The following is a 115,343-nucleotide window of genomic DNA, read 5'->3' as shown; positions in this document are numbered from 1 at the left end:
CGCGACGTGCGCACCGCACCGCAGTACCGCGACGACGGGGAGATCCTGACCGAGGGCCAGTACGCGGTGCTGGCCGCCAACCGCTTCCCCCGGACCCCGGGCACGTACGCCGTCCACCTGGTCTCCCTGGAGGGCTGGACCGGCCGTCTGGCCACCCTCCCCGGCGGCACCCGACGCGTACGGCTGTGCACCCTGTGGTCCTGGTCCTTCACCAACGACCCCGACGGCACCATGAACCCGGGCAAGCTGCTGCGCGGCCTGGTCGCCCCCGGCGACCACGAGCCGGAGAACCTCGCCCTGCGCCTGCCCGCCACCGGCCCGGCCGCCACCCCCGAAGAGCGGTACGCCGGGGAACAGCTGCGCCGCGGCTACACCGCCGTGCCCTACCGCCTCCTGTCGGGGGAGGACACCTACGCCTGGTACCGCGGCCCGTTCACTCCGCTGACCGCCCCGAAGGTGGACCTGGGGGAGGCGGACGGCCCGTACGCCACCGCCGACCACGCCCTGATCTACGACCGTGAACACGGCCTGTTCGACGTCAGCTACGCCGCCGCCTGGACGCTGGGCCGCACCATCGCGCTGGCCGACCCCGACTACAGCGCCGAGGTGACCGCCGCGCGCCGGGAGCTGTCCAACCGCGCCGCCACGCTGAGCGCCCTGGGGGCCGATCCGGCCCGCGCCCTCAACGACCCCGACGCTTTGCCGGCCACCGCGGCCCTGCGCGAGCTGGCCGCGACGGGCTTCGGCCGCGGACTGGTCGAGGCGCTGCGGGCCCCCCTGGTCGAAGAGCCGCCCGCACGCCGCGCGGTGCGCACCGCCCGCCCGGACGCGCGCGCCCTGCTCGCCGACGAGCGTGCCCGCCGGTCGCTCAGCGCGGTGGCCGCCGCCCGTACTCCCAGCGCGTCCCAGTGGCTGGAGCGCCTGGGCCTGCTCCGCGGCGTGCCGTTCAACCACCTGGTGCCCGACCCGCGGATGCTGCCCCCCGAGAGCCTGCGGGCCTTCCGCATCGACCCCGCCTGGATCCAGGCCCTGGTGGCCGGCGCCACCGACGTCGGCGCCCACACCTCCGTCGACCGCGACCTGGATCCGGTGCTGCGCGAACGCCTCGCCCGCACCCGCACCACCGAACCGCCGGTCGCCGGCCTGCTGATCAACTCCGAACTCGTACGCGCCTGGCCCGTCTTCGACCTCCTCGCCACCCGCGGTCCGGACCGCGTTCTTGTCCGCGAGCTGCGCCGCGACCACCTCGCCCCCGACGTCCTGCTCGTGCTCTGGAACGCCGTCCCCGACACGATCACCATCCGCGAACCCGGCCAGGGCATCCACTTCGGCATCAGTGGTGACGCGCAACGCATCAACCTGCGCCACCTGACCGGTCCCGATCTCGGCTACCCCACGGGGGCCCAGTTCCCCGCCCCCACCGCTCCCGACATCTTCGGCGCCCATCTGCGCCCCGGCCGGGACGGTGCCGAGGCGGACGTGCTGAACCTGCTCGGCGCCGACGGCCTGGTCCCCGCACTCGGCGCGGCCCTCCGCCCGGACGTCACCGGCGAACTGACCCCGAGTCAGTTCGCCCTCCAACTGGTCAACGCCCCCCTGGAGCAACTCCTGCTCCCCGTGAACAACGCCTAGGAGCAGGACGTGAGCGACACCGAACTGATCGTGCCCGTCGAGGTGCACGCACTGCTGGTCAACGAGAAGGTGCGCACCCTGCACCCCTTCTACCGCACCACACCCAGCTTCGACCACATGCTGGGAACCGAGCCGGAGGCCGGCCGGGGTGCCGCCGAACCCGAGCCGTTCACCGGCGGGAAGGACGTCAGCACGGACGACACCTTCGAGGGCGTCCACGTCCAGTGGCAGCTGCCCGAGGCGCTCACCGAAGGCTTCGTGGACGAGAGCACCGGACGGACCGACTACCCGCTGGTGCCCAACCGGTGGCTGGTCGTGCGCTACTCCCAGGTGCGGGGCGTGGGCAAGGCCGTCGGCTGGGTCGTGCACAGCGACTACCTGTACAGCGACGACGACGGTGACCTCTGGGACGGCCAGGGGACGATCAACAGCTTCCTCGACCTGCGCGGGGAGACCCCTCAGGTCGACTGGCTCGGCCGGCTCCACGCGCTCGCCGACGGGCCCTGGCACGAGCCCGAAGCCCGCGAACTGTTCCTGACCGCGGTAGGCGCGGGCCTGCCCACCTTCGCCGCCTACCAGCCCTACCACGAGAACGTCTTCTCCCTCCACGACGACCTCCAGGACCTCAGGGACCCCAGCCAGGGCGACAGTTACCCGCCCGACGCCACACTGAGCTACCTGGTCGCCGGCTGGTACAGCGACCCCGCCGAGGACATCCTCGCCAAGGCGGCCGACATCCCCGGCCTGCTGCCCCCCGGCAGCGCCGGCACCCCGGCCGATGTCGTCGCGGCCCTGGGCTGGACGGTCGCCGGACGCACCGCCACCGTCACCGGCGGCCTGGGCACCGACGCCCCGCACGGCGTCGAGAGCATCCTCGACAACGACGAGGGCACCTACTACCGCAGCGAGAACGCCCCCGCGACGGGGGACCGGATCACCGTCGACCTCGGCAGCGTCCAGCAGCTCACCTCGCTGCGCGTGCTGCTTGGCGATCCGGACGGGCAGCACCTGCTCCCGAAGGTCCGCGTGCAGACCTCCGTGGACAACGAGAACTGGCCCGCCCAGTACCACCAGGACTACGAGGCCGGCACTCCCGTCATCGACTACCGGCCCCAAACGCCCTTCGAGGCGCGCTACCTGAGGCTGTACATCCTCGAAGCCGGCGCCGAACCGCTCTGCGTCCGCACCTTCCACAGCACCGCGGCCCCCAAGGAGCTGAGCCGCACCCTGTACAGCGGCACCGCCCTGGGCCTGGACTGGAAGCGCTTCGGGCAGGCGCCCGACGACGAGCGCCCGGTCGACGCCCCCCGCATCAAGATCGCCCTGGGGCACAGCACCGGCGAGGCCGCCTCCGCCCTGGTCCACCGGCAGACCCGCTCTCCCCGCACCGCCCGGCTGTTCAGCGCCCTGTACCACGGCACCCTGGACACCTTCGACGGCGCCGCCGGGGAGCGAGACCTGGAGGAGACCACCCACCGCTCCTGGTTCGCCGGCTCCGACGGCGGCTACACCTGGCAGATCGTCCCACGCCCCACCGACGGGCCCGACGCCTCCCGCACACCACGCGGCACCGACCCCGCCCCCGACTGGCTCGACCAGCTCAACAGCGACCAGGGCGCCTACGACGAAGCGCTGAACGACCTGAGCGCCGGGCAGTGGCGGCTGTGGTCCCTGTACTGGCTGCGCCACCTGCCCGAAGGCCAGCGCCCGGCGGACCTGCCCGACGATTTCGACGCCGCATGCGACTGGCAACTCGAGCCCGCCAACGACGGCCTGGCCACGTCGGTCGCGGCCGACCTCGCCAGGGTCGCCGGTCTGCGGGAGAAGATCCCGCAGACCGGCGACGGCCAGGACCCGCAGGAAGCCATCGACGCCTGGGCCGCCCGCAAGGGCCTGGCCGAGCACCTCCGGCTCAAGCGCCTGCCCCAGGACAGCTTCTACAAGCCCGCCGACCCGGTCCTGCTCGTCGAGGGCGCCGGCGGCGGCACCACGCCACTGGCCCGCGACAGCGACAACCCGCTGCCCTGCCGCCTGCCCTCCGACCTGCTGCGACGCGCCAGGATCGGCGAGACCTGGACGGCCCCGCCCACCACCCCGCCGGACCCGGGCACCACCGGACTGCCCGCCCCCTGCGCGGCCCTGCTCAAGGAGTTCGCGCTCCTGGACCAGGCCGCCCGCACCCCCGACGCCGGCCGGACCGCCCTGCACACCCTCACCGAGAACCCGGCCACCCACGCCGAGGGCCCCCTGGCCGAGTACACCGCGCCATGGCACCAGCCCTGGCTGCCGATGCTCCTGACGTGGAAGGTCAGCTTCTTCCCCACCCCCTACCGCACCGGCGAGGACTACCACTGGAGCTTCCAGGCCCCCGACCCCGCAAGCGGCCTGGACTCCTACAGCTACACATGGAACGGCGACGGCACCCTGCCCGCCGACTTCGAGAGCGAAGGCGACGTGCTGAACCGGCTGTTCCGCGGCCGCTCCTACCTCGCCCCCACCACCGTCTTCGTCGCCCGCGCCCAACTGGCCCGCTACCTGGCCACCTACCCCGGCGCCGACGCCGCCGGGCTGGCGACGCTGCGTCAGGACCTGGTGGAGCTCGACGTCCTCTCCCAGACCCTGGACGGGTTCAACGACTGGCTCCTGCAGCTCGACGGCGGTGCCCAGGTCCCCACCGAAGGCACCGTCGCCGCTCTGACCGGGGAGCAGAACCACGTCCCCGACGGTGCCGCGGGCCCCCACCAACAGCGCTTCCAGCCCGTGCGCGCCGGCCAGTTCTTCTTCACCGACCTGCGCATCGTCGACCGCTTCGGCCGCATCGCCGACCTGGTCACCTCTGGCGCCGGCGGCAACTGGTACGACCAGTACCCGGTCCGCGCCGCCTCGGTGACCCCCAGCCGGGACCTGTACACCAGGCCCGAGCTCATCAACCCCGAGCGCTTCATCCAACTCCCGCCCCGCCTCCTGCAGCACACCCGCCTCGCGTTCACCCCCGTCCCCGCCGCGCCCGCCGCAGCTCCCGTACCCGCCGCCGCTCCGGCCCCCGGCGCCCCCGCCGACCCCGTTCCCACGCAGGGCGAAGGCAGTCCGGTCGCGGGCTGGCTCCTGGCCAACTACCTGGACCAGACCCTGGGCGTCTACGGACCCGCCGGGCAGGCCCTGGGCGAACTACGCGTCATCACCACCAGCGAGGCCACCCGCGAGACCAGGTACAACCCGCTGCCCCACTCGCCCTACACCGGCCCGGACGACCGGCGGTTCACCGACCACCACCCCCAGCTGGCCGCCTTCCTGACCGCCCTGCTCGGCCACCCCGCGGACGCTTTCGAGGGCCTGCTCGCCACCATCGACACGAGCCTGCGGACCACCGTCGACCCGGCCCCCGAGGACGACCACCTGCCCGTCCGCCTCATCGGCCGCCCCGTCGCCCTGATCCGCGCCGACCTCGACCTGCAGCTCCAAGGCCCCCCGCTCACCGACCCCAGCTGGCACAACATCCTGCCCCGGCCGGAGGAGGACGAGGAGGGGCAGCCCGATTACACCGACGACACCTGGGCGATCCGCCTCGGCGACCCCTACGACCTGGACGACGGACTCATCGGCTACTACAGCGCCGACCCGGACCAGGACGTCGACTACTGCCGCCTGCGCGCCGTCCACCCCGTCGGGGACAGCGACTACATCCGGCCCGTCACCAACGGCGAGGACCTCGCCCTACCCGCCCGCGCCACCGGCCGCACCATCCGCCACGTCACGCTCCTCGCACACCCGCACGTGCCCGTCCACGCCACCACCGACATCCTGCCCGTTCACAGCCTCCGACTGGACGCCGACCTCGTCCACCAGGCCCTCGCCGACATCCGCGCCTCCTTCCGCCTCAACCCCCTGCTCGCGGTCACCCGCAGCGCCCGCACCGACGCCACCGTCCCGGGCGGGCACGGGATCAGCACACCGCAGGCCGGCCCCGTCGGGCCCGTCGGCGGCTTCCGGAACACGCCCGAGGACGACGCGCTGGTCATCCCCCCGCTCTCCGCCCGCTACGGCACCTGGACCTGGGCCCAGCCCCAGGCCACCGACACCGAGGACCTGGACTGGGACGAGCGCGGGCTGATCCCCGCCGACCACCTCACCCACCCGGACGACCCCAACCCCACCGCCCGCGCCGGCTACCTCCAACTCCACCCCGCCACCCCGGACCCCGAGGCCGAGCCCACACCCCAGCCCTGACCGCCCCCAGCCCTGACCGTCCCCCGCCCGAAGGACACCCGCGCATGCCCGAACCCGTCGCCACCGCCCACCTCACCTACACCCTCGTCACCACCCCGGCCGCGCTGACCCGCGCCACCCCCCGGCACCCCCGCCGGGGCCGCCTGAGCATCACCATCGCCCGCACCCCCGACACCCCGGGGCCGGCCACCTGCCGCAGCATCACCCTCGAAGTTCCCACCGGCATCCACGCCGAAGCCATCACCACCCAGCCCGAACGCATCGACACCGCCTACAGCGCCCCCCGCGGCCGCACCTGGCACATCCTCAAGAACACCGCCCGGCCGGACTGCACCGTCTTCACCTGCAGCCCCGAGAACCCCCGCCGCGAAGCCGTCTTCGACGACACCTGGGCCCTCACCCTCATCCTCGACAACATCCCGCTCACCGCCCTGCCCGGCACCACCACCGTGCGCATCACCGACGACACCGCGGCGGCATCGGCGCCCTACACCCGCCACAGCGCCGCACTGCCCGTCACCGTGCTCGCCGCCACCGACGACGCCTGACCCCAGGCCCTCTCCGCCCACCAAGCCCGCACGTGTCCGCCCTGGGAGGGCCTGCCGTGAATCCCACTGCCTCCGACGCCCCGCTGTCGGTCACCTCACAGACCACCCCGCCCGACCGCTTCACCGTCTCCACGCCCACCGAAGTCAAGCGCGGCACCGTCTTCCTGACCTTCGCCAAGCCCGCGGCGGCGCCGGACGTGACGTGCACCGAGATCAGCGTGTCGCTGCCCTGCGGGGCAGCGGCCACGGACCTGGTCAACGACGAGCCGCGCGCCAACCAGACGCTCATCGACGACTACCCGCGTGACAGCACCGGCGCGTCCTGGTCCATCCACCGGCTGCCGGCCGCCCCCGTGGCGACCGCTCCCGAATGGGGGGAGGCCCGCGACCACGAGTTCGCCAACATCTTCGACCCCCGGGACGACCTGTACTACCAGACCAGGGGACTCGTGCCGAAGGACTCCTCGCTGGTCGTCGACTACGGGACCGACCAGGACATCACCGACCTCGACATCGCGACCGGCATGACCAGCGGCCGCTACAAGGTCCAGATGCTCAGGCTGCAGGCGTCCATGGACGGGCTGCTCTGGCAGGACCTGGACGAGCATCCCGTCCAGGACACCTCACGCATCGAGCGTTCCTTCGATCCGCCGTTGCACGCCCGCTACCTGCGGATCCACACCATCGTCGAACCCTCGAACGAGGGCTTCGCCATCGTCCGGCGCTTCCTGGTCAACCAGGGCGGTCAGACGCGTTCCGAGGCGTCCACCGTGACCTTCGTGTGTACCCCGGACACCACGCCGGCGGTCTTCGACGACTCCCGCGACTTCACCCTGATCCTCTCCAACATCCCCATCAACAGCATGCCCGGCGCCGCCGCCCTGGAGATCGCCCAGACGGTCGTCACCGACGGCGGTGAAGCACGCCACACCTCCACCCTGGACGGGTTCGCGAAAGCCGACAACGCCTTCGTCTTCGAGAACTTCTCCAGCGAGCAGACCCGGGTCGAGAACGGCGGCCACGTCACGCTCCACTGGGCGGGGAGCCCGGAGAACACCGCCTACTACCTGTCCTGGGACGACCGCAACGAACCGATCAGTGTGCCCTCGGCCCGGGACTGCAGCTACGACACGGCGAACCTGCCCGACTTCGCCGGGCTCACCCGCACGACCACGTTCGTCCTGGACGCGCAGACGACCAACCCGTCAGGCCAGACCGTCCACCACTACCAGTCCACCACCGTGACCGTCGCGAACCCGGTGATCGAGGCCGGAAGCCTGACCGCCACCGACCACATCACGGTCCGGAACGACAGCGGGACCGACACGTTCCTCGCTCGCAGCCGGGACGTCACCACCTGGGCGCTCACCGCCGACTGCGAAGGAGACGTCACCATCTCCTGACCCTCCACCGGCAGGCCAGGTCATGCCACCACTCCCACCGGCCCCAGGAGTCGCCATGAACTCCCCCGTCCTCACCGTCGACCGGCTGCTGGAAGCCGCTCCCGACGACCCCGCCCCGCTGGCGGTCTCCACCGCCAGCAAGACCAAACTCGGCATCGTCAGGCTCAGGTTCACCAAGGCCGCCGGCGTCCCCGACGTCGAATGCACCCAGATCACCGTCACGATCCCCGTGGGCGAGACCGGCACCGATCTCACCGGGAACCCCGGCAACATCGACTACAAGTACGCCAGCAGCAGCGGGAACTGGAGCATCACGGCCAGCAGCGACCGCAGCCGCTACGTGTGCACCCCGTCCGGCCCGGGGAAGAAGTTCGTCTTCACCGACACCGCCTACTTCACCGTCATCCTCGACGCCATCCCGGTCGGCCGCCTGCCCGGCGAAGCGGCCCTGACCCTCACCGCCGCCACCACGACCGCCGCCACTATGACTGCCGCCACCACGACCGCCGCCACTACGACCGCCGCACCCGGCGAGGAGGACTGGACCGTGCCGATCACCAAGGCCGTCGACGACTTCTTCTTCTTCCGCGCCTTCTCCTGCGAACAACCGCAGATCCCCAACCCGGGCACCGCGATCCTGCGCTGGGAAGGCAGCGAGCACGAGACCGAGTACTGGCTCTCCTACGACGGCCGGGACCCGCAGCAGGTCACCGGGCAGAGCGCGCAGATCACCGGAATCACCGACACCACGACGTTCGTCCTCGACGCCCGGACCCCCGACCCGCAGACCGGGAAATTCGACCGGCACCACTACCTCTCCACCACGGTCACCGTCAAAGAACCCACCATCCTCGCCAAGGAACTCACCGCGAAGAAGATCAACGTTCCCGACACCCTCACCGCGGACGGCAGCAGCAAGACCACCACCCTCCACGGTCCCGCCACCTTCGAGGAAGACGTCACCGTCATGGCCAAACTCATCGTGAACGGCACCATTACCAACAAGGACGGAACCGTCCGGATCGACGCCGCCGTCTCCGCGACCGGCCTCAACGCCAACTCCGGGGAGATCCGCACCACCGGAAACCTGCGCTCGGGCGCGGCCACGGTCACCAGCCTCGACGCCCAGTCCGGGGTCATCAAGACGAGTGGGGCGCTCAACACCGGTGATGCCACCGTCGCGAGTCTCGACGCCAAGTCGGGGGCCATCAAGACGAGTGGGGCGCTCAACACCGGTGCGGCCACGGTCGCGAGCCTCGATGCCAAGTCGGGGGCCATCAAGACGAGTGGGGCGCTCAACACCGGTGATGCCACCGTCGCGAGTCTCAACGCCAAGTCCGGGGCCATCAAAACCACGGGAACCGTCTCCGACGGCGGCAGCGCGTTCCTCCGATTCGGCACGACGGTCGTCATCAGGAACCGCTACCACAACACCGAAGGCCTGAACGAGGACAACAAGCCGGACGCCAAGGTCTCGCTCAAGGCGATCACCACCAACAACGCGCGTTGGTGGTGGTACCTGGACCAGCCCAAGTAGATCCACTGCCCGGAAGCGGGCAGCAGACGACGCCGGGGACCCGGCACGGGTCCCCGGCCGGCTCATCGCCGGTCGCCACGGGCCGGGCCCGTCGGACTCAGCGATCGGCCTGGAAGCCGTTGATCTTGCTCAGCGGACCGTAGCTGCCGTCCTGGTAGACCGGCTGCGTCTGGACGTCCCCGATGATCTGGAACAGCTTCTTCGCCGGGTCCGCGGCGGTCGGGTTGCAGTTCGGGTACCCGACGTACCAGTAGATGCCGGCCACCCCGTCCCCCTGCACGGCCGGCGAGACCGTGGTGTAGAAGGTCACCACCCCGACCTTCGCGGTGTTCGGCCCGTTCGGATCGTGCAGCTCCCACGCACCGGAGACCGTCGAGTCCGAGGTGTTGGACGTCACGGCCAGCGACATGTCGTCGTTGAACCGGACTGCCGACACCCCGAGCCACTTGCTGATCACGTCATCGAACTGGAACGCCCGCGCCGGGTACGTGTAGTCCGCGACATTGCCGCCGCACTGCCCCGCCGCTCGCGTCGCCGCCTGCGCCGTACCGGTCTGCGCGAGCGTTCCCGCCACGGCGAGCACTGCCGCCACGGCGGCCAGCCGCCTACGAGCCCCTACGTGCTTCATGGTGTCCGAATTCCTTCGCTCGATCGATTCATTCGTCAGCGAATCACCGACGGAACCAACCTGCCCAGCCGCCACAACCACCCCAACCGCCCGGAACCGAACGGCCGACCAGGCCTACCCGGACGGAGTCCCGCCGCGGGCATCAGCCGGTGGCGTTCACGGGGTGTCCCGACGTGCCGCGGCGAGGAGTTCGTCCCGGGTCCGCAGGGTTCGTTCGAGGGCGGGCTCGCCCAGCGCCGGGTACTGTTCGGCGACCGGGCGCAGCAGGGTGATCGCCTCGTCCGTGGCGGCGAGGGCCGTGTCGAGGCCGGCGCCGGCGGACAGGCATACCTGGGCGTGCACGGTCAGTACGGTGGGCAGGGTGAGGTCGGTCGGCTGCCGTGGCGCCGTGCGGGCGAGGGCAACGGCCTCGTCGGTCGCCTCGCGGGCCTCGTCGGTCCGGCCGGCCTGGGCCAGGACCAGGCCCAGGACCGTGTTCGCGGTGACGAGGCCGGAAGCCGCCCGCTCGGGCTGGGACGAGTACATCCGACGGTAGGTGTCGGCGGCGGCGACGGCGTCGGGAAGGGCCTCCGGCCGCCCCAGGTCCGCCCGGACGCGGGCACGGGCGAGGTACGCCCGGCCGACGATGCCCGAGTAGGTCTCCAGCCCGGTGTCTGTGATCGCCTGGGCCGCGGCCACGGCCCGGTCGAGGTCCAGGAGTGAGGCCGGGTCTCCGAGCTGGTGCAGGGCGGAGCCCCGGGTGGTGAACACCATGGCTGTCCCGGCGTGCCGGGCCTGGTCGGTCTCCGGTAGGTGTGCGAAGCCGTCGGCGGCCTCCTCCAGGACCGCGAGCGCCTGGGTGTGTCGTCCGTCCGACCACAGGATGTCCGCGAGGGCGGCCAGCGCCAGTGCAGGGGCGGGCTGGCGGGCGTCCCGGTCCGGGGGCGGCAGGTCGCGCCACAGGGTGACGGACTCCGCGATGAGCCGGGCCGCCTCCTCGGGACGGCCCGACTCCGCCAGGGCCCCGCTCAGGTCGGCGAGTGCGGTGGCGAGTGCGGCCTGGCGATTCGCGGTGCGCTCGCTCGCCCATTGGCTGCGGTGGATCTCGACTGCCTCGGCGGCGATCTCGGCGGCTTCCTCGAACCGTCCTGCGGCATTCAGGCTCGTACTCAGCGAGTCCAGGGAGTCCAGCAGACCGGGGTGGTGCTGGGGGCCGTCGATCAGGGCCAGTGCGCGGCGGGCTGTCACGACGCTCCGCTGAGCGTCGAGCGATTCCTCGGTGCGGTGCGTCATGGAGAGAACCACGCCGAGCGCGGACAACATGTCGGCGGACTCCGGTTCGGCGGCGGTGAGGGTCGCGGCCTCGACGCCTTCTGCGGCGACCGCCGCGGCTTCCTCGTGCCGCCCGGCCTGGATCAGGCACAGGGCCCGCGTGGTCAGCAGCCCGGCCAGGAGCCGGCAGAAGCCGCGGGGGTTGGCGGAGGCCAGCTCCCGGGCCAGCGCGAGGCCTTCCTCCGAGGCCGCCGATGCTTCGGCGCCGCGGTGCGCCAGACGGTGGGCGGCGGCGATGTTGTTGAGGCAGCGCGCCAGATCGGGCCGGGCCGGACCGGCCAGGTGCGCGGGCCGAGCGCGGTAGATGCGGGCGGCGTGTTCCAGGTGGGCGAGCGATTCCTCCGGTCGGTCGATGTCACCGAGCCGCATCCCGAGGCTGCACAGTGCCATCGCGTGGTCGGCGGCGTAGGCGTCCGGGAGTTCGCGGTGCAGCTCGGCGTAGAGCGCGACCGAGCGTTCGGCGGCTCGGACCGCTTCCTCGGGCCGGTTCGCGTCGCTGAGGTGGTTGGACAGGGTGTTCAGGGACATGGCCAACTGGTCCCGTTGTGCGCCTGGCTGGTCCTGGCTCAGCAGCTCGCAGAGTCGCACGGACTCTGCGGCTGCCGCCATCGCCTCGGTGGCGCGCCCGACCCGGCTCAGTTCGTGGGACAGGGAGTTGAGCGCCTGCGCGAGACCGTACCGGTACGCGGCAGGGCGGTCGGCGGCGAGCCGGCGGCGGATGGCCACCGACTCCTCGGCTTCCCGCAGGGCCCCGGCGCTGTCCCCCGACTCGGTCAGGCAGAGCGAGAGGGTGCCGAGGAGCTCGGCGAGCAAGGGCTCCTGGGCGTCCGGAAACCGCCGGGCCAACGGGCGCAGCAGGGCGACCGCTTCCCGGGCGTGAACCAGGGCCCGGTCCGCGTCCGCGGCCTTGCGGTACTGCTGCGCCAGGTTGTTCATGCCCCTGGCGAGATCGGCCACCCTGTCCGCGGCGTTCGAGTCGGCGAGTGGTTCGCGGAGCGCCACCACCTCTTTCTGTAATGGCAGGGCGCTGAGCGGGTCGCCGAGCTCGTCGTGGACGCGGGCGAGGATGGCCAAGGCGATCGGCAGGTGCTCGGGTTTCTCGACCGCGCCCCGGCCCGCCAGTTCGCGGTACAGGGTCTCGGCGCGGGTCGCCGGGTGGAGGGCTTCCCGCGGCCGGCCGAGACTGGTGAGGATGCCCGCGCGGTTGGCGAGGCAGCCCGCCAGCTTGTTCCACAGGGCTGTCCCGTGCGGATCGTCCGGCCCGTGGGCCGCCGTGGCGGGTTCCAGCCACTCGATGGCCTCCTCGACCACGGCCAGCGCCGCGGCGTGCTCCCTCGCGTCGAAGTACCACTTGGACAGCTCGCGCAGTCCGGTGGCGAGAGCGAGCAGTTCCGGCCCGCCATGGCCGGCCTGTGCTCGCCGGAGTTCGACCAGGCGTTCCAGCAGTCGGATCGCCCACGGGCCGAGGCGGTAACTGCTGGCAGGCAACGCGCCCATCAGGCTGGTGAGCTGAGCGATTCCGACGCCGGGGGCGGTGAGCAGCGCGTCGAGCGCGTCCAGCAGCGGCTCGGGCCGCTCGACCTGCGGAGCGACCGCGAGGGCGGGCCCGGCCAGTCGGTCCGGGTGGTCGGTGCACAGCCGGGTGAGCACCGGGGTCAGTGCCGCCGACAGCGGCCGGTGCCCGGCCGCCCGGGCGAGCACGGTGAGCAGACGCTCGGCCCGCCCCGCGTCGAGGCCCGCGGCGAGGGCGGGCAGCAGGTGGCGGCGCTTGAGCACCCGCTCGCCCGCGAAGCGCTCGGCGAGCCGGTCGGGCTGGATCCCACCCCAGGGGCCGCCGCCGGACCAGTCCGGCGGGTATGCGTCGGTGAGCCAGTCGCCCACGTGCCCGCGCAGGCCCTCGTCGGCCAGCCCGCGTACCAGGCCCAACACGTCGTCGTCGGCGCCGGCCAGGGTGGAGACGGCCAACGCGTCCTTGAAGATCTCCGCCTCCGGTGCCAGGGGCGTGATGTTGCGGACGGCGAGCACGTGCCCCCAGTAGCGGTTCTCGTGTCTCAGCAGTCGACTCTCGACGTCATCGGGCCTCTCCGAGGGGCGGCGTACCAGCCCGGAGGCCCGGACCGCGGGCCGCGGGTCGACGGCCGGATCGATGGCCGGGTCGACGGCCGGGTCGACGGCCGGATCGATGGCTGGATCGATGGCCGGGAAGCCGTCCGGGTCGGCATCCAGCAGGTCCGCCAACGCGGTCATGTGCAGGGTCAGCATGTTGGCGAACCCCGGGTGGTCGAGGTCGGGGGCGGACAGCCCGGCCGCGACCGCAGGCCAGGGGCCGCCCAACCGCGCCGCGAACGCACCGGCCGCGTCGTGGTACAGCGCGGACCGGGCGCCTGGGTCCTCGGCCAGCGGGGGCAGCGCCACCGGCAGGTGGGCCCCGAGGAGATCCTCCATCAGACTGGTGTGCTGTCGGGCCTGCTCCCACCAGCCGCCGGCGGTCCTGGCGAGCAGCACCACCTTGAACGGCTCGTCGCGCCGGTAGGTCGCCTCCAGCAGCAGCGAAAGCTGGTCGAGCCGGTTCTCCGCGTAGTCGAGCACCACCAGCACGCGCCGGGCCGTCCGTTGCAGCAGGTGGACGGGCTGCGCGGCGGGGGCGTGGGACGTGCGGGACGTCTGGGGCGCGCGCAGCCACACCACCGCCCACCGGTCCTCGTCGGACGAGGTGAGTCGGGTGGCCAGCTCCCGCAGCAGCCGGGTCTTGCCCTCACCGCCGGGCCCGTGCACCAGCAGCGCGGCGATGCCGTCCTCCCGGCACCAGTCGACCAGCTCCTCCACCAGCTCCGTGCGACCGTGGAAGCCGACCGCCTCCCGCTCGGGCCGCAGCAGCACGCTCGGAGACCTGTCGGGACGGTCCGGAGCCGCCGGCTCATGGGCGATCAGCTCCTCGAACTCGACCGGATCCAGCTGCGTCGAATCCGCGCCGTACCGCGCCAGCGCCGCACGGAACTCCGCGTCGCGCAGCAGCACGTAGCTCGGCACCGCCTCCACCATGCCGTGCCCGGAGAACGGGACCTCGGCGGCGATCACGCCCAGCACGAAATCGCCCGACACCAGCGCGGCTCCCGACAGGCCGCCCCACGGCAGTCCCCCGCGCGACCACTCGGACACCGACTCGTCGAGGTCGGCCAGGTACCGGTCGGCGAGGTAACCGCTGCCGGGGTTGACCGTACCGCTGAGCTGCCGTACGTCCGCGACCTGCCGGCGCGTTCCGGGGTCCTGGTACTCCGCGATCCTGGGTGCGCCCGATGCCTGGCACGGCTGGTTCACCACATCGGTGACGAACTCCCCCCAGCGCGCCGCGGCCCCGCGCGGCTGCTGCCGGCGCGGGTCGTCGACGCGCACCAGCGCGGCATCGTCGCGCCTGCCCCCGGTGCCGCGCCACACCACGGTGCCGGTCACGGGGACCTTACCGGGCCGGCCGATCGGGATCTCCGAGGCGTCGCAGACGACATGAGCGGACGTCAGGACGAGCGCAGGGCCGACGAGGTACCCCGAGCCGCGGCCCGACGGGCCGTCAATCAGCACTACCCGGTCCTGTGCCATGGTTCCCCCCTGTCCGATACGCGGGTCAGCGACCGATGTGCCCCTCGACCGGGCCCAGCCCGGCCGGGCCGTCCTGCCCGGCATGGATCAGCAACGCGGCGCCGTCCGGGGCCTTCGGCGTCAGCGTGAACGACACCCGGTGCGTCCGTCCCCGCGACACCCCCGCCTCCGCCTCCGCCGATACCGCCCAGACCCGGAATTTCCCGCCCGCCTTGGCGTCGGCGCGCAGCTCGACCTCGAACTCCATCTCCACCGGGCCGACTTCGAACACCACGTCCTGGCCGGCCGCGCGCGCACTCGCCTTCAGCAACTCGTCGCGCACCGCCGCCACCGCATCCGCCAGTTCGATGTCCACGTTGCCATCCCCTCCCCGATCCACGTCCGACACCGGCAACGATAGGGATTGCCAGGCCGCCACACAGCCGGATGATCGAAGCCGTCGAGGTCCGCTGCGAACCCTCGGCCCGCCCGCGAAGCGCTCACCGGGGCCGCTCGGTGCTGGGCCGGGGGCACCCCACGTGGCCGGTGATCCAGTCGTAGAGGCCCCCGCACGGCCCGTCGTAGGCGCCGAGGCCGTACTCGCCGCAGCTGCGGCAGTGGCCGCCGACCTGCTCGTCGGGGTCGGCCGGGGCGCGGGGATCGGTGGCATCGGTGGCATCGATGGCGGCGGGCGGCTCGTTCACTGGTCCTCCACGGCGGTGCAGTCGGGGTGCGCGACGACGGCCCAGCCGAGCGGGGCGCCGGACGTAGCGGTGTACGCATGGCCGGCGGGCGACAGCGGCGCTCCCGAGGCCCCGCACACGATGCAGGCCTCGCCGCGGCACTGCCGGGCGGTGTAGTCGGCGGCGAGCACGGTTTTGCCCATCCAGATGTGACGGGACAGCAGGGCGGTCGACAGATACCGGTCGACGTCGATCCGGCGGGCGCCGGGCTCCAGGTACTGCCGGCCCAGGATGAGGACGACGGTGCCCCCTCGGCGTACGAAGTCCGCCCATCCGGCGTCCCCCGGTACGCGGATGGCTCCGGGCACGCCCGGCAGCAGGACGAGGGCGTCCGTTCCGGCGAGCACGATGCGGATTCCGGGCGACGGCAACGGCTGTTCCGGCGTCGCGAGCCCCGAGCCCAGGGCGAGCCGTCGGAGGCTTCGCGTCTCGCCGGACGACGGTGTCAGCAACATGAACGAGACGAGCCCGTCAGGCGTCGAGTCGATCCATGTCCATGCCGACAACGACAACGGAACCGAGTGTTCGGTGGCTTTCAACACTGGCCCCCTCCCTGAATGCCGGGTCTACTATCACCACCAAGGGTCGACCTGTGGTCAGCGGAATGTGAGGGCCGCGGGGGTGGCACAGGGTGGCACTTCTGCGCGGGGTGGCAGCTAGGGGTAGGACAGGGACATGCAGACGCCGAAGTCGCCGAACTCCCGGCTCGCCGAGTGGCTGGGCCGGGCCGGCCTGAGCAACGCCGAATTGGCACGGCGGGTCAGAACCGCAGCTCAGCAGGCAGGGCACTGCCAGGTCGCGCCCGACGCGACTGCCGTACGGCGCTGGCTCCAGGGGAACCGGCCGCGCCGTCCGATCCCGGGGATCATCGCGGACGTCGTCTCAGCCACAGTCGGATACCGGGTCACATCGTATGAACTCGGGCTCGGTGAGAGCCCTGCCGAGGACCGTTCGCTGCTGTACAACCGCGACTGGGTCGTTACGGTGGACACCGTCTCTGACCTGGGGAGAGCAGACGTGGACCGCCGCCGATTCCTTGCCGCCGCACCGTTCGCCGCCGTCGCCGCCACCGGCCCGTCCAGGGACTGGCTCCTCGCCACCCTCGACCAGGCGCCCGAACCCGGCCCGCGTGTGCGCCTGGAGGACGTCACCGCCGTCAAGAACATGTTCGGCGAGTTCCAGAAGATCGACATCTTCCAGGGCGGTGGCAGCGGTCGGCTGGTGCTCGCCGCCTACATGAACGTGCACGTGTACCCGCTCCTGCGGCGACCGCAGGACGACGGCGTACGACAAGCGCTCTGCGAGGCCGCTGCCGAGCAGACCTACCTGCTCGGGTGGATGGCCTACGACAACGGGGAGCACGGCACCGCCCAGCGGTACCTCATCCAAGCGCTGAGGCTCGCCCAGGAATCCGCGAACGTCCCACTCGGCGCGCACGTCCTCGCCGGCATGGCGGACCAGGCCACCCTGCTCGAACACCCCGAGGAGGGGCTGAAGCTTGCCCAGGCCGGCCGCCATGGTCTGCGGGGTTCCTCGGCTGCCGCACTCGCCGACCTGTGGGCCCTCGAAGGCCGGGCCCACGCTGCCATGGGCGACAAGACCTCGGCCATCCGTGCCGTGGCTCAGTCGGAGGAGGCGGCCGAGCAGATCCACCAGGACAGCGAGCCGGAGTGGGCCCTGTTCATCGACCCGGCCTATCTGCACGGCGAACACGCCATGACCCTGCGGGACATCGGCGACCACGCAGGCGCGGCCGAACACGCCAAGCGCAGCATCGACCACGCCCGCCGGCAGAACCGCGCCCGTCGTGGCGCCCTCTCGCAAGCAGCGCTCGCCGGCACCCACCTGCAACGGGGCGACCTGGAGCAGGCCCATGCCGCAGGGCTGCGGACGCTCTCACTGGCGGGCAAGGTCATGTCGTCCCGTGCCGTCGACGCCGTGGCCGACCTGCGGAAGCGCATGGAGCCGTTCGGGCGCCACCCCCTCGTTGCCGACTACACCGAGCGGGCCCGTAACTTGACGGCTGCCTGACCCCCCGGCCGGCCCGCCCAGCACATCGACCGTCGGCACCGGGCACCGGCCCCACGGCTGCGCGAACCGGTTGTCCGGGCCGGTGGCGAGCATGGAGACCGCCGTGAGGGGGCTTCGCTGTCGGTCCCGGGCAGTGCCGAACAGGTCCGAGGGGTTGTCGATGCCTCCGGCTGCCCCCGCGCATGCGGGGAGGGCACGCTGTCGGCGCAGCGGGTTGTGTACGTGTGCGGTTGACCCTCGCGAATGCGGGGAGGACATTGCGGGCGGCTGAGTGGCGTTCGCGTTGCCCGGCTGACCCCCACAGGTGCGGGGAGGACCCTCCGCAACAGGTCGCCACGATCCGGTTCTACGGCTGACCCCCGTTGATACGGGGAGGACGTCGGCGAGGCCGGCCCCGAGGTTGTCATCCCGGGTTGACCCCCGTTGGTGCGGGGAGGACTACGGCGAGAGCGACGCCATCAATGCTCACGCGGGCTGACCCCCGCTGGTGCGGGGAGGACCCCTTCTTGAACTGGGGTGGTGCGGTGTCCTTGCCGTCCTGTCGGCGCAGTGCGTGAGCGGCGCGGGAAGCACGGCCTGTCGAGGTGTCGAAGAGCCGGTCACATCCTCCCACGTTCCGCTGACACCGGGCCCGGGAAGTCGCCGGTCCGGGGGCGGGCTGCCCGTCCCCGGAGCGGTGTCCGGTGGGCGCCGCTGCGGTGTTGCCCGGTGTCCGGTAGATTCTGCCGCCGGCTGATCGGCACACGAAGCGGCTGTGTGCCGCAGGTTCTACGCAGGGGGCGACGGGGTGGGGAGCGGGGACGGGCGGGACCGGCGGATGCGGGATCTGCTGGAGTGCTGGCGGGCGATCGAGCTGTTCGGTCCGCCGGCGATTCCGGAGGTGCCGCGCAAGCGCCGTGCGGGCCGGTTGCGGGCATCGGACACGGTCGTCGTCGATGTCACGCCGGCCGCCGGTCAGGCACTGCCCCTGTTGCCGTGGGCTCCGGAGCATCCGGAGACGGCGGCGTGGCGGGCGCCGCGCGGGATGGTGTGGCGGCACGAGGTGTACGGCGGGCTGTTCGACCTGGAGCGGTTGCGCCAGGCGATGATCGCCGTGCTGCCGGCGGGTACCGATCCGGATCCGGGGGTGCCGGAGGAGGAGTTGAGGCTGTCGGGGAGGAGCGCGATGTTCGCGCTGGTCCTGGACGAGCGGGGGCGGCCGGTCGGCGACACGTCGGTGGTGTCGGCGTGTGCCTGGGCGACGGGCCGGCTCTTCGATCCGGGGCCGTCGGCGGCCGGGTGGCTGGACGGTTTCGAGGAGTTGGGCGAGGCGTTCGAGGTGGCGGTGGGGCGGCTGGCCGCCACGCCGGTCGCGTACGCGCCGGGGCCCGGGCCGCTGGCGAACCCGCTGCCGAACCCGCTGCTGTCACGGCCGGTGGGGGCGGCTCCGGTGGGGGCGGGGCCGCTGCCGGAGGAGGAGTCCGCGTCCGGCTGGCGGCAGTTGTTGGCGGAGATCCTGGGTGGCGCGGCGGTGGCGGCGGTCGGGGCGCTGTTCGGCGAGGTGGCCGGGGCCGCCGTGCAGGGGGCGACGGAGCCGCTGGTGCGGCGTGTCGCGGAGTGGTCGGCGGCCCGCCGACCACTCGGGGAGGACACGGACCCGGCCCCCGCTCCCGGGCAGCCGGAACCGGCCGCCGAGGTGCCGTCACCTGACGACCAGGCGGCAGACCAGACGGCGGAGCAGGCCGGGGACGACTCCGGCCCGCGCCCGGTCACGCTCGCCGACCTGGTCGCCCTGACCGCCCAGATCGCCCACCTGTGCGGCGTCGAGGAGCACCTCGATCCGCGGGTGATCCGGGTCCAGAGCCGGCTCGTCCGCATCCCGCGCGACCCGAAGGCCAAGCCGGCCGCCCCGCAGCCGTTCCTCAACAGCCTCCTCCCGCCGGACCTGGTCCGGGTCCGCGCCGCGTTCGACGACGGCGGGGGAGCGGGGCTCGGCCCTGCCCTGACGGCGTACCTGACCGACCGCCGGGACATTCCGGTCGCTGCCCGCACCGATCTGCGCGAGGACCGTCCCACCGTCCTCGCGGGCGTCGACCCGTCCCTGGTCCCCGCCGGGCGCTGGCCCGCGAAGGCGAGCCATCCGCTCGCGCTCAGCCAGCAGTTCGCGGTCAACCGCATGCTCGCCGACCGGGCGGGAGCCGACCGGACCGGAACTGATCGGGCGGGAACCGATCGCACCGGAGCAGGAGGAACCCGAAGCACCGACGCCGGCGGCCTGTTCTCCGTCAACGGCCCGCCCGGTACCGGCAAGACCACCATGCTGCGCGACCTGGTCGCCGCCCTCGTGGTCGAGCGCGCCGTCGTGATGGCCGGCTACCGGCGGCCCGAGGAGGCGTTCGTCGGCCGGGCCTGGCGCGGCAAGGACCGCCAGGGCGTCCACGCGCGCTTCGTCTCCGCCCTCGATCCGGGGCTCACCGGCCGCGAGATCGTGGTGACCTCCTCCAACAACGGCGCCGTGGAGAACATCACCGCCGAACTGCCGGGCGCCTCCGCCCTCGACGAGCATTGGCACGGCGGCCCGGACCACTTCTCCGACCTGGCGTCCGCGCTGCTCGGCGGCGCGCCCGCCTGGGGGCTCGTGGCGGCCGTGCTCGGCAACAAGGCCAACCGGACGCGGTTCACCGAGCGGTTCTGGTGGGGCCGCCTGCCCGAGGACGAGAGCGAGGCCCGTACCGCCGCCGGGCTCCCGCCGCTGCGCGGCATGAACGCGGTCCTCGGCGACTGGGTGCCGCCCAGTACCCCCAGATCCACCCGTACGAACACCACCACGACCAGCTCCGTCACGAACACGACCGCCACGACCAGCACCACCGCGAACACGAGCACCACGAGCGCCACAGCGCAGACCGCCCACCCCGTCCCCTCCTGGCCCGACGCCGTCGCCGCCTTCAAGTCCGCCCAGGCCGAGGTCGAACGCCTGCGCGCCGAACGCGCCCGCCTGGCAGCTGCCCTGGCGGAGACCCAGGCGGACCGGGTCCACGCCCGCCTGGACGCCCTGCGCGCCGCCATCGCCCGCGCCGACGACCGCGTGGCGGCCGCCGGGGCCCGCCACGACGCCGCCCTCGCCGCCGTCGGTACGGCGGACGGTGCCGTCCGCGCCGCCGAGGCCGCCCACCGGGCCGCCGTCGAGCGCGTCCCCGGGGCCGCCGAGACTCTGGCCGACGCCCGTGCAGCCCTGGCGGTGGCCCGCGAGCGCGCCGCCCACCACCGCCGCCACGTCGACGCCCTGACGGCCCTGCACGACGAGCCGGCCGCTGCTCAGCCGGGACTGCGCGCCGGGCTGCGCCGCCTGCTGCAGAGCGGCGCCGAGCGCCAGGCCGTCGAGGAGCACCGCGAGCGGGGACGGGCCGAGGTCGTCGCCCAGCTGGTCGAGCACCGCGCCGCCCTGGAGGAGGCCCACGACCGCATCGCCGACCGCACCCGCGCCGAGGACCTGGCCGCCGACGCGAACGCCCGTTCCGCCGCCGCCGTCACCGAGGCCGCCACCGCCGCCGTCCGCGCCCGCGTGGGCGGGGACGCGGCCCGCGCGGAGGAGTCCGCCGCCTACGCGGCCGCCGAGCGGGCCCGGGACGACGCCCGGGCCGCCCGCGGCGAGCTGGAGGCCGCCACCGCCGGGCTCGACGCGGCCCACCGCTCCCTGCGCGGGGCGGCCGCCGCCCTGCCGTCCCTGCCGCTGGACTGGCCGCACCTCGGCGACCACGAGCAGGAACTCGGCGCCCCCTGGTCCGACGAGGCGTGGAGCACCGCCCGCAGCGACCTGTTCCTGCGCGCCTTGGACCTGCACCGCGCCCTGGTCGCCAACACCGCGAAGCGGGTCCGCGGCAACCTCCAGGTCCTGGCGGAGCTGATGGCCGGCACGGCCGGGCCGGTTCCCGACGAGCAGGTCCTGCACGCCTGGCAGACCCTCTTCCTGCTCGTCCCGGTGGTCTCCACCACCTTCTCCTCGATCGGCAGCATGTTCGCCCGCCTCGGCCGGGGCGCCTTCGGCTGGGTCCTCGTCGACGAGGCGGGCCAGGCCACCCCGCAGGCCGCCGTCGGCGCGCTGTGGCGGGCCCGCCGCGCCGTCCTGGTCGGCGACCCCCTCCAGCTCGAACCGGTCGTCACCATGCCCAGTGCCCTGCAGCGCCGCCTCCTGCTCGCCCACGGCGTCGACGAGGAGTGGCTGCCCTCCGCGACCTCCGCCCAGGCCGTCGCCGACCGGGTCAACCGCTACGGCACCTACCTGCCCGCCCCCACCGGGGCCGAGGACGACACCGTCTGGGTCGGCTCACCGCTGCGCGTCCACCGCCGCTGCGAGGACCCGATGTTCACCGTCAGCAACGAGGTCGCGTACGGCGGCCTGATGGTCCACGGCACCCACCCGCAGCCCTTCCCGGACCCGGGGCACGACGGCCTGCTCCCCAGCCGCTGGCTCGACACCCCCGACCCCGACCGCCCCGCGGACGCCCCCTGGGGCGACCGCGACCGCCGAGCCCTCGCCTTCCTCCTGGGCCGGCTCGACCACCACGGCGTCGACGTCGACCGCCTGCGCATCATCGCCCCGTTCCGCGCCCTCGTCCGGGAGGCCCGCGAGGTCTGCCGCACGCTCCCGGGCTGGAGCGCCGAACTCCTCGACGAGCGCTGCGCCACCGTCCACCGGGCCCAGGGCAAGGAGGCCGACGTCGTCATCCTCCTGCTCGGGGCGGGCCGCCCCGGCGCCCGCACCTGGGCCGCCGGCACCCCGCACCTGCTCAACGTGGCCGCCAGCCGGGCCAAACGCCGCCTCTACGTGGTCGGCGAGCGCGCCCTGTGGGCCCCGCTGCCCCACTTCGACGTGCTGGCCGCCGAGCTCCCCGTCTACGACCACGTCGAGGACCGCGCCACCTGGCCCCTCGACCTCGACGGCGCGTGACCTCGGCGCCTGCCCCCGGGGCCTGACCTCGCCGGCCCGCCCGGCCGTCTCGGACCGCGGGGGCTGCTGTTGGGGCTGACCCGGATCGCGGTGGGGTCGCGGGCAACGCGTAAGAACGTCCGTAGGAAGGCCGCAGTCCGTGATCCCGCCGAGGCGGCCGGCTGATCCTGCGCGACGGGGATCCTGAAGTGCGGGCCGAAGCCGTCGCCTGGTTCCTCGGGCTGCTGCCGACAGAAACGGGGACAGTGGCCCTGATCGCATCGGACCTGGACCGAGGAGGCGGACGGGTCCCGAGCTCGTGGGCCGGGGGACACGGCTTCGCCCTGGCCCCGGCCTCAGGCGGGAGTCAGGGCGAAGGGGGCCGGGTTCAGGCGTCGGTGTTGCGCCGGCGGCGGAGGGCGAAGACGCCGCCCGCGAGCGCCAGGGCTGCGACCGAACCGCCGACGACCACGGGTGTCGACGAGGGGGCGCCTTCCGTCCTGCTCGCGGCGCCGTAGCCGCTGGACATGCCCGCGGTGTCGTACTCCGACCCGGGCAGCTTGTCGGCGTAGCGGGCCTTGACCAGCTTCTGATAGTCACTCAGAGAGACTGACGACTGGCCGTTCAGGCCTTGCCGTGCCTGGTCGTTGAGCGGTTCGACCGTGGTGAGCTTCAGCTGGTACCAGCCGCGGATCTGCGGCTCGGTGAACACCAGGGTGCCCACCGTGGCCTTGCCCGCGTACGCGGCGTCGCTGTCGCCGTCGCGCACGGCCGCCAGGTGCCAGCCGCCGCCATCGGTGGGGGCGAGCATGACGGTGGCGTTCCGTCCGTTGACCGGGGCGTTCAGTGCGGAGACCAGATGGCTCAGCTTGATCGCCTCGGTGGCGATCGGCAGGGACGTTCCCGCGACGAAGCCGGGGGTGATCTCGTTCAGGGCCAGCGGGTCGTTGACGGTGAACGCCGGGATGCCTTCGCACGGGTCGGCCTTGTCGGGGAGGGACTGTGTCGCCCCGGGCCCGGTGCCGTCCGGCAGCGGAGCACTGAGGAAGCTGCAGACGGTGGCGCGGACATCGGCCGATCTCACCAGGTCGAGAGCGGCTTGGTAGTCCGGGATGTCCGCCGGGAGCGGGTCCATGGGCGCGGCCGCGCGGGCGGGGCCCGCGATGGCCAGGAGTGCGGAGGTGCTCAGCACCAGGAGGGTGGCGAGTCGGGAGAGGCGGGAGGCCGCCCTCGTTCGGGACGTGCTTGTTTCGCGCATGCCGCCTGCCTTAACGGGAGATGCCGATCCGGGAGTGGGTCCACCTGAACGAGCTGTTGCTGACGTAGTCGTTGTAGTTCCACCACGTGTAGGTGGCGGTGTCCGGCCATGGGTCGGCGACGGCGATGGTGTTCTTCGACGTGTCGAAGCCGTAGACGACGTTCATGTGGCCACCGCCGGAGGTCCACCCGATGCGGGCGGCGACGGGCCGGGCGGCTTTGACATCGGTGTAGACCTGGTCGAACGTGGCCGCGCTGGTCAGGCCCGAGCCGGGGTGGGTCATGCCGAGGCTGCTCCAGCCCTTGGCCATGTCATCCAGCGTGGCGGGCTGGTTGTTGCAGCCGTAGTAGGGCTGGGCCCGGCTGCAGAAGTCCGTCTGCGTACTGCCGTAGCCCTGGAACTTGGCGATCGTCAGTCCGGAGGCGACCCAGCACCACTGGGTCTTCTCCTGCTTGTACATGTTGATGGTGTCCTGCCCCGCCTCGGCGTGGGCCGGGCTCCCTGCGGCGGCGAGCAATGCCGAAGTCGTCAGCGCGACGGCCATCGCCGTGGCCGCGAACGTGGATCTGCCCATCTTCCTGCCTTCCCGCGAAAGTGCGATGCGTGCCGGGGATCTGGCAGGGCTATGGCAGCACGAATTCGGGGCGTCTCACATGGTGTGTATAGAAACTGCACCTGCAAGGGCGAATAGTCATATATCCAGGGGGCTTGGCATCCAGGTCCGCGGGATGGCCGGTCCCGGGTCCTCCGGGCCGTCGGGTCCCCAGCCGGTAAGCACCGTGGCTCACCGGGCTTCCGCCGTCAGGTGTTTCGGCGGTAGTAGTCGATCGAGACCTTGACGGGCCCGTCGCCAGGGGCGGCCGAGAGCAACCGGACGATCGCCAGGTCACGGCCGTCGTCCCCGCGGACGCAGAACGCCCGGTCGGTGAGGGTGGTGAAGTCGAGCCGGCGGGCCGGCCGGCCGCCCAGGCCCTTGAGGCAGTCGGCGGTTCCCAGACGGTTGTCGGTGCCGACGTAGGCGTCGTTGTTGTCCGCGAGGAGGAACTCGTCCGAGGTCCGGGCGATGAACCATGGCGCCGTCTCCTCCGGTACGACCTTTCCCTTCGTGAGGTCGAACTCGTGGCTGTGATCGGACGAGACGAGTGTGGTGCCGGTGTAGACGGCGGTGTACTCGGCAGCGGCGGCCGCCGGGGCGGGGGAGACGAACGGGACTTCCGGGTCGGTACCGGTTGCCGTCGTGCCGTCGTCGGCGGCCGGGTGGTCCGGGTTCGACACGTGGAGGAGGAGGAACATCCCGCCGGCGCCGAGGACGAGTGCGACCGCGGCGACCAGGGCCGTCCGGCGGCGGGAGCCCAGGAGGGCCCGGCCGCTGCCCTTCCGTGCCTCGGGCGCCGCGACCCCGGCGGCTCCGGGCGCCGGGGTCGCGGGGTCCAGCACGGGGACGGGTGCCACCGCCGTTGCCCCGTCGTGCAGCGGGGGCGCTGTGATGAGGACCGTCTGTGCCTCGGAGGGAGCCCGAGGGAGATCGCTGCGCCGGGCGATCTCGGCGTTCACCCGCGAGGGGAGCCAGCCCTCGGCGAATCGCAGGTCCCCGACGAGGGCCGGGTGGGCGTGGACGGCTTCGATCACCTGCGCGGTGGTCGGACGGTCCTCGGGCTGCTTGGCCATGCACCAGTCGACGAGGCCGCGCAGGGAAGCGGGGACGAGGGCGAGGTCGGGCTCCTCGTGGACCGCACGGTACAGGGCACCGGAATCCGATCCGCCTCCGAAGGGGGGCGCGCCGCCGGCGGTGTAGGCAGCCAGGGCGCCGAGGGCGAAGATGTCGGTGGCGGGCGTGGCGGGCAGTCCCCGGGCCTGTTCCGGGGCCATGTAGCCGGGGGAGCCGACGCGCAGTCCGGTACTGGTGAGGGTGAGGGCGTCGGCGGCGCGGGCGATGCCGAAGTCGATGACGCGCGGCCCGTCGGCGGCGAGGAGGACGTTGGCGGGCTTGAGGTCGCGGTGGACGACACTGGCGGCGTGGATCGCCTGGAGGGCTTCGGCGATGCCGGCCGTGAGGAGCAGGACGGTCTGCTCGGCGAGCGGCCCGTTGTGCTTGACCACGTGCTGGAGCGAGGGGCCGGGAACATACGTGGTGGCGAGCCAGGGCAAGGCTGAGCCCACTCCGGCGTCGACGACCTGGGCGGTGTAGAGCCCGTGGATCAGGCGCGCGCTGGCGACCTCCTGGGCGAAGCGCTCCCGGAACTCGGGGTCCTCCGCGAGCTCGGGACGGACCACCTTGAGTGCCACCGGTCGGCCACCGCGTGTGTACGAGAGGTAGACCCGCCCCATTCCGCCGATTCCCAGCCGAGCGAACAGACGGTAGCCACCGACGGTGGCCGGGTCGTCGGCGGTCAGCGGTTGAAAGGCGGCAGGCGTGGCGGTGTCGACTCGGTGCACGGACATCTGGGGCTCTCTCGGCGGGGGTGGGGACGAGCTGGGGACGGTCACCGATGGTGCGGGGCATCCCGCCGGATGCTCCTGGCCCGGGCGGAAGCGGCGCGCGACCCGCAGGGGGACGTCACAGCAGGACAGTCTTCCGCCGCGATGATGAGGTTTTGATGAGGGCGGGGCAGCGCGGGTCGATGCGCCGGGTGGCCGAGAGCGTTCTCGTCGGGAGCGCTGCCCGGAGCGCGGGCTGGAGCGCTGCCCGGAGCGCTGCCCGGAGCGCGGGCCGGAGCGCTGCCTGGAGCGCTGCCCTGAGCGCGACTACTCCGGGGAGGCGGTCTTGGCCCGTGGGGGCAGGCGGAGGGTGAAGCGGGCGCCGCCGTGGGGGCTGGTGCCGACGTCGAGGGTGCCGCCGTGCGCGTGGGCGACCCAGGAGGCGATGGACAGTCCGAGGCCGGTGGAGCCGGAGCCGCTGTGGAAGCGTCGGAAGAGCGAGTCGGCCAGGGCCGGAGGTACTCCGGGACCGGCGTCGTCGACGGTCACGGTTCCGTCGGCGGTGACGGTGAGTAGGACTTCCGCGGGTCGGCCCGGCGCGTGGCCGTGCAGGAGCGCGTTGCCGAGCAGGTTGGCCACCGCCCGCCGGATCAGGTCGGGATCGGCATCCACGACGACCGGTTCGGTGTGGACGGTCACCCGGTGCTCGCCGGTCTCGGTGTCGTCGGCGACCACCTCGACGAGCTGGTCGAGGCGCAGTGGCCGGCGGTCCAGGGCGCCGACACCGGCCATCAGCCGGGCCCGGGTGAGCAGGCCGTCGATCAGGTCGCCCATCCGGGTGGCCAGGCGCACGGTCCGTTCCAGCGCGGCGGCGCGGTGGGCGTCGTCGCGCAGGGCGGTCTCCGCGAGGCTGCGCAGCGAGGCGGCGGGGGTACGCAGGTCGTGGGCGGCGTCGGCGAGGAACTCCTCCTGTTGCTGCAGTGCCGTCAGGGCCGGGCGGATCGCCTTTCCGGAGAGCACGTGCCCGGCCACGGCGGACAGGGCTACCAGGACCGCGCAGCCCGTCGCCAGCAGCAGTGCGAGTCTGTGGTGCTCGGCCTGGTCGCCGGTGGTGTCGGCGACCGCGACCACCGCCCCGGCCGGTGAACGGCCGCCCGCCGCGGTGTAGGGCTGGGCGAGCAGCCAGATCCGGTGTCCGTTGTCGCTGTGCGTCTCGACCGAGGTGGCCGACCCGTCCCGCATCGCCATGGCGGCGACCTCTTCGAGGTCTTCGGCGAGGGCTGTCACACAGGGTTGGTGCGGGGTGTAGGCGATGGTGGGCCGGTCGGCCGTGCCCGTCACCACCGTCACGGGCGGGCACGAGGTCTCCACGGCGTCCAGCAGGCTCTGCGTGTCGAATCGGCCGTTGTCGTCGAAGCCCACGTACGGGATGGCCTGGGTGACCTGGAGGTTGAGCGTGTCGTCGACCTGGCTGCGCCAGGAGTCGTCGTCGGTGCGGATGGCGAACGCGGCCAGGGCGACCAGTCCGACCGCGCTGGTCAGGGCGAACAGTGCCGTGAGCCGTCGGCGCAGCCGCCGGATCCGGGCCGTGGCCGTCACCGTCGGCTGCTGTCGCCGGCGGTGGGTGGTGCCAGCCGGTAGCCGATCCCGCGGACCGTGTGGATCAACGGCGGGTCGCCGATTTTGCGGCGCAGTTGGGAGACCAGGACCTCGACGACGTTGGAGTTCGGTTCGGCCATCTCGTCCCAGCACTTCTCGATGAGGTCGGTGCGGGGGACGGCCTGGTCGGCCCGGGTCGCGAGGATCTCCAGTACGGCGAACTCCTTGCGGGTCAGGGAGAGCAGTACGCCGCCCCGGTGCACCTGGCGGCGGGCGGTGTCGATCTCCAGGTCGGCGAAGCGCTGCACCGGGGGCCGCAGGGTCGTCGCCCGCCGGCACAGGCTGTGGACCCGGGCCGCCAGCTCGGGCACGGCGAACGGTTTGACCAGGTAGTCGTCGCCGCCGACGGCGAACCCCTCGACCCGGTCGGCGACCGTGTCGCGGGCGGTGAGGAACAGCACCGGTACGGAGTGTCCGGCACGGCGAAGTCCGTGGACGAAGTCGACGGCGTCCCCGGAGGGCAGCATCCGGTCGAACACCGCGCAGTCGTACGCGGTGACGAACAGCGCCTCGTCGGCGGCCGGCAGGTCGGCGGCCTCGTCGACAGCCAGCCCCTCGCCGCGCAGCGCCGCAGCTACCGCGAACCGCAGGTCAGCATCGTCTTCGACCACCAGTACTCGCACGGCGGTCAGGATAGCCCGGCCCGGTGCCAGGGCCCCGCGGCGGACCTCGGCACCTCCTCGGCCTCCCCCGGAATCCTCCGGTGACGTGACGACGGAATCGAACAGAAAGGGCCGGGCAGTGCGGTGCCCCGACGCCGGAACCGACCCGAAGAAGTCCTCGACCGACAGGACGTCGCGTCCCTGAACGGCGCATCCCTGGATGGTGCATCCCTGAACGGGGCGTCGTGGCGCAACTCCTCTTCCTCCCCTGACGGTTGCAGGTGTACTCAAGGGCACCCGGACCGTCCGGGGAACGGCCCGGGCCCTGGTGCGCCGGCTCAGGCGCCGAGTGCCCGCGACCGTCCGGCCCACCGGACCACGAACGGCATGGCGAGGCCGGCGGCGAGGAAGAGGCCACCCATGACCAGCCAGCCCGGGGCGCCCCAGCCCAGGCAGAGCAGGCCGAGCAGACCGGGGGGCGACGGTGTAGCACAGGCCCATGCCGATGCCGAACACACCGGAGTACTGTCCCTGAGCGTGCGCGGGGGCCAACCGGAACCGCAGCTCCATCGACCCGGCCGCGTGCCACAGCGAGCCCACCGTGTGGATGGCGACGCCCGCCGTCATGACCGCCGCGGCGGCCCAGCCGGGCAGGCCCGAGGCCGCCGCCATGACCCCCATGCCGACCAGGAACGCCGCCCCGGCGCGCCGGGTGGCCCGGCCGGCGACCCGGCCGCCCTTGATCCCGCGGCTGGTGCGGACCTGTAGGAGGACCACCATCACGGTGTTGACGGCGAGCGCGACGCCGGTGCACCAGCGCGGTGCGTGGGTGTGCAGGACCACCCAGAGCGGCAGCGCGTAGGTCACCACCTCGCCCTGGATCCACAGGATGCCGTCCAGCACGACGAACGCCATGTACGGCTTGTCCTTCAGCGCGAGCCACCGGTCCGACTCGGTCGAGGCCGGCAGCGGCTCCAGCCTGGGCAGCCGGAGCATGACGGCCGCGCAGCCGACGAAGGTCAGGGCATTGGCGAGGATGAGCGTTCGGTAGGCGGAGCCGGAGTCGAGCTGGATCACCACACCGGCGGCCAGCGCACCGAAGGTACTGGCCAGGAAGGCGGTCGAGCGCAGGTAGGAGCGGAACCTCGGTACCTCGTCACCGCCGAAGCGACGGATCATCGGGCCGCGCGCCGCGCCCCCCGAGGCGCCAGCCAGGTCGGTGACCGCCACCGCCACCATGAACGCCGCGAACGAGTGGGCGAACAGCAGCGACACCATGGCCACGGCCTGGATCAGCAGGGTGGTCAGGAAGACGCCGTGCGGGCCGCGGCGGTCGGCGAGGTGCCCGACGGGCGGGCCGGCGAGCAGGCCGAGCACTCCGGCGACCCCGAGGCCGAGGCCGACCTGCCCGACGGACAGGCCGATCACCCGCATCGCGTACAGCGGCGCCGTCGCGAGGAAGGCCGCGGTGCCGAGCTGGTTGACGAAGCCGCCGAGAGCGAGTCGGCGCTGGGGGGCGGACTCGAGGAGCAGCCCTCGTCGCACCGGCCAGGGCCGGCGGTCCGGGACGGCGGCCTCCCGGAGGTCGGGGGACAGGGTGCTGTTCTGGTTCACCTGGTTCTCCTGGTGGTCGATCACGGCTGGGCCGGGACGGACGGCGGACCGCGGTGCCCGGGGGCGAGCCGCGCGTCGAGCGCCTCGGCGATCACGGTGAGGGTTCGGCCGAGGCTGCCTCGCCGATCACCGCCGGACGTGCCATGCCGAGCACCTGGACGTGTCCGCGGTGGCTGTGCGGCTCATCGATCCGGCCGTCGATGTACCGGCCCCGGGTGCGCTCCGCCGGCACGGCCTGCTCGTTGTCCGCCGTGGCCCGCACGAACAGTAGGTCACGTCGCGCGGGTCGCTCGGCGCGGCCCGGGCAGTGCAGCGTGCCGCCGCGGACCGGCTTTGGATCAACGACCTCACCGGCGTCACCCACTGATCACGACCGCTTACCCGCCCTGGCTGCCACGGGCGAAGCGGCGGGGTACGGTGGAAGGGACTCGTCACTCCAGGCCGTCCTTTCCACGGGACCTCTGCCGCCGGGGCGGACCGGCGCGACGCCGGGAACGGTCCGGTCCGGAAGCGAGATCGACGGAAAGTGCCGGACGAGGCGGCGCGACCATGCGTCAAGGCCCCTTTTCCCCAGTGTGTTTGACGAATCCAGTCCAGGGTCTTCCCTGTGTGTCGATGCGCTGACGTCCTCGTGGCGTGATCACCTGTCGATCCCGAATCGGGGTGACCCATGAAAACCGGACAACGGCAACGACAACGACAACGACAACGCCATGCCGCGCCCGTCCTGCCCGTGGAGAGCGCGGCCCGCGCGCAAGCGGACGTGGGTACGGGTACGGGCACGGATCCGACCGCCGGGACCAGGCCGCTGTTCATGCAGATCGTCGCGCACGAGGACGACGACATCCTGTTCATGAACCCGGACCTCTCCAACGCGATCGCCAATGGCACACCGTCCGTCACGGTGTTCGTCACCGCGGGCAACAAGACCGGTGACCCGTGCCCCAGCGTCTGCAACGACGCTGCCGGCGATCCGCTGCGCACCCGGAACCGGCAGATGGGCGCCGTCAACGCCTACTCCCGGATGGCCGGGGCCGGCGACATCGACCCGACGACCGACGAGGTCGGGCACTGGACGGTCGACGTGATGACGGTCGCGGGCAAGTACGTCGAGCGGTACGTCCTCAACGACCACCCGGTGCACCTGGTCTTCCTCAACCTGCACGACGGAATGCTCGCCAACGTCCTGAACAACGGCTCCACCGACACCACGGTCGTCCCGAAGGACAGCCCGCTGCCCGGGCCGTCGACCTACGCGGCCGCGGACGTCGTCGAGGTGCTGCGGCAGCTGATGGTGACGTACCAGCCGACCGTGCTCCGGGCCCAGGACGAACTCCCGGAGGACAGCGTCCACTGGAGCGACCATCCGGACCACGTCGCCGCCGCGAGGTTCGCCGGCCGGGCGGCGGCGCTGTACGGCGGCGACCTGAGCCAGGTGAACTACCGGGATTACAACATCGGCGACGCCCCGGTGGACCTCGACCACACGACGGCCGATGCCAAGGGGGTGTTCTACTCCGAGTACGCGAGCCACGACCATTCCACGGGGAACTACTCGCCCACCTGGTTCTCCCGGATGTACTACCGCTGGTCGAGAGGCACCTCCTGGGCCGGGACGAACCAGGACGGCCGGCCACAGGTCTTCGTCGTCCGGGCCGGCGGCCTCCACACGTACTGGCGGGAGACGGACGGCAGTTGGGGCGGTCCGCTGCTGATGGCCGACCCGGGCGGACGGCTGGCGCCGGGCATCGCGGTCGGCACCAACGCCGACGGCCGACTCGAGGTCTTCGCCCGCCGTCTGACCGACCACCACATAGTCTCCCTGCCGCAGAGCGCGCCCAACGGTACCTGGTCGGGTACGTGGACCGACCACGGCAATCCCGACGCGGGAGCCGAGTGGCAGAAGAAGGTCGGCGGGCCCGTGGTCGCCAACGACCAGGACGGGCGGCTGGAGATCTTCGTCAGGAACGGGGGGAGCGGCCTCAGCCGCACCGGGCAGAGCACCCCGAACGGCCCGTGGACGGGCACGTGGGCGGACCTCGGCGGCACCGGCCTCCAGGACCCGGTCGCCGCGATCCGCAACGGGGCCGGGGAGATCGAGGTGTTCGCCGCCACGGTCACTGCCACCGGCACCGCCGCCGACCCCGTCGTCGCGGCCGGAATCCTCGGCTGGCGGCAGGACGCCCCGAACGGAACCTTCGGGAGCCCGGACCCGATCCCCGCCGCCGCGCCGGCGAGTCCGCCCAAGGCCGCGCTCGACCAGGACGGCCGCGTCGAACTGGCCTACCGCGACATCGGCACCGGCGTGATGCTGGTCAGCAGCGAGACCGCGCCCGGCGGTTCGTGGAGCCAGGCCCCGCTCGCGCTCAACGGGGACGGGGGAGTGGGCGAGCCGGCGGCGGCCACCCTCGGCGGACAGGTCGTCCTGTTCGAGCGCAGTCGCGGCGGCGGCGTGAGCACCATCGCCCAGACCGGGCCGAACTCCGGCTACGGCACCTGGAGGGACCTCGGCGGCACCGTCCTCGACTACCCGGCCGCGATCGTCGACGGCGGCGGCGTCCTCCACGTGTTCGCCATCGGCACGGACAGCCGCGTCTACTACCGAAAGGGAACGACGGCCACCGCCTTCGACGACTGGCAGGGGCTGGCCCTCGGATCGGCCGACCACGCTTCCGGCAACGGCGCGACGCGTCGGCCCGCCGGGCAGGGCCGCAGCCGGGGCGGACCGGCGCGACGATCACGAACGAGGTCGCGCCGGTGAGGCAGTCGCACTCGCTCCCGCTCTGCCGCATCCCGTTCGAAGGCACCCGGGCCAGGACAGGCTCCGGGCTTCGTGGGGACAACTCCTCGGTGCGGTCAGATCCTGGCGTAGGCCTCGGTCAGGCAGTGCCGCATGATCTGCTCGATCTCGTCGAAGGTGCCCTGGTCCGCGATCAGCGGCGGGGCGAACTGGACGACCGGGTCGCCGCGGTCGTCGGCACGGCAGTAGAGGCCGTTCTCGTAGAGCGCCCTGGAGAGGTAGCCGTAGAGGACGCGCTCGCACTGGTCGTCGGTGAAGGTGGTCCTGGCGGCCTTGTCGGTGACGAGTTCGACGCCGTAGAAGTAGCCGTTGCCGCGGACGTCGCCGACGATGGGCAGGTCGCGCAGCTTGTCGAGGGTCCTGAGGAAGCTGCCCTCGTTGGCCAGGACGTGCCGGTTGAGGCCTTCGCGCTCGAAGATGCCGAGGTTGGCGAGGGCGACGGCGGCGGAGACGGGGTGGCCGCCGAAGGTGTAGCCGTGAGGGAAGACGGCGCCGCCGGTGTAGAAGGGTTCGGCGATGCGGTCGGAGATGATGGTGGCGCCGATGGGGGCGTAGCCGGAGGACATGCCCTTGGCGCAGGTGATCATGTCGGGGACGTAGCCGAACTTGTCGGCGCCGAACATGGTGCCGAGGCGGCCGAAGGCGCAGATGACCTCGTCGGAGACGAGGAGGACGTCGTGGCGGTCGCAGATCTCGCGCAGGCGCCGGAAGTAGCCGGGCGGCGGGGTGAAGCAGCCGCCGGCGTTCTGGACGGGTTCGACGAAGACGGCGGCGACGGTGTCGGCGCCCTCCTGGAGGATCGCGACCTCGATCTGGTCCGCCGCCCACCGGCCGAAGACTTCGGGGTCGACGGTGCCGTCGGCGTCCTCCAGGAAGGCCGGGGCGCGGTAGATGTTGGTGTTCGGGGCCTTGTGAGCGCCCGGTACCAGTGGCTCGAACGCCGCCTTGTAGCCCGGCAGTCCGGTGATGGACAGCGCGCCCTGCGGGGTGCCGTGGTAGGCGACGGCGCGGGAGATGACCTTGTGCTTGGCCAGCTTGCCGGTCAGCTTGAAGTACTGCTTGGCGAGCTTCCAGGCGGTCTCGACCGCTTCGCCGCCACCGGTGGAGAAGAAGACCTTGTTGAGGTCGCCGGGGGCGTAGTGGGCCAGGCGCTCGGCCAGCTCAATGGCTTTCGGGTGGGCGTAGCTCCAGACCGGGAAGAAGGCGAGCTCCTTGGCCTGCTTGGCGGCAACCTCGGCCAACTCCTCGCGACCGTGGCCGACTTGGACGGTGAACAGGCCGGCCAGGCCGTCCAGGTACTTCTTGCCGTTGCTGTCGTAGATGTACGCACCCTCACCGCGGACGATGGTCGGTACCGGGGTCTTCTCGTACGTCGACATCCGGGTGAAGTGCATCCACAGGTGGTCGTACGCGGTCTTGGAATGATCCGCACTCATTCGGGTTCCTCGGCTGTAGGGCTGTTCTCCGGCTTCGGGAAGGACGTTCACGGCCCCGCGCGGAAGTCCTCGCGCGGGCTCGCCGTGACGTGTGGGCAGGCGCTCGGTGGCCGCCGTCGATGGCCGGAGCCGGGGCGCTGGTGCGCCACCGGGCCTCGTTCGGGCTGACGCAGATCCTGCCCGAGGGCACCTCAGGCGTCAAGTGAATCCGTTGAGTTGATGCCGACATGCTTCGGATTCCGCTGTCGAAGATGCTGATCACGGTCCATTTCGATAGTCGAGCGGGGGTTGGGCCCGCTCCGGACGCCCGCTCTCGGTGCCCGCGTCGCGGTGGGCCGCGCGCCACCGATCGGCGGGGCGAAGCTGAAACTCCGATCAGAGTGGTGCCCGGGCGGGCCTGACTCATTGCTGTTCAGCGTATGCAGTCCGAACCATTGACTGAGTTTTAGGTCAGTCTCTAGGGTGGCGCCGCCCCGTGATCGCGGAATGCCGGGGCTGCCGACGGGGGCCGCAGCCGCCCCGCACACAGAAGGCCACCACATGGGGAAAGTCGCCTCGAACACTGAGGACCACGCACGTCCCGTAGGCATCGAACAGCACTCGATCGACTGGGTGCCCCTGGAGGAGCGGCACGGCAAACCGTCGAGCATGGGCGCCATCTGGTTCGTGGGCAGTCTGAACCTCACCGGTTTGGCGACCGGGGTCGTGACGCTCTCGATGGGGGCCTCGCTCGTGTGGACGGTGGTCGCCACCGTGCTGGGCTCGCTCTTCGGTACGTTCTTCATGGCGTTCCACGCGGCCCAGGGGCCCCAGCTGGGGCTTCCCCAACTGGTCCAGTCGCGGCCGCAGTTCGGCTACCTCGGGGCCGCGCTGACGGTGTGGGTGTTCGCCCTGGTCAACTACGTGGCCTTCAACACCTCGGACGCGTTGCTGTCCGGCCAGGCCATGAACACGCTCTTCGGGATCCCCAACGTGGTCGGCTACCTGATCGCCGCGGTGGTCGCGGCCGTGATCGCGCTGTTCGGCTACGACTGGATCCACCGGCTGAACAGGTGGCTCACCTGGCCCTTCGTCGTGGTCACCGTGGCCGTCACGGTGGCGGCGCTGTTCGGAGGGGGCCTGCCGGCCGGCATCTGGAGCCCCGGCCCGCTCGAACTCGCCCCGTTCATGCTGGTGTTCGTCTTCGTCGCCGGGTTCCAGCTGGGCTGGGCGCCGTACGTCTCGGACTACTCGCGATACCTCAGACCCGACGTCTCCGTCCGCAGCACCTTCTGGTGGACCTATCTGCCCAGCGCCGTCTCGGGGCTGTGGGTGTTCATCCTCGGCGCCGTCGTCTCGGCGGCGGCCCCCGCGGACACCGATCCGGTGACCGCGCTGAAGCTCGCCGCCGACCGGCTGTTCGACGGGTTCGGCACGGTCGCCGTGGTGGTGCTGCTGGTCGGGCTGCTCTCCATCATGGCGATCAACCAGTACGGCGGCAGCCTCACCATGATCTCGATCGTCGACTCGTTCCGGCCGGTCAAGCCGACGCGGGCCATCCGGGTGGCGACGATCGGGATCATGCTGGTGGCGGTGGGCGCGATCTCCACCCTTGTCGGGATCGACCGCTTCAACTGGTTCTTCGCCAACGTGGTGGTCGTACTGACCTACCTGTTCATCCCCTGGACGGCCATCAACCTGGTCGACTTCTTCTTCGTTCGGCGCGGCCAGTACGTCGTGCGGGAGATCTTCAACCCGCGCGGCATATACGGGCGTTGGGGCTGGCGCGGGAACCTCGCCTATGTGCTCGGCCTGGCCTGCATGGCTCCGTTCATGGTGATCACCGGTCTCTACGTCGGGCCCGTCGCGAAGTCCCTCGGCGGTGTCGACTGCTCGCTCCTGGTCGGCCTGCCGGTGGCCGGCGCCCTGTACTGGGCCTTCGCGCGGAGCCTGGACCTGGCCGCCGAGCGCCGGATGGTCCGGGAGGAGGGGCTGCTGACGGAACTCCACTGAGCCCAATTCGCCTGAAAATTTCGTCAGTTCGCTGTTGACCCATGAATCACAGAGCACTACCGTCAGCGAAGCATCAGGTATCGGGCCGCACTCGTCATAGTCCTTGAAGCGCCGAGGGCCAGCAGCGCGGCGCCGAGCCCGCCGGCGGCACCGGCGCCCTCTTCGCCGCCGGCTCCGAGGAGCAGCGGCGAGAGCCGCCGGAGGCCGTTGTCCAGCAGCGTGACCGTGTTCCACGGGTGTGCCGCCGGCCGCCCGCACGCCTGCGGCGAGGGCGGCGGCCTGGGCCGCGTCGAGCGAGCCGCGCAGCTTGTCGGGGGCGCAGACAACGGGCATGGTGCTTCCCTGGGAGTGTGTGGCGGTCCGGGAGGGGCCGAGGTGTGGCTGACGGGTGGTCGGCCGGTCGGGGTCGGCGGGACGGTCGCCGGGTCTTCGGGACGTCCGAGCGCTGGTCGACGGCAGAGGTCGTCGCCGGTCGGGGGGCCGTCGGCGACGCGGGCCGGTCAGACGGTCATCCAGCCCAGCACCGGCGTCGACTGGAGGCAGACGAGCAGGGCGCAGGCGGCGAGCAGGCCGAGGCGCCGGCCGAGCACCCGGCGGAAGATGGTGCTCTCGCTGCCGGGCAGGCCGATCGCCCCGGCGGCGACGGCCAGGTTCTGCGGGGAGAGCGTCTTCCCGAGGACGCCGCCGCTGGAGTTGGCGGCGGCGAGTAGCACCCGGGTCGAGTCCGGTCTGGTGCGCGGCGGTGACCTGGAGCGCGCCGAACAGCGAGTTGGCCGAGGTGTCGGAGCCGGTCACCGCGACGCCGAGCCAGCCGACGATCGGGGAGAACAGGGCGAAGGCGGTGCCGGTCCGGGCCAGTGCGGTGCCCAGGCTGACGGTCTGGCCGGAGAGGTTCATGGCCCAGGCGAGGGTGAGCACGGCGGTGACGGCGGCCGTGGTCGGATCTTGATGCGGTGCAGCTTGGTGCACCCTTTCCGCGGTGGACCGGGCCGCGCGGCGCTGACAGTCTCGTTGTCACGCAAGGGATCCTGCGGGGCGGCTACCGCCGGCAGGAGACGATCGGAAGTGAGGGACAGACATGCAGGTCGGACGAATCCGGGTGCTGCTCGCCGCCGCGACCGCCGTGCTGGCGCTGGGAGTTCCGGTGGGTGTGGCGACCGCCGCCACCGCCACCGCCCCGACGGGCGCCGCGACCGGCGGGCCGGCGCCCCAGGCCGCGTTCCGAGCGGTGCCGGCCGGTCCGCACATCCTCGACATCCAGTGGGGATGAGCCGCGTCGATGAACGGTGCCGCCCGACGCGGCGACGGAAGGGGCGGGCAGGGGCGCGGCGGAGCGGCCGGGTGGCCGCCGCCGTCCTCGTGACGGCTGCCGTGCTGGCCACGGCGGTCGCCACCCCCGAACTGATCGCCAGGGCCCGCCGACTGCGCCGGGCCGGACAACTCCGCCGCGCCCGCGAGATCCTCGTGCGGTCCGCCGAGGGCCCGGCGGAGGCGCCCGGTCGGTCGGCCGACTTCTGGTGACGGCTCCTGCCCGACGACCAGCCCCCCGAGCGGCTGGAGCAGCGGGCGGGACTCCTCCCCGCGAACCGCGTCCGAGGCGATGCGGTGCGATGCGATGCGAGGCGATGCGGTGCGGTGCGACGCGGTCCACGATCCTTCGCGTCGGCGCCCAGCGCTCGACATCCGCTCCATCACGTCCCGGCCGACCCGGGTGACCAGGCCGTCGGGACGGACATCCACACCACGCGGAGCACGGCGGGTGCGAGGAGCGGCACCCGGTTCGTCACCCGGCACGGCAGGCAGGGGTACCAGCGCCCGGCCGCGCGGGCGACGGACATCCGCCCACTTCAGAGCAGGAGTCTTCATGGCCGACAACGTCGAGGCGCCGCCCGCCTTCACCCCGAGGGAGCAGCAAGTGCTCGTCCTCCTCTCGGGAGGCGAGACCGACCGGGGGATCGCCCGCCAGCTGGGGATCAGCCGGCACACCGTGGACACGTACCTGCGACACCTGCGGAGGAAGACGGGGACCACGAACCGGACCCAGCTGGCGGTGCTCGCGGCGCGGCTCGGCTACCGGGCCTGAGGCGCCGGGCGGGCCTGAGGCGCCGGGCGGGCCTGCGGGGGCCCGGCCACCGGTTCCGGGGTGCCGGCCGTCCGGCCGGTGGACGGCCCCGTGGCGGCGCGGATGGGCGAAGAGCGGGCCGGCCACACCAGCCGCATCGCCACGGCCTCGAACCTCAGGACGGCGGTCGGGACGCTCGTCTTTCTGACTCCTGTTCTCGGTGCGGGCTTTCAGTGAAGGGTGAGGGTGCCGGAGCGGACGGTGTGCCGCAGGCCGTGGGTGAGTACCAGGAAGCCCGCCGCCGCCCAGCCGGCGGCGACCAGGGCCTCGTCGAGGACGAGCCGCGCCGGCAGTGCGCCGCCGCAGACCAACTGCCGTACGGCGTCCAGCCCGTGGGTGACCGGCAGCAGCTGGGCGAGGACGGCCGGGGGGCCGTTGCGCGGGACCGGTGTGCTCACCCCGGACACCAGCATCAGCGTGATGGTGGTGCCGGCCGTCAGGTACATCCGGGACTCCGGCACCCGCAGGCTGATGCCGGACAGGCACAGGGCCACGCAGTAGCACCCGAGTGTCATCAGGGCGTTGAGGCACAGGACGGCGGGCAGCGCCGACCAGGGCAGCGGGACCGGCAGCAGCAGGTGCACGGTGAGCAGCGCGATCGTCGAGGTCAGCAGGCCGTCGGCGACCCAGTGCAGTCCGCGCGAGGCCAGTGCGAGGAACGGCGGGGTGCGGCTGATCAGCAGGAACTGCAGGGTGCCGGAGCGGCGTTCGCCGACCGTCGAGGAGACCACGCCCAGGGCCCCGATCGGACCGAGCGCGACGGCGTTGCCCAGGGCCAGGTAGCCCTGGGCGTCCGGCGAGCCGAGCAGCTGCCCCAGGTTGGCGAAGAAGAGTACCTGGCACAGCATCCTGATCAGCCAGCCGCCCAGCCAGGAGCGCCAGGTGAACATGGCCCGGTAGTCCTGGTAGCCGGCGAGGGCCCCGTAGCCGGTCAGCCGGACGACGGTCCGCGCGGAGTGCAGGACGCCGGGGCCCCGGGCCCCCGGGGCGGTGCCGGTCCGGCTAGCCATGCAGGACCGCCTTCCCGCTGCGGACGGAGGCGAGCACGCCCCGCAGCAGCAGCACGCCCGTCAGGGTCTGGAGCAGGACCAGGGCGCCCAGCACGCCCAGGCGCTGTCCCGGGTGGGGGACCGGGCCGGCGGCCGCGTCGCGGAGCAGGTCGGCACCCCAGGAGAGGAAGAAGACCTTGGCCGACTGCCGGAAGCCGTCCGGGAGTTGGCTGACCGGGAGGATCAGGCCGCCGAGCAGGTAGAAGGGATAGGTGAGGGAGTTCTGCAGCGTCCGGGCCCCTCGGACCTTGATCATCAGCCCGCTCACCACCAGGGCCGCGCTCGCGCACCCGGCGATCAGCAGGAGCACGACGAGCAGGGCGGTCGCGGGGCTGCGCAGGGTCACGTCCAGGCCGAACACGCCGCGGCCGATGAGGACCACCTCGAACAGGGCCGGCAGGGCGAGCGCGGTCGTGGTGGAGATCCGGATGATCAGTGAGGCGAGGTAGCGCCCCGGGGTGAGCAGCGACAACTCCAGCGTGCCGTCCGCCCGGTCGTCGTCGACGACCTCGGCGGCGACGAACACGGCGTGGGCCCACAGGCTCATGGTGAAGGCGGTCAGCGCCACGCCGGTGGCCAGGTCCTCGCGGTGGTGGCGCTGCAGGAAGTGGAAGAAGACCAGCGAGTACAGCGGGATGACGGCCAGGGTGGCGAGCAGCCCGGGGGACCGGGCCATGATCACCCCCTGGGTGCGCGCGCAGGTGAGCATCACAGGGCGAACTCCCGGTCCTCGATGATCGTCCGGTAGACCTCCGTCAGGCTGGGGGCGGCGACCGCGATGGAGTCGGCCCGGGCCTGGGCGAGCAGCAGCAGGGCCTGGGCGAGGCTGTCCTCGTCGGCCGGTCGGGCCGTCAGGTTGCCCGCGGCGTCGGTCTCGGCGGTGCCCGGGAGTCCGGCGATGCGCGCGGCGGTCTCGGGCGGCACGCCCCGCGCGGTGAGGGTGCGGGGTGCGCGGATGCCGGCCAGCAGCTCCGTCGCGGATCCGATCCGCAGGATGCGGCCGTGGTCGATGAGGGCGACGCGCGAGCACAGGGCTTGCGCCTCCTGCATGTCGTGCGTGGTGAGGATGACGGTGGTGCCGCCGCTGCGCAGGGTGCGGACCAGCTCCCGGAACCCGGCCCCGGCGTGCGGGTCCATGCCGTTGGTCGGCTCGTCCATGACCAGCACGTCCGGCTCGCCGAGCAGGGCGCGGGCCAGGTGGACGCGTTGCACCATGCCCCGGGAGAACGTCTCGACCCGGTCGTCGGCGCGGCCGCCCAGCCCCAGCAGTGCGAGGACCTCTTCGCCGCGCCGGCGCGAGGTGCGGGCGTCCAGGCCCTGGAGGGCCGCCCAGTACCGCAGGTTCTGGCGTGCGGTCAGCCGGCCGTAGAGGCCTCGGTCGCCGCCGAGTACCAGGCCGATGCGGCGGCGCACCTCCCGTGGCCGGCGGACCACGTCGAAGCCGGCCACGCGCGCCGTGCCGGACGTGGGCAGGAGCAGCGTGGTCAGGATGCGGGAGAGAGTGGTCTTGCCCGCGCCGTTGGGCCCGAGCAGGCCGAGCACCTCGCCCCGTTCGACATGGAAGCCGACGCGGTCGAGCGCGGTGACCTCGCGGCCTCGCCGGGACCGGAACGTCCGGCTCAGATCCTCTACCTCGATGACGGCCACGGGCCTCGGTCCTCTCTGCCGGAGTGGTGCGGTGCGGTGGTGACGGCCGGGCGCTGCGGCCAAGGGGGCAGCCCGGCCAGTTCGGCGAGTGCGGATTCGTACAGCCGGGGCTCGACGACCTCCCCCGGGACCATCAGGAAGTCGGAGACCGGGGAGCGGGTGATGACGCCGTCGTTCCAGCGGTGCACGGTGCGGTGGTGCCCCGCGCCACGGCGCAGCGGTTCGGTCAGTTGCAGGCCGTGGAGCCGCCCGTCCACCGGGAGCGGTGCCCGCCGCGCGGCCCCGGCGCGCCGTGCGCGCTCCTCGGCCGCCGCTGAGCGCAGCCCGTCCACGAGTCCGGCCGGCACCACGTCCGCCAGGAGCGGGCGGGCGCGTACGAGGTCGCAGAGTTCGAGCAGTTCGGGGGCGAGGGCGAACCGTTCGGCGGCGGCGACGAGCGGCCCCGGAGCGGGGGCCGCGGGGGAGGTCAGCGCACAGACCAGGTCGATGGCGTCCTTGGCGGTGAACGGGCGTTGGAAGCGCTCCTCGGCCAGTGAGAGCAGGTCGGCGTGCATCGGGTCGTCGGGCAGCTCCACCCTCAGCGGGACCGCGCCGGGCTCGCCGGCGAACCCGAAGGTGGTCACCTCGACGGCGTGGTCGGCGTCCAGCATCGGGTCCTCGCCGAGCCACCAGACACCCGCGTACAGGTGGTCCCGCCCGTGCGCGGTCAGCTCGGTCAACTCGGCCTCGTGGCACTCGTACCGGTCCAGGACCGGGGCGAGCACCTGCCACAGGGCGGCCTCGGTGCCGACGACCACGTCGAGGTCGCCGAGCGGGCGCAGGACCCCCTCGGGGTAGTGGCGGGCGAGCGAGGGCCCCTTCACCACCCGGGCACCGGGCACCCGGGCCGCCTCCTCGGCCAGCCGCCGGTAGGTCTCGGCGCGACGGGTCATCCGCGCCAGTTCGTCGCGGGCGCCGCTGCCCATGGCCTCGCCCTCCAGGGCGGCCAGCGAGAGCACGAGCGGGGCCGTCACGCCGCGCACCCGCCGGGCCGCGTGGAGGAGCTTCCGGACGGGGACGTCCCGGTCGACCTCCAGGAGTTCGTAGAGGTGGTCGAGGGCGAGGGGGAAATCGGAGTGTGGATCGGAGGTCATGCGGCGGTTCCTCGGAGTCGGGGCGCTCGCCCGGGGGAGACGGGTCAGGGCCGGGCGGCGTACCGGTAGCGGTGGGTCGGCGTCCAGCCCTGGCGGCGCAGCGCGGCCACCACCGCGGCGGCCGGATCCCGGCCGTCCCGGGGCAGGGGGTGCGCGACGTTGCCGATCAGGGGTGCGTCGCGCTCGGCCGCGGCGCGGGCGCAGGCGGCCACCAGGGCGGCGGTCGCCGTTCGGCGCAGCGCGTCGTCGTCGACGAGGATGTCCACCAGTTCGACGAACGGGGTGTCGCTCACGTCGTCGTACGCGTCGGTCAGGATCGTGGCGTGCCCCACCGGTGCCCGCGTTCCGGGCACCCGGACCAGGTAGGAGCGCCGGTCGGGGGCGGTGAGCAACTGCCGGACGGCCTGTGCGCCGCCCTCCCGGCCGCCGGTGTGCCCGCGGTCGGCGGCCGCGTCGTCGATCGCCCGGGTCAGCCACCGGGCGATCGGCTCCTCGTCGCCGGCCGCGGCTTCGGTGATCTCGAAGGAGGTGGGGGCCCCGGTGGGCGGGGGCCGCGCGGGGGTGTGTTCGAGGTAGGTCAGCAGCGGTCGCAGTTCCGCGGGGGCGGGCAGCGGGCCGGGCAGCCGCACCACGGCGGAGGAGCAGTCGCGGTGGCGCCGGAAGAGGGCGTCGAGCAGCGTCGGCGCCCGGGCGATGAGCCGTGGGTCGGCGTGCTCCACCAGGCACTGGAGCTCCCCGGTGACCGGTTCGACGTACTCGCCCGCCACCACCGGCAGGCCGTCGACCAGGCTGAGCAGTCCGGCCTCGTCGGCGGCCCGCAGGTAGCCGTCGGCGGCCCCGAAGGCGGCGGGCGACGGCGCGTCGGCCGGGGTGGGGTTCACGCCGGCTCCGGGCGCACGACCGCGATCAGTGACCGGCTCAGCTCGCGTGCGGCCTCGGCCACCTGCTCCGGCGTCACGGACCCGATCGCGGCGATCTCCGCATCCGGGTCCCAGGGCTGCTCGGTCACCGTCCAGGTGACCTCGGACCAGGCCCGTGCGCTGGCCGAGGACATCGCCGTCCACTTCGTCGCCGTGCCCACCGAACGCGAGGCCGAGCCCTTCACCGGAGCGCTGGTCGACGTGTTCGCCGCCATCGTCGCCGCGACCGCGGCCCGCCGGCCCGAGCGGCCGCCGCTGGTGATCGTCGAGTCCACGCTGACCCCGGGCACCGTCGAGGACCTGCTGCTCCCGATGATCGCCACGGCCGGCCTCGAACCCGACCGCGACCTGCTGCTCGCCCTGGCCCCGCGCCGCGACTGGTTCCTCGCCGAGGGGTACGGCCTGCGCGACCTCGACCGGATCTACTGCGGGATCGCCGAGCGTTCGGCCGACGCCGCGCGGGAGGTCCTGGGGCTGATGTGCGACACCCTGCACCGCGCCCCCAGCCACGTGGAGGGCGAGCTCGTCAAGTGCGTCGAGAACGCCTACCGCCACGTGGAGATCACCCTCGCCAACCAGCTCAGCCTGGCCTACCCGCACGTCGACATGGTCGAGGTGCTCCGGCTGGCCGGAACGAAGTGGAACATCGGCACCTTCCACCCGAGCTTCGGTACCGGCGGCTACTGCATCCCGCTCTCCAGCCGGTACCTGCTGCGGGGCGCGGCCGACGCCACGGAGCTCTCGCTGCTCAGCCACGCGGTCGAAACCGACATGCGGATGCGCAGCCTGGTCGCCGACGCCGTCGCGGCCCGGGGACCGGTGCTGGTGCTCGGGCTCGCGTACAAGGGCGGCATCAAGGTGGCCACGCTCAGCCCCACCGTCCGCATCACCGAGGAGCTGCGCCGACTGGGCGTCCCGGTGAGCGTGCACGATCCGATGTACCGCGCCGAGGAGATCGACGCCCTGCTCGGCGACGGCACGGCCGCCACCGACCTGGCGAGCGCCGTCCGGGAAGCGGCCACCGTCCTCGTCGTGCCCGACCACCCGGAGTTCCGCGCCGAACCGTACCCCTCGCTGCTCGACGAACCGCGCGCGGAGCCGCTGCTCGTCCTGGACAACCACGGGGTCTGGGCGGACCGGACCTGGGCCGGCCACGTCGTCTACCGCAGAGCGGGCGGCGCCTCCTGGCTGGCCGCCCCCGCGACCGGGCCGGCGGACCCGCGATGAGCGCCGCGACCCTCACGGCGCTCCCGCGGCCGGCCCCCGGCCACCCGGCGGACCCACTGGTGACCCGCACCCGGGACGTGGCCGGGTCGCTGCTGGCGCCGGCCGCCGCCACCACCGCCGAGAGCCTGGTGCCCCGCTCGCACCTGGACGCCCTGGCGGCGGCGGGCGCCCTGGGCAGCGCGGTGTACCGGCCCGCGGGGCCGCACACCGCCGCGCAGGTGCGGCGCGAGGTGTCCGAGACGATCGCCGCAGCGGACGGCGCGACCTGGTGCGTCTTCGCCCAGCACCACCACCCGCTCCGGGAGGTGGCGGCCTGCCCCGACCCCGCGATCCGGGAACGCTGGCTCGCGCCGATGACGGCCGGGTCGGTGCTGGCGGCGGTGGCGACCTCGCACCTGCGCCGGCCCGGCCCGCCGACCGTGACCGCCCTGCCCGACGGGGCCGGCTGGCGGCTGCACGGCCGCCTCGCCTGGCTGACCGGCTGGGGGCTGGCGGACGTCGTCCTGGTGGGCGCCGCGACCGGCGACGACCGGATCCTGTTCGCGCTGCTGGACTGCGACGAGCGCGCGGGCTTCACCGGGGTGCGCCCCCACCGGCTGTGGAGCATGGCGGCCACCCGCACCGTGTCGGCGGACCTGGACGGCACCGCCGTGCCGCCGGGCCGGGTGATCGCCCTGCACCCGACGGCCGACTGGCGGCGCGACGACGCCGCGCACCGGCCGAACGTCAACCCCGGGGTGTTCGGCACCATCCGCGCCGCCACGGCCCATCTGACGGCGGCCGGGCGCGACCCCGGGTACCGCGACCTGGGCCTGCGCATGGCGGCCGAGGCCGACGCGCTGCGCACCGGCGCCTACCACCTGGTGGACGAGGTGCCCGCGCACGAGGCGGCGGCCGAACGACTGGCCGTGCGGGCGGCCGTGCTCGAACTGGCCTGCCGGGCCGCCACCGCCTGTGTCGCCGCCACCGGCGGCGCGAGCGCGGCCACCGGCTCCCTGCCGGCCCGGCTGCTGGCGGAGGCGTCCTTCCACCTGGTCCAGGCGCAGACGCCGGAGAGCCGCACGGCCACCGGGGACCGGATGCTCGCCGTCGCGGCCGCCATCGCGAGGACGCCGTGACGGCCCGGGGCACGCGAAGGGTCCGCCTCGCCGACGTCGGGCCCACGGTGTTCACCCGGATGTCCGAACTCGCCGCCCGGCACGGCGCGATCAACCTCGGCCAGGGCTTCCCCGACACACCGGGACCGGAACACGCCGTCGAATCCGCCGTCGCCGCCCTGCGCGCCGGGTACCACCAGTACCCGCCGGTGCCCGGGCTGTTCGAGCTGCGCCGGGCCGTCGCCGACCACCAGCGGGCCCAGTACGGCATCGACCTGGATCCGGCAACGGAGGTCGTGGTGACCACCGGGGCGTCGGAGGCACTGGCGGCGGCGCTACTGGCGCTGACCGGACCAGGAGACGAGGTCGTCGTGCTGGAGCCGTACTACGACGCGTACGCCGCCTGCGTCGCGCTGGCCGGCGCCACCCTGGTCCCCGTCAGGCTCACCACACCCGGCTTCACCCTCGACCCGGCCGTGCTGCGCGCCGCCGTCACCGCCCGGACCAAGGTCCTGCTGCTCAACACCCCGCACAACCCGACCGGCACGGTGCTGCCCCCCGAGTCGCTGCGGCAGATCGCCGAGACGGCCCGGGCCCACGACCTGCTGGTCATCGCCGACGAGGTCTACGAACACCTGGTCTTCGAGGGACCGCCGCACCAGCCCGTCGCGGCTCTGCCCGGCATGGCCGAGCGGACCCTGACCGTCGGATCGGCGGGCAAGACCTTCTCCTTCACCGGCTGGAAGGTCGGCTGGGCCACGGGCCCGCGGGAGCTGGTCGAGGCGGTCACCGCGGTCAAGCAGTACCTGTCCCTCGGCTCCGGCACCCCCTTCCAGTACGCGGTCGTCGACGCCCTGCGCCTGCTGCCCGGTCACCTCGCCGAGCTGCGCGACTCGCTGCGCCGGCGCCGGGACCTGCTGGTCACCGGGCTGAACGCCGCGGGCCTGATCGCCCACGTCCCCCGCGGCACCTACTTCGTGACCGCCGACATCAGCCCGCTGGGCGAGCCGGACGGGCTGGCCTTCTGCCGATCGCTGCCGGCCCGCTGCGGCGTGGCGGCCATCCCCAACCAGGTCTTCTACGCCGATCCGCAGGCGGGCCGGCACTTCGTCCGGTTCGCCTTCTGCAAGCGGCGAGCCGTGCTCGAGGAGGCCGTCGCACGACTCGCCACCCTGCGGCAGACCCGCCCGGTACCCACCCTCCGTACGGAAGGAACGAACGCGTGACCACCACGGCCGACCTCCTCGCCCGCGCGCCCGCCGCCGGGCGCCAAGCCGAACTGGCCGCCAACCTCCGGGCCGTGAGAGCCCGCGTCGACGCCGCCGCGGCCACCTGCGGCCGCGATCCGGGCGACGTCACGCTGGTGGCCGTCACCAAGACCCGACCCGCCTCGGACGCCCGGCTGCTCGTCGGGCTCGGCATCCGCGACCTGGGAGAGAACCACGACCGCGAAGCGGCGGCCAAGGCAGCCGACCTCGCCGACCTCGCCGACCTCGCCGACCTCGCCGACTCCGCCGACTCCGCCGACTCCGCCGACTCCGCCGACCCGGCCCCGTCCCCGCGCTGGCACTTCGTCGGCACCCTCCAGCGGAACAAGGCCGCCTCGGTGGCCCGGTACGCCGACCTCGTGCACTCCGTGGACCGGTCCGCCCTGGTGGCCGCGCTCTCCCGGGCGGCGGGGAACGCCGGACGGACGCTCTCCTGCCTGGTCCAGGTGAGCCTGGACGGGGACCCGCGGCGCGGCGGCGTCCCGCCCGAGGGACTCGCCGCCCTCGCCGACGCCGTCGCGAGCGCCCCCGGCCTGCGGCTGGCCGGCGTGATGGCGGTCGCCCCGCTCGGCCACCCGGCCGGGCCGGCCTTCGCCCGACTCGTCTCGCTCTCCGACCGGCTGCGCACGGACCATCCGCGGGCCACCGCCGTCTCGGCCGGCATGAGCGGAGACCTGGAAGCGGCCGTCACGGCCGGTGCGACCCACCTGCGGGTGGGCACGGCACTCCTGGGCAGCCGTTCCCACCCGGCCCGTCCCGAACGGAAAGGCACCGCGTGACCGCCGAGCACCCCACCCCCACGGCAGCCGCGGGAACGCTGCCCGCGACCGGCGACGGAACCCGCGATCTGGACCTGCGCTACCTGGACCGTCCGCCCGCCGACCACCACCGGCCCTACTTCGCCTTCGTCGAGCAGCACCTGCGCGGCCTGCTGGAACGGCCCGACACCTCCGTCCTGGACATCGGCTGCGCCAACGGCGCCTTCCTGCACTACCTGGCGGGCCGCCACCCGCACGCCCGGCTCGCCGGACTCGACGCGCTGCCGGCCCTGGTGGACCACGCGGCGCGGCACGTGCCGCAGGCCTCGTTCGCCGTGGCGGACGTCGGCCGCCGGGAGACGCTGCCCGCACGGCGGTACCGCGCCGTCACCATGCTCACCCTGCACAGCCACTTCGACACCCTCGACCCGTGGCTGGACCACGTCCTGGACCTGGTCGAGCCCGGCGGGACGGCCTACCTGTACGGCGCGTTCAACCCCCACCCCGTCGACGTGCTGGTCCGCCTGCGCCAGGCCGGACCGGCGGGCGACGGCGCCTGGCTGCCCGGCTGGAACGTCCATTCACGAGCCGCGTTCGCCCACCACCTCGCCCGGCGCGGACTGCGCCACCGATTCCATGACCACCGGCCGCCGGCGAGCGTGCCGAGCTCCCCGTCCGACCCGCTGAGCACCCGCCGCGCGACCCTGGACGGCTCGGCCGTCCTGACCAACGGCAGCGGCGTGCTGCTCCCCTTCGCCCTGCTGGAGGTGACCGTGTGAGCACCGGTCAGGCGCTCCCCGTACCACCCGTCGTGTTCCCCAGGACCCCCCGGAAGGCCGGCCCCGGCATGACCCCCAGCACCCCCGCGCCCCGGCCGGTCCCGAGCACCGCGCCGGCGGGCTCCCCACCCCTCATCGACCCGCGCGGCCTGCCGGCCTCGTGCCGTACGGGCGAGGACGTGCGCATCCACGCCGAACGGCTGGCCATCGGCGAAGGCGTGCGGATCCGCGCCGGGACCACGATCGTCGGCGACGAGGTCGTGATCGGCGACGGGACGGTGATCGGCCCCGACTGCGATCTGCGGGCCGCGACGCTCCACCTCGGCGCCGGCAGTGAACTCGGCGCCAGAGTACGGGTGCTGGTCGCGGAGCGGTTCGCGGTCGGCGGGGCCGCCCGGATCGCCGCCGACGCGGAGGTGCTGTGCCGCGACTTCACGGCGGGGCGGATGTTCTACTTCGGCGACGGCGCGCGGGTCGGTTACGGGGGCACCACGACCTCCACCGCCCTGGTCCGGATCGGTGACCGGGTGACGATCGGTCAGCACTCCGTCCTCAACGCCAACCACGAGATCTCGGTGGGCGACGGCGTCGGCACCGGGTCCTACCTGGCGATCTGGACCCACGGCTACCACTTCGGGCACGGTCCCCTCAACGGGACCCGGCCCGCCTACGCCCCGGTCCGCATCGCCCGTGACGTCTGGCTCGGTTACCACGTGACGGTGCTGCCGGGCGCCACCATCGGTGAGGACACCGTGGTGGCCGCGGGCTCCGTGGTCACCGCCCCGCTGCCGGCCGGCGTGCTGGCCGGCGGCGTCCCGGCGCGGGTCAAGAAGCCGCTCGACCTGCGGGCCGTCACCGCCGACCGGGCCCGGCAGGCGGTGCTCGCGGTGCTGGACGTCTGGCGGACCGAACTCGCCTGGAAGGGCTGCCCGGTCGAGCGGCCGGAGCAGCCCGGAGGCGATGCCGCCACGCTCACCGTGAGCCTGGCGGACGGCTCCCACCGCACCCGGGTCGTCCTGCTCGACCAGGGCGACCCGTGGCCGCGGACCCCACCGCCCGGAGAGGCGCTCGCCGTCCTCACCGTCGAGGACCGCCCCGGGCCGCCGCCGGACCAGGAGGCCGTGACCCTGTTCGAGCTGCGATCGGGACGGCTCCGGGGCGGCACCTCACCCGTCGTCGAGGACCTGCGCGACCAACTGCGGCGCCACGCCATGCCGTGCGGGGACGACCGCTGCTTCACCTCGATCGAGCCCGAGGCCTTCGCCCGGCTCCGGAGGGCGGCGGCATGACGTCCACCGGTGGACCCGCGGTCATCGGCCTGCTCGGCGGGATGAGCTGGCCCTCGACCGTCACCTACTACCGGGCGGTCAACGAAGGCGTCGCCGCCCGCCTCGGCGGATCGCACTCGGCACGCATGGTGGTCTGGTCGCCGGACTACGCCGAGGTCGAGAGCCGCCAACTGGCCGAGGACTGGCACGGGGCGGGCGAGCTGCTCGCCGAGGGGGCCCGGCGGCTGGCCGCGGCGGGCGCGGACGTGCTGGCCATAGCCTGCAACACGATGCACCGGGTCGCCGGGGCCGTGGGCGCCGCGTGCGACCTGCCGCTGATCGACATCGTGGAGGTGACGGCGGCAGCCACCCGTCGACGCGGCATCACCCGGGCCGCGGTCCTGGGTACGCGCTTCACCGCGGCGGGCGGCCAGTTCACCGGCGCGCTGGCCGCCCACGGCGTCGAACCGGTGCTGCCCGCCCCCGGCGACCAGCGGCTCATCGACCGGCTCATCTACGAGGAGCTGTGCCTCGGCACCACGAACGAGCGGTCCGCCGACGAGTTCCGCCGACTGTGCGAGCGCCTGCGGGGCGAGGGCGTCGACGGCATCGTCCTCGCCTGCACCGAACTGGGCCTGCTCCTCCCCGCTGCCGAACGCGCGGCGCCCGAGGTCGTCGACACGGTGGACGCGCACGTCGCGGCACTGGTCACCGCCTCCCTGGCACACCTGTCGAATTGATCCCGTGTCAGTTCCCGCTCCAGGTGGGGCCACCCCTGTCCTTTATGCTCTTTGTCATCAAGCGGCCTGCGACGCAGGTGCCCTGTTCCCCATGGAGGCATGACGTGGCTGGCGTGAAGCAAGGCGATTGGGTGGTCGCGGCAGCGGACCAGATGATCGCCGAAGGCAAACGCCGCGGGCCCGGCACGCCTCTGGTCTGCGCCTCGGGGATCAGCCCGTCGGGGCCGATCCACCTGGGGAACCTCCGGGAGATCATGGTCCCGCACTTCGTCGCCGACGAGATCCGGCGGCGCGGGCTGGAATGCCGGCACGTCCTGTCCTGGGACGACTACGACCGGCTCCGCAAGGTCCCGGCCGGGGCACCGGCGTCGTTCGCCGAGCACATCGGACGTCCGCTGACCGCGGTCCCGGACCCGTGCGGGGACCACGAGAACTGGGCGGAGCACTTCAAGGTGCCGTTCCGCACCGCGCTCGCCGAACTGGGCGTCGAGGTCACCGAGATCAGCCAGACCGGGATGTACACCTCCGGCGCGTACCGGGAGCAGATCATCCACGCGATGCGCAACCGGTCGCGGATCGACGCCGTCCTCGGGCGGTACCGGACCGCGAAGAAGGCGGCCGACGCCGAGACCGAGGCCGAGACCGACGAAGACGAGGCGTCCGACGCGGCGGCCGGGGCCGGGTACTACCCTTACAAGCCGTACTGCTCGGTCTGCGGGCGGGACACCACCACCGTCACGTCCTACGACGAGACCACGACCCGGATCGGCTACGGCTGCCAGTGCGGCCACACCGACGGCTTCGAGCTGAACCGCCACGACGGAGGCAAGCTGGTCTGGAAGGTGGACTGGCCGATGCGTTGGGCCTTCGAGGGGGTCACCTTCGAAGCCGGAGGCGTCGACCACTCGTCCCCCGGTTCCAGCTTCACCGTGGGCTCCCGGGTGGTCCGGGAGATCTTCGACGGTCAGCCGCCCACCTACCTGGGCTACTCCTTCGTCGGCAGCAGCGGGTCCGCCAAGATGAGCGGCTCCGCGGGCGGGGCACCCACTCCGGCCGACGCCCTGCGCATCATCGAAGCCCCGCTGCTGCGCTGGCTGTACGCACGTCGCCGGCCGAACCAGGCGATCACCGTGGCCTTCGACCAGGAGGTCAACCGCCTGTACGACGAGTGGGACGCGCTGGGCCGCAAGATCGGGACGGGCGGGGCGGAGCCGGGGGAGATCGCGGTGCGGGCCCGTTCGGTCGGCTCGGCGACCCGTACGCTGCCGACGACGGAGCGGGTGCTGCCCTTCCGCACGCTGGCCTCGGTCGTCGACATCACCACCGGTCAGGACGAGCTGACGCTCCGGATCCTCCGGGACATCACCTCGGAGGACCCGCTCGATGACCTGGCCCAGGCACGGCCGCGACTCGACCGTGCCCAGGCGTGGATCACGGGCTACGTGCCCGCCGAGGAGCGGACCCGGGTGCGCACCGCGCCCGACCTGGAGCGCCTGGGGCAGCTGACCGAGGCGGAGCACGAGTCGATCAAGCTGCTGCTGGACGGACTGGACGCGCACTGGTCGCCGGCGGGGCTCACCGACCTCGTCTACGGGGTGCCGAAGATCCAGGCCGGTCTGTCACCGGACGCCGCTCCGACGCCAGAGCTGAAGACGGCCCAGCGCGCCTTCTTCGCCCTGCTGTACACCCTCCTGGTGGGCCGGGACACCGGCCCACGGCTGCCGACCCTGCTGCTGGCGCTCGGCGCGGAGCGCGTCCGCGCGCTGCTGACCGCGGCGTAGCCGGGGCCCGGTCAGGGCCTCGGCCGACGCAGGTCCGACGGCCGACGCAGGTCCGACGGGCTCCGGGAACAGCGGAGGACGTCCCGGTCGTGGCTGGTCCGCCACGACCGGGACGTTCGTGTGCGCGGCCCCGGACATCCCGGAGATGATCGGTCCGGACGACCGCTCAGGTGCTGGGGCCCGGGTCCATGCCCCGGTGCCTGTGCAGCAGGTAGCCGAGTTGGAAGCGGCTGGCGGCGCCGACCCGGTCCATGATCTCGGCGATGTGCTTGCGACAGGTCCGCAGTGACATGCCCAGCCTGCGGGCGACCACCTCGTCCTTCACGCCGTCGGCAAGCAACTTGACGATGGCGTCCTTGACCTCGTCCGGCATGGCGGCGCCACGGTGGACCGGAGTGTAGGGGCTCGCCAGGGACCAGGCGTTGTCGAACGCCTGGCACAGGAACGCGACGGTGGAGGGCTCCTGGACGACGACCGCCCCGGTGGGGATGTCCGCGCAGGGGATGAAGACGATGCTGCGGTCGAAGGCGACCATCTTGCCCAGGAGCTGGGGGAGCGTACGGACCTCGCCGCCGGCCTCCGTGATCCGGCGGACGTACTCCTGCGTCGGCGCGCCGGCGCGCGCGGTGTGCTGGTAGAGGGTGCGTTGGCGCACACCGCGGCCGAGGATCGCCAGATCGCGGACGACCGCCTTGTCCATCAGCTCCTGGGCGCGCCCACCACCGGGCTGGCAGGTGAGCACCTCGTGCCGGCAGTGCGCGCTCCAGTGCTCGATCAGCGCCATGACGGTGTCCAGCTGCTCCTCGACGGTCAGCTGAACGGTCGCCTCCTGCCGGAGGCGATCCTGGGCGTACAGCGGTGCGAGCGCGGTCAGTTGGCCGCGCAGCCGCTCGGCCTCGGCGAGCTGGTGGCGCAGCCGGGTCTCGTGCGGGGTGACCAGCCCCGCGGCGGCCGCCTCGGGACTGACCGGCACCAGAACGCCGTCGTCGGCCCCCGGGAGGGGGCGCAGCAGGTGCAGCCGGACCAGGCCCTCGACGTGGCGCGCCACCTCGTGGTCCGTCAGGTTCAGTTGCGACGCGGCCTGGGAGATGTCGCTCATCCCCCCGACGCGCACCACCCACCGGTACAGGCCGACCGCACCCGCGTCCAGCCCGCCCGGTGCCGCCCCATGCGATCCGAGTGCGACCGAGATGGAATCCTGCATATTCGGGTCCCCCGTTCCTGTGGCGGTGTGGCGGTGTGGCGGTGTGGCGCGGCGTCGGCCGCCGCCCCGACCGGGAATCCCTCCCGTCCCACCCGACACTCGCCGACGTCGCGCCCAGCATCCACCGCCGACCGGATCGTCACCAACGCGAGTTGGGGATCTCCCACATGCGCCCTGCACATGACACGGGCCGGTCCGTGTGGTCGGGCAGCCGATCGCCCGGTGGACGGTCCTGCCACGGCCCCGGCCGGGCCCGGCCGGCCTCCGCTGTCAGCCCTGGACGCCGCTGCCCGGCAGGGCTCCGTCGAGCACGTCCCGGATCTGCGAGCGGGCGGTGATGCCCAGCTTGGGAAAGACCCGGTAGAGGTGGGAGCCGACCGTGCGCGGTGAGAGGAACAGCCTCTCCCCGATCTCACGGTTCGTCAGGCCGCGGGCCGCCAGTCGGACGATCTGCCGCTGCTGGGGGCTGAGTCCGGCAAGGGCGCCGGGCCCGGCGTCGGTCGTCTCGACGCCGGCGGCGCGCAGTTCCGCCTGGGCCCGTTCGACCCACGGCCGCGCGTCCAGCCGCCGGAAGGTCTCCAGGGCGGCGCCGAGCAGTGGGCGGGCCTCGGCGATACGGCGCCGGCGCCGGAGCCACTCCCCGTAGTCCAGCCGGGTCTGCGCCCGTTCGAACGGCCACTGGTCACCGGCCGGGTCCACGAGCGCCGCCCGGAAGTACGGTTCCGCGTGTTCGGGATCCGCCAGCAGGGCGCGGCCCCGGTCGATCAGCCCGGCCACCCGTGCCGACATGCCCGCACCGAGGCGGCGCGCCGACCGTTCCAGCAGGTCCGCGACGTCCTGCCGCTCTCCTCGGCGGACGGCCGCCGCGGCCAGTTCGGCCAGGACGGTGTGGGAGGCGTGGTAGTGGACCGGCTCGCCGTCGGCGGTGAACGCGGCGCGGAACTGCGCGTACGCGGTGTCGTAGTCGCCCTCGGCCACCGCCGCCATTCCCAGGGCCCTGCGGGCGAAGACCGCGACGGAGCGGCTCTCCAGCGGATCGACGAGGGACAGGGCGCGCTCGACCAGCCGGCGGGCGGCGGCGGGGTCGCCGAGCAGGGCGACCACCGTGGCGTCGAGGACACGGGCACACGCCTCGGCGTGGTCGAGTCCGGCCGCCGATGCCGTGGCCGCGATGTCGGCCGCCACCGAGCGGGCCTCGGCCCACCGGCCCTGGTCCAGGCGGGTCCAGCCGACCGCGCACGCCAGCCCGTCCGGGAACGGGCCGTGAACCTGCCACCGGTCGAACGCCTCGTCGAAGGTCCTGGCGGCGAGGGCGGTCTCGTCGAGCAGCCAGGCGACGATGGCGAGCGCGGTCAGCCGCTGGTGGTCGCCCCCGCTCCCGGCGATGAGCCCGGGCAGCACCGGCACGAGGGACGCTGCCGCGCCGCCGGGGTCGCACACGGCCAGCACCCAGGCGCGCACCGCCGCCGCGGCGGGATCGTCGGGCACGCGGGACAGCAGGCTCCGGATCCGTCGGTGCTGGGAGTCCTCGCCCGAGTAGTAGCGGACCACCGCGGCCGCCGCCAGCGTGTCGAGCAGGAGGGGCGAGTGCGGGTCCGCGTCCCCGGCGACGCGCATGAGCCGGGCGAACGCCGCTGTGTGGCGGGAGCCGAGGGCCATCAGCCGGCCGGTGGCCAGCGCGGCTTCGCCCAGGAGCGCCGGATCGTCGGAGCAGTCGCGGACCGCGGCGGCCAGGTGTTCCACCCAGCCGAGCTGACCGGTGAAGACGGCGTCGCCGGCGGCCTGGCCGAACAGGCGGGCCCGGTCCTCACGGCGCGGGCTGAGTTCCGCGGCGCGCTCCCGGGCCGCGGCGGCGGCCGCGAAGCCGCCGCGGCGCCGGGCCCGGTCGGCCGTCTGCCGCAGGGCGGTCGACACGTCCTGGTCGGGCCCGACCGTCGCGGCGGCGAGGTGCCAGGCGCGGCGGTCCGGTTCCTCACCCAGCAGTCCCGCGAGGGCGAGGTGCGCTTCGCGGCGTTCCCCGATCGACGCGCGATGGTAGACGGCGGAGCGGGCGAGCGGGTGGCGGAAGGAGACCCCGGCGCCGTCCCGGCGTACCAGCCCGGCCCGGTCCGCGGGCTCCCATGCCTCGTCACCGGCTTCCGGGAGGCCCATGGCGGCTGCCCTGGCGTCCGCCGTGTCGGCGGTCGCGAGGCGCAGCAGCATGCGGCGGGTCGCTTCCGGCAGGTCCGCCGCGTGCTCCGCGAAGATCCGCTCCAGGCGGTCGGTGACCGGCAGCGGCCCCTCCAGGCCGGTGCCCCCGGGGCGCCGCAGCGCGGCGGCCCGGGCGAGTTCCACCAGGGCCAGCGGGTTGCCCGCCGCCTCCTCCAGGATCCGCGCCCGGGTTCGGCCGCTCGGTGGTGCGGGCTGCCGGTCGAGCAGCCGGTTGGCCGACCCGCCGTCCAGCGGGCCGAGTTCGAGGCGCTCGTACTCCCGGTCGAAGCCGGGCAGCGCGGCCGCGCTGCGGACTCCGACCAGCAGGGTCACGGTCTCGGTGTCCATGCGTCGCGCCACGAAGGAGAGGACCTCCAGGGAGCCGCGGTCGATCCACTGGGCGTCGTCGACCAGCACCAGCAGCGGTGCCGTTTCCGCCAGGTCCGACAACAGGTCCAGGACCGCCGGCCCCACCACCATCGTGTCGGGGGCCTCGACGCACTCCTCGATCCCCAGGGCGGCGGCGAGCGCGCCGCGCCGGCGCGCCGGCAGGCCCTCCACCGCACCGAGCACCGGGCGCAGCAACTGGTGGAGACCGGCGAATCCGAGACGCGCCTCGGACCGGCTCCCCACCGATCGCAGCACGCGGGCGCCCGCCCCGCGCGCGTGGTCGGCCGCGATGTCGAGCAGCGTGGTCTTTCCGGCACCGGGCTCACCCGTGACGACCAGCACGCCACCGCGGGACCGGTCGGCGCCGACACGCCGGATGACTTCCGCGATCTCGGCTTGCCGGCCCACCGGTGCCACCTCGGCACTCCGGGCCGAGCGCTCCTCCCCGCGAGCCCTCCCACCGTTTTCCACAGGCACTCCAGGGACTCGGGACACCCCGGATCCTAACGCGGGGAGAACCACGACAGGGCCCCGCCGACCATTGGTCTTCCGGCGCAGGCTGGACGTACGATGTTCGTGACGAATGCCGTACGCCCCTCCTGGTTGCCGCCGAGCGGGCCGCGGCCCGCCGAAAGGTCCACCACCGATGAACTCCGAAAGCCGCCGGCGTTCCACGCGCGACCGCCCCGCGAAGCCGCCACTCAGCGAGGACGCGGTCGTCGACGCGGCGCTGGAGATCCTGGCGTCCCAGGGCGTGGAGGCGGTCACGATGCGGAAGGTCGCGGCCGCGCTGGACACCGGACCGGCCTCGCTCTACGTGTACGTCTCCGGCCGCGAGGGCCTGCTCCAGGCGATGCAGGAGCGCATCGTCGCCGCCGTCGAACTCGAAGCCCCGGACGCCGGCCGCTGGCGCGACCAGGTTCACGAACTGCTCGCCCGCCTGCGCCGGGCGTTCATCGCCCACCCTGGGATCGCCGCGACCGCCATCGCCGCACCGCCCCGCAGCGAGGCGACCGTGCGCCTGCTGGAGAACCAACTGGGCATCCTGCTCGCCGGCGGGCTCGCCCCGCAGGACGCCGCCTGGGCCGTCGACATCTTCGCGACGCTGGTGAACCACTCCGCCATCGAGGCAGACGCCCGGCTCGCCGCCCCCCGGGACCGGGCCGACGAACTCTACGAGAGGTTCACCGCCCTGCCGCCCGAGCGCTTCCCCCTGATCACCGCCCACGCCGCACAACTCGTCACCGGCGACAGCGAGACGCGGTTCCATGCCGCCGTCGACGCCGTCATCGACGGGCTGCTCGCCAGGACGGCTCGCCGCTGAGCACTTCGCAGGAGGGGTGAGCCCGGCATCCCCGTGCGGGTCCTGGCGCCCCTGCGCGTCCCGGCGTCGGTCGGCGAGTACCGGACAGTCGGCGCGCCCGGAGGCGTCCGCTCCGGCCTGGGACCCGACGGCCCGTCGGGTGCTCCACGACCGACGGGCCGAGCCCGGCGGGCACGCCGTCCCGGGCCTCGAACCGGGGAGCCGGGACAGTGCGGCGAGCGGGGTCCTGGGGCCCGCCGCCGGCCGTCCGCCGCCCGTCGCGCGCCTGTCAGCCGGTCGTCCTCGACCACCAGTCCCGCCCTTGAACCCTTGAACCCGCGAACCCGTGGTCGCGGCCGGGGCCGCGGGCAGGTGCAGTCACGTGACTGATACCGCGCCCACCGGAGCCGCCCGTACGGTCGAACCGATCCTCCGGACTTCAAGGAAACCCCATGGAACAGATAACCCTCGGCGATGTCTCGATCACCCGGGTCCGGGAGTACTTCGGCTCCGTCGAGATGACACCCGACACCTTCTTCCCGGAAAGCTCGAAGGAGGTCTGGGAAACCGGTGCCGAATGGCTGGCCCCGCATTTCCTGGATTCCGGGAGCAACCACGTGAAATCCGCGATCCAGACCTGGCTGCTGCGCAGCGAGGGCAGGACGATCCTGGTCGACACCGGTGTGGGCAACCACAAGGACCGCCCCTACGCCCCGGTCTGGAACCGCCTCGAAACGGACTTCCTGGCCGACCTCGCCCGGGCCGGCGTCCGGCCCGAGGACGTGGACGTCGTGATCAACACGCACCTCCACGTCGACCACGTCGGCTGGAACACCTACCTGGACGGGCGGCAGTGGGTGCCCACGTTCCCGAACGCCACCTACCTGATGCCCAAGGCCGACTTCGACTTCTGGAACCCGGAGAACGGGCACGAGCCGCTCCTCGGCCGCGGCAACCAGAACGTCTTCGAGGACAGCGTGGCCCCGGTGCACCGGGCCGGCCGGACGCGGTTGTGGGAGGACAGCCACCGCATCGACGCGAACCTGCGTCTGGACGCCGCCCCCGGGCACACACCCGGCTCCTCCGTGCTGACCCTCACCTCGGGGACGGACCGCGCGGTGTTCATCGGCGACATGCTGCACAGCCCGGTGCAGATCCTCGAACCGGACGCCAACAGCTGCTTCTGCGAGGACCCCGTCGAAGCGCGGGCCACCCGCCGCAGGGTCCTGGGCTGGGCGGCCGACAACAACGCCCTGGTGATCCCCGCCCACCTGGGCGGCCACGGCGCCGTCGAGGTCACGCGCGAGGGAAGCGCCTTCGGCATCAAGGGCTGGGCGCCCTTCTCCCCGTACACCGAGCAGGGCTGAAGCCCCCGGAAGGGCACCAGAGATGAAGCACCACCCCGAACCCGTCGTCACGACCGCGCGGGGAGCCGTCCGCGGCCTGCGCCGCGACGACGGCACGACCGTGTTCCTCGACATCCCCTACGCCGCTGCGCCGGTGGGCGCCGGCCGGTTCACGCACCCGCTGCCGCACGGGCCTTGGGCCGGCGTACGGGACGCCACCGTGCCGGGCCCGAACGCCCCGCAGGCCGAACGCGGGCTCGGCAGCATCGACATGGCCCCCTACTTCGGTGCCGGCTGGAGCCGGGGCGAGGACTACCTCACCGTCAACGTGTGGACGCCCACCCCCGCGCGCGCCGGCCTGCCCGTGATGGTGTTCGTGCACGGTGGCGGGTTCGTCGCCGGCTCGACGCGCTCCGCGCTGTACGACGGGTCCGCCTTCGCCCGTGACGGCGTCGTCCTCGTCACGCTCAACTACCGGCTCGGCATCGCCGGGTTCCTCGACCTCCCCGGGGCCCCCGCCAACCGCGGCCTGCTCGACGTCGTCGAGGCGCTGTGCTGGGTGCGGGAGAACATCGCCGCGTTCGGCGGCGACCCGGACAACGTCACGCTCTTCGGCCAGTCGGCCGGGGCCACCATCGTCGGCGGCGTCCTCGCCGCCCCGGCGGCCGTGGGGCTGTTCCGCAGGGCGATCGTGCAGAGCGGCAGCGGCCTGGGGGCGTTCACCACCGAGCAGGCCGCCCGGGTGACCGCCGCCGCGGCCGCGGCGCTGGGCGTCGAGCCGCACGTGGACGCCTTCGCCGGGGTCTCCGACGAATGCCTCGTGGCGGCCGCGTCCGAACTCGCCGGCATCGACCTGCGGACGGCCACCCACCACGACCCGCTGATCGGCCTCAGCCCCTTCAGCCTGGTCCTGGACACCCAGCCCGCCGAGGCCGTCGCCGCCGGACACGGCTCCGACGTCGACCTGCTCGTCGGCACCAACACCGAGGAGGGCCTCCTGTACCTGGTCCCCGTCGGCAGGTACGCCTCCTCGACCGCCGAGGACGTGGCGCGGACGGCGGCACGCTCGCACCCGGACCCCGCCCGGCTCGTCGAGACGTACCGCCGGACACGCCCCGGGGCGTCACCGGGCGACCTGCGCTCCGCGATCATGGGCGACGCGCTGTTCGGCACGGGCACCCGGGCCCTGGCCGACGCCCACGCCGCCCATGCCGCCCATGCCGGATCGGCGACCTTCGCCTACGAGTTCGCCTGGCGCTCGCCCGCCCTGGACGGAGCGCTCGGCGCCGCGCACGCGGTCGAGCTGCCCTTCGTGTTCGACCTCGCGCACCTGCCGAGGCTCCGGGGCCCCGCCGCCCTGCTCGGCCCCGACGAGCCCCCCGCGGACCTCGCGGCCCGCATGCACGAGACCTGGATCCGTTTCGCCACCACCGGTGACCCAGGCTGGGCCCGGTACGACACCGAACACCGGGCCACCATGCGCATCGACGCCGAGTGGGCCCTGGTCCACGATCCCCGCGGCGAGGAACGACGGGCCTGGAGCTGACCTCCGGCTCGCCCGCCACCCCTTCGGCCGGCGAAGGGAGCCCCGCGCCGCACGACGTACTCCCGGCGGATTACTCCGGTACCTCGCCGGGGTTACGGACGGCACCGCAACCTTTACATCCACGGGCCGATTCGACACGGAGCCGCGGAATCTAGCGTCGATCCCATGAAACGCAATCGCCGTATCAGCGCTGTCGCGGTGCTGGCGCTCGCCGCCCTCGTCACCGGAACCGGCTCCGGGTTCGCCGCCACGACCACACCGTCGGCCACACCGTCGGCCACGCACGCGTTCGACACCGCACCGGCCACCGCCACGGCGCCCACGCGGTCCTTCCAGGGCACACTCCCCGCGCCGACCGGCCCCTACGCCGCCGGCGAGGACGTCATCCACCTCACCGACGCCGGCCGTCCCGACCCGTGGGTGCCGTCATCCGGCCCCCGCCGACTGACCGTCACGATGATCTACCCCGCTGTCCCCGGGACCGGGACTCCGGCCCCTTACATGACCCTCGCCGAGGCAGCCGGAATCATCCGACACCGGAACCTGCCGGCGGACTCCGGCGTCACCCCGCAGAACCTTGCCGGCGTCACCACTCAGGCCTTCGACGGCGCGCGGCCGCAGCGCGGCAAGCATCCGCTGGTGGTCCTCTCACCCGCGTACGAGGACCCGCGCATGACGCTCACCGCGCTCGCGACCGACCTGGCCAGTCACGGCTACGTCGTCGCGCTCGTCGGCCACACCTACGAGGACAGCGGCGAGACGCTGGCGGACGGCCAGACGCCGCCGTGCGCGATCTGCGACGACCCGGCGCGGCTCGACTTCGACTTCGACTCCGTCGCCGCGAGCCGCGCGCTGGACGTGTCCTTCGTGATCGACCAGTTGACGCACGGCAATACCGCGTGGCCGCTGGCACACCTCATCGACAAGCACCGGATCGGCATGGCCGGACACTCCATCGGCGGAGCGGCGGCCGCCGCCACGATGATCGCCGACCCGCGAGTACGGGCCGGAGTGAACATGGACGGCAGCTTCCACCCGGCGCCGATGCCCGGCCGGATCAACCGGCCGCTCCTCATGCTGGGCGTGACCGACAGCCACTCGCCCGGCGGCTCCGACACCACGTGGGAGCGGGCCTGGGCCGCCCTCGGCGGCGACAAGAAGTGGCTGACGGTCGCCGGCGCCGACCACTTCAGCTTCGCCGACCTGGACCTGCTTCAGGAGCAGGCCGGGTTTCCGACGCCGCCCCTCTCCCCGGAACGCGGAGTGGCGATCACCCGCGAGTACGTGGCGGCGTTCTTCGACCAGACGCTGAACGGGATCCACAGCCCGCTGCTGGACGGCCCCTCGCCGAACAATCCGGAAGTACTCTTCCACGACTGACGCGGCGCCGCGTCGATCCTCCGGGGGTTGATACGGCCTTGAGCGGGCCGACGTCGTAGGCCCGGCGGTAGGGCTCGGCGTCGTGGAGCAGCCGGCCGTGCCGTCGCTCAGGCCGGGAGCGGCAGACCGGCGGCGTGGAAGAGCCGGTCACGGGAGGCCGCGGCCTCGTCGAAGACGGTGTCGCCGCCCTTCAGCACACCGTTCTCCTTGAGGACGTCACCGGCCACCACGACCAGGTCGACATTGCCGGCATGGCCGCCCGCGACGATCGTGGCCGCGACATCCGTGGCGGGCAGCATGTTGGCGTGATCGAGCCGGATCATGATCAGGTCCGCCTCCTTGCCCGGGGTCAGGCTGCCGGTGCGGTCGTCGATCCCCGCGGCCCGCGCGCCTTCGATGGTCGCGAAGGACAGCAGGTCGGCGGCGTCGAACGTGGGCAGGCCGGGAGCACGGTCCATGGGCCCGGCCGCACCGGCGAGGATCAGCTGCTGGTAGGCGAGGGTCGCCCGCATGACGCCGAACATGTCACCGCTCACGATCGTCTCGGTGTCCACACTGAGACTCGGGCGGATACCGGCGGCCAGCAGCCGGTTGGTGGCCGGCTGGCCCAGGCCCGGCATGAAGACCTCCAGCGCGCCGGCCACGGACGCGGTGGCACCGCGTGCGGCCACCATCCGCAGCTCCTCGTCGGTCGACGTGCACAGGTGGATGAACGTCATGTCGGAGGCGAGCAGCCCGGCCTCCTCCAGCTGACGGACGGCCTGCTGCCGCGCCCCCCACTCGCCGAGGCCCACGTGCATGCTGATGCGCAGGCCCAGCTCACGGGCGAGCCGGATGTCGCGTTCGGACACATCGGGGGTGGACAGCTCCGGTCCGCGGAGCATCGCGTTGAGGGTCACCCGTGCCGAGTCGTCGGAGAGCACCTCGTCGCGGATGCGCCGGATGTCGTCGGGGTGGCTGCGGTCACTGCCGAACTGCCACTGCTCCGCCTCCGTCGACGGCCAGCCGTGGTCGAAGACGGCGCGGATGCCCGACTCCCAGTGTGCCGCGATCGCCGCGTCCGAGTGCTCGGGGCTGTTGCTGATGTGCGATTCGTCCCGCACGGTCGTCACCCCGGAGTCGAGGGACATCAGGTCCGCCGCCAGGTTGCCGATGTGCACGTCCCGCGGGTCGAAGTACTGTCCGAGGCCGATCTGCACCTGGCTGCGGTACTCCTGGTACGTCCAGGCGGGGCCGAGATTGCGCAGCGCCCCCTGCCAGTTGTGGCGGTGGGTGTCGATGAAGCCGGGCAGCACGACGTTGCCCGCGCCGTCGATGATCCTGGCCCGGTCGTCGGACAGGTCCCGGCCGATGTCGAGGATCCTGCCGTCGGCGACGAGGACGTCGCCCACGAGGTTGCCGAGCCTGTCGTCCTGTGTGATCAGGTACGCGCCCTTGATCAGGATGCGTTCCTTGTTCTCGGGCTGGTTCTGGGACACCTGTGGTTCCTTCCGTGCCGTGGGCGGCACTGTGTTGCTTTTCGATCGAGAGGGGGGCGGTGGGGTCCGCGTGCGGTCCGGGCGCGGACGTGGATCACGTCGCGTCGGTGCCACGCGGGCGCCGGGAAGCGATTCCGACGGCGCCGAACGTGAGCAGCGCACCGAGGACGGTGAGGACGGAGGGGGACCGACCGCCCGAAGGGGCCAGGAAGTCCAGGGCGATCGAGCCGCCGAGCTGCCCCGCGATGGAGGCCATGCTCAGCAGCAGGACACCGATCCGGCCTACCAGGAATGCCGAGGCGCCGATGAACACCACGCCGCACAGACCGCCGAGGTAGACCCACGCACTGGTGGGCAGGGGGTGCCCCGAGGTCCCCCGCACGAGCGTTCCGACCCCCCACGCCGCACCGAGGAACACCGCGCCGACAAGGAAGTTGAGCCAGGTCGCCGCGAGCGGCGAGCCCGACGCGGCCGTCGTCGCTCCGTTCAGTGCCTGCTGCACACCGAGGAGGAAGCCCGCGGCGACGGTGGCGAGGGCCGGCAGGATGATCGTGGCCGGTGCGAGGCCGTCGGTGAAACGGGGCAGGGCGGACACGACCGCGGCCACCAGGACGACGGCCGCTCCCGTGAGCCGGGCGGCGCCCGGGCGCCGCCGCAGGCCGCCGCCGATCCCCCGGCTGTCCACGATCAGACCGCCGAGGGTCTGGCCGGCGATGGCCGACACCGTGAACACGGCGACTCCGGTCACCAGCGCGGCGGTGGACTGGGCCAGGGCGAAAGTGCCGCCGAGCACACCGGCCAGCAGGTACCGGCGGGGGAGCCGGCCGTTCCGCGCGGCGCCGGCCAGGCGCCGCAGCGCGCCGCGCAGTGCGGGGGAGAAGAGCGCGAGGAGGGACAGCAGGACCAGTCCGCCCGAGAAGCTGATCGCTGCCGCGGCGATGCCGTCGTCGAGGCGATGGCTCAGCTCGCCGTTGAGACGGGCCTGTACCGGTACCACCATGCCGGTGGCGATGGCCGCCAGGACGGCCGGCGAGCCGGCGCGGGGCACGGGTCGGCGGGACTGTCCCGCCGACTGGGGGCCGGGCCGGGCAGGACGGCGGTGACCTGACCCGGTCGGAGCGGGGGGAGTGCTCATGTCGGAGTTCCTCAGGAAGGGTTGCGGCCGGGCGGGCCTCGGTCGGCCCGGCAGCCCGTGCCCCGGGCCCCGGCTACGGCGGGGCCCGGGGCACGGGTTCGTCTCAGAAGCGGGTACGCGCGATGTCGTCGAGGACCGACGGTCCCGAGGGGGCCCAGCCCAGGACGCGCCGGGCCGTGTCGCCCGAAGCCCGCTGGTCGAGGAGAAGGGCCTCGCCGAGCAGGCCGAGCCGGTCGAGCGTCTGCACGACGGGTTCGGGCTCGACGCGTCCGGCCAGGCCGACGGAGCGGCTCACCGCCTCGGTGATCTCCCGTACGGTCGGGTTCGCACCGCCGGCGCCGAGGAAGTACGAACCGGCCGGGGCCTTCTCCAGCGCGAGCACGTAGAGCTCGGCCAGGTCGTCCACGTGCACGGTGCTCCAGTGCTGCTCACCGGAACCGATCATGGTGAGTGCCGGGGTGTCGCCGGAGGTGCGGGGGCCGGCGGCGACGAGGTTCAGCAGACCGCCGCCGTGGCCGTACACCACGGCTGGCGCGATGATCGAGGTCCGCACGCCCTGCGCGTCGCGCACGAGCTCGCCGATCGGCACTCGCCAGGCGGTCAGCCGCGGGGGGTTCATCCCGGACGATTCGGTGATCGCCGAACCGCTGCCGTGCAGCCAGACACCGGTGGTGTGCACGAACGGCCGGTCCGTGTTCCGGAGCGCGCGCAGGAAACTGACGACGGCCACCTCGTCGACGCTCATGCTGGTCTCGTCACCCGGCGACGCCAGGTGGATCACGCCCTCGCTCGCGGTGGCGAGTGCCGTCAGGGCGTCGTGGTCCGCCAGGTCGGCGACCGCGGGTTCGGCGCCCCTGGCCCGCACCTGCTCGGCCTTCTCGGCCGAGCGGACCAGGGCGGTGACCTGGTGGCCGCCGGAGACGAGCCGGTCGAGCACCGCGGCTCCGATGTAGCCGGTGCCGCCGGTGAGCAGTACACGCATGGTCTTCCTCTTTCGCTGACGTCTTCCGATCCGGGCGTTGGCCCGCACGACAACGGTCGCCCGTCGCGTCTATCGTGTCCAACGAATGTTTTCGAATGGCCAATCGGATATGTCGATGAATGAGGGTGGGCGTGGATCAGAAGCGGCTGGAGTACTTCATCACCGTCGCCGAGGAGCTGAACTTCACGCGCGCCGCCCAGCGACTGCACGTCACCCAGTCCACGCTCTCGGCCGGCATCAAGGCCCTGGAGCACGAACTCCGGGCCGAACTGCTGCTCCGTTCCACCCGGTCGGTCAGACTGACCGAGGCCGGATCGGCCTTCCTCCCCGAGGCGCGCACCGCGATCGAGGCACTCGACCGGGCCCGGGCGGCGGTGGAACCGCTCTCCACGGGGCTGCGCGGCAGCCTCACCGTGGGCGTCCTCAGCGGGCTGACGGTGATCGACGTACCCGCCCTCGCCGGTGACTTCCACCGCCGTCACCCCGGGGTCCGGCTGCGCACCGAGACCTCCCAGCGGGGGACCTTCGGGCTGATCGAACGCATCAAGGAGAGCCATGTCGACGTGGCCTTCGTGGGAGCCGACATCAAGGACGAACACCTCAGTTCGACGGCCATCAAGAGGTACGAGGTCCAACTGCTCGTCCCGGCCGGTCACCCACTGGCCCGCCGGAGGAGCGTGCGGCTCGCAGACATCGCGGGGGAGGCCTTCGTCGACATGCCCGCCGGCTTCGGGCAGCGCCAGATCGTGGACGACGCGTTCACGAAGGAGGAGTTGACCCGGCGGGTCCTCATCGAGGTCTCGGACATCACCACGATCGCGGACTACGTGGCGCACGGCCTGGGCGTGGCCCTGCTGCCCCCGGAGTTCGCCGCGACGGCCGGCGACGCCGTTCGCACCGTCCCCCTCGAGGACGCCCGACCGGCCTGGACGCTCAGCGTGGTCGCCTCCGCGACGCGTCCGCCGACGCGGGCGCTGCACGCCTTCCTCGACCTGATTCCGCACCACATCCGGCGGGACCGCGTGTTCTGAACGGAGAAGGTCCCCTGCCGGACCCTCCGGCAGGGGACCTCTCTCCTCGCGGGGCAGGCCGGGGCGGTCCATGGCCCAGAGGGGCGGACCTCGTTCGTCACGAACAACGTACGTCCAGCGTATGTGGGGTGGACGGGGTTGGCGCTCGCGCGATCGTGACGTACGCTGTTCGCGACGAACGGCGTTCGTTCGTCCTTCGAGTGGCGCAGCACACCGATCCCGGAGTGCCGTCCGTGACGTTCCGTGCGCGATGAACGCATTCCGTCGCTGCGTGTGCGCGCCAACCAATGCTTCGATTTCGGCCCAGGAGGGCTTCATGGGCAATGCGACCGATACCCGGTCCGCCCCCGCAGGCGACCCGAACCGCATGGATCCGTACGTACGGCGGGTCGCCGTCACCATCATCGTCGGGGCGCTGGCGGTCGTCTTCGACACCACCATCCTCAGCGTCACGATCAACGACCTCGGCCGTGACCTCCACACGTCGCTGAACACCATCCAGTGGGTCAGCACCGGCTACCTGCTCGCGCTCGCCGTCACGATGCCGATCGCCGCGTGGGCCCAGTCGGCCCTGGGCGGCAAGCGGTTGTGGATCGTCTCGCTCTGCGTCTTCCTGGCAGGATCGATCCTGTGCTCCCTGGCCTGGAGCGCACCGAGCCTCATCGCCTTCCGCGTCCTCCAGGGCATCGGCGGCGGGTTCATGATGACGCTCACGTCCACCCTGATCATGCAGGCGGGGGGCGGCCGCAACATCGGCAGGCTGATGTCCCTGATCACCGTGCCCACCTCGCTCGGGCCGATCCTGGGGCCCGTCCTGGGCGGCGTCATCCTGCACCTGGGCACCTGGCGCTGGCTGTTCGCCATCAACATCCCCTTCTGCGTCGTCGGGGCATGGCTGGCCTGGCGCAACCTGCCGGCCGACGAACCGAGCGCCCGCAAGCCACTCGACGTCGTCGGCTTCCTGCTGCTGTCACCCGGCGTGTCAGCGATCGTCTACGGCCTCTCACGCCTCGACGGAACGACCGGCCTCGACAGCACCCGGGTCCTGGCCCCGCTGCTGGCCGGCCTGGTCCTCGTCCTCGCCTTCGTCGCCTGGGCCCTGCGTCGCCGGGCACGCGCCCTGGTCGACATCCGGCTCCTGCGGCACCGGCCGCTCGCCTCGTCCTCGGTGGTGCTGGTACTGGCCGGCGCCGCCCTCTACGGCACCATGCTGCTGCTGCCGCTCTTCTTCGAGCAGGTCAGGGGGACGGACGCGCTCGGCGCGGGCCTGCTGCTCATCCCGCAGGGCGTGGGCACCCTGCTGTCCCGTTCGATCGCCGGGAAGTACACCGACAGGTTCGGCGCGCGCCCGGTCGCGGTCGTCTCGCTGCTCGTCGCCTGCCTCGCCACCGTCCCGTTCGCCTTCGCCACCGCCGACACCAGCGAGATCCTCCTGACGGGCGTGCTGCTCCTGCGGGGCATGGGGCTGGGAGCGGCGATGATCCCGCTGGGCGGAGCGGGCTTCGCCGGCCTGGGACGGGACGAGATCCCGCACGCCAGCATCCTCATCCGCGTCACCCAGCAACTCGGCGGCTCGTTCGGGACGGCGGTCCTCGCCGTCGTGCTGCAGCACGCCGCCGCCGGCGCGCACTCCGGCGAAGCGACGGTCGGCGGCTTCCAGGAGGCCTTCTGGTGGTCGGTCGTCCTCACCGCGATCGCCGTCCCGGTCTGCCTCCTCCTCCCGGGAAGGCCCGAGCCGGCTCCGACCGGGTCCGGCACCGAGGCCTCCGAGCACGGCCGGGCATCCGAACGGGCCTGACCGGACACCTGGACCGAGCGGATCCCACTCGGTCCAGGGCCGGTGAGCGTTTCCCCGTCGTGTCATGCGCCGGGTGCATGGGGGAGATCCCCAACTCGCGTTGGTGACGACCCGGCCGGCGGTGGAAGCTGGGCACGACGCCGGCTCGTGCCGAACCGCGGCCGGCACGTCCGGCGTTGCCGCGGCGGTCCCCGGGGTGCGTTTCGCCGACCCCCTCGCCGTCCCCGCCTTCAAGGACCGCGCCTTCAAGGACCGCGCGCTGATCCACGGGTCGCGGCCCCCGCCCGGGGCCTGGCGACCCTCTCGAAAGGAACCATGGTGACCATCGACCGACAGTCCGCCGCCGCCTTCCCGGCCGAGGACGACTTTCCCGACCACCGGCAGGTGGCGCAACGGTTCGACGACCTCGCGCCGGACGGCACGACGAGCACCGTGGCCCTGTCGCGCCTGTTCGAGCAACCGCTGGTCGGTCTGCGCTTCGCGCGCTTCCACAAGCTCGTGGCCGAAGGCGGATTCGGGCCGTTCCGCTTCCTGTTCGTCGGTCAGCGTGTCGAACGGCGGACGGCCTTCGGCGGGACCGGCGAGACCGTCCGGATCGGTACCGGCATGCGTGCGATCGGGCGGTCCTCGTACACCTACCGTCAGGGGATGTTCGCCGACGGGCAGCTCGTCGCCACGGCCGAGGGCACGATGGTGCTCGCGGGAGAGTCCGGGACGATCGCCCTGCCGGACGAGCTGCGCGCCGACCTCGACGAACTGCGCCTGCCGGAAACCGGTGCGGCGGCCGCGGTGAAACCCGATCCGCGCCGCGGCGAGCGGCGGTACTACCCGGACACCGTGACCGTCCACGCCCGCGTCGGGGACGTCGATCACAACCTGCACGTCAACTACATCGCCCAACTCGGCTGGTACGACGAGGCGATCGCGGCCCACGCACACGGCCTGCTGGGAGACGGCTCCGCCGGGAGGCTCCCGAGGTTCCTCCCCTGGCGCTACCAGGTGAACTACCTCGGGGAGGTCCGCTACCCCCGCGCCTACGACATCGGGATCGCGGTCAGCGGTTACGACGAGCACACCGTGTACTACGAACTGGGACTGTTCGCCGGCGGACAGTGCCTGGGCACGGCGGACGCCGCCGCGCCACGCGGCGCGCTCCCCGGCACCGCGCTCGCGGACGCCGCTCCGTTCGCCTCGGTCGCCTAGCGCGGGGCGGCTCACGAACATGCCGAACATCTTGACGGAGTCGTACTGGCCGGCCGAAACCGGCGCACCGGTGCTGGAGCTGACCGGCGGAGACCTGTTGCGGGAGGCCGCGCGGGACGCCGGATCCCGGACCGCCCTGATCGAGGCCGCACCGCCGGACACCCCGTCGCCGTCCGGGGCCGACCGCACCGACCGCCGGTGGACCTACCGGCGACTGCTGGCCGAGGCCGAGCAGTGCGCGCACTGGCTGCTGGCCCGGTTCTCCCCGGGCGAGCGGATCACGATCTGGGCTCCCAACATCCCCGAATGGATCATCCTCCAGTACGGCGCGGCCTTGGCCGGCCTGGTGCTGGTGACCGCCAACCCGGCGCTGAGAGCAGCGGAACTGCGCCACGTACTCGGGCAGTCCCGCTCGGCCGGGCTCTTCCACACCGCGGCGTTCCGCGGCAGCGACATGACCGCGATCGCCCGGGACGCCGCGCACGGGCTCCCGGACCTCAGGACGACCTTCTGCTTCGCGGACTGGCAGACGACCGTGCGTGCCCATCAGGGCAGCGGGCCGCTGCCGGAGGTACGCCCCGGTGACGCCGCCCAGATCCAGTACACCTCCGGCACCACCGGGGTCCCCAAGGGAGCGGTCCTGCACCACCGCGGGCTGGTGACCAACGCGAAGTTCATGATCGAGCGGGCGCAGTTGCCCGAGCGGGGCACTCTGGCGTCGGCCGCGCCGCTGTTCCACACGGCCGGCTGCGCCATGGGGGTGCTCGGCAGTGCCCACCGACGAGCTTCCTACGTGCTGTGCCGGCTGTTCGACCCCGAGCTCGTGCTCACCGCGACCCAGGACCACCGGGCGGGTGCTGTTCACCCACCCGAAGGTGCGCGACGTCGCCGTCATCGGCCTGCCGGACCCCACCTGGGGGGAGGTCGTCGTCGCCGTGCTCGTGCCCGCCGAACCCGGCCGGCCACCCACGGCGACGGAACTGCACGACTTCTGCCGCGCGCGGCTGGCTCCCCACAAGACACCGGTGCGCTGGCTCCGGTCCGTCGAACTACCCCTCACCGGCTCCGGGAAAGTCCGAAAGGACCGGCTCCGTGAGCAAGCCGGCCACGCCGGGCTCCAGGAGATATGACGACGGCAGCTCGTCCCGGGTGCGGGGTCCGTGAACCATGGCAACATCCCAGGAGGTCAAAGTGCTCGACATTCAGGAAATCTCCGACCGGTTGGAGATCCAGGAGCTGCTGGTGGCGTACACGACCGCCATCGACGGCAAGGACTTCGACGCCCTGGACGGGATATTCACCGACGACGCCCATATCGACTACACGACCTTCGGCGCCATCGCCGGAAGCCGTGCCGAGATGAAGGAGTTCCTCGCGACGAGCATGGCGCGGTTCACCGCGTGCCAGCACCTGATCGCCAACCCGGAGATCCGCTTCGACGGCGACCGCGCGACGGGACGGGTGATGTGCCTGAACGCCCTCGGCTTCCCGGCCGAGGACGGCGATCCGCGGCTCGCGCTGCTGGGCATGTGGTACATCGACGACTACACCCGCACACCGGCGGGCTGGCGGATCTCCCGGCGAAGCCAGGAACGCGGCTGGACACAGGGCCTCGGCGACGTCCCCGCAAGCGCGCACTGACCCGTCATCCCGGGCACTGGGCACCCGCGACGACCTCGGGTCCCCTTCGACCGAGGGCCGACACGCGACGAGGATGTCAGGGGCGCCCCGCACACCGTGGGCCCGGCAGCGGAACTGCTGCCGGGCCCACGGGACTTCCGGGCCGACGAACCCGAGCGCGACCGTCAGCGGCCCAGATCCCGTGCCGCCGCGCGGATCGTGTCGCGCAACCAGGAGTGCATCGGGTCGCGGTCCAGCCGCGCGTGCCACACCATCCCGTACGGAAACGCGTCGAACCCTTCCGGCGCCTCGACCAACCGCACCCGCGGATCGGTGACCGCCCGCAGTTCCGCGAGCCGCCGCGGGATCGTCGCCACCAGAGCCGTACCGGGCAGGACGTCGAACACCGAGCTGAACTGCGGCACCCGCACCGCGGCCCTCCTGCTGTGACCGAGCGTCTGCAACCACCACCTGGTCGTCGTCCGAGCCGAGCCAGTGCGGCACGTGGGCGTCGAACTCGGCCGCCTCACCGGCCCTGAGGACCAGGCGCTGATCGGCCGGCACCAGGCGCAGCCGTCCGGACAGCACCTACAGCCATTCGAACCCCTCGTGGGTGCGCGGCTCCGGCTCCCGTCCGGGCGTCGGCGGGATCAGCAGCTTGTGCGCCTGGACGCCGCCGGGGCGGCTCAACGGGACGTACGTCATGCCGTCGCGGCTCACCGGACGCAGATGGATGCGCGGGTCGCCGGTGCGGGGCGCGCCGACGAGCTGGTCCAGGGGGACGTCGTAGAGCTCGGCAAGCGGCAGCAGGAGTTCCAGGGTCGGCTTGCGCGCCCCGCTCTCCAGGCGCGAGAGCGTGCTCTCGTTGATCCCGGTGTGGGCCGCCAGGTCGGCCAGCGTCAGTGCCTTGCGCCGCCGCAGTTCCCGCAGCCGGGGGCCGACGGCTGCCAGCACGTCGTTTCGCCTCTGCTCGTCCATGAGCCCAGGTTGCCAAGACGGCATTTCGGCACGCAACCGCCGGCCGGCGACGACGCCCGTGCCTACGGCTGGGCACCGGGAAGCCCGCTCGATGCCCGACTCCCGGACGGACGGGTCGGGCGCCAAGGCGTTCACCGGGCGTAGTCGACCTCGGGGAAGTCGGGGGAGGGGCCGTCGAGCAGCCGCCCCTGGCCGCGGAGGTGGAGGTCGAAGAAGGCTCGCGGGTAGGCACGTTGGAACGCCTGTGCCCGGTGCGCGGGAATCGTCCCGACCTCGTCCTCCAGGTCGGCCGGTGGCATCCCCAGGAGAGGGGCGATCAGCGGCAGGATCAGCTCGTCGTCGCCGAACGACTGGTGCGCGGCTCCCCGTACGGTCAGGTGCAGGCGCCAGCCGCGCAGACGCGACCAGAACGCGCGCAGGGCGGGGTTGTTCTCCATGCTGCCCTTGCCCGGGGTGTCCACGACCAGGAACGGACGGTCGAGCCCGGCGTCCACCACCGGGCCCGCCGCGCCCCCGTCCAGGCTCATGCCCGCCGTGATCCGTCCGTCGGTGAGCATCGTCGCGGCGGTGGTGGCGCCGCCCAGGGAGTGGCCGAGCATCCCGACGCGCCGCAGGTCGGGCGCCCCGCGCAGGCCGGTCGGCAGCGGGGTGCGGCAGACGCCGGGGTGGCCGCCCGCGCGGAGGACCGCGAGCCGGTCCAGGACGAAGCGGATGTCGGCGGTACGGACCGCGAGGGCCTTGGCGTAGTCGCTGACCCCGCCCGGCGGACTCGTCTCGACGCGTCCGCCGGGGAAGGCGACCGCCGCCGCGTCGTAGGTGTGGTCGACGGTGACCACCAGAAAGCCGTGACTGGCGAGGTCCTCCACGACGCCGGTGCCGAACGACCGTGACGCGTTGGCGCCGGGCGAGTAGAGCACGACGGGCAGGGGGCCTGGTGGGCCGCCGACGGGAGCGCCCTCGTGGCCGTGGGTGCCTCCCAGTCGTACCCGGCCGGGAGGCAGGCCGACGAGGGCCAGGTACCGGTCGGCCGCCGCCGGAGGCATCCAGGGAACGGTGGGGCGGGCCGTGCGGCCGCGGGCGGGGTACCAGATGCTGATCATCAGCTCACGGCAGGGGCGGGAGGGCACCCAGGGGTCCGGCCGCGCGGGGTCGGCCAGGTGCAGTGCGACCGTGCCCGGCGGGTACGGCCCGTTCGGGGCGGGCAGCCGGAACCGCACGGGTTCCTCCTGCCCCGGTCGCGCGAGGGCCTCCGGCGCGAGCGGACCCGTGATCATGGCGGCGGCCAGTGCGGCGCCCGAGGACAGCAGTGTTCTCCGATTCATGGCTCCACTGTCCCGGCCGATGGGCCCCGGCGGCTTCGCCCCCGGGGAGGAACCCGGTGTCAGCCCAGGAGGGTACGACGGGCATCAGCCGCGCGGATGACTCAGCCCGGGGGATGACGTCCTCCGGACTGACGGGCCCCGGGCCCCCGGTTGGATAGCGTGGCCGGCATGGGTGACGGGGAGTCACGGCCGCTGGTGGCCGGACGTTTGGGGGACGGACAGTGGCACGGCGTGGACACGGTCGCGGCCGTGCTCCTCGCCCTGGCGTTCGGCGTGAGCGAGACACGGAACGGCGGCTGGGGCGCGGGAGCCGTGGCGGCGGCGGTCTGGCTGCCGGTCGCGGTACGGCGTCGACGGCCCGTCCGGGTTCTGTACACGGTCCTGGCCGGAGCGGTCCTCGCGATGGTGTTCACCGGATGGGAGGAGTCCTGGGTCCCCGTCGGGGCCGCCCTGTACACGGTGGCGGCGCGGGAGCCGCGGCGCCGGTCCGCGATGGCGCTCGGCTGCTCGCTGGGCGCCGTCGCGGCGGCCATGGCCCTCGGACCGCGAGCGGTCCCGGCCTCCGGGGTCGCGTGGGGCGTCGTCTTCGCGTCGTCGATGATGACCCTGCCCTGGCTGGTGGGCACCGCGCTCAGAGAGCAGCGGTCGTACGCGGAACTCGCCGCCCGGCAGGCCGTGACGGACGAGCGCCTGCGGATCGCCCGCGAGCTCCACGACGTGGTGGCCCATCATCTGACGGTCATCGCGGTACGGGCCGAGGTGGCCCGTGCGGTGGCCTCCACCAACCCGCAGGAGGCCGAGCGGACCCTCGCACTGGTCGGGACGGCGGGCCGGACGGCGCTCACCGAGATGCGCCGCATGCTCGGCGTTCTGCGATCACCCGGTGACGGGGCCGAGTTGGGCTCCGCCCCCGGTCTGGCGGACCTGCCCGCGCTCGCGGACGGCGCGGGTCCGCGCGTGGAGCTGTCCGTCGACCCGGATCCACCGCTCCCCCCGGGTGTGGAACTGGCGGTCTACCGGATCGTCCAGGAAGCCCTCACCAATGTCGTCAGGCACGCGGGATCGGCGGACTGCCGGGTGAGCCTGTCCCGGGTGGGGCCCGAGGCGGTCGAGATCGAGGTCGTCAACGACGCGCCGTCCCGGCTCCCGCCCCGGCTCCCGCCCCGGCTCCCGCCCTGGCGTCCTGGCGGCGGGCACGGACTCGTCGGGATGCGGGAGCGGGCGGCCATGTGCGGCGGGACCCTCACCGCCGGCCCCCTGGCGACGGGCGGATTCCGGGTGCACGCGCGGCTGCCCTGCGGATCGGAGGCAGCACGGTGAACCGGCCGGTCCGGGTCCTCATCGCCGATGACCAGGCGCTGTTGCGGACGGGCTTCCGCCTGCTCATCGAGAGCGCGCCCGACCTCGCCGTCGCAGGCGAGGCCGTCAGCGGCGAGCAGGCCGTCGAACTCGCCCTGCGGCTGCGGCCCGACGTCGTGCTGATGGACATCCGGATGCCGGGCACGGACGGCCTGGAGGCCACCCGGCGCATCTGCGCGGACCCGGACGCCGTCGGCACCCGCGTGCTGGTCCTGACCACGTTCGACCTCGACGAGTACGTGTACGCGGCACTGCGCGGCGGAGCCAGCGGATTCCTCCTGAAGGACATCCTCCCCGCCGACCTGCTGACAGCCCTGCGGGTGGTCGCCTCCGGCGACGCCCTGCTCGCGCCCGCGGTCACCCGCCGCCTGATCCGCGAGTTCGCCGGACGCCACGAACCGAACCCGCGACTCGCCCGGGAGCTGGCGGGCGTGACCCCACGGGAACGGGAAGTTCTCCGACTGGTGGCCCGGGGACTGCCCAACCCCGCGATCGCCGAGCACCTGGGGCTGAGCATCGCGACCGTCAAGACACACGTCCGGCGGCTCCTGGCCAAGCTCCACGCCCATGACCGGGCCCAGATGGTCGTCATCGCCTATGAGACGGGCGTGGTCACCGCGGGTGGGAACCTCCCGTCCCCGGGCTGACGCCTCACCGGCCGGGACGGCAGACCATCGGGGGGTGTCCTTCGCGGGTTGTCCTTCGCGGGTTGTCCTTCGCGGGTGTGGAAGCGGCGGTCGGAGCTCAGGCGGTCCGCGGGGCCGTGGTGATGACGGCCCGGGCGTCGTCTCCGTACACGGCGGACTCGCGGAGGCGCTCGAAGGCCCGGTGGAAGAGCCGGACACGGTCGCCGGTGATCGTCTCGCCCCCTCGGTAGCCCTCGACTTCGACGCGGGCGCCGTCGAAGATCCCGAATCCGTCGCCGGGGTAGACAGCGAGCCGGGCGCGGGCGGGGGCGGGGGCGGGTTGGTGCGCAGGGCCGACGGAACCGGGTAACGTCATTGCCATGTTCTTCGAGACGCCGATTTACGAGTGAGCGCGTGATGGGCCCCTGCTGACGTCCTTCGACGTCGCGGCCCGTCCCCCACCGATGGATCCGTAGATCACTTCAGTTCACTTCACTTCACCACCGGGAGAACCCACGACCGTGAGCAAGAACATCAACAACCCCGTGGGCATGGGCGGCGGCCAGCGCAAGAGGCAGTCCCGCGCCGAACGGCAGAACAACGGTCCGCACCGCAACCTCGACCGCCAGGGTGCAGCCGACCAGAAGGCGGAGCTGGTGCGCAGGATGCGCGAGAAGGCAGGAACGGCTGAGGGCGCCGGGCAGGCGGGCGGCGACACCGTACAGGGCTGACGCACCGCCGCCGGAGCGCGGCACCGCACGGGGCAGGGCTCGGACCGCGACGCGCGGTCCGAGCCCTGCTGCCGTACCGGGCGCGGCCGGTCCCGCCGAGCTCTCGGCCGACCACCCGCGTCTCAGCCGTTCAACCGACGCAATGCGGCCGGTCGATCCGACGGAATATCGGTTTGACCGGCTGTTTTGGTTTCCGGTGATGTGGATCGCCCCTCGCGGAATTGTGAGGGGCGATCCACTTTTCTTGCTGGTCAGGTGTGGTGTGTGGGCGGTCGGACCGTGTTCGGCAAGCCGGCTTGCCTGGGCTTGGTCGAGGGCGTTGACGGCCTGGTCGGCGGATTCCTTGAGGAGGTGGCCGTAGAGGTTGAGCCACGGAAGTCGGACCAGGACCAGGTTCGCCTACGCGGCCAGGCGTCCCGTGGTCACCGCTTCTCCGCCGAAGGTCTGGCCGAAATGGGATCGCGGTAAAAACGCACCGAGCCGCATCCCTATAAACGGATATGGCTGGCAAGACGCTTATCGGCCAGAGCCGCGAGCTGGGCCTTCCTCAAATGTGTGGCGCCGTCGCGGATACCGCCGCACTCCGAGAATCGGCCAAGTTGCCGAACGGCCCCGGCGCTGCGATCCGTGCGTGCAAGGATCCCTCTCGGCCCGGACACATGTTCGGATACAGAGGGGGACTCATGCTCATCAAACGGACTCTCGTCACAACAGCCGCGGCAGTACTGGCGGCCGCCACTCTCGTCCTGTCACCAGCTCAGAGCGCCTTCGCGGGGGAGGGGCCCGCACCGGGGCCGCGCCCCGTGACTCCCGCCGCGCCGACGCCTGCTCCCGGCTCCCCGACGCCTGCTCCCGGTGCTCCGACTCCCGGCTCCCCGACTCCCGGCTCCCCGACTCCAGGCGCCCCGGCGGAGGTACACGTCGAGTACCGGACCGCGGACGGCATCACCCACGGTGCGCACTACCTGGCCGCACCGGGCGTGAGCGCCGACGAGTTGTACAAGAAGCTGAAGGCCACAGGCGTCAAAGGCCTGATCGACCCCAGCACGGCCGGCACGGCCGCCGCGAGTCCCTCCCTGGTCGAAAGCGGGTCCTGCGGGTACGGGACCGCCAGCAACGTCGCCGGCACCTGCCCGCCCCTGACGTGGGCACGCAACGGATACACCAACCCGCAGATCTACTACAACGACCGCACCGGTGCCGGGTGGCCCGTGGGCACGGTCATCACCGAGTGGAACCAGTCCCCGAACATCCATGTCGCCCGGGCGACCGGAGGCTGCCCGGGCTCCGGCGGCACCCACTGCGTGGACGTGTCCGAGGACTACTACGGTGCGACCGGATGGCTGGCCATGACCTACTACAGCGGGGACGGGAGCAGCCACTTCGTCGACGGCTCGGTCTCGATCCGGTACAACGACTCCTACACCTCCAACCACCAGGCCGTGGCCTGCCACGAGACCGGCCACGCCTTCGGCATGGGCCACAACGACTCGACGGGCAGCTGCCTGTACTGGCAGGACCCCCAGGCCACCTGGCCCAACGACGACGACTACAACGAGGTCCTGTACCAGCTCTACCCCCGTTGACGCCCCCCGTTGACGCCCCTGGGGCGGTGCCCGCCGGGCACCGCCCCAGGGTCACGCGCAGAGCGGTGCGTCGGCCACGGCCCGCAACGCGGCCGGTTCCCGAAGGTAGCCGGGCGCCTCGAACCGGGCCGTGTCCGCGCCGGTGACCGTCACATAGCCGGGCACCACCAGCGGAGCGGAGTTCGGCCCGTGGACTCCCGGCAGCCCCGGCGGAAGCGACACCTCGCCCTGCGCCTGCCAGATCCTCCCCGAGAACCGCAGGTACCGCGCCCCGCAATGGACGCCCCAGTCGAACGGATACGCCTGGCCCGGCACCGGACTGCCGGGCTGGGCCGGCGGACCGGCGGGATCCACCTCGCGGCGGAGCAGAGCCGCCGCCGGTGCGGACGCGGATCCAGACGCCGCCGCCGAGACCGTCGGTTCCGCGGACGCCTGCGCCGACCGGTGCTCGTCCGGCGCGGACCGCGGCCAGGACAGTACGCCCGCCACCACCGCGCACGCCACGACGGCCGTGACCGCACCGGCCACCCGCACCCGACGACGGCGCCGCCCACGCTCCACCACCTCGCGCACCGGCGCCGGCACAGGAACCTGCCGATCCGCCAGCCCCCGCAGACCCGAACGGAGTTCTTCCCGCTCCCGGCCCTCGAAGTCGTTCATTCCTGCTCCCTCCTCGCACGTCCGGACAGTTCCACCCGTCCGCGGATACGCTCCAGAGCCCTGCTCGTCCTGGACTTGACCGTCCCCACCGAGCACCCCAGCAACTGCGCGACCTGCTCCACGCTCAGGTCCTCGTAGAACCTGAGGACCAGGACCGTGCGCTGCGCGGCCGGCAGCGCGGCAAGAGCGCGCTCCAGATCCACCAGGTCCCCCCAACGCTGTGCGGGGTCCTGGGTCTGACCCCGCTCCCGGGGACTGCGGTGGGGGATCTCCCGGTACCAGTGCCTGCGACGCCAGGTGGCGTGGACGTTGACAAGGGTCCTGCGGGCGTAGGCCGCAGGGTTGTCCCACGTATCGGAACGCCCCCAGGACAGATAGATCCGCAGCAAGGCGCTCTGGGCCAAGTCCTGGGCGGCATACGGGTCCCCGGTCAGCAGCCTGGCGGTGCGCAGCATCGCCGGATGGACAGCGTGGGCAAAACGGCTGAAGTCCGCTTCACGTTCGGAAGGCGAGTCCCGCACCGGCGTCCCTCCCGCAGGTCGTGTCGTCATGTCGTTCTACTGGACAACCTGGGATGCCGAGCGGGTTCCCTTCACCCGACAGGTGCCGTTCGAACGGCAGGGTGACCGGGCTACAGCTCCGAGAGGAGCCCTGACCAGGCGCGCCGGGGCCGCAAGACGGGCCGGAACGACAAGGGGACTCCGCTGCTCATCGACGCCACGGCCGAGGACCCGACACCACCACCTACGCCTGGTCCTGGCGATCGGCCAGTACCACCCGCTCACCCCCAGAGGCCGTGCCACCATCGACCTGTTCGACCTCAACCGCGGCTTGCTGGGCCTGCCGCCAGGGCCCGCCCACGAGTCGAGGCTGTTCGTGGGCGTGTTAATTTCTCCGATCATGAACGTGAGAACCAGCCTGGCGGCCGCAGTTTTGACGGCGACGGCCATCGGCGGCGCAGTGGCGTGTGCAGCCGATGACCAGTCGGCCGCCACATCCACGGCAGGGCCGCGCGCCGCATCCTGGCCGAGCCCGACCCCGGGTACACCAGCGTTCCTGGCTCAGCAACTGGTCGGAAAGCCCAACTATCGGGAGGCGGCGGTCCCGGTCGGACGGGCCGCCCGGGAGTTCCTGATGACGGAAGGCGGGGTGACGTACCCGAAGGAGCAATGCGAGGGACAGTGGCAACTGCTCACCGTGGAGCAGAAGATCGCCGTGCATCGTGGTGGATTCATGGACGGGTGCATGAATCCGGCGTAGTCCGCCCGCAGCCCTCGCCGGTGAGAAGGCCGGGTGCGGCCCACACCAGAGCTCCCGCAGGAGCGCGTGGCTTTGTCGGGGGCCGGGGCGGCTGGTCCGTCCGCAGGTGTAGCCGGCTGAAGATTTCGATGTGTCGGATTCCGTACTCGCGGGCGGTTCAGGGCGGCGGTACGGAGTGGCAGCAGACCTCGAAGAGCCCAACTCCCTGACTGCAAGGCCTCGTCTTTGCCATAGTGAGGGCCATGGATGTAGCGATCGGCATCAAGGGTGGTGACGAGATCGGTGAACTGGCCTCGCTCTCTGTCTGGTTACGCGCGGAGCGAGGATTGCAGGGTGCGGTCCAGATCGTGCGCGGGGAGATCGGAGAATCGGGTCTGGGGGGCGCGCTCGACGTGCTGAGTGTCGCCGTCGGTTCGGGCGGTGTCGGCGTGATGCTGGCTCAGTCGCTCACCGCCTGGCTGCGCACCCGGCGTTCGGATGTCAAGATCACCATCACGGCTCACGGTCGTACGGTCGACGTCGATGCCCGCAGCGTCAGCGATCCGGTCGAACTGATCACCCGGGTGCTGGAAAACGGCGATGACGCCGCGAGTTGACCGAATCGATCGAACCGACTCCCGAGCGGTGCTGATCGGTGTCTCCGACTACCGCGACCCGTCGTTCCCCCCAGTACCCGCCGCCGCGATGAGTTTGCAGGGCGTTCACCAGATGCTGGTGGACCCGGAGTCGGGTGGCTGGCCTTATGAACGGGTCACCTCCATCCCGAACCCGGTCGATTCCCGCCGCGTGATCGGCGAACTGCGTCGCCTTGCCAGAGACACCCGCGGTGTGTTCCTGCTGTACTTCGTCGGCCACGGCACCATCACTGCGAACGGTGACCTCATTCTGGCAGTGACCGACACCGACGCCGACCACCCCGACGTCACCGGGCTGGAGTACTCCAAGATCCGGGGCGCCCTGCTGGAAAGTCCCGCCAAGGTCAAAGCAGTTGTCCTGGACTGCTGTTACTCCGGCCGCGCCATCGACATACTGTCGGGGGACGGGCAATTCCTCGCCGACACCGCCGACATACGCGGCACCTACACCCTCACGGCCGCTGACCACATCGCCCATGCAGGGCAACCTGGTACCCACACCGCTTTCACCGGGGAACTCCTCGACCTGATCGGCACCGGAATCCCCGAGGGGCCGCCCGTCCTGACCTTCGCCGACCTGTACCCCCAGCTGAGGCAGCGGCTGATCCGCCGCAACCTGCCGCTTCCCAACCAGCGCGGCACGGACACTGCCGGCACCTGGCCGGTGGCGAAGAACGCCCTCGGGACGACGACCACCGCAACGAATCCGCTCAGCCCACAGGAACCGGCGGACCCCGGGCCGCCGTCGGATGTGGCAGACCCCGACGACAGGAACGCGGAGACATCCGGGACCGGCCGCGGACAGAGGCCCTCGGGGGCTCCCGCACCCTTGATCGATGCGGGCGTTCGGCAAAGTGGATCGACCAGCGCCTTCCATGCTGCCTGGAGTGGCCAGGAATCCCCGTACAGCTACATCCACCCGAGCCGCCGGCCGCCAATCCCCTGGCCGGTCCATGCATATTTCTCGGCGGCTCTCGGACTGATGGCGGTCCTGTGTATTGCCATCCCCTTACTGCTGGACCCTGCAGGCATCGTCCAAACCGGACCCGGAACGTCAGGTTCACTGATGGCCGTGATGCTGGGGTTCGGCGCAACCGTCGCCACGATCAGGCTTGCCTTTCAAGCCCGCGACTTGAAGAGTTTTTCACGCCTGCCCGACGAGACGACAGGCTGGTCTCTGGAGGTTGACCGGAGCCGCATCGCGACCACCGATCGCGCGGGACGCCACGAGTACCCATGGCACCGGATCGAGGAAATCACCATCAGAGAGGTCCAAACCGGCAGCCCACACCAGGTCACCGGGGTTGCCGTGCGGTTCGAGTGGGGCGCTCGCCCACTGAGAAAGTTGCGTCCGGCGGGATGGCCTTGGCCATACATATCACCCCTCAGCGACCTATCACCTCAAGTAGTCATCTGCATCCTCGGGCCATTGTCGAAGGAGCAGCGGGCCGAGTTGACCGAGGCCCTCGCCAGGCATGGCGGCCAACGTTGGAAGCCCCGACCTCGTAGGACCCGCACCTGATAGCGCCAATCCGGGAAACTCCACGCGCACTTGGTCTACCGGGACTGAATCCTGGTCGGCGGAAATGAGGCACCGGGCCGGGTTACGTCGCGCCACGTCCAGCACACCGTCTGCCCGATGCTTGCTCACAACGGCGTTGCACCGGGTCGTCGAGGAGGACGATGTGCGTCGCCGCCCGTTCCCGACCCTGGCGGCTGCCGCCCTCGTCGCCCCCGCCACAGCCCCGCAGGGCCGCGCGCACCGAGACAAATGCCCCGGGCAACACCGCAATTACCGGTGACCCGGGCGGCGAAGCAGCCCTACCCCGCTGTCGCGCACTGGCCCGCCCAGTCTTGTCGGCGGCCTCCGCCGGCCGGAGCGTAGCGTCGTCGCCAGGCCGGACTCACCACAGTCGTACCGGGCCGCCCGGCTGGGCAGCTGCGCCGCGCCCCCCGGCACGACTGCCCCCCGCCAGCCGGGCCCACGGACGCACCCTCGTCGCTCCAGGAGCTTGGCCGCTGCCGTCCCACGTCGATACCCGGGCGGGGAGAGCCAGCTCCGTAGAGCCGGGGAAGCCCGCGGATTCGGCCAACTCCTGCTCTGTGAAGAAGGAGCAGCCCGCTCCGCCGGTCAGTGGAGCAGCAGGTGGAGTAGGCACGCAGCCCCGATGGGAGGCAGGCCGAAGCCGAGGCCGGCCTGGGGGGACCTGCAGATCGGCGGTCGCGTCTTCACCCTGACCGTCTTGGTCGCGTTCCGGCTTGGCAAGGACACCGACCCCTCTGGCCAGCAGGAGGACATGATCCGCCTGGCCGACGCCGTCCTCGCGCGGGTCCCCGGAGACGCCGTCCTGCACCTCGACTACGAGGACGTCTGGATGGCGTGCCAGGACGGCCACCTGACCCTCAGCGAGCGATCCGACTTGTGGCCGCGGAACCGCCTCGCCGGCGTTTCGGAGCCCTACCGTCGTCAGACGCACGAGTTCGTCGACGAGAACTGACCACCAGCGCCGTCCGGGAACTCGGCCCGGTCCCTCGCCCGTCCTGGACACGCTGTCCCCGGCCGGAGACCCGGGACAGCGGCGGCGAGCTTCGGGTGAGAGCCGGCAGGGGCCGACCGAGATGGCGCGCGAGCCTGACCCGCCAGAGCACTCGCAGGCAAGCCACTCGGCAGTCGCGTCCCCAATCTCGCAGGACAGAACAGCTAGGCCGGCGCGCTGCCGGGGTTCTCGGTCGTCTCCGCCACCTGCCGCGGTACCGATGCTCCGGTGAGGCGCAGATGGGCGCTGATGGCGTGTCCGGTGGCGGCCGGTGTCGCGCCGGTGGGGACGGCGAGCCGGGCGGCCAGATCGTTGAGGTGGAGGTCAGCCGCGGCTTCGATCAGGCTGGCCAGGACGTCAGCGATTCCCGGGGCTCGTCGTGTGCAGTGGCGAAGAGGGTCAGCCCGATGAAGAGGGCGGGCCACCAGATGGCACCGAGGAGGACGTAGAGCAGACCCCAGGCGGCCAGCCTGCTTACAGCGGCGTAGGCATTGCGGGCGGCGGTGATGTCGCTGCGGAGATCGCCGGACAGGACCGTCCACAACCGCGGCCAGACAGCGGTGGTGTCGTCGAGCCCGTTGACCTCGGCCAGCCGTTGGGAGGTCCGTTCGAAGCGGTCGCCGACTCGGGTCGGGCGGCTGGGACGGGCAGGACCCAGGCGGTCGCGGCGGCGCTGCAAGGAGCGGACCAGGCTGGCCGCTTCGGCCGGATTGATGCCGTGGCGCTGCGGGGTGGCGGCCCGGAGGATGGCGGACTTGAGCCCCCGGGTCGCGATGTCCCAGCGGCGCTGGCGCCGGTGCAGGAACCACGCGGCTGACGGACGGTCGGTGGATGCCGCCCACAGTCGTTCCACCGCCCCGCCGAGTGCCCCGCCGAGCAGCCCCGCACCGGTGGCGGTGAGGAGGGCGGCGGTGGTGGCGAGGATGACGGTGCCCGAGGCGTGGGCGGCCGGGTCCGCGGCCAGTCGGTCAAGCCCGTCACTCAACTGCCCGACAGCGAAGGGGTGGCGCTGCCCGAGGTGTAGGGCGGCGGCGAGTACTCCGGTCCAAAGCAGCCCCGGCAACAGGAGGAGGTTGACCCATCGGTCGGCGAGTTTTGTGCTGATCGCCGTGAGGAAGGCGGTCACGGTCCGGTCGGCGGATAGGGTGTCATTCGCCCGTCCGGTCCGTGGGCGCCACAGGTCGGCGGGTGCGGTGTCTCATCGGCGGTGACCACCCGGTTGCATCGGTCGAGCGGGCAGGTCCAGCCGATGAGGGTGCGTTGACCGGTGATGCCTGGTGGGAGAAGGACGGTTCCGGAGGAAGCGCCGTCCCTGGCGGTCAGGCCACTCATCCCCTGACGGGCATAGGCGTCCTCGACGGCGTCGAGCAGCTCGGTGACCAGCGTGTCGTCGGGGTCGCCAGGTCCGGTGAGCAACACCAGGAGGCCGTCGAGTTGGGCTTCCGCTCCGGCGCTCGCGATGAGCATACGGAAGGATGACCAGCCGAGCTGGCCGCAGAGCAACCCGAGGCGTTCTCGCGTTACCTCGTCCATGTCCCGCCTTCCCGTGTCCTGTGTCCTGGGTTCGCCGTTCCGGATCCAATTCGCCGTCACCGCCGGGCGGTTGGGAGTCTAGTTTGTGTCGGCTGGGTAAGGGATGGAAAGCGGCAAGAAGGACCCGCTCGGTGCCGGGTATTTCCGAGGCGCCATACAGGAATGCGGGAGCACAGGTCGACGGAGCCGGAGAAAGGGGAAGGCCGTGCTGGACCGCGAGACGGCGCTCGCCGAGGTGGAAGCATGTGTACGGGGCGCTACTCAGGATTCGGTACGGCTCCTCGGTGAGGATGCCGCCTGGGCCGTACGGGCCTTGGCCCGTGCGGCAGCGTCCGGAACGGACCCTCGCGCGGCACGCGTGCTGGGCTGGTACCACTGGGAGTGCTGCCGGGCCCTCGGTGGGCAGGAAGGGCTGGCAGACCGGATCGCGGCCATCCGGTACCTGGTGCCCTCCTACCGATCCGATCCCCGGTCGGTTCCGGAGGACCTGCGAGACGAACTGGAAGTCGCCTCGGACCCGCATGCCTCGGCCGGCTCCTACCCGACCGCCCGCATCTGGGACATGCGAGCCCACGATCTGCTGGCTCAGTTCGACAGGGTCGGGTCACTGGAGAACCTGGACGAGAAGGTCGTCCGGCTCGTTCGGACACTGGCCTTGTTGACTGCCTTCCCCGTGGTTCCGGGGCGCGACCTCCAGGAGATATGGGTGCTCGACAGCCTCGGAGTGAGCTTGTATCAGCAGTACCGCAAGACCGGACGGATCGACCGACTGGAGCGGGCCATCGAGGTCCTGCGGGAGGTACTGGTCTCAACCCCCGCCGACGATCCCAATCGGGCACGTCGGCTCTTCTACCTGGGACAGGACCTCTGGTACCTGGCGACGCGTGGCGGCCTGCCCGGTGAACTGGTGGAAGCGGTGACCCTGATGCGTGAGGCGGTGGCCGCAACCGAGCCCGACGACGCGACGCGCGCCGAGCGTCTCGACGGCCTCGGCATCGGGCTGGGAACCCTGTTCGAGGAGACCGGTCGCATCGGCCCGCTGCGGGAGGCGGCCGAGGCGATGCGAGAGGCGGTGGCTGCTACTCCCGAGGGTGATCCGGCCCTGGCCCGTCGGCTGAGCGCGGTCGCGACGATGCTCTGGTACCTGGCACGGCACAACGGACGCTCCGACGTGCTGGCGGAGGCCGTCGCGTCGGCGGGACGGGCGGTGGCCCTCACGCCGGTCGGCCACCCTGAGCGCGACGGCTGCCTCCAAATCCAAACGGCGGTTCTGGACGCCCTGGTGAAGACGGCGAGGGAGGCGACTCCACCAGAGCGCAGGGTGGCGGCACTCCGTGCTGCGATGGCAGCCATCCCGGAGGGCCACGCCCTTCTGGCCTCTTGCCGGAGCGCCCTCGGGATCGCGCTCCATGGCCTCTTCGAGCAGACCGGCCGGGCCGTACTGCTCGACGAGGCCGTCGACGCCCTGGGCGCGGCTGTGGCGGCCTGCGCCGAGGACGACCCGGAGCGGGCCGGTCACCTGCACAACCTGGCATACGCACGTTCGCTCCTCACGACACATGGCGGTCCGCTCACACAGCTGGAACTGGCCGTCGAGGACAGACGGCGAGCGCTGGGTGCCGCGGCTCCAGGCACCCCCGACCGGGTCGGACGGCTGAGTGATCTGGCCGGTGAGCTGCTCGCGCTGTCCGACTACACCGGTCGGGCCGGGGAGTTGGAGGAGGCGGAGGCCATCCTGCGGGAGGTGCTGTCCACGGCTCATCCCGGCCAGGCCGAGTACGGCATGTTCGCCGGCAACCTCGCAAGGGTGCAGTGGAAGCTGTCCGAGCGTACCGGGCGGACCGATCTCCTGGAGGCGGCCGCCGAGGCGGCCCGGCTGGCTGCTGCCGCCCCGCAGGACCATCTCGACCGGCCGGCCGTGCTGAGTATGCTCGGATCTATCCTGGTGCGACTGGCCCAGCTGACCGGACGGACGGCTCTGCTGGACGAGGCCCTCGACGCGGCCCGGGCCGCGGCCGCCGCGGCCCCTCAGGGACATCCCGACCGGAGCAGGACCTTGTGCAACCTCGGGGACGTTCTCTGCCGACGATCCGTCATGACCGGCAGGGTCGCGGACCAGGAGGAGTCGGTCGCGGTCCTGCGCGAGTCGCTCGCCATCCAGGACCTGGGGAGCCGGGACCGCAGCGTGGCACTGCGGGGCCTGAACCGGGGCCTCCTGTGGCTCTTCAACAGAACCGGGCGGGCTGACCACCTGGAGGAAGCCGTCGAAGCCGCGCGCGAAGCCGTCGCCGTCGTGCCTGCCGGCCACGCCGATCGGGCGGGCTGTCTGATCGTGCTTGCCGAGGCACTGGAGAAGCTGTCCGGTCGCACCGGTCGCGGCGATCTCCTGGAGGAGGCCGTCGAAGCCGCGCGCGAAGCCGTGGCCGCCACCCCGCAAGACGACCCTCGCCGTGTCGTCCACATCAACTCCCTCGGAACCGTTCTGGTGAAGAGTTTCGAACACAACAGAAAGAGCAGTCGGCTGGAAGGGGCTGTCGCCGCGATGCGCGAGGCGGTGGCCGGCACGCCGCCCGACCACCCCGACCGCTTCACATACCTGGGCAACCTCGCGGCCGTGCTCACGCTCCTGGCCGCGCGGCCAGGCGCGTTGGAGGAATCCGTCCGGGCCGGACGCGAGGCTGTCGCTGGCACGCCGCCGGACCATCCCATGCGGGCGACCTGGCTGGTGCAACTCGGCTGGGCCTTGGAAAGCCTGTCCGAGACCGCCGGGCAGCCCGGTCTGTCGGACGAGGCACGCTCCTGCCACCGGGAAGCCATGGACTGTACGGCCGGAGAGACAAGCGTCCGCGTCTCCGCTTGCCGCAGCTTCGCTCTCCTCACAGCGGAGAGTGATGCGCCGGCCGCGCTGGAGGCGCTGGAGTGTGCGACGGACCTTTTGGAGACCCTTGCCCCGGGCAGCCTCTCCCGAAGCGACCGCCAGTACCAGTTGGGCCGATTGGTGCCCGGCCTGGCCGCAGAGGCCGCAGCGGCAGCCCTGGCCGTGGGCAAGCCGGTACGCGCCGTGGAACTCCTGGAACGCTGCCGGGGCGTCCTCGCTGCCTGGGTTCTCGGCCGACGCGACCAAGACCTGACCAGCCTACGCGGACAGGCACCGCATCTCGCCGACCAACTCGACCAACTGAACGCCCGGCTCGACGACCTGGACCGACCTCAGTCGGCCGCCGACCGGGAGCACCGTGAGGTCCACACCGCGGCGGCTGTGGCCGAAGGGCGCCAACTGGCCAGTGCCCGACGGCGTACCTATGAAGACAGGCGAAGCCTGCTCGAACGCATCCGCGAGATCCCCGGCTGTGAGAGGTTCCTCCAAGCACCGGACATCGCCGACCTCACACGTGCCGCACAGGCAGGCCCCGTCGTCTTCCTCACCGCGACCCGGAGCCGTCGTGACGCCCTCATTCTCACCGGACGGCCGGAGGACCCCGTCCAGACCGTTCCACTGGCCGTGTCCTACGAGATGGCCCTTTTCGCAGTGATGCGTCTGCGGGGGATCCTCCGCTCCGTCGCCGACCGGAGTCTCGACCCGATGGAACGCGTCCTGGCCCAGAACGAACTCCGCCCCATCCTCGCAGGGTTGTGGGACAAGGTGGCCGAGCCCGTACTGACGCACCTCGGTCACACCGCGCCCCCTGAACCCGGACAGCCCTGGCCCGAGGTGTGGTGGTGTCCCGTCGGTGAACTCGCCGAACTCCCAGTTCACGCCGCCGGCCACCACGCCGATCCGGCCGACCGGCCCGGCGGCCCCCGCACCGTACTCGACCGGGTCGTCTCCTCCTACGCCACCACCGTGCGCGCCCTCATCCAGACCGGCCGCCGCTCGTCCTCGCCCGAGAACTCGACCCTGATCGTGCCCGTTCCCCGGGCTCCACGGGCCGCCGCGTTGTCCGGCGTCAACGTCGAGACCACAGCGATCACCGGGCTGGTTCCCGACGCCCACGTGCTCGCGGCCCCGACCCGTGAGGCCGTGCTGCGCGCCCTGCCTGACCACCGCATCGCCCACTTCGCCTGCCACGGCGTGACCGACACCGCCGACCCGTCCCGCAGCCACCTCGTCCTCGCCGACCATGCCACCGGACCGCTCGCCGTCTCGGACATCAGCGCCCTGAAACTGTCCGCAGGTCTGGCGTACCTGTCGGTGTGCGCCACGAGCGGAACCTCGTCGCGTCTGGCCGACGAGTCGATCCACATCGCCAGCGCGTTCCATCTCGCCGGCTTTCGACACGTCATCGGAACCCTGTGGTCCGTCGACGACCGCACCTCGGCACAACTCGCTGCCGACTTCTACGCCTCCCTTACAAGGAATGGCACCACGGAGCCCAGGCTTGAACTCAGTGCTCGCGCCCTACATGACGCCGTCAGACGACTGCGTACCCGCTACCCGTTGACCCCGACCCTCTGGGCGGCATACACGCATACCGGCGCCTGACTGGCACAAGTGATCCGCGGCTGTCCCCACGACCGTCGCTTAGTACTGCAACGGTGCTTACCGTGACGGTCGTGGAGTTCGCTCGTTGGGCTGTTCATGCTGGGGGTCAAGGGGTCGCAGGTTCGAATCCTGTCGTCCCGACGTGAGTCGGAATGGCTGTCGGCCCGGGATGGATCCCGGGCCGACAGCCATTTGTTGGTGGTCCGACAGGTGGTGGGTGGCTGTTGCGCTGCCGCTTTGCGATCTTGCCAGGGGCCGGCCGGGGACCGTGGCTGCGGGCGGAGGGCCTCTTGGTGGTGTGGGTGTGCCGGGGTCAGTGTCGGCCGAGCACCTCGGCGAGACGGCTCACCCCGTCCTTGCCGTGGCCGAGGGCGATGGTCCGCCGGACCAGGCCCTCGGCCGCGCGCATCACGCCGGACTCGATGCCGTGCGACTCCGCGGTGTGCACGACGTGGGCCATGGTGGAGACGCCCGAGGTGAGCGGGTTGATCGCGCCCGAGTAGCTGCCGCTGTCGAAGTCCTCGGCGAACTCCGTGAACAGCGGGGGCAGGATCGCACCGATCCCCTGGGCGAACGGCGCCAGCTCCCGCCCGCTGATCCCCTCCGCCTTGGCCAGCGCCAGCGCGTGCACGTACCCGGCCATCGCCGTCCAGAAGATGTCCAGCAGCGCGATGTCGAAGCCGGCCGCGCGGCCGATCTCCTCGCCGAGGTGGGTGTGGGTGCCGCCGAGCACCGCCAGCACCGGCGCGTGCCGTTCGTAGAGGTCGGCCGGCCCGCTGTGGAGGAAGACCGCCTCCGGCGTGCCGATGCTCGGGGCCGGCGTCATGATGGCGCCGTCCAGGTACTCGACGCCGTGCTCCGCCGCCCACGCGGCCGTGGCCCGGGCCCGGTCCGGCGAGTCGGCGGTCAGGTTGACCACCGTCCGGCCCTTGAGCGCGGCCTCGACCTCCTCTCGGTGCAGCACGGCGTCCGAGGCGTCGTAGTTCACCACGCAGACGACCGTCAGCTCGCTCGCCGCCACGGCTTCCTCTGCCGTGGCCGCGCTCACCGCGCCTCGGGCGACCAGCGCGGCGTCCCGGCCCGGGGTGCGGTTCCAGACCGTGGTGCGGACGCCTGCGTCCACGAAGGCACCGGCCAGGGCGCGTCCCATCGGTCCGAGGCCGAGCACGGTGACGGTGGGCCGGGTGTGGTTGGTGGGCATACTTCATCTCCTGTAGACATGGTGGTGGACAGCGACGATCCAGGGGGAAGGGACGGGGATGAGATGACGCGCAGTCAGGCGATGAACCCGAACGTGTGCGGGGTGACGGCCGTGATCGCCGTGATCGACGGCAAGTGGAAGACGTCCCTGCTCTGGCTGCTGGAGGCCGGCCCGCGGCGCCCCGCCGAGATCCGCCGACGGCTGCCCGGCCTCAGTGAGAAGGTCCTCACCCAGGCCCTGCGCGAGATGGAGTCCGACGGCCTGGTGCACCGCGAGGTGCACGACGTCCTTCCGCTGAAGACGGTCTATTCCCTGACCGACTTCGGCCGCCGGCTCTCCGACGCCCTCGGCCCGGTCTCGGACCTGGGCCACGAGCGCCTCGACCGCATGACGGCCGAACAAGCCGAGCAGGCCGGACAAACCGAACAGGTCGGACAGGTCGAACCGTCGGCCTCCTGACCTGCTGTCATCTCCCTTCGCCCTTCTGGGTACCAGTCTCGTCGCGCCGCACCTCGCTGCCCAGTACGCACAAAAAGGTGGCTACTGGGCAGGGAGGCGACGGTCACCAGGTGACGGGCCGAACGACAAGGCGCCGGACACCGCCCGGGGCAGGGCGGTGTCCGGCGGTTCGACTGTCCTCCGGGTCCGGTGCGGCGGCTGTACGGCCTTCCCGCGCGGTGTCCCGGGCGGCGCCCCGGGCGGTGGTTCCGCCGGGGGCCGTGGTGGGTGGGGTCAGTGGTGTCCCCGGGGGGTCGAGGACGGGTTCGCGCCCGTTTCGTCGTGCGGTGCGTACGGGTTGGGGGAGTGGGGGAAGGCGTCCGCCTGCGGCTGCGCGGCCCACTGCGACGATGCCGGTGCCTGCGGTGCGTGCCCCCAAGCCGGTGCCTGCGGTGCGTGCCCCCAAGCCGGTGCCTGCGGTGCGTGCTCCCACGCCGGCGCCTGCGGTGCGTGCCCCCATGCCGGCGCCTGCGGTGCGTCCGCCCGGTGCTGGGTGGCCGGCGGGCCGGTGGGGCGTCCGGGGCGCAGGGGCCACCACAGGCTGCGGCCGAGGAGCGCGGCCAGGGCGGGCACCAGGACGATGGAGAGCAGGAACGCGGAGAGCAGGATGCCGAGCGCGGTGGCGAAGCCGATCTGCTGGGTCGAGGGCTGCGGGGTCACGGCGAGGCCGGCGAAGGAGCCGGCCAGGACGAGGCCCGCGGTCGCGATGGCCGGGGCGGTGTGCCGGAGGGCGCGTGCGACGGCGGCGCGGGGCGGCCCGGGGTGTTCCATCTCCTCCCGGATCCGGTCGCTGATCAGGATGTTGTAGTCGGTGCCGAGCGCGACCACGAACAGGAACAGGACCAGGGGCAGGGTGAAGTTGACGCCCGGCTTGCCCATCGTGTGCTGGAACAGCAGGGCTGCCGCGCCGAGGGTGGCCGCGAAGCCGAGGCCGACCGAGATCATCAGGACCACCGGTGCGAGCAGGCTGCGCAGCAGCAGGAGGAGGATCACGCCGATGAGTGCGGCTGCCACCGGGAAGACCAGCCGCAGGTCGTGGTCGACGGCGGCGGAGACGTCGGCGAAGACGGCCGGGGTTCCGCCGACGTGCGCGCTCAGGCCGGCCGGTGTGCTCTGGGCGACGGCGGCGCGGATCGGTCCGGAGACCAGGTCGCGGGCCTGCTGGGACTGCGAGTCCGCGGTGAGGAACAGGTCGATCCTGGCGGCCTGCCGGTCCTCGCTCAGGACCGGCTTGGCGACCTGGCCGACGCCGGTGACCCGGGTGAGGCCTTGGGCGATGCCGTCCAGCGCGCCGGGGGAGAGCGGGCCGGCGCCCTTGGTCTCGACGTAGACGCTGGTCGGGTCCGCCACGCCGGCGGGCAGGGCGCGGGCGATCTCGGCGGCGGTGGTCCGGGAGGCGGTGCGCGGCCCGCCGCCCAGGCCGTAGTCCATCCTGATCCCGGCGAGCCCGCCGGCCAGTGCGGCCAGGAGGGCGAGCGACGCGAGGATCATGACCACGGGCCGGCGGGCCACCAGGTCGGCGAAGCGGGCGGCGGCACCGTCGCGGGGCACGGTCTTGAGGGCGCGTGAGGGCCAGAACAGTGCGCGTCCGCAGGCCGCGAGCACGGCGGGCATCAGGGTGAGGCTGGCGAGCAGCATGACCAGGACCGAGACCGCGACGGCCGGGCCGAGCACCCGGAACTGTCCGAAACCGGCGAGCCCGAGGGTGGCGAAGGCGGCGACGATGGTGAGTGCGGCCGAGGTGATCGCGGTGCCGACCTTGCGGCTGACCTCGGCGGCGGTGGCACGGTGGTGGCGTTCGGGGTGGGCCCGCAGCTGCTCGCGGAAGCGGAACATCAGGAACAGGAAGTAGTCGATGCCGATGCCCAGCAGCACCACGCTTATCAGGCTCGGTACGGACGGGTCGAGCTTGATGCCGGTGAGCAGGGCGGTGCCCACGACGGCGCCGCCGGCCACGCCGCTGACGAAGGCCACCGCGATCAGCGGCAGCAGCGCGGCCAGGACGCTGCGGAACACGAGGATGTGGAGCAGGATGATCAGGCCGACTGCGCAGGCGGACGCGACGGTCGCGAGGGTCTTGCCGTCGTCGGCGGAGTCGACCTGGTCGGCGAGGGCACCGGTGAAGCCGGTCCGCAGTCCCTGGGCGGCGAACTCCGCCCGGGTGCTGTCCCGGAACGCCCGGAAGGTGTCCTCCAGGCCCGGGTCGGCGGAGTTTCCGGTGAGGTTGGCGGAGAGCAGCTCGAAGGTCCCGTCGGGCGCGGTCATGGCCGGGTCGACCTGGGGGACCTGCGAGTAGTCCCGCTGGAACGGCGGGGCGTCCTTGGGCGTGGGCATGGTGACCTTGAGCCGGCTCAGCCGCTTCGCCCCGGCGTCGATCTGCTGCCGGTCCGCGGCGGTCAGGGTCCCGCCGTCGGACCGCGCGACCAGGACGGTCACCGGGTTGGCGTCGGGCTTCGTCCCGAAGCGGTCCTCGGCGATCTTCATGGCGGCCGCAGAGTCGTAACTGCTCGGCAGGAAGTCGGCTGTCTGCGTCTGGGTCACCCGGTAGATCAGGGTCTGGCTCAGGACGGTCAGGAGTATTCCCAGGACCGCCCAGGCGGCGATCACCTTCCACGGATTCCTGGTGGAGAATCCGGTCAGGGCGCGGATCACGATGTCCTCCGGCTGTGGTGCTCTCGCCGGGGATCCCGGCACGTCTCCAGACCATCACGGCGTACCTGGCCTCCTCGTCCGTGCCGGGGAGGAGAACGCCGTCAGGACCTGGGCCCGCCATCGGGCCCGGACCAGGACCAGGGGCCTGGTCCTGGATCGGTCCCGGGTGCCGGTCCGGGGCCTGCTCGGCTACTCGCTCGGCGGCCCGGGTGAGGACGGGCCGGGCGAGGACGGGCCGATCGCCCTGACCGCGCTGGTGCTGCTCGTCCTGGCGGCCGTGCCGCTGCTCACCAGGCGTCGCTACCCGCTGGCGTCACTGACGGGTGTGCTGGTCCTCGGCCTGGCCCTGAACCTGAGCGGGCCGGTGCCGCAGGAACGGCGCCGCATCGCCCGGGAGTTGCACGACATCGTGGCCCACCACATCACCACCATGCAGTTGATGGGCGGCGGCGCCCGGGCCAACCTCGGGCGTGACACCGATGTGGTGCGCGACGCCCTGGTCACCCTTGAGTCCTCCGGGCGGACGGCGCTGCGTGAGATGCGCCAACTCCTCGACGTGCTCCGGGCCGGCGACGAGCCGGACGAGGCGCCGGCCGAACCGCAGCCCGGCGCGGGAGACCTCGGACGGCTCGTCGAGGAGTCCCGAAAGGCCGGTCCGCCCACGGAGTTCGACATCCTGGGGGAGGAGCGCCGGCTGCCGCCGAGCACCGGTCTGGCGGTGTTCCGGATCGTCCAGGAGTCCCTCACCAACACCCGCAAGCACGCCGGCGGGGCCCGGGCGGGCGGCCGGACCGGGGGCGCGGGGGTCCGGGCGAGGGTCCGGCTGACGTACCACCCGGACCGGATCACCGTCGAGGTGTCCGACAACGGCACCGCCACGCCGGCCGACACACTGGTGGGCGCCCTGGCGGGGGCGGGCGGTGCGGGCGGACCGGGGGCGGGCCGCACCGGGTACGGGCTGATCGGAATGCGCGAACGCGTCGCGCTGCTCGGCGGCAGCCTGGTGGCAGGCGGTGTGGACGGCGGAGGCTTCCGGGTGGTGGCCGGTCTGCCGGTGGCGCCGGTCGACGGGGACGAACCGCCCGGTCGACAGTGAGGGACGGCCCGGTCGATGGTGAGGAACCGCCCGGTCGACGGTGAGGAACCGGGGCCCAGGCGACCGAGCGGCTCACCCGGGAACCGCCCGGGTGCCGGGTCCTCGCGCTGAGCGCCTTCGACACGGAACCGACGCCCCGAGCCGAACGGCCTCGCGGCTCCCGTCCAGGGGGCCCCCCGCGCCCGGCCCGGGGCCGCCCCCCCCCCCCCGGGCCGGACCCAGGGGCCCCCGGCCTGGGCGCCCCGCCCGCCCGTCCGGTGTCCGGCCCCCGCGCGCGGGAGCCGGACCGAGGGTGGGTCAGCGGCAGAGGGCCGCGTCCAGGGCGGCCGCCATGTGCTGCGCGCCGTCCCCGACCGGGATGGCGGTGACCGTGATGTTGGCGGCGCGGCCGTCGTCGGTGACGCCGCCGCGGGAGCGGTAGCCGCGGGCGGTGCCACCGTGGCCCCAGGCCAGGCCGCCGCAGGAGAGTTCCCTGCTCTGCAGGCCCAGACCGTAGCGGACACCCGGGCCGAGCTCTTCGGCGGGGACGGTGGTGCGCATCTGGGCGAGCTGGGCCGGGGGCAGGAGCCGGCCGCCGAGGAGCGCGGTGAAGAAGGAGTTGAGGTCGGTGTTGGTGGAGACGACGGCGCCCGCGGCCCAGGCTATCGAGGGGTCCATCTCGGTGAAGTCGACCAGGGGCGCGTCCGGTGAGCTGCGGTGGTAGGCCTTGGGGTGGGCCTCGTGGATGGTGGTGTCGCCGGGGGTGGGGAAGGAGGTGTGGCGCAGGCCGATGCGGTCGATGACACGCTTGGTGACCTCCTCGCCGACGGGTCGTCCGGTGACCTTCTGGATGATCAGCCCGGCGACCAGGTAGTTGGTGTTGCTGTACTCCCAGCTGCTTCCCGAGGGGAAGTGGGCCTTCTGGGCGAGGGCGCCGTCGAGGAGGTCGCGGGGCTCGAAGTAGCGGAACTGCACGGCGGTTTCGTCCGAGAGGGCCGGGGCGTCCAGGTAGTCGGGCAGGCCGCTGGTGTGCTGGAGCAACTGTCGGACGGTGATGTCGTGTCCGTCGATGCCGTCGCCGCGCAGCAGTCCGGGCAGGTAGGTCTCGACGGGGGTGTCGAGGGCGATCTTTCCTTCGGCGACGAGTTGGAGGACGACGACGGCGGTGAAGGTCTTGGTGTTGCTGCCGGCGCGTATCTGTCCGTCGACGGGGGGCTTGGCCCCGGTGGTGAGGTCGCTGACACCGGCGGTGTAGGTGCGGGTGCGGCCGTCGCGGCCCTTGACGGAGGCCAGTGCGGCGGGCATGCGGTCGTCCTTCACCAGCGCGTTCAGGCTCTGCTGGACACTGTCGGGCTTGCCGCCCGCGAACGCGGCGGTCGGTGCCACCGCCGTGGCCGCCACGACGCCGGCGGCCACGGCCGCCACGGCCGCCGCCATCGCGTGCCGGCCGAGGCGGTCCCGGCGGGCCGGGTTGTGCTGTACGTGCTCGTTCACGGAGGAACTCCTCTGCTGAAGGGCGAATCGCCGGGGTGTACGGGTTCCGCGCGCCGAGGCGCGCGGAGGCATGCGGAGGCGTGCCAGGGCGCGCCGGGCGCGCGGAACCCGTCGGTGGTGCCAGTGCCAGTGCCAGTCCGGTACCGGTGCCTGTGCCGGTGCGGATCGCGGATGCTCAGGCCGGACCGGGGAGGGGCCGCGGGGTCAGCGGCACAGGGCCGCGTCCACCGCGGCATCGATGTGCTGCCCGGCCTCGTCGCCCGGGATCGCGGTGACCGCGACGCTGGCGGCGCGGCCGTCGTCGGTGACGCCCCCGGCGGTCTTGTAGCCCGGGATGGTCCCGCCGTGGCCCCAGGCCACGCCGCCGCACGACAGCGGACGGCTCATCAGGCCCAGCCCGTAGCCCACGCCGGGATCCATTCCCTCGGCGGGGACGGTGGTGCGCATCTGGGCGAGCTGCGCCGGGGGCAGGAGCCGGCCGCCGAGGAGCGCGGTGAAGAAGGAGTTGAGGTCGGTGTTGGTGGAGACGACGGCGCCCGCCGCCCACCCCCAGGACGGGTCCAGCTCCGTGTAGTCGCGGAGCGAGCCGTCGGCTTCCCGGTGGTAGCCCTTGGGGTGGGCCTCGTGGATGGCGGTGTCACCGGGGGTGGGGAAGGAGGTATGGCGCAGGCCGATGCGGTCGATGACGCGCTTGGTGACCTCCTCGCCGAGCGGCCGCCCGGTGACCTTCTGGATGATCAGCCCGGCCAGCAGGTAGTTGGTGTTGCTGTACTCCCACCGCGTACCCGGGGCGAAGTGGGCTTTCTGGGCCAGAGCCGCGTCGAGGAGCTCGCGCGGTTCGTAGTACCGATTCGGGCTGGAGAGGATGGCGGCCTTGTCCACGTACTCGGGCAGGCCGCTGGTGTGCTGGAGCAACTGCCGGACGGTGACGTTGCGTCCATCGATGCCGTCGCCGCGCAGCAGTCCGGGCAGGTAGGTCTCGACGGGGGTGTCGAGGCCGATCTTTCCTTCGGCGACGAGTTGGAGGACGACGACGGCGGTGAAGGTCTTGGTGTTGCTGCCGGCGCGTATCTGCCCGTCGACGGGCGGCTTGGCCCCGGTGGTGAGGTCGCCGACGCCGGCGGTGTAGGTGCGGGTGCGGCCGTCGCGGCCCTTGACGGAGGCCAGCGCGGCGGGCAGGCCGTCGTCCTTCACCAGCGCGTTCAGGCTCTGCTGGACGCTGTCCGGCTTGCCGCCCGCGAAGGCCGCGGTCGGCGCCAGCGCGCCGGCCGCCATGACACCGGCGGCCACGGCGGTCACGACCGCCACCGCCCGGTGCCTGCCGCCCCGGCGGGAACGCCGGACGCGGCTGTGCGGTGTGTTCTCGTACACGGAGGAACCCCTCTGAATGGACCGTGCCGGTGATTTCCGGCCTTGATCAAGAGGACCATTCGGGGCCGGGGGAGTTCGTCCGCAGCCAGGACGAGACCGGACCCGGGAGCCGGCTCCGGGAACCGCCCGGGGCCAGGACCGTGCTCCTGGCCCCGGGCAGGGACCGGACCACCCGCCACCGGGGGCGCGGCGAAGCCGCAACTCGACTCCACACGAGGCCGGTTGACGGCGCGGGGAAGCCGGCCGCCGCCTGCCGGAGGGGTACCGGAGCAGGCGGGGGCCGGGGCAACTGTGGCCCGGACTACTGCAGTCCGTGTCGCCCGCCTCCTCCCGGCCGGACGTTGGACCGGCCGGATGGCGGCCCCTCGCCGTCCGGCGCGGCGGGTCGCCGCCGGGCCGGAGGGGCGTGCGGCGCGGGTTAGGTTCGGGCCCGTGACCGGCAATGACGCCGTCGTGGCGCTGATGGTCGCCACGGCGCTGGGCTTCGACTTCACCAACGGCTTCCACGACACCGGCAACGCCATGGCGACCTCGATCGTCACCGGCGCGCTCCCGCCACGCGTCGCGGTCGCGGTGTCGGCGGTGCTGAACCTGGTGGGCGCGTTCCTGTCGACGGCCGTGGCGGCGACCATCGCCAACGGCCTGGTCGCCACGGGGGAGGTGACCCTGACCGTGGTGTGCGCCGGTCTGACCGGCAGCATCCTGTGGAACCTGGCCACGTGGTTCCTCGGGATCCCCTCCAGTTCCTCGCACGCGCTGATCGGCGGGGTGGTCGGGGCGACCGTCGCGGCGGCCGGGGTCTCGGCCGTCAAGTGGCAGGGGCTGGTCTCCAAGGTGGTCGTGCCGGCGGCGCTGTCGCCGTTCATCGCCGGCGCGGTGGCCGTGGTCGGCACCCTCCTGGTCTACCGTCTCACCCGGGACGTGCCCGAGGGCCCGCGCGGGCGCGGCTTCCGGCTCGGCCAGATCGGTTCGGCGTCCATGGTCTCGCTCGCCCACGGCACCAATGACGCGCAGAAGACCATGGGCGCCATCACCCTGGCGCTGATCGCGAACGGCACCCTGGAGGCCGGGGCGCGGGCACCGGACTGGGTGATCGTCTCGTGCGCGCTGGCGATCGCCCTGGGCACCTACGTCGGCGGCTGGCGGGTGATCCGCGCACTGGGCAAGGGGCTGGTGGAGATCGAGCCGCCGCAGGGGATGGCCGCCGAGTCGGCCTCGGCCGCCGTGATCCTCTGCTCCACCGACTTCGGCTACTCGCTCTCCACCACGCACGTGGCCACCGGGTCGATCCTGGGCTCGGGGGTCGGCAGGAGGGGCGCGGTGGTGCGCTGGCAGCTCGCCCGCCGGATGGTGACGGCCTGGCTCTTCACCCTGCCCGCCGCCGCGGCGGTCGGCGCGGTGGCCTACTGGGTCGCGGACGGCATCGGCGGGACGGCCGGGGTGGTGGTGGTCTTCGTGGTGCTGGTGCTGGCCTCGGTCGCCTTCTTCGCGGCCTCCCGCTACCCGCCCGTAACGGCGGAGAACGTCAACGCCGCATGGACCGGTTCGGTGGCCCCGGAGCCGGTCAAGGCCAAGGACGAGGTCGGCTCGTGAACTCCTGGGTCAACCTGGACGCGCTGTGGCGGATCGTCGTGGTGGGGCTGCTCACCGGCGCCGGGCTGCCCGCGCTGTTCGCGCTCGGCCTGCGCCTGCTCAACCCGCCCGGCCCGGCAGTCGGGGCAGGCGGGACGGCCGGCGAGCCTGCCATCGGCCCGGCCACCGAACGGACCGCCGGCCCGGCCGCCGACCGGCCCGGTGCCGGGCCGGTCGGCTACGCCCTGGCCGGACTGCTCTTCGCGGTGGTGCTCGCGGCGATCGGCTGGGGCATCTCCGTGATCGTCAGCCACCGCTGACCACCCGTCGCCGAGGGGCCCGGACCGGCACGGACCGGAACGGCCCGGACCGGACCGGCACGGGCCGCCCCGCTATTCGTACCGCAGGGTGTCGGCGCGCATCAGCCGCAGGAGCTGCGGCAGCCCGAGGACGGTCGTCAGGAGCACCGCGCCGCCCGCGATCGCCGTCATGGCCAGCATCGAGCCCCAGTCCACGCCCGCCGGGACGCCCGCCGAGTACTGCAGCACCGCCCCCATCAGCAGTCCGCCGAGCGTCGCCAGGGCCAGGCCCAGGGCCATCGGGACCGTCGTCTGCCACAGCACCGACAGGCCGAGGACGCGCCGGCGGGTGCCGACCGCGTTCAGCACACCGAGCACCCGGCGCTGCTCCCGGAAGCGTTCCAGCTGGCCGACCAGCAGGCTGAGGGACACCAGCAGCAGGGTGACCGTCGAACCCGCCGTCAGCAGGCGCTTGACCGCGAGGTAGGTGGGGTCGAGCGCCTGGTCGAGCGGGAACTCGGCGCGGGCCTGCGGGTCGATCGCCATGACGGCGGTGGTCAGCTGCTCCTTCGCGTCCGGCAGCCCGTCCGCGAGCGACACCAGGACGGTCGTGCTCTGCCCGCGCAGTGCGTCGGCGGGGACGGCGGCCGGGGTGAGGAGCAGCAGGCCGGTGCCCATGCGCCCGTTGGGGTCCGCGCCCTCGACGGCCGGGACGGTGGCCGTCATGGCGGGGAGCGGGAAGGACACCGGCTCGCCCGCGCCCCGGAAGAGGGCGGCGTGCACGACCGTGCCGGGCCGGACCGGTTCGGCGCCCGGCCGCCCCGGGCCCTGGACGGCGAAGGCGTCGCCGTCCGTGCAGTCGGGCAGGGTGGCGAGTTCGCGCAGCACCGCGCAGGAGGCGATCCGGACGGAGGGCAGCTGCCAGAACTTCGCCGTCTCGCTCTCCAGCGAGAACTCGGTGTACGCGGCGGCGGCTTTCACCCCCGTGCTGTGCGTGAGGCGTTCGGCGAGCTGCTCGGCCTGGGGCGCGCCGCCGGGGAAGGTGACCGACTGCCGGTACGGTCCGGCGGCGGGCAGGTCCCGGGGGTTGCCCTCGTAGCGGGCGTTGATGCCGAGGAAGAGCGCTTGCAGGGCGATCGCCCCGGCCACGGCCACCACGACGCCGCTGACCGCCGCGGCGGCCGGCCCGGAGCCCGACTGGATGCGCCGGATGGCCAGTTGCCAGGACAGCGGGCCGCTGCCGGCCCGCCGGGTGACGGCCTCCAGCAGCCAGGGCAGCAGGCTGCACACGCCGATCAGCATCAGCAGCAGGCCGGCCGACACCAGGAGCGATCCGCGGGTGTCCCCCACCGGGTCGAGGAGGGCGGTGCGCCCGGGCCCGCCCGGGACGCCGTGCGAGGGCAGCACGAGGGCGAACACCGTCAGGGAGAGTCCGGCCAGCGGCAGCATCAGCCGCCATCCGATCCGGCGCCGGTCGGTGCCGGATCGGCGGACCACGCCGAGCGGGTCGATGACGCCCCGGCGCATCGCGAGCAGGGTGACGAGGACGCCCAGGAGCGGTACGACCACGGCGATCGCGGCGGCGACGGCGGGCTGGGGGGCGACGTCCTCGGGGTAGAAGCTGAACCCGGCGAGCCGGATCCGTCCGATCAGCGTGCGGGTGAGCAGGAAGAGCGCCGCGCCCGCGACCAGGCCCAGCACCGCCCCGACCAGGGACTCCCCGGCGGCGAGCCGGGCGGTCATCCGGCGGTCGGCGCCGCCCAGGCGCAGCGCGGCGAGGCGGCGTTCGCGCCGTTCGCCGCCGAAGCGGGCGGCGGCGGCGAGGAAGACGCCGACCGGGGCCAGCATCACGGTCAGGCCCACGGCGTTGAGCAGGATCAGCTTGGGGTCCATGGGTTTGGGCGGCGAGAAGTGGCCGTACTCGGCGATCCGGATCGCTCCGGTGTCCACCGAGAGGTGGTCGCCGCCGAGCACGAAGCCGGCCTGGCCTGGGCCGAGCAGCCCGGCCGGGCCGATGGTGCCGACCACGCGGTGGGGCAGGCGCTCGCGCAGCAGCCGGTTGGCGGGGTCGTCGAGCAGGTCGGCCAGGGCCGGGGAGACGACCATCTCGCCGGGCGCGGGGTAGGCGGCGACCCCGGGCGGCAGCGCGGCGTGCGGGCCTTCGGGCTGGACGATCCGGCCGCGTACGGGCGTGCCGTGGAACGTGGTGTCGGCGACGGCCACCAGGACCGTGCGGTCGCCGGGGGCCGGCAGGTCCTCGTCCCGGAAGGTGTCGTTCTGGGTGTACAGGCGCTGGTCGCGGTGGTGGACGATGCCGGGGAAGGAGGCGGTGAAGAGCAGCAGGGCCACCCCGAGGCCGACGCCGAGGGCGGTGAGCAGCAGCCGGCCCCAGCCGTCGCGCCCGCTGGTGACGGCGAGTCGTACGCCGAGGCCCAGTTGGTCCAGGAACGGCGAGCGGACGCGCCGGTCGGCGGCGCTCACCGGGCGGCCGCCGGATCGCGGGTGGCGCCGTCGCGGACGACGACTTCGCGGTCGGCGTAGGCGGCGACCCGTACGTCGTGGGTGACGAGGACGACGGCCGCGCCGCTCTCCCGCGCGGCGAGGGTCAGCAGCTTCATGACGCGCTCGCCGCTGAGGGAGTCGAGGGCGCCGGTCGGCTCGTCGGCGAACACGGCCCTGGGGCCGGTGATCAGGGCGCGGGCGGTTCCCACCCGCTGGCCCTGGCCGCCGGAGACCTCGCCGGGGCGCTTGGCGGCGACGTCGGCCACCTCCAGCCGTTCCAGCCACTCGCCGGCCCGGGCCTCGGCGGCCTTGCGGCGCAGGCCGTTCAGGCGCAGCGGCAGCGCGACGTTCTCCAGGCAGGAGAGTTCGGGGACGAGCTGGCCGAACTGGAAGAGGAAGCCGAACTCGGTGCGTCGCAGCGCGCTCAGCTCGGCGTCGGAGCGGGTGGTGAGGTCGCGGTTCCCGTAGCGGACGGTGCCCTGGTCGGGGCGGGTGATGCCGGCGAGGCAGTGCAGCAGGGTGGACTTGCCGGAGCCGGAGGGGCCCATGACGGCGACGATCTCGCCGGCGGCGACGGTGAGCGAGGCGCCGGCGAGGGCCGGGGTGAGGCCGAAGGACTTGTGCAGGTCCCGGGCGCAGAGGAGGGGTTCGGCGGTGGTCAACGCGGGGTCTCCGTCAGGCGGGCGGTGAGGGCGTCGAGGCGGGCGGCGGTCAGTTCGAGCCAGCGCAGGTCGGCCTCCAGGTGGAACAGGGCGTGGTCGCAGACCAGTTCGTCGGCGAGGTCACCGGCGAGCTTGCGGCGGGTCAGTTCGCGCATCGTCCGCAGGTGTTCGGCGCGCTGGGCGTCCAGGACCTCGGTGGCCGAGCGGCCGGTCAGGATGGCGAGCACCACCTTGTGGTAGAGCGTGCTCTGCAGGTACGGCTGCGGGTCCTCCGGCTGGGTGAGCCAGCCGGCGAGGTCGGTGACGCCCGCGTCGGTGATCGCGTACCGCTTGCGGTCCGGGCCACCGCCGGCCTCGACGCCCTCCACGACGACCAGACCGTTCTTCAGCAGCCGGGAGAGCGTCGCGTACACCTGCCCGTAGTGCAGGGCGCGGTCGCGCCCGAAGTGCTCGTCGTAGAGGCGTTTGATGTCGTATCCGTGGCGGGGCCGGTCTTCCAGCAGCCCGAGGAGCATCTGTCCGAGTGACATGATCGTTTACTATACACACCATGTATACATGCTGTGTATAGCTGCCTAACGGACCTGCGGGCCTGAACTTGTCCTCGGTATGGCCGGAAGTACGGAGACCGGAAATCCCGTCGGCTCTGGGTGGCCAACGCCCTTGGCGGGATAGAGAGGCGGAGGCCTGCCCGGCCGCCGCTGCTCGCGTCGGCCGATCCCTCCGGGGCCGTCACACCCCGAACCGCCGCCTGTCCTGAAAAGCCGAGGTGCCCCGCCTCCGTCCGGGACGGGGGCGGGGCACCTCGGATGCGTCAACTGCTGGTCGTCAGCAGGCGGTTGGCCAGGGCGTCGGCGAGGCGGTAGGCCTCGTCGGCCGAGAGGGTGCGGCAGATGGCGTCTGCCAGTTCCTCGACGTCGTGCCAGTCGACTCCGCCGAGCCCGTCCTGCGGGGCGGCGGCTGTCGGCTTCTCGCGCTGCTCCGGCATCGGGAGCGGCTCGGAATTTTCCGCGGAAAATCGGTCGGCGCCATCCGAAGCGGGCTCAGCGCTCGCCGCCGGAGCGGCCGGGGTGACCGGAGCCGAAGGGGCGGCCGGAGCGGTAGGCGCCGCCGAAGCAGCCGGGGCCGCAGCGGCAGCGGCGGCGGGCTTCGCCGCCGACGGGGTCGCCTTGGCCACCGGCTGGTGAGCCGGCGCGGGCGCGGCGACCGGCTGCGTGGCCGAAGCGGCCGGAGCAGTCGGAGCAGCCGGAGCGACCGAGGTGGCCGGAGCAGCCGGAGCGGCAGCGGCGGGCACGGACTTGGCCGAGGTCTTCGCCTCCAGCCGCGCCGCCCGCTTCGCCGCCACCGCGTCGGCGTCGCCCTGGAGCAGCTGGTCCAGCTGCGCCGTCTGCTCGGCGAGGGTCATCCCCTCGATGCCCTTCACCGACCCCAGCCGGCGGGCGACGTTGATGGAGACGCCGTCCGCCTCGCCGCGCGCCTTGGCCCGTACCTGGCGCTGCAGTTCGGGGTGGAGCTTGAGCAGGTTCTTGCGGTGCGAGATCCAGCTCTGCGACCAGCCCTCGGCCTCGGCGGCCTCCTTGGCGGTGGGGTACTGCGACACGATGAGCAGGACCGCGTTGGCCTCTTCGATCGGGTCGAAGTCCTTGCGGGCCATGTTCTCGTCGAGCGCGGCCCGCAGCAGGGTGGCCTTGGAGTCGGCCACGGTGTCGTCGACCACGACGAGCAGCTGCTCGCGCCCGTACAGCGCGGCGGCGGCACGGCGGCGGTTGCCGTTGATGACGACGACGTCCAGCGGCCCCGCGCCGAGCACCTGCCGGTCCTCCGGCCACAGCCGCAGGTAGGCGTCAGGGGTGACGGCGAGGCAGCTCTGCAGCTGGCGGTCCTTGATGCTCGCCAGGTCGGAGAGGTCGCCCAGCTCGTCACGGGGGTTGCGCGGGTTGGGCAGGCAGTTGACGGTGGGGATCCACCGGGCCGGGGTGTCGTCGGAGATCTCGACACCCGGGGCGTCGACGACCGGGTCGGCGGCCATCGAGGCGAAGGAGACGCGACGGCCTGCCATCAGCGACCCCCGTAACCGAGCTCGAGGGACAGCCGGAAGAAGTCCTCGCGGGCCCGGTAGGCGGTGCCGCTCTCCTTGTACTGGGTGACGACGGTGCCCTCGGCGACGGCCCGCGAGTGGATCTTGTAGCGGCGCAGGACGGTCTTGGCACGGGGCCAGCCCTTCGCCGTGATGTACGCCTCGGTGTCCTCCAGGTCGGCACGGCCGTCGCGGGGGTCCCAGTTGTTGACGACGATCCGGAAGGGGATGTCCATCGGCTCGATGACCTTCTGGATGGTCCGGGCCGTCGGGTCGAAGCACAGCGGCTCGGTGATCATCGGGACCAGGACGTCGTCCGCGATCTCCAGGGCCCGGCGCAGGATCTCCTCGTCGGCCAGGGTGCCCGGCGTGTCGATGAAGATGTGCTCGTACTCGTCCTTCTCGCCGAGGACGTCGAAGGTGCAGGCCGCGAGGTTGACCGTGGTGGTGGTCTTGCCCACGCCGCCCTTCTGGTTGGCGATGACGTGGATCTTCGCGCCGGTGTTCTTGAGGTTGATCAGCTGTTCGGCGTGTTCGTGAGCCGCCATGAAGTCGAAGGGCAGGTTGTCGCCCACCCGCTCCGCCCAGACGACGGCGGACCCCTGGGGGTCGGTGGACACGACAAGCACGGATGGCTTCATGATGTTCCGTTCTCTCCGTGGGCTTCCCGGGCCGACTGCCCGGTACTGCGGACGTCCGCCGCTCAAAGCCATGAACGGTGGACGGGAACAGCATTCCAGATGATCAGCACCGGGCCTGACACGACCCGCGTGTCCTGGAGCACAATGATCGACCGGCGAGGGTCGGTTTCCCGGCGGAACCCGGTCGGCGAGCCGTCCGTGTCGCGGGCCTCGGCCGGTCCGTGACACGTCAGTTGGCACGTGGTCACGGCCGTCGCCGGCGCACCGGACGGCACCGGAACAGGTAAAGGGTCCGCAAGATTCAAGGGGGGGCGATATGTCGGCATGTCGGCACCGGCATGTCGGCACCGGCTTCCCGGCGGGAAGGCCGATGTGACGGGGAGGACCTTCGGCCGGGCAGGTGTGGCGCGGTCAGGCAGCCGCGGCCGCAGCGGGCGTGCGGCCGGAGGCCAGGCGCGACTGGGGCGCCGTGAGCAGCCGGACCAGCAGGACCGCCAGGACGCCCGCAACCGTGTTCACCGTCAGCGCGCAGGCCCGGAAGGCGGTGGTCTCCGCGTCGATCAGGAGCGCGAGGACGACTCCCGCCGTCTTGGCGAGCCAGGCGGCCCACCAGGCGTGGACCAGCCACTCTCCCCGGGTCGAACCGTTGGCACGCCAGATGTCGCGCGCGATCCGGTGCGGGAACCACCACATGACGACGGGGACGAACCAGGCGCCGACCGCCCAGCCCGGTGCGTGGCGGTGGCCGCCGGGGGCCAGCAGCTCCGCGTTGGCCCGGCAGAGGTCGAACCAGCAGACGAAGACGACGGCGGCGCCCAGGAACGTCGGGGGCCCGAGGATGAAGGCCGTCCGGCCGAGGGGTGTCGCGGTGCCGCCGGCCGCGGCCGTGACGAGCGGGGCGACGGTCAGCAGCGCCAGGAGGATCTGAGCCGACGTGGCGAGCGAACGCGGGTCCGTGAACCGCCCGGTGGACCGTGCCCGGCCGCTGCCCGGGCGCAGGGCGGGGTCGGCCGGTGGAGTCGTCCCCGGGCTCGAACGCGGGCTCGGGTGGGGGCTCGAATCCGGACTCGAATCCGGGCTCGAAGAGCAGTCGTGGCAGCCGCCGACCGCCTGGGCGTACGGGTCGCCGTCGCAGGACGCGCAGCTCACAGGAGTCCCCCCGGATGTGTGGCCGTGGTGTCGGCGCACCGTGATGATCACGTGCACGATAGGGGAGTCCCCGGAGGCTCCGCCACCTGTCTTCGGGCCGCCCCGGTGCCGGCCGGACGGGTCCTTCTCGGCTGCGGGCGTACGGGCCCGCCCGCTGGGTGGCGGGCGGTCAGCGCGGGAGCACCCAGGCCGGGGCCCAGGTCCCGTCTGCGGCGGGCCCGGGCGCGGTGGCGGGCCCGGGCGGGGTGGCGGCGGTCGTGCCCAGGTGGGCGCGGAGGGTGGCGAGCGCCGGGTGGGGGTTGTCGCGGTGCCAGAGGAGGGAGTGCGGGTAGACGGGCGTCGGGTCGGTGACCGGGATGCGGCGCAGGCCGTGGTCGGCGGGCCAGACGAGCCGGGTCTGCTCGCCCATGAAGGTGGCCAGGGCCGGGGTGTCGGCGATGGTGTCCAGGAGGGCGTCGGAGCCGAAGTTGGGGCCGGTCGCCTCGATGGTGAGGTCGAACTCGGCGGCCAGGTCGTCGTAGTAGGCGCCCCACTCGGTGCCGGGGGTGATGCCGGGCATCCAGATCCGGTGCCCGGCGAGCTGCGCGGGGGTGACCGAGGCGGCGCCCGCCAGCGCGTGGTCGGGGCCGGTGAGGAGTTGGAGCGGCTCGTCGAGCACGCGCACGGATGCCAGGTCCTCGGGCAGCGGGCGGCCGGGGGCGGCGACGGCCCGGAAGGTCGCGTCGATCGTGCCGGAGCGCAGCGCGGCGACGGCCGTCTCGATGTCGACCAGCATCACCACATCGAGGTCGATCCCGGGGTGGGCCTGGTGGAAGCCGCGCATCAGGCCGGACGGGGCGACGCGGGAGGCGATCACGTCGACGCGCAGCGGCCGCAGGCCGGGGCGCACGGACGCGCCCGCGCGCTCGGCGACGCGCAGCAGCTCGCGCGCGTGGGGCAGGAACGCCTGCCCGTCGATGGTGAGTTCGGCGCCGCGCGGGGTGCGGGTGAACAGCCGTACGCCGAGGTGGCGTTCCAGCGTGGCGATGCGCTTGGAGACGGCCTGCTGGGTGACGGCCAGCTCGGCCGCGGCCTCCTGGAACTGCCCGGTGTCGGCGGCGGCGACGAAGGTGCGTACGGCTTCGAGGTCCATGGCGGCCCACGCTAGTGGACAACGCCCGGTTGTGGACGATCGGCCATCCGGTTGTTTGACCGGCTGTCGCGCGGCTCGGCAAGCTCTCCCCGGTCAACGCCGGTTTGTACGGATGGACGTCGAGGGGGCGGGCTGAGCATGGTGGGCAGGGCACGGTTGGGACGGCGGTTCGGCTGGCTGTGGGCGGCGTACGCGGTGAGCGCGTACGGGTCCGGGCTGGGGTTCGGGGCGCTGCCGATGATCGCGGTGCTGGTGCTGCACGCCGGCCCGGCCGAGGTGTCCGCGCTGTCGGCGGTGGGGCCCGCGGTGGGCGCGCTGGTCGCGCTGCCGCTCGCGCCGTGGGTGGAGTTCCGGCCCAAGCGCCCGGTCATGATCGCGATGGACCTGGCCCGGTTCGCGGCCATGGCGACGATCCCGTTGGCCTACGCCTTCGGCCTGCTGGGCTTCGTCCAGCTGCTCCTGGTCTCGGTCGTGGTGGCCGCGGCGAAGATCGCCTTCGGTGCGGCCTCCGGCGCCTACCTCAAGGCCCTCGTCCGCCCTCAGGACCTGCTGGTGGCCAACGCGCGGTTCGAGTCCACCAACTGGAGCTCCATCGCGGTCGGGCCGCCGCTCGGCGGGGCGGCGATCGGCCTGTTCGGTCCGGTCGCCACGGTGGTGGCCGACGCGCTCAGCTACCTGCTCTCCGCGCTGGGCATCGCCGCGATCGGGGGCCGGGAGGACGTCCCGCGACCGGCCGGCCCGGGCGGGGCGGGCGGGGTGGTCGGCCCGGTCGGGGTGGGGGAGGGCGGGGTGCGGGCGGGCACCGGACGGGAGGGCCCGCTGCGGGCGGGCGCGGTGCTCGACGGCTGGCGGCACATCATGGGCGACCGTGTGCTGCGGGCGCTCTACCTCAACACCGCGCTCGTCTCCGGCCTGATCATGGCCACCGAGCCGGTGCTCGCCGTACTCCTGCTCCGCCACCTCGACTTCGCGCCCTGGCAGTACGGCCTCGCCTTCGCCGCCCCCTGCCTCGGCGGACTCGTCGGCTCCCGGCTGGCCCGCCGGGTCGTGGCCCGCCACGGCCGGGACCGGGTGTTCCGGACCGTCGGCACCCTGCGCGCCGTGTGGCTGATCGGACTGGTCTTCGTCCGCCCCGGCGTCGTGGGCCTGATCACCGTGATCGCCGTCGAGCTGGCGATCATCGTCAACATGAGCCTGTTCACCCCGGTCCTCGCCACCTACCGGCTCGAACGCACACCCCAGCACCTCGTCGCCCGCACCCTGACCGCCTGGTCGATCGGACAGCAGGCGTCCATCGCCGTCTGCACCGCGCTCGGCGGACTGCTCGCCGGCGCCACCGGCCCGCGCACCGCCCTCGCCGTCGCGGGCCTGCTCATCCTGGCGACACCGCTCCTGCTGCCCCGGCGCGACCGGACCACGCCCCGGGACGAGCCGGAACCGGCCGGCAGCCACGCCTGACGGGCCCGGTCCGGCGCGTCCCGGACCTTCCCGGGCCTTCCCGGGACCTTCCCCGGGCTTCCCCCCCGGGCCTTCCACGGAGCATCCCCGGAGCGCGGCTGCGCCACCGGGCACCCCACCGACACGGAGACACCCGTATGAGCACCGCACTCCACTCCGCGCTCGACCCCGCGCGCACCGCACTCCTCGTCCTGGACTGCCAGCCCGCGGTCCTGGCCGCACTGCCCGACGCCGACGAGCGCGAGGCCCTGCTCGGCCGCGTCGCGCGGGCCGTGTCCGACGTCCGGGCCGCCGGTGGCACCGTCGCCCACGTCCGCACCGCCTTCACGGAGGCCGACTGGGACGCCGTCCCGGCCGCCCACCCGTCGTTCGGCCCGTTGGCCCGGCACCGCGTCATGCACCACGAGGACCCCGCCACCGCCGTCCACACGCGCCTGGCCCCCAGGGACGGCGACATCGTCGTCCGCAAGACCCGCCACGGCGGCCTGTCCGGCACCGGCCTCGACCGGCGGCTGCGCGAGCGCGGCATCACCGCCCTGGTCCTCGCCGGCCTCAGTACCAGTGGCGCCGTCCTGTCCACCGCGGTCGACGCCGCCGACCGCGACTACCGGCTCCACGTCCTGTCCGACGGCGTCGCCGACCCGGACCCCGAAGTCCACGACCTCCTGCTCCGCCGGGTCCTCCCCGCCCGGGCCCGCATCATCGGCACCGCCGACCTGGACACCCTGCTCCGCGCCGACTGACCCGATCAACCATGCTTCTGACGTGCGGGCCTGACGGAAGCAGAATCGGACTGCCGGCGCCAGCCCCGGGCTCCTCCCGTGCCTTGGCCGTTCTCCTCGGCCCGCGTTCCGAACGGTTCGGCCCGGCCGGCGCGCACGCGTCTGCTCTCCGCCCGCCCGCCAGGGGGACCAGGATGCGCGCGCGGCCGGTGACTACGTGTGCCGGTGTCCGGCGGCGGCCTTCAGCCGCAGGGGAAGCCAGGCGCGGTAGCGGCGCAGGGCCTGGCGCTGCCGGCGCAGCTCCGAGAGGAGGGCGACCGCCGGGTGGATACGGGGCCGGGGCTCGCTGCCGCGGGCGATGCGGCGCAGTTGGCTGCGGACCTGGGCCATGCTCGCGGCGGAGGCGAGGGGCTTGTCCTTCCAGGTGACCGGGCGCATCTGCCGGTCGGCCTCGCGGCCGCCGCGCCAGCGCTGGGGCAGGTCGGGGGTGACGGCGAGGGCGGTGCCCATGCCGACGATCGCGACGCCGTCGGCCAGGACCTGTTCGGCGGTGGCGCGCCGGGTGATGCCGCCGGTGAGCATCAGGGGCAGGGGGCTGGTGGTGACCAGGTCCTTGGCCAGCTCCAGGAAGTACGCTTCGCGGGCCTGGGTGCGGGTGTCGGTGGCGCGGCCGGTCATCGCGGGGCTCTCGTAGCTGCCGCCGGAGAGCTCGACCAGGTCGACACCGAGTGGTGCGAGCCACTCGATCACCTGGCGCGCGTCGTCGGCGTCGAAGCCGCCGCGCTGGAAGTCGGCGGAGTTGAGCTTCACGGCGACGGCGAAGGACGGCGAGACCGCGGCGCGGACGGCGCGAACGGTGTCGAGCAGCATCCGGGCCCGGTTCTCCGGCGACCCGCCCCACGCGTCGGTGCGCTTGTTGACCAGCGGCGACAGGAACTGCGACAGCAGGTAGCCGTGTGCGGCGTGGATCTCCACGCCGTCGAAGCCGGCCTGTTCGGCGCGTGCGGCCGTGGTGGCGAACCGGGCGACGGTCTCCGCGATCTGCGCGGGGGTCATGGCGGTGGGGCGGCCGAAGCGGCCGCTGTGCCTGCCCAGGTCGACGCCGAGGTCGGATGGTCCCCAGACCACGCCGGGCATGTCGGAGGCGACCTGGCGGCCGGGGTGGTTGATCTGCATCCAGATTGCCCCGCCGGCGGACTTGCCGGCCTTCGCCCACTCGATGAAGGGCTCCAGCGGTGCGGTCTCGTCCAGGACGACGCCCGCGGGTCCGGTCAGGGCCTCGGCGTGGACCATGACGTTGCCGGTGATCAGCAGTCCGGTGCCGCCGTCGGCCCAGCGCCGGTACAGCTCGATCAGCTGCCTGTCCGGGAGCTGGCCGGTGCCGGCCATGTTCTCCTCCATGGCCGCCTTCGCGATCCGGTTGGTCAGCACCGCACCGGAGCCCAGGGGTAGCGGTGTGAACAGTTCTCCGGCCATCTGATTCTCCCTCTTCCATCGACTAGGATGTGTACAGCGTTTACATTAAGGCAGTGATGTACGCAGTGCAAACATCGGAGAGGTGACCCATGGCACAGGCGAATGCGTCGTACCACCACGGCGACCTGCGCGCCGCGTGCCTGCGCGCCGCCCGGGAGCTCCTGGAGGAGGACGGCACCGCAGGCCTCTCCCTGCGGGCCGTGGCGCGGCGGGCGGGGGTGTCGGCGACCGCGCCCTACCGCCACTACGCGGACCGCGACGCGCTCGTCTCCGCGGTCGCCGCCGAGGGTTACGCCGAGCTCGCCGACCACCTGGCGGCGGCCCACCCGTCGCCGCGCACGCCCGACGATCTCGCCGGTGTCGCCGTCGCCTACGTCCGGTTCGCCCTGGAGCGTCCGGCGATGTTCCGGGTGATGTTCGCCGAGCCCTGCGACCCCGCGAACGAGGAGCGGGTGTCGGCGACCGCCGCCATCCGGGAGTACGTCCGCGGCATCGTCCGCGGCGTCTTCCCCGACTCCGACCCCGAGGCCCTGTCCACCGCCGTGTGGGCCGTCGTCCACGGTCTGGCTTTCCTGTGCCTGGACGGCAAGCTCGACGTCTCCACCCCCGAGGCGGTGTCGACCCAGGTCCGCGCCGCCGTACGGGCACTGCTCGCCGCGACCCCGGTGCGCCCCCGGGCGGAGGCCGGGACGGCGGAGCGGATCGGCGCCTGACGACGCGGGACGGACCGCTCCGGTTCATCCCGCGAACCGGGCCCGGTCGCCCGCCCGCCCGCAGTCGCGCGCGGTTGCAGGCATGCGCTGTTCTCGGACGCCGACTGCCTCGGTGTGGCCGCCCGGGTGGCCGGGGTGACGGATGCGGGCAGCCCCTGGACGGGGGTGGCTGCGGGACGGGGGCGTGTGCGGCGGCCCCGGCGGTGGTCCGGCGCTCGTCGATGTCGACGTCGAGGCCGGTGACCCACGTGGGGAAGCCGTAGCCGTCGTGGCCGCGCACCTGGGCGATCTCCGTGCCGGTGCAACGGCGCCGCTTCCTTCGGGCCGGCCGGCCGGCGTCGGCGCCGGGTGCCGGTCCCCGCTGAGCAGGAGTGAGGACGCCGCCCCCTCGGTGAAGGGGCGGCGGTGGCGAAGCGGTCTGCTCAGCGGGCGCCGGGGGTGTCCGGCAGCCGCACGACGGCGGTGCCGGCCTGGGACTCGCCGAACCCCCAGCCCGCGACGAGGGAGCAGCCGACCGCTTCGAGGACGTCGCTCCACGGCCAGTGGCCGGTGCCGTAGTAGAAGCCGCCGCCGCTGCGCGCGTCCTTCTCGGGGCGGCAGAGCATCCGGAGGTGGTCGCGGAGCGCGGGGTGCGCGACCGCGCCCAGCCGGTCCTCCCAGGGCTCGTCGGCGGTGTCGTCGCCCGACAGGTCGTGGACCGACACCAGGTGCCCGGGGCCGCGCTCGGTGAACGTGGCGGCCCGCATCGCGTCGGCGAGGGTGCCGTCGGTCGCGACCCGCAGCAGCACGGTCAGCCAGTGGTTCAGCTCGGTGGACGCCTCGGTGGTGAGGTCGACCCCGTGGCGCTCCAGGAGCGGCCCAAGTTCCGTGCCGCGCACCAGCGCCCCGTCGGACTCGTCGAGCGTGGCGACGGCCCGCAGGTCGGCGACGAAGGCGTCGTCGAACGGCGAGGGGCCCTTGTGCCCGCCGTCGCCCCACGGGCCCGTGCCCGCCAGGAGGTCGGGATCGAAGCGGAACAGCGACCCGCCCAGGTCGAACCGCCAGGTCCAGGGCGAGAAGGGGTACGCACCGTCCGGATCCGGCAGTTGCCTCGGCTCCCGGCCGGACACCGCCTCGGAGGTGGCCCAGGAGTTCGGGAACAGGAACTCGTCGAGGGAGTCCGAGGCGTAGTACACGCCGTACACGCCGTACACGCCGTACCCGGCGGACGGGTCGGCGGCAGGCTCCCCGTCGAGCAGGATCGCGAAGGCACCGGCCAGCGCGGCGTCCCACCCGTCGAGGGCGATCACCGGGGCTGTTTCGGGCGTCATGATGGGCACTCCTACAGATCGGATCCGAGGTCGTCGGGAACGAACGGCCCCACCGTACGGTCGCGGACGGTGCCGGGGGAAGGAGAGATCTCGCCCCGGCGTCAAGACGGCGTGCATGACCGTTGTGTGTGACCGGAGTTGGTGATCCGGGACTACCACGGGCGTCATGAACCTGGCGTAGGCCGTCCGGCTCGTGGCCGACACGGGGTTGTGAAGATCCTTTGCCCGCTGCACAGTTGGTGCCGACCATCCCGAACACCCCTACGCAGGAGGTCCGATGACCAGGTCCGTGCTCCCGTCCTCCACCAGGCGCCTGGGAGTCCTCGCGGCTCCGCTGCTCGCGCTCGCCACCGTCGGGCTCGCCGCCCCCGCCCAGGCGGACGCGGCGCCGAGCGTCACCGTGGTCTGCGACGCGGGCAACAGCGTCTGGTCCTGCGACGCCAACGCGACCGGAGGCAGCGGGAGTTACAGCTACTCCTGGAGCGCGGTCGGCAACGCGGGCTTCTACTCCGGCACCACCGCGTCGAGCGCGTACGGGCCGTGTCGGACGAACCTGGCGGCCGTCGTACAGGTGACCGTGACGGACAACGGCACCGGCGCCGGCGTGTTCCGACAGGGGCGGTTCTTCTGCTACGCCATCGCGCCGTAGCCGGTAGCCGTAGCCCGTCCGCGCCCCGCGCCCTGCGGGGCGCGGATCCGGCTACAGGCCGCCCGTGTAGAGGAGACGGTCGGGCGAGCCGGGGCCGAGACGGGTGAGCACGTCCTCCGTGGAATCGGCGATGAGCCTGTCACGGACGTCCTGGGATGTGGCCTGGGGATCCTGCTGTTCGACGAGGGCGGCGGCTCCGGCGACGTGGGGCGCGGCCATGGAGGTGCCGTTGAGCGTGCTGGATCCGCCGCCGAGTTTGGCGGAGACGATGGCGACGCCGGGTGCGTACAGCGACAGGCAGGGGCCGTAGTTGCTGAAACTGGCCTGTCGGTCCTGCTTGTTGACGGCGCCGACGGTGAGGGCCTTCCGCGCGCGGGCGGGGGAGACCTCGCAGGCGTCCTGGGCGTCGTTCCCGGCCGAGATGACGGGCAGCACACCCCGGTCCGCCACCGCGTTCACGGCCGCGTCGAGAGCCTCGGAGGCCGGTCCGCCGAGGGAGGCGTTCAGCACCGCCGGCCGTCGGGCGTGGGCGGCGACCCAGTCCAGGCCCGCCAGGGAGGCCGCGGTGGAGCCCTCCCCCTGGCAGTCGAGCACCCGGACGGCGACCAGGGACACCGAGCGGGCCACTCCGTAGGTCCAGCCGCCGACGGTGCCGGCCACGTGGGTGCCGTGGGAGTGGCAGTCCTGGCCGTCGTGGCCGTCGTCCATGGCGTCGAACCCCACGGCGGCCCGCCCTTCGAACTCCTCGTTGCCGGTTTCGATGCCGGTGTCGACGATGTACGCCGTGACACCCTCGCCGGTCCCGGTGACGGTGAACAGCCCGTCGAGCGGAAGGTGGCGCTGATCGATCCGGTCCAGGCCCCAGCTCGCGGCCTCGACGGTCGTGGCGGCGGCCTCGGCGACCCGGGGCCGTGGGGGAGGAGCATCGATGCCCATCCGGGCGTTCTCCTCGATCGCCTCGACCGCGGGCAGACCGCGCGCCATCCGCAGCTGGAGCGGGGTGAGCGGGGCGGCGAAGCCGCGCAGCGCCGTGCCGTAGGTGAACAGGGGCCTGACGCCGAGATCGCGCAGTACCGCCTCCGGCGAGAACGCGGACTTCACCGTGACGATGTACTCGCCCGGGACGGCGGCCGCGGATCGCGTCACCGTGACCGGCGGTTCGTCCGGCCCGGGTGTGGCACTCGCGTCACCGGAACTGCCGATCAGCGGCACCATCAGCAAGAGGACGGCCGCTACCCGGCGGGCACTCGCGCGCATTACGCACTCCATCGGACCTGAGCAGGAACGGAGAAGGACCTGAGCAGGAACGGAGAAGGACCTGAGCAGAACCGCCGGAGAACCCCCGGCAGCGGGCGCGGTCCTGGAGCCGTGGGGCACCAGGACCGCAGTGACAGCGGCGGAGGATCCGCGGGTCGTACCGGCCCTCACTTCCCCGCGATCGCCTGGGCGCGCTGCCTCAGGTCCTGGGGAACGTCCTCCCGCTGAGCGACCTCACTGACCAGGCTCCGCACCTCCGCCGTCGTGTCGGGGGAGGTCTCGTCGTCGCTGTTCTCGTCCTCACCCGCGCTGTTGATGGCCAGATAGCCCATGGTGTACCCCTCGTTCCGGTGGAACTCCTGTGGTCAGTACAGAAGCATGCACGTCAGGCCGAGATCGTGGCCGAACCACCGGTCGTGCCTTCCCCGAAAGAGTGGCAGCCGGAGACCTGGCCGGTCCCCGCCGTGCGGCGGGCCGGACAGGTCGGCGGGCCGGGCCGGGGCGTCACAGTGCGGCGGCGTAGTCCGGCAGCAGCAGATCCGAGTGCGCGGCCCGGCCCTGCTGCGCGCCCGCCGTCGCCAACTCCCTCGTGCCGGCCTCCGGATCGCGCAGCAGGGCGTTGCGGGCCTCCAACCGCTCCCGCGTCGTGGGCGTCACCGTGGAGTTGCCACCGGTGGCCAGTGCCTGGTTGCGCTCGGCGAAGGGACGCATCCGGCGCTCGTAGGCCGCGAAGGCGGCGGTGTGGTCGGCGTGTGTCGCCAGCTCGCCCGCCAGGACGTACGCGCCGACCAGCGCGACGCTCGACCCCTGGCCGGACAGGAACGAGGTGGCGTGCGCGGCGTCGCCCGCGAGCGCCACCCGCCCGCGCGACCAGGCCGGCAGGTGGATCTGGCTGACGACGTCGAAGAAGAGGTCGTCGGCCTCCCGCATCGCCTCCACGAGGCGCGGTACGTGCCACGCCCGCTCCGGGAAGCGGGCGGCGACCAGCTCGCGCTGCGCCTGCGGAT

At 72.9% G+C, this 115,343-nt stretch carries 92 protein-coding genes and 4 pseudogenes (2 of these 96 running past the window's edge); 47 read left to right on the top strand and 49 right to left on the bottom strand.

What is annotated here, in order from left to right:
* The 5 genes in view from ACFQ6N_RS04745 to ACFQ6N_RS04725 are tightly spaced (at most 56 nt apart) and all read left to right on the top strand, a layout consistent with a single transcriptional unit that may run on beyond the window.
* Positions 1-1,632: the 3' portion of a hypothetical protein gene (locus ACFQ6N_RS04745; protein WP_380646866.1), read on the top strand. It extends 567 nt beyond the left edge of the window; 1,632 of the gene's 2,199 nt are visible here — the last part of the coding sequence; its start codon lies beyond the left edge, outside the window; it ends in the stop codon at positions 1,630-1,632.
* 9 nt (positions 1,633-1,641) lie between these two features.
* Positions 1,642-5,859: a discoidin domain-containing protein gene (locus tag ACFQ6N_RS04740; RefSeq protein ID WP_380646865.1), complete on the top strand. Its 4,218-nt coding sequence runs from the start codon at positions 1,642-1,644 to the stop codon at positions 5,857-5,859.
* A gap of 44 nt (positions 5,860-5,903) precedes the next feature.
* Positions 5,904-6,407, top strand: coding sequence for a hypothetical protein (locus ACFQ6N_RS04735; RefSeq protein ID WP_380646864.1), 504 nt, complete (start codon positions 5,904-5,906; stop codon positions 6,405-6,407).
* A gap of 56 nt (positions 6,408-6,463) precedes the next feature.
* On the top strand, positions 6,464-7,810 hold the full coding sequence (locus ACFQ6N_RS04730) for a discoidin domain-containing protein (RefSeq protein ID WP_380646863.1): 1,347 nt from the start codon (positions 6,464-6,466) through the stop codon (positions 7,808-7,810).
* 55 nt (positions 7,811-7,865) lie between these two features.
* Complete coding sequence (locus tag ACFQ6N_RS04725) at positions 7,866-9,347, top strand: hypothetical protein (RefSeq protein WP_380646861.1); 1,482 nt, start codon at positions 7,866-7,868, stop codon at positions 9,345-9,347.
* 97 nt (positions 9,348-9,444) lie between these two features.
* On the opposite strand, the gene ACFQ6N_RS04720 is transcribed toward ACFQ6N_RS04725, so the two are convergent.
* The 5 genes from ACFQ6N_RS04720 to ACFQ6N_RS04700 all read right to left on the bottom strand — a co-directional run bounded on the left by ACFQ6N_RS04720 (position 9,445) and on the right by ACFQ6N_RS04700 (position 16,144).
* Entirely contained in the window at positions 9,445-9,975 is a 531-nt protein-coding gene (locus ACFQ6N_RS04720; protein ID WP_380646860.1) for a hypothetical protein, read from the bottom strand.
* 156 nt (positions 9,976-10,131) lie between these two features.
* The gene (locus tag ACFQ6N_RS04715) at positions 10,132-14,736 is read right to left on the bottom strand and encodes a tetratricopeptide repeat protein (RefSeq protein ID WP_380646858.1); all 4,605 of its coding nucleotides are present in this window, start codon (positions 14,734-14,736) and stop codon (positions 10,132-10,134) included.
* A gap of 169 nt (positions 14,737-14,905) precedes the next feature.
* A complete protein-coding gene (locus ACFQ6N_RS04710; protein ID WP_380646857.1) occupies positions 14,906-15,235 on the bottom strand; it encodes a trypco2 family protein in 330 nt (109 codons plus the stop codon).
* 124 nt (positions 15,236-15,359) lie between these two features.
* Positions 15,360-15,563, bottom strand: coding sequence for a hypothetical protein (locus ACFQ6N_RS04705; protein WP_380646856.1), 204 nt, complete (start codon positions 15,561-15,563; stop codon positions 15,360-15,362).
* On the bottom strand, positions 15,560-16,144 hold the full coding sequence (locus tag ACFQ6N_RS04700) for a hypothetical protein (RefSeq protein ID WP_380646854.1): 585 nt from the start codon (positions 16,142-16,144) through the stop codon (positions 15,560-15,562). Before ACFQ6N_RS04700 ends, ACFQ6N_RS04705 begins: the two co-directional genes overlap by 4 nt.
* A gap of 475 nt (positions 16,145-16,619) precedes the next feature.
* Here ACFQ6N_RS04700 and ACFQ6N_RS04695 point away from each other — a divergent pair, with 475 nt between their 5' ends.
* The gene (locus ACFQ6N_RS04695; RefSeq protein WP_380646853.1) at positions 16,620-17,633 is read left to right on the top strand and encodes a transcriptional regulator; all 1,014 of its coding nucleotides are present in this window, start codon (positions 16,620-16,622) and stop codon (positions 17,631-17,633) included.
* 817 nt (positions 17,634-18,450) lie between these two features.
* Positions 18,451-22,563, top strand: a complete 4,113-nt coding sequence (locus ACFQ6N_RS04690) for an AAA domain-containing protein (RefSeq protein ID WP_380646852.1) — start codon at positions 18,451-18,453, stop codon at positions 22,561-22,563.
* Positions 22,564-22,930: 367 nt separating this feature from the next.
* Here the strand turns inward: ACFQ6N_RS04690 and ACFQ6N_RS04685 are convergent, their stop codons facing one another.
* The 7 genes and pseudogenes from ACFQ6N_RS04685 to ACFQ6N_RS04655 all read right to left on the bottom strand — a co-directional run bounded on the left by ACFQ6N_RS04685 (position 22,931) and on the right by ACFQ6N_RS04655 (position 30,355).
* The gene (locus tag ACFQ6N_RS04685; protein WP_380646851.1) at positions 22,931-23,800 is read right to left on the bottom strand and encodes a hypothetical protein; all 870 of its coding nucleotides are present in this window, start codon (positions 23,798-23,800) and stop codon (positions 22,931-22,933) included.
* 10 nt (positions 23,801-23,810) lie between these two features.
* Positions 23,811-24,374, bottom strand: coding sequence for a papain-like cysteine protease family protein (locus ACFQ6N_RS04680; protein WP_380646850.1), 564 nt, complete (start codon positions 24,372-24,374; stop codon positions 23,811-23,813).
* A gap of 227 nt (positions 24,375-24,601) precedes the next feature.
* A complete protein-coding gene (locus ACFQ6N_RS04675) occupies positions 24,602-26,242 on the bottom strand; it encodes a serine/threonine-protein kinase (protein WP_380646849.1) in 1,641 nt (546 codons plus the stop codon).
* Between the two features lie 303 nt (positions 26,243-26,545).
* A complete protein-coding gene (locus ACFQ6N_RS04670) occupies positions 26,546-27,817 on the bottom strand; it encodes a sensor histidine kinase (protein ID WP_380646848.1) in 1,272 nt (423 codons plus the stop codon).
* Positions 27,814-28,500 (bottom strand): response regulator transcription factor, encoded by a 687-nt coding sequence (locus tag ACFQ6N_RS04665; protein WP_380646877.1) that lies wholly within the window; start codon positions 28,498-28,500, stop codon positions 27,814-27,816. Before ACFQ6N_RS04665 ends, ACFQ6N_RS04670 begins: the two co-directional genes overlap by 4 nt.
* 513 nt (positions 28,501-29,013) lie before the next feature.
* Positions 29,014-30,024 (bottom strand): annotated as a pseudogene (locus ACFQ6N_RS04660) (MFS transporter); the annotation flags it as partial.
* Between the two features lie 160 nt (positions 30,025-30,184).
* A complete protein-coding gene (locus ACFQ6N_RS04655; protein ID WP_380646847.1) occupies positions 30,185-30,355 on the bottom strand; it encodes a hypothetical protein in 171 nt (56 codons plus the stop codon).
* 552 nt (positions 30,356-30,907) lie between these two features.
* Here ACFQ6N_RS04655 and ACFQ6N_RS04650 point away from each other — a divergent pair.
* Positions 30,908-32,854, top strand: a complete 1,947-nt coding sequence (locus ACFQ6N_RS04650; protein ID WP_380646846.1) for a PIG-L family deacetylase — start codon at positions 30,908-30,910, stop codon at positions 32,852-32,854.
* Between the two features lie 95 nt (positions 32,855-32,949).
* Here the strand turns inward: ACFQ6N_RS04650 and ACFQ6N_RS04645 are convergent, their stop codons facing one another.
* On the bottom strand, positions 32,950-34,329 hold the full coding sequence (locus ACFQ6N_RS04645) for an aspartate aminotransferase family protein (RefSeq protein WP_380646845.1): 1,380 nt from the start codon (positions 34,327-34,329) through the stop codon (positions 32,950-32,952).
* A gap of 540 nt (positions 34,330-34,869) precedes the next feature.
* Between ACFQ6N_RS04645 and ACFQ6N_RS04640 the strand changes: the two genes are divergently transcribed.
* Positions 34,870-36,321, top strand: coding sequence for a purine-cytosine permease family protein (locus ACFQ6N_RS04640; RefSeq protein WP_380646843.1), 1,452 nt, complete (start codon positions 34,870-34,872; stop codon positions 36,319-36,321).
* 500 nt (positions 36,322-36,821) lie between these two features.
* On the opposite strand, the pseudogene ACFQ6N_RS04635 reads toward ACFQ6N_RS04640, so the two are convergent.
* A pseudogene (locus ACFQ6N_RS04635) lies at positions 36,822-37,248 on the bottom strand (L-lactate permease); the annotation flags it as partial.
* Between the two features lie 151 nt (positions 37,249-37,399).
* On the opposite strand from ACFQ6N_RS04635, the gene ACFQ6N_RS04630 reads away from it, so the two are divergent.
* From ACFQ6N_RS04630 to ACFQ6N_RS04620, 3 genes are all read left to right on the top strand, one after another.
* Complete coding sequence (locus tag ACFQ6N_RS04630) at positions 37,400-37,591, top strand: hypothetical protein (protein ID WP_380646842.1); 192 nt, start codon at positions 37,400-37,402, stop codon at positions 37,589-37,591.
* Between the two features lie 71 nt (positions 37,592-37,662).
* On the top strand, positions 37,663-37,842 hold the full coding sequence (locus ACFQ6N_RS04625) for a hypothetical protein (protein WP_380646841.1): 180 nt from the start codon (positions 37,663-37,665) through the stop codon (positions 37,840-37,842).
* 343 nt (positions 37,843-38,185) lie between these two features.
* Positions 38,186-38,404: a response regulator transcription factor gene (locus ACFQ6N_RS04620; RefSeq protein ID WP_380646839.1), complete on the top strand. Its 219-nt coding sequence runs from the start codon at positions 38,186-38,188 to the stop codon at positions 38,402-38,404.
* A 209-nt stretch (positions 38,405-38,613) separates the two neighbouring features.
* Here ACFQ6N_RS04620 and ACFQ6N_RS04615 read toward each other — a convergent pair whose 3' ends face one another.
* The 6 genes from ACFQ6N_RS04615 to ACFQ6N_RS04590 are packed head-to-tail and all read right to left on the bottom strand — an operon-like array spanning position 38,614 to position 43,281.
* Entirely contained in the window at positions 38,614-39,453 is an 840-nt protein-coding gene (locus ACFQ6N_RS04615) for an ABC transporter permease (protein WP_380646837.1), read from the bottom strand.
* Complete coding sequence (locus ACFQ6N_RS04610; protein ID WP_380646836.1) at positions 39,446-40,201, bottom strand: ABC transporter permease; 756 nt, start codon at positions 40,199-40,201, stop codon at positions 39,446-39,448. The genes ACFQ6N_RS04615 and ACFQ6N_RS04610 overlap by 8 nt, the downstream gene beginning before the upstream one ends.
* Complete coding sequence (locus tag ACFQ6N_RS04605) at positions 40,201-41,139, bottom strand: ABC transporter ATP-binding protein (protein WP_380646835.1); 939 nt, start codon at positions 41,137-41,139, stop codon at positions 40,201-40,203. The genes ACFQ6N_RS04610 and ACFQ6N_RS04605 overlap by 1 nt, the downstream gene beginning before the upstream one ends.
* A complete protein-coding gene (locus tag ACFQ6N_RS04600; protein WP_380646834.1) occupies positions 41,121-42,272 on the bottom strand; it encodes a hypothetical protein in 1,152 nt (383 codons plus the stop codon). The genes ACFQ6N_RS04605 and ACFQ6N_RS04600 overlap by 19 nt, the downstream gene beginning before the upstream one ends.
* 44 nt (positions 42,273-42,316) lie before the next feature.
* Complete coding sequence (locus ACFQ6N_RS04595) at positions 42,317-43,153, bottom strand: hypothetical protein (RefSeq protein ID WP_380646833.1); 837 nt, start codon at positions 43,151-43,153, stop codon at positions 42,317-42,319.
* Complete coding sequence (locus ACFQ6N_RS04590) at positions 43,150-43,281, bottom strand: hypothetical protein (RefSeq protein ID WP_380646832.1); 132 nt, start codon at positions 43,279-43,281, stop codon at positions 43,150-43,152. Before ACFQ6N_RS04590 ends, ACFQ6N_RS04595 begins: the two co-directional genes overlap by 4 nt.
* A gap of 7 nt (positions 43,282-43,288) precedes the next feature.
* On the opposite strand from ACFQ6N_RS04590, the gene ACFQ6N_RS04585 reads away from it, so the two are divergent.
* From ACFQ6N_RS04585 to lysS, 8 genes are all read left to right on the top strand, one after another.
* Entirely contained in the window at positions 43,289-44,419 is a 1,131-nt protein-coding gene (locus ACFQ6N_RS04585) for a UDP binding domain-containing protein (RefSeq protein WP_380646831.1), read from the top strand.
* Positions 44,416-45,537, top strand: a complete 1,122-nt coding sequence (locus ACFQ6N_RS04580) for an acyl-CoA dehydrogenase (RefSeq protein WP_380646829.1) — start codon at positions 44,416-44,418, stop codon at positions 45,535-45,537. The genes ACFQ6N_RS04585 and ACFQ6N_RS04580 overlap by 4 nt, the downstream gene beginning before the upstream one ends.
* Positions 45,534-46,742 carry a pyridoxal phosphate-dependent aminotransferase gene (locus tag ACFQ6N_RS04575; RefSeq protein ID WP_380646828.1) on the top strand — a complete coding sequence of 403 codons (1,209 nt, stop codon included), beginning with the start codon at positions 45,534-45,536 and terminating at the stop codon, positions 46,740-46,742. The genes ACFQ6N_RS04580 and ACFQ6N_RS04575 overlap by 4 nt, the downstream gene beginning before the upstream one ends.
* The gene (locus ACFQ6N_RS04570; RefSeq protein WP_380646826.1) at positions 46,739-47,563 is read left to right on the top strand and encodes a YggS family pyridoxal phosphate enzyme; all 825 of its coding nucleotides are present in this window, start codon (positions 46,739-46,741) and stop codon (positions 47,561-47,563) included. The genes ACFQ6N_RS04575 and ACFQ6N_RS04570 overlap by 4 nt, the downstream gene beginning before the upstream one ends.
* Positions 47,560-48,321 (top strand): class I SAM-dependent methyltransferase, encoded by a 762-nt coding sequence (locus ACFQ6N_RS04565; RefSeq protein WP_380646824.1) that lies wholly within the window; start codon positions 47,560-47,562, stop codon positions 48,319-48,321. Before ACFQ6N_RS04570 ends, ACFQ6N_RS04565 begins: the two co-directional genes overlap by 4 nt.
* A gap of 68 nt (positions 48,322-48,389) precedes the next feature.
* Entirely contained in the window at positions 48,390-49,610 is a 1,221-nt protein-coding gene (locus tag ACFQ6N_RS04560; protein WP_380646823.1) for a DapH/DapD/GlmU-related protein, read from the top strand.
* Positions 49,607-50,329, top strand: a complete 723-nt coding sequence (locus ACFQ6N_RS04555) for an aspartate/glutamate racemase family protein (protein WP_380646822.1) — start codon at positions 49,607-49,609, stop codon at positions 50,327-50,329. The genes ACFQ6N_RS04560 and ACFQ6N_RS04555 overlap by 4 nt, the downstream gene beginning before the upstream one ends.
* A 104-nt stretch (positions 50,330-50,433) precedes the next feature.
* Positions 50,434-52,110 (top strand): lysine--tRNA ligase, encoded by a 1,677-nt coding sequence (lysS, locus tag ACFQ6N_RS04550; RefSeq protein WP_380646821.1) that lies wholly within the window; start codon positions 50,434-50,436, stop codon positions 52,108-52,110.
* A gap of 166 nt (positions 52,111-52,276) precedes the next feature.
* On the opposite strand, the gene ACFQ6N_RS04545 is transcribed toward lysS, so the two are convergent.
* On the bottom strand, positions 52,277-53,314 hold the full coding sequence (locus ACFQ6N_RS04545; RefSeq protein ID WP_380646820.1) for a hypothetical protein: 1,038 nt from the start codon (positions 53,312-53,314) through the stop codon (positions 52,277-52,279).
* Positions 53,315-53,584: 270 nt separating this feature from the next.
* Positions 53,585-56,311 carry an AAA family ATPase gene (locus ACFQ6N_RS04540; RefSeq protein ID WP_380646818.1) on the bottom strand — a complete coding sequence of 909 codons (2,727 nt, stop codon included), beginning with the start codon at positions 56,309-56,311 and terminating at the stop codon, positions 53,585-53,587.
* A gap of 229 nt (positions 56,312-56,540) precedes the next feature.
* Here ACFQ6N_RS04540 and ACFQ6N_RS04535 point away from each other — a divergent pair, with 229 nt between their 5' ends.
* The 4 genes from ACFQ6N_RS04535 to ACFQ6N_RS04520 all read left to right on the top strand — a co-directional run bounded on the left by ACFQ6N_RS04535 (position 56,541) and on the right by ACFQ6N_RS04520 (position 61,469).
* Positions 56,541-57,218, top strand: coding sequence for a TetR/AcrR family transcriptional regulator C-terminal domain-containing protein (locus tag ACFQ6N_RS04535; RefSeq protein ID WP_380646817.1), 678 nt, complete (start codon positions 56,541-56,543; stop codon positions 57,216-57,218).
* 431 nt (positions 57,219-57,649) lie between these two features.
* A complete protein-coding gene (locus ACFQ6N_RS04530) occupies positions 57,650-58,564 on the top strand; it encodes an MBL fold metallo-hydrolase (RefSeq protein ID WP_380646816.1) in 915 nt (304 codons plus the stop codon).
* Between the two features lie 22 nt (positions 58,565-58,586).
* Positions 58,587-60,089, top strand: coding sequence for a carboxylesterase/lipase family protein (locus ACFQ6N_RS04525; RefSeq protein WP_380646814.1), 1,503 nt, complete (start codon positions 58,587-58,589; stop codon positions 60,087-60,089).
* Between the two features lie 165 nt (positions 60,090-60,254).
* On the top strand, positions 60,255-61,469 hold the full coding sequence (locus ACFQ6N_RS04520; protein WP_380646813.1) for an alpha/beta hydrolase family protein: 1,215 nt from the start codon (positions 60,255-60,257) through the stop codon (positions 61,467-61,469).
* 107 nt (positions 61,470-61,576) lie between these two features.
* Here the strand turns inward: ACFQ6N_RS04520 and ACFQ6N_RS04515 are convergent, their stop codons facing one another.
* The 3 genes from ACFQ6N_RS04515 to ACFQ6N_RS04505 form a co-directional block, all read right to left on the bottom strand.
* Positions 61,577-62,947: an amidohydrolase family protein gene (locus ACFQ6N_RS04515; RefSeq protein WP_380646812.1), complete on the bottom strand. Its 1,371-nt coding sequence runs from the start codon at positions 62,945-62,947 to the stop codon at positions 61,577-61,579.
* Between the two features lie 94 nt (positions 62,948-63,041).
* Positions 63,042-63,995, bottom strand: a complete 954-nt coding sequence (locus ACFQ6N_RS04510) for a DMT family transporter (protein ID WP_380646811.1) — start codon at positions 63,993-63,995, stop codon at positions 63,042-63,044.
* A 190-nt stretch (positions 63,996-64,185) separates the two neighbouring features.
* Positions 64,186-65,064, bottom strand: a complete 879-nt coding sequence (locus ACFQ6N_RS04505) for an NAD-dependent epimerase/dehydratase family protein (protein ID WP_380646810.1) — start codon at positions 65,062-65,064, stop codon at positions 64,186-64,188.
* A 131-nt stretch (positions 65,065-65,195) separates the two neighbouring features.
* On the opposite strand from ACFQ6N_RS04505, the gene ACFQ6N_RS04500 reads away from it, so the two are divergent.
* From ACFQ6N_RS04500 to ACFQ6N_RS04475, 6 genes and pseudogenes are all read left to right on the top strand, one after another.
* Positions 65,196-66,095, top strand: coding sequence for a LysR family transcriptional regulator (locus tag ACFQ6N_RS04500; RefSeq protein WP_380646809.1), 900 nt, complete (start codon positions 65,196-65,198; stop codon positions 66,093-66,095).
* Between the two features lie 316 nt (positions 66,096-66,411).
* Positions 66,412-67,893: an MDR family MFS transporter gene (locus tag ACFQ6N_RS04495; RefSeq protein WP_380646808.1), complete on the top strand. Its 1,482-nt coding sequence runs from the start codon at positions 66,412-66,414 to the stop codon at positions 67,891-67,893.
* Between the two features lie 318 nt (positions 67,894-68,211).
* Entirely contained in the window at positions 68,212-69,096 is an 885-nt protein-coding gene (locus ACFQ6N_RS04490) for a hypothetical protein (RefSeq protein ID WP_380646807.1), read from the top strand.
* Between the two features lie 19 nt (positions 69,097-69,115).
* A pseudogene (locus ACFQ6N_RS04485) lies at positions 69,116-69,889 on the top strand (AMP-binding protein); the annotation flags it as partial.
* Positions 69,867-70,226: a hypothetical protein gene (locus ACFQ6N_RS04480; RefSeq protein WP_380646876.1), complete on the top strand. Its 360-nt coding sequence runs from the start codon at positions 69,867-69,869 to the stop codon at positions 70,224-70,226. The pseudogene ACFQ6N_RS04485 and the gene ACFQ6N_RS04480, both read left to right, overlap by 23 nt.
* A 61-nt stretch (positions 70,227-70,287) precedes the next feature.
* On the top strand, positions 70,288-70,737 hold the full coding sequence (locus ACFQ6N_RS04475) for a nuclear transport factor 2 family protein (protein ID WP_380646806.1): 450 nt from the start codon (positions 70,288-70,290) through the stop codon (positions 70,735-70,737).
* A gap of 164 nt (positions 70,738-70,901) precedes the next feature.
* Here the strand turns inward: ACFQ6N_RS04475 and ACFQ6N_RS04470 are convergent, their stop codons facing one another.
* The 3 genes and pseudogenes from ACFQ6N_RS04470 to ACFQ6N_RS04460 all read right to left on the bottom strand — a co-directional run bounded on the left by ACFQ6N_RS04470 (position 70,902) and on the right by ACFQ6N_RS04460 (position 73,016).
* Positions 70,902-71,147, bottom strand: coding sequence for a hypothetical protein (locus ACFQ6N_RS04470; RefSeq protein WP_380646804.1), 246 nt, complete (start codon positions 71,145-71,147; stop codon positions 70,902-70,904).
* 34 nt (positions 71,148-71,181) lie between these two features.
* Positions 71,182-71,694: pseudogene (locus ACFQ6N_RS04465) on the bottom strand (helix-turn-helix domain-containing protein); the annotation flags it as partial.
* A 131-nt stretch (positions 71,695-71,825) separates the two neighbouring features.
* Positions 71,826-73,016 carry an alpha/beta hydrolase family protein gene (locus ACFQ6N_RS04460; RefSeq protein WP_380646803.1) on the bottom strand — a complete coding sequence of 397 codons (1,191 nt, stop codon included), beginning with the start codon at positions 73,014-73,016 and terminating at the stop codon, positions 71,826-71,828.
* Between the two features lie 231 nt (positions 73,017-73,247).
* Here ACFQ6N_RS04460 and ACFQ6N_RS04455 point away from each other — a divergent pair, with 231 nt between their 5' ends.
* The gene (locus tag ACFQ6N_RS04455; protein WP_380646801.1) at positions 73,248-74,336 is read left to right on the top strand and encodes a sensor histidine kinase; all 1,089 of its coding nucleotides are present in this window, start codon (positions 73,248-73,250) and stop codon (positions 74,334-74,336) included.
* A complete protein-coding gene (locus ACFQ6N_RS04450; RefSeq protein WP_380646799.1) occupies positions 74,333-75,022 on the top strand; it encodes a response regulator in 690 nt (229 codons plus the stop codon). The genes ACFQ6N_RS04455 and ACFQ6N_RS04450 overlap by 4 nt, the downstream gene beginning before the upstream one ends.
* Positions 75,023-75,119: 97 nt before the next feature.
* Here ACFQ6N_RS04450 and ACFQ6N_RS04445 read toward each other — a convergent pair whose 3' ends face one another.
* Positions 75,120-75,377 (bottom strand): hypothetical protein, encoded by a 258-nt coding sequence (locus ACFQ6N_RS04445; protein WP_380646798.1) that lies wholly within the window; start codon positions 75,375-75,377, stop codon positions 75,120-75,122.
* A gap of 145 nt (positions 75,378-75,522) precedes the next feature.
* Between ACFQ6N_RS04445 and ACFQ6N_RS04440 the strand changes: the two genes are divergently transcribed.
* Together ACFQ6N_RS04440 and ACFQ6N_RS04435 are read left to right on the top strand one after the other, a co-directional pair.
* Entirely contained in the window at positions 75,523-75,732 is a 210-nt protein-coding gene (locus ACFQ6N_RS04440; RefSeq protein WP_380646796.1) for a DUF6243 family protein, read from the top strand.
* Between the two features lie 803 nt (positions 75,733-76,535).
* Entirely contained in the window at positions 76,536-77,318 is a 783-nt protein-coding gene (locus ACFQ6N_RS04435; protein ID WP_380646794.1) for a matrixin family metalloprotease, read from the top strand.
* Positions 77,319-77,369: 51 nt separating this feature from the next.
* Here ACFQ6N_RS04435 and ACFQ6N_RS04430 read toward each other — a convergent pair whose 3' ends face one another.
* Together ACFQ6N_RS04430 and ACFQ6N_RS04425 are read right to left on the bottom strand one after the other, a co-directional pair.
* Positions 77,370-77,978 carry a hypothetical protein gene (locus ACFQ6N_RS04430; RefSeq protein WP_380646793.1) on the bottom strand — a complete coding sequence of 203 codons (609 nt, stop codon included), beginning with the start codon at positions 77,976-77,978 and terminating at the stop codon, positions 77,370-77,372.
* Complete coding sequence (locus tag ACFQ6N_RS04425; protein WP_380646792.1) at positions 77,975-78,529, bottom strand: SigE family RNA polymerase sigma factor; 555 nt, start codon at positions 78,527-78,529, stop codon at positions 77,975-77,977. The genes ACFQ6N_RS04430 and ACFQ6N_RS04425 overlap by 4 nt, the downstream gene beginning before the upstream one ends.
* Positions 78,530-78,884: 355 nt before the next feature.
* Here ACFQ6N_RS04425 and ACFQ6N_RS04420 point away from each other — a divergent pair, with 355 nt between their 5' ends.
* From ACFQ6N_RS04420 to ACFQ6N_RS04405, 4 genes are all read left to right on the top strand, one after another.
* Positions 78,885-79,238 (top strand): hypothetical protein, encoded by a 354-nt coding sequence (locus tag ACFQ6N_RS04420; RefSeq protein ID WP_380646789.1) that lies wholly within the window; start codon positions 78,885-78,887, stop codon positions 79,236-79,238.
* Positions 79,239-79,480: 242 nt separating this feature from the next.
* Positions 79,481-79,834 (top strand): hypothetical protein, encoded by a 354-nt coding sequence (locus ACFQ6N_RS04415; RefSeq protein WP_380646787.1) that lies wholly within the window; start codon positions 79,481-79,483, stop codon positions 79,832-79,834.
* Between the two features lie 28 nt (positions 79,835-79,862).
* Entirely contained in the window at positions 79,863-81,395 is a 1,533-nt protein-coding gene (locus ACFQ6N_RS04410; RefSeq protein WP_380646786.1) for a caspase domain-containing protein, read from the top strand.
* A gap of 490 nt (positions 81,396-81,885) precedes the next feature.
* Entirely contained in the window at positions 81,886-82,371 is a 486-nt protein-coding gene (locus ACFQ6N_RS04405) for a SitI3 family protein (protein ID WP_380646784.1), read from the top strand.
* 379 nt (positions 82,372-82,750) lie between these two features.
* Here the strand turns inward: ACFQ6N_RS04405 and ACFQ6N_RS04400 are convergent, their stop codons facing one another.
* Both ACFQ6N_RS04400 and ACFQ6N_RS04395 read right to left on the bottom strand, forming a co-directional pair.
* Entirely contained in the window at positions 82,751-83,473 is a 723-nt protein-coding gene (locus tag ACFQ6N_RS04400; protein ID WP_380646782.1) for a hypothetical protein, read from the bottom strand.
* Positions 83,474-83,532: 59 nt separating this feature from the next.
* The gene (locus ACFQ6N_RS04395) at positions 83,533-83,943 is read right to left on the bottom strand and encodes a hypothetical protein (RefSeq protein ID WP_380646780.1); all 411 of its coding nucleotides are present in this window, start codon (positions 83,941-83,943) and stop codon (positions 83,533-83,535) included.
* Positions 83,944-84,148: 205 nt separating this feature from the next.
* Between ACFQ6N_RS04395 and ACFQ6N_RS04390 the strand changes: the two genes are divergently transcribed.
* Entirely contained in the window at positions 84,149-88,426 is a 4,278-nt protein-coding gene (locus tag ACFQ6N_RS04390; protein WP_380646779.1) for a CHAT domain-containing protein, read from the top strand.
* A gap of 313 nt (positions 88,427-88,739) precedes the next feature.
* On the opposite strand, the gene ACFQ6N_RS04385 is transcribed toward ACFQ6N_RS04390, so the two are convergent.
* Positions 88,740-89,627, bottom strand: a complete 888-nt coding sequence (locus ACFQ6N_RS04385; protein WP_380646777.1) for an NAD(P)-dependent oxidoreductase — start codon at positions 89,625-89,627, stop codon at positions 88,740-88,742.
* A gap of 63 nt (positions 89,628-89,690) precedes the next feature.
* Between ACFQ6N_RS04385 and ACFQ6N_RS04380 the strand changes: the two genes are divergently transcribed.
* The gene (locus tag ACFQ6N_RS04380; RefSeq protein WP_380646776.1) at positions 89,691-90,086 is read left to right on the top strand and encodes a winged helix-turn-helix transcriptional regulator; all 396 of its coding nucleotides are present in this window, start codon (positions 89,691-89,693) and stop codon (positions 90,084-90,086) included.
* A gap of 273 nt (positions 90,087-90,359) precedes the next feature.
* Here ACFQ6N_RS04380 and ACFQ6N_RS04375 read toward each other — a convergent pair whose 3' ends face one another.
* A complete protein-coding gene (locus tag ACFQ6N_RS04375) occupies positions 90,360-92,777 on the bottom strand; it encodes an MMPL family transporter (RefSeq protein WP_380646774.1) in 2,418 nt (805 codons plus the stop codon).
* A gap of 166 nt (positions 92,778-92,943) precedes the next feature.
* Between ACFQ6N_RS04375 and ACFQ6N_RS04370 the strand changes: the two genes are divergently transcribed.
* Positions 92,944-93,873 (top strand): sensor histidine kinase, encoded by a 930-nt coding sequence (locus ACFQ6N_RS04370; RefSeq protein ID WP_380646773.1) that lies wholly within the window; start codon positions 92,944-92,946, stop codon positions 93,871-93,873.
* Positions 93,874-94,170: 297 nt separating this feature from the next.
* Here ACFQ6N_RS04370 and ACFQ6N_RS04365 read toward each other — a convergent pair whose 3' ends face one another.
* Positions 94,171-95,346 carry a serine hydrolase domain-containing protein gene (locus ACFQ6N_RS04365; protein WP_380646771.1) on the bottom strand — a complete coding sequence of 392 codons (1,176 nt, stop codon included), beginning with the start codon at positions 95,344-95,346 and terminating at the stop codon, positions 94,171-94,173.
* Between the two features lie 204 nt (positions 95,347-95,550).
* The gene (locus ACFQ6N_RS04360; protein WP_380646770.1) at positions 95,551-96,717 is read right to left on the bottom strand and encodes a serine hydrolase domain-containing protein; all 1,167 of its coding nucleotides are present in this window, start codon (positions 96,715-96,717) and stop codon (positions 95,551-95,553) included.
* A gap of 432 nt (positions 96,718-97,149) precedes the next feature.
* On the opposite strand from ACFQ6N_RS04360, the gene ACFQ6N_RS04355 reads away from it, so the two are divergent.
* Positions 97,150-98,310, top strand: a complete 1,161-nt coding sequence (locus ACFQ6N_RS04355; RefSeq protein ID WP_380646769.1) for an anion permease — start codon at positions 97,150-97,152, stop codon at positions 98,308-98,310.
* A complete protein-coding gene (locus ACFQ6N_RS04350) occupies positions 98,307-98,609 on the top strand; it encodes a hypothetical protein (RefSeq protein WP_380646768.1) in 303 nt (100 codons plus the stop codon). The genes ACFQ6N_RS04355 and ACFQ6N_RS04350 overlap by 4 nt, the downstream gene beginning before the upstream one ends.
* Positions 98,610-98,681: 72 nt before the next feature.
* Here ACFQ6N_RS04350 and ACFQ6N_RS04345 read toward each other — a convergent pair whose 3' ends face one another.
* The 7 genes from ACFQ6N_RS04345 to ACFQ6N_RS04315 form a co-directional block, all read right to left on the bottom strand.
* Complete coding sequence (locus ACFQ6N_RS04345; RefSeq protein WP_380646766.1) at positions 98,682-101,069, bottom strand: FtsX-like permease family protein; 2,388 nt, start codon at positions 101,067-101,069, stop codon at positions 98,682-98,684.
* Positions 101,066-101,752, bottom strand: coding sequence for an ABC transporter ATP-binding protein (locus tag ACFQ6N_RS04340; protein WP_380646765.1), 687 nt, complete (start codon positions 101,750-101,752; stop codon positions 101,066-101,068). The genes ACFQ6N_RS04345 and ACFQ6N_RS04340 overlap by 4 nt, the downstream gene beginning before the upstream one ends.
* Positions 101,749-102,282: a PadR family transcriptional regulator gene (locus tag ACFQ6N_RS04335; protein WP_380646764.1), complete on the bottom strand. Its 534-nt coding sequence runs from the start codon at positions 102,280-102,282 to the stop codon at positions 101,749-101,751. The genes ACFQ6N_RS04340 and ACFQ6N_RS04335 overlap by 4 nt, the downstream gene beginning before the upstream one ends.
* Positions 102,283-102,566: 284 nt before the next feature.
* Positions 102,567-103,811 carry a ParB/RepB/Spo0J family partition protein gene (locus ACFQ6N_RS04330; protein WP_380646763.1) on the bottom strand — a complete coding sequence of 415 codons (1,245 nt, stop codon included), beginning with the start codon at positions 103,809-103,811 and terminating at the stop codon, positions 102,567-102,569.
* Positions 103,811-104,449, bottom strand: a complete 639-nt coding sequence (locus ACFQ6N_RS04325; protein ID WP_380646762.1) for a ParA family protein — start codon at positions 104,447-104,449, stop codon at positions 103,811-103,813. Before ACFQ6N_RS04325 ends, ACFQ6N_RS04330 begins: the two co-directional genes overlap by 1 nt.
* Positions 104,450-104,881: 432 nt before the next feature.
* Positions 104,882-105,619: a DUF4328 domain-containing protein gene (locus ACFQ6N_RS04320; RefSeq protein ID WP_380646760.1), complete on the bottom strand. Its 738-nt coding sequence runs from the start codon at positions 105,617-105,619 to the stop codon at positions 104,882-104,884.
* Positions 105,620-105,788: 169 nt separating this feature from the next.
* Complete coding sequence (locus ACFQ6N_RS04315; protein WP_380646759.1) at positions 105,789-106,751, bottom strand: LysR family transcriptional regulator; 963 nt, start codon at positions 106,749-106,751, stop codon at positions 105,789-105,791.
* Between the two features lie 138 nt (positions 106,752-106,889).
* On the opposite strand from ACFQ6N_RS04315, the gene ACFQ6N_RS04310 reads away from it, so the two are divergent.
* Together ACFQ6N_RS04310 and ACFQ6N_RS04305 are read left to right on the top strand one after the other, a co-directional pair.
* On the top strand, positions 106,890-108,209 hold the full coding sequence (locus ACFQ6N_RS04310) for an MFS transporter (RefSeq protein WP_380646758.1): 1,320 nt from the start codon (positions 106,890-106,892) through the stop codon (positions 108,207-108,209).
* A gap of 137 nt (positions 108,210-108,346) precedes the next feature.
* Positions 108,347-108,952 carry a cysteine hydrolase family protein gene (locus tag ACFQ6N_RS04305; protein WP_380646757.1) on the top strand — a complete coding sequence of 202 codons (606 nt, stop codon included), beginning with the start codon at positions 108,347-108,349 and terminating at the stop codon, positions 108,950-108,952.
* A gap of 192 nt (positions 108,953-109,144) precedes the next feature.
* Here ACFQ6N_RS04305 and ACFQ6N_RS04300 read toward each other — a convergent pair whose 3' ends face one another.
* Positions 109,145-110,407 carry an NADH:flavin oxidoreductase/NADH oxidase family protein gene (locus ACFQ6N_RS04300; protein ID WP_380646756.1) on the bottom strand — a complete coding sequence of 421 codons (1,263 nt, stop codon included), beginning with the start codon at positions 110,405-110,407 and terminating at the stop codon, positions 109,145-109,147.
* An 89-nt stretch (positions 110,408-110,496) separates the two neighbouring features.
* On the opposite strand from ACFQ6N_RS04300, the gene ACFQ6N_RS04295 reads away from it, so the two are divergent.
* On the top strand, positions 110,497-111,120 hold the full coding sequence (locus ACFQ6N_RS04295) for a TetR/AcrR family transcriptional regulator (protein ID WP_380646755.1): 624 nt from the start codon (positions 110,497-110,499) through the stop codon (positions 111,118-111,120).
* Between the two features lie 422 nt (positions 111,121-111,542).
* On the opposite strand, the gene ACFQ6N_RS04290 is transcribed toward ACFQ6N_RS04295, so the two are convergent.
* Complete coding sequence (locus ACFQ6N_RS04290) at positions 111,543-112,430, bottom strand: hypothetical protein (RefSeq protein ID WP_380646754.1); 888 nt, start codon at positions 112,428-112,430, stop codon at positions 111,543-111,545.
* A gap of 277 nt (positions 112,431-112,707) precedes the next feature.
* Between ACFQ6N_RS04290 and ACFQ6N_RS04285 the strand changes: the two genes are divergently transcribed.
* Positions 112,708-113,079, top strand: a complete 372-nt coding sequence (locus ACFQ6N_RS04285) for a hypothetical protein (RefSeq protein WP_380646753.1) — start codon at positions 112,708-112,710, stop codon at positions 113,077-113,079.
* 51 nt (positions 113,080-113,130) lie between these two features.
* On the opposite strand, the gene ACFQ6N_RS04280 is transcribed toward ACFQ6N_RS04285, so the two are convergent.
* The 3 genes from ACFQ6N_RS04280 to ACFQ6N_RS04270 all read right to left on the bottom strand — a co-directional run.
* Complete coding sequence (locus ACFQ6N_RS04280; protein WP_380646751.1) at positions 113,131-114,336, bottom strand: S8 family peptidase; 1,206 nt, start codon at positions 114,334-114,336, stop codon at positions 113,131-113,133.
* A gap of 167 nt (positions 114,337-114,503) precedes the next feature.
* Positions 114,504-114,668, bottom strand: coding sequence for a hypothetical protein (locus tag ACFQ6N_RS04275; RefSeq protein ID WP_380646750.1), 165 nt, complete (start codon positions 114,666-114,668; stop codon positions 114,504-114,506).
* 172 nt (positions 114,669-114,840) lie between these two features.
* Positions 114,841-115,343, bottom strand: the 3' end of a protein-coding gene (locus ACFQ6N_RS04270; RefSeq protein WP_380646749.1) for an FAD-dependent monooxygenase. It continues 721 nt past the right edge of the window; only the last 503 of its 1,224 coding nucleotides appear in the window; its start codon lies off the right edge, out of view — the gene reads right to left on this strand; it ends in the stop codon at positions 114,841-114,843.

It is taken from the genome of Kitasatospora sp. NPDC056446, assembly GCF_042796115.1.
Lineage (GTDB): Bacteria > Actinomycetota > Actinomycetes > Streptomycetales > Streptomycetaceae > Kitasatospora.
Note: the sequence above shows the minus strand (reverse complement) of the source record. Positions and strands in the feature narration are given on the sequence as shown.

Bases quoted from the DNA above. Each gene is read 5' to 3' on its own strand.
- ACFQ6N_RS04735 (WP_380646864.1), top strand. From the start codon at position 5,904: ATGCCCGAACCCGTCGCCACCGCCCACCTCACCTACACCCTCGTCACC.
- ACFQ6N_RS04725 (WP_380646861.1), top strand. From the start codon at position 7,866: ATGAACTCCCCCGTCCTCACCGTCGACCGGCTGCTGGAAGCCGCTCCC.
- ACFQ6N_RS04720 (WP_380646860.1), bottom strand. From the start codon at position 9,975: ATGAAGCACGTAGGGGCTCGTAGGCGGCTGGCCGCCGTGGCGGCAGTG.
- ACFQ6N_RS04690 (WP_380646852.1), top strand. From the start codon at position 18,451: ATGCGGGATCTGCTGGAGTGCTGGCGGGCGATCGAGCTGTTCGGTCCG.
- ACFQ6N_RS04685 (WP_380646851.1), bottom strand. From the start codon at position 23,800: ATGCGCGAAACAAGCACGTCCCGAACGAGGGCGGCCTCCCGCCTCTCC.
- ACFQ6N_RS04680 (WP_380646850.1), bottom strand. From the start codon at position 24,374: ATGGGCAGATCCACGTTCGCGGCCACGGCGATGGCCGTCGCGCTGACG.
- ACFQ6N_RS04675 (WP_380646849.1), bottom strand. From the start codon at position 26,242: ATGTCCGTGCACCGAGTCGACACCGCCACGCCTGCCGCCTTTCAACCG.
- ACFQ6N_RS04650 (WP_380646846.1), top strand. From the start codon at position 30,908: ATGCAGATCGTCGCGCACGAGGACGACGACATCCTGTTCATGAACCCG.
- ACFQ6N_RS04645 (WP_380646845.1), bottom strand. From the start codon at position 34,329: ATGAGTGCGGATCATTCCAAGACCGCGTACGACCACCTGTGGATGCAC.
- ACFQ6N_RS04640 (WP_380646843.1), top strand. From the start codon at position 34,870: ATGGGGAAAGTCGCCTCGAACACTGAGGACCACGCACGTCCCGTAGGC.
- ACFQ6N_RS04630 (WP_380646842.1), top strand. From the start codon at position 37,400: ATGCAGGTCGGACGAATCCGGGTGCTGCTCGCCGCCGCGACCGCCGTG.
- ACFQ6N_RS04620 (WP_380646839.1), top strand. From the start codon at position 38,186: ATGGCCGACAACGTCGAGGCGCCGCCCGCCTTCACCCCGAGGGAGCAG.
- ACFQ6N_RS04615 (WP_380646837.1), bottom strand. From the start codon at position 39,453: ATGGCTAGCCGGACCGGCACCGCCCCGGGGGCCCGGGGCCCCGGCGTC.
- ACFQ6N_RS04610 (WP_380646836.1), bottom strand. From the start codon at position 40,201: ATGCTCACCTGCGCGCGCACCCAGGGGGTGATCATGGCCCGGTCCCCC.
- ACFQ6N_RS04600 (WP_380646834.1), bottom strand. From the start codon at position 42,272: ATGACCTCCGATCCACACTCCGATTTCCCCCTCGCCCTCGACCACCTC.
- ACFQ6N_RS04580 (WP_380646829.1), top strand. From the start codon at position 44,416: ATGAGCGCCGCGACCCTCACGGCGCTCCCGCGGCCGGCCCCCGGCCAC.
- ACFQ6N_RS04560 (WP_380646823.1), top strand. From the start codon at position 48,390: ATGACCCCCAGCACCCCCGCGCCCCGGCCGGTCCCGAGCACCGCGCCG.
- ACFQ6N_RS04555 (WP_380646822.1), top strand. From the start codon at position 49,607: ATGACGTCCACCGGTGGACCCGCGGTCATCGGCCTGCTCGGCGGGATG.
- ACFQ6N_RS04545 (WP_380646820.1), bottom strand. From the start codon at position 53,314: ATGCAGGATTCCATCTCGGTCGCACTCGGATCGCATGGGGCGGCACCG.
- ACFQ6N_RS04535 (WP_380646817.1), top strand. From the start codon at position 56,541: ATGAACTCCGAAAGCCGCCGGCGTTCCACGCGCGACCGCCCCGCGAAG.
- ACFQ6N_RS04530 (WP_380646816.1), top strand. From the start codon at position 57,650: ATGGAACAGATAACCCTCGGCGATGTCTCGATCACCCGGGTCCGGGAG.
- ACFQ6N_RS04525 (WP_380646814.1), top strand. From the start codon at position 58,587: ATGAAGCACCACCCCGAACCCGTCGTCACGACCGCGCGGGGAGCCGTC.
- ACFQ6N_RS04520 (WP_380646813.1), top strand. From the start codon at position 60,255: ATGAAACGCAATCGCCGTATCAGCGCTGTCGCGGTGCTGGCGCTCGCC.
- ACFQ6N_RS04505 (WP_380646810.1), bottom strand. From the start codon at position 65,064: ATGCGTGTACTGCTCACCGGCGGCACCGGCTACATCGGAGCCGCGGTG.
- ACFQ6N_RS04495 (WP_380646808.1), top strand. From the start codon at position 66,412: ATGGGCAATGCGACCGATACCCGGTCCGCCCCCGCAGGCGACCCGAAC.
- ACFQ6N_RS04460 (WP_380646803.1), bottom strand. From the start codon at position 73,016: ATGAATCGGAGAACACTGCTGTCCTCGGGCGCCGCACTGGCCGCCGCC.
- ACFQ6N_RS04445 (WP_380646798.1), bottom strand. From the start codon at position 75,377: ATGACGTTACCCGGTTCCGTCGGCCCTGCGCACCAACCCGCCCCCGCC.
- ACFQ6N_RS04430 (WP_380646793.1), bottom strand. From the start codon at position 77,978: ATGAACGACTTCGAGGGCCGGGAGCGGGAAGAACTCCGTTCGGGTCTG.
- ACFQ6N_RS04425 (WP_380646792.1), bottom strand. From the start codon at position 78,529: ATGACGACACGACCTGCGGGAGGGACGCCGGTGCGGGACTCGCCTTCC.
- ACFQ6N_RS04415 (WP_380646787.1), top strand. From the start codon at position 79,481: ATGGATGTAGCGATCGGCATCAAGGGTGGTGACGAGATCGGTGAACTG.
- ACFQ6N_RS04395 (WP_380646780.1), bottom strand. From the start codon at position 83,943: ATGGACGAGGTAACGCGAGAACGCCTCGGGTTGCTCTGCGGCCAGCTC.
- ACFQ6N_RS04385 (WP_380646777.1), bottom strand. From the start codon at position 89,627: ATGCCCACCAACCACACCCGGCCCACCGTCACCGTGCTCGGCCTCGGA.
- ACFQ6N_RS04380 (WP_380646776.1), top strand. From the start codon at position 89,691: ATGACGCGCAGTCAGGCGATGAACCCGAACGTGTGCGGGGTGACGGCC.
- ACFQ6N_RS04335 (WP_380646764.1), bottom strand. From the start codon at position 102,282: ATGTCACTCGGACAGATGCTCCTCGGGCTGCTGGAAGACCGGCCCCGC.
- ACFQ6N_RS04330 (WP_380646763.1), bottom strand. From the start codon at position 103,811: ATGGCAGGCCGTCGCGTCTCCTTCGCCTCGATGGCCGCCGACCCGGTC.
- ACFQ6N_RS04315 (WP_380646759.1), bottom strand. From the start codon at position 106,751: ATGGACCTCGAAGCCGTACGCACCTTCGTCGCCGCCGCCGACACCGGG.
- ACFQ6N_RS04310 (WP_380646758.1), top strand. From the start codon at position 106,890: ATGGTGGGCAGGGCACGGTTGGGACGGCGGTTCGGCTGGCTGTGGGCG.
- ACFQ6N_RS04305 (WP_380646757.1), top strand. From the start codon at position 108,347: ATGAGCACCGCACTCCACTCCGCGCTCGACCCCGCGCGCACCGCACTC.
- ACFQ6N_RS04300 (WP_380646756.1), bottom strand. From the start codon at position 110,407: ATGGCCGGAGAACTGTTCACACCGCTACCCCTGGGCTCCGGTGCGGTG.
- ACFQ6N_RS04295 (WP_380646755.1), top strand. From the start codon at position 110,497: ATGGCACAGGCGAATGCGTCGTACCACCACGGCGACCTGCGCGCCGCG.
- ACFQ6N_RS04290 (WP_380646754.1), bottom strand. From the start codon at position 112,430: ATGACGCCCGAAACAGCCCCGGTGATCGCCCTCGACGGGTGGGACGCC.
- ACFQ6N_RS04285 (WP_380646753.1), top strand. From the start codon at position 112,708: ATGACCAGGTCCGTGCTCCCGTCCTCCACCAGGCGCCTGGGAGTCCTC.
- ACFQ6N_RS04280 (WP_380646751.1), bottom strand. From the start codon at position 114,336: ATGCGCGCGAGTGCCCGCCGGGTAGCGGCCGTCCTCTTGCTGATGGTG.
- ACFQ6N_RS04275 (WP_380646750.1), bottom strand. From the start codon at position 114,668: ATGGGCTATCTGGCCATCAACAGCGCGGGTGAGGACGAGAACAGCGAC.